At 62.1% G+C, this 111638-nt stretch carries 118 protein-coding genes (2 of these 118 cut by a window edge); 66 read left to right on the top strand and 52 right to left on the bottom strand.

Annotated elements, in window-relative coordinates:
- A protein-coding gene (locus tag BHD08_RS16180; protein ID WP_125023522.1) for a CHASE domain-containing protein crosses the window boundary here: on the top strand, positions 1–1008 show its 3' end. It extends 2712 nt beyond the left edge of the window; the window shows 1008 of its 3720 coding nt (coding positions 2713–3720); the start codon falls outside the window, past its left edge; its stop codon occupies positions 1006–1008.
- 125 nt (positions 1009–1133) lie between these two features.
- Positions 1134–3248 (top strand): EAL domain-containing protein, encoded by a 2115-nt coding sequence (locus tag BHD08_RS16175; RefSeq protein ID WP_125023743.1) that lies wholly within the window; start codon positions 1134–1136, stop codon positions 3246–3248.
- Between the two features lie 25 nt (positions 3249–3273).
- On the opposite strand, the gene BHD08_RS16170 is transcribed toward BHD08_RS16175, so the two are convergent.
- From BHD08_RS16170 to BHD08_RS16160, 3 genes are all read right to left on the bottom strand, one after another.
- On the bottom strand, positions 3274–4182 hold the full coding sequence (locus tag BHD08_RS16170) for an acyltransferase (RefSeq protein WP_125023520.1): 909 nt from the start codon (positions 4180–4182) through the stop codon (positions 3274–3276).
- A gap of 133 nt (positions 4183–4315) precedes the next feature.
- Positions 4316–6412: a phosphate acetyltransferase gene (gene pta, locus BHD08_RS16165; RefSeq protein ID WP_015277942.1), complete on the bottom strand. Its 2097-nt coding sequence runs from the start codon at positions 6410–6412 to the stop codon at positions 4316–4318.
- 163 nt (positions 6413–6575) lie between these two features.
- Complete coding sequence (locus tag BHD08_RS16160) at positions 6576–7763, bottom strand: acetate kinase (RefSeq protein ID WP_015277941.1); 1188 nt, start codon at positions 7761–7763, stop codon at positions 6576–6578.
- Between the two features lie 237 nt (positions 7764–8000).
- On the opposite strand from BHD08_RS16160, the gene BHD08_RS16155 reads away from it, so the two are divergent.
- The 4 genes from BHD08_RS16155 to BHD08_RS16140 all read left to right on the top strand — a co-directional run bounded on the left by BHD08_RS16155 (position 8001) and on the right by BHD08_RS16140 (position 10987).
- Complete coding sequence (locus tag BHD08_RS16155; RefSeq protein ID WP_003302716.1) at positions 8001–8486, top strand: peptidylprolyl isomerase; 486 nt, start codon at positions 8001–8003, stop codon at positions 8484–8486.
- Between the two features lie 114 nt (positions 8487–8600).
- The gene (locus tag BHD08_RS16150; protein WP_015277940.1) at positions 8601–9083 is read left to right on the top strand and encodes a glutathione peroxidase; all 483 of its coding nucleotides are present in this window, start codon (positions 8601–8603) and stop codon (positions 9081–9083) included.
- A gap of 138 nt (positions 9084–9221) precedes the next feature.
- Positions 9222–9881, top strand: a complete 660-nt coding sequence (locus BHD08_RS16145; protein WP_125023518.1) for a TetR/AcrR family transcriptional regulator — start codon at positions 9222–9224, stop codon at positions 9879–9881.
- Complete coding sequence (locus BHD08_RS16140; RefSeq protein ID WP_125023516.1) at positions 9878–10987, top strand: NADH:flavin oxidoreductase; 1110 nt, start codon at positions 9878–9880, stop codon at positions 10985–10987. The genes BHD08_RS16145 and BHD08_RS16140 overlap by 4 nt, the downstream gene beginning before the upstream one ends.
- A gap of 174 nt (positions 10988–11161) precedes the next feature.
- Here the strand turns inward: BHD08_RS16140 and cysZ are convergent, their stop codons facing one another.
- The 6 genes from cysZ to BHD08_RS16110 form a co-directional block, all read right to left on the bottom strand.
- Positions 11162–11917 carry a sulfate transporter CysZ gene (gene cysZ, locus BHD08_RS16135; RefSeq protein ID WP_015277937.1) on the bottom strand — a complete coding sequence of 252 codons (756 nt, stop codon included), beginning with the start codon at positions 11915–11917 and terminating at the stop codon, positions 11162–11164.
- Between the two features lie 220 nt (positions 11918–12137).
- The gene (locus BHD08_RS16130; protein ID WP_015277936.1) at positions 12138–12476 is read right to left on the bottom strand and encodes a HopJ type III effector protein; all 339 of its coding nucleotides are present in this window, start codon (positions 12474–12476) and stop codon (positions 12138–12140) included.
- Complete coding sequence (locus BHD08_RS16125) at positions 12473–12766, bottom strand: DUF1244 domain-containing protein (protein ID WP_125023514.1); 294 nt, start codon at positions 12764–12766, stop codon at positions 12473–12475. Before BHD08_RS16125 ends, BHD08_RS16130 begins: the two co-directional genes overlap by 4 nt.
- A gap of 76 nt (positions 12767–12842) precedes the next feature.
- On the bottom strand, positions 12843–13217 hold the full coding sequence (gene folX, locus BHD08_RS16120; protein WP_003285881.1) for a dihydroneopterin triphosphate 2'-epimerase: 375 nt from the start codon (positions 13215–13217) through the stop codon (positions 12843–12845).
- Between the two features lie 18 nt (positions 13218–13235).
- Positions 13236–13940 carry a dihydromonapterin reductase gene (gene folM, locus BHD08_RS16115; protein WP_015277934.1) on the bottom strand — a complete coding sequence of 235 codons (705 nt, stop codon included), beginning with the start codon at positions 13938–13940 and terminating at the stop codon, positions 13236–13238.
- 66 nt (positions 13941–14006) lie between these two features.
- On the bottom strand, positions 14007–14633 hold the full coding sequence (locus tag BHD08_RS16110) for a PilZ domain-containing protein (RefSeq protein WP_015277933.1): 627 nt from the start codon (positions 14631–14633) through the stop codon (positions 14007–14009).
- 229 nt (positions 14634–14862) lie between these two features.
- Between BHD08_RS16110 and BHD08_RS16105 the strand changes: the two genes are divergently transcribed.
- Positions 14863–15315 carry a flavodoxin gene (locus BHD08_RS16105; RefSeq protein ID WP_015277932.1) on the top strand — a complete coding sequence of 151 codons (453 nt, stop codon included), beginning with the start codon at positions 14863–14865 and terminating at the stop codon, positions 15313–15315.
- A gap of 106 nt (positions 15316–15421) precedes the next feature.
- Positions 15422–16198: a class II aldolase/adducin family protein gene (locus tag BHD08_RS16100; RefSeq protein WP_125023512.1), complete on the top strand. Its 777-nt coding sequence runs from the start codon at positions 15422–15424 to the stop codon at positions 16196–16198.
- A 15-nt stretch (positions 16199–16213) separates the two neighbouring features.
- On the opposite strand, the gene BHD08_RS16095 is transcribed toward BHD08_RS16100, so the two are convergent.
- The 3 genes from BHD08_RS16095 to olsB are packed head-to-tail and all read right to left on the bottom strand — an operon-like array spanning position 16214 to position 18341.
- Positions 16214–16786, bottom strand: a complete 573-nt coding sequence (locus BHD08_RS16095; RefSeq protein WP_015277930.1) for an ACP phosphodiesterase — start codon at positions 16784–16786, stop codon at positions 16214–16216.
- 34 nt (positions 16787–16820) lie between these two features.
- The gene (locus BHD08_RS16090; protein WP_125023510.1) at positions 16821–17594 is read right to left on the bottom strand and encodes a 1-acyl-sn-glycerol-3-phosphate acyltransferase; all 774 of its coding nucleotides are present in this window, start codon (positions 17592–17594) and stop codon (positions 16821–16823) included.
- Positions 17595–18341, bottom strand: a complete 747-nt coding sequence (gene olsB / locus BHD08_RS16085; protein ID WP_125023507.1) for an L-ornithine N(alpha)-acyltransferase — start codon at positions 18339–18341, stop codon at positions 17595–17597. It lies immediately after the preceding gene.
- A 183-nt stretch (positions 18342–18524) separates the two neighbouring features.
- Between olsB and BHD08_RS16080 the strand changes: the two genes are divergently transcribed.
- The 4 genes from BHD08_RS16080 (at position 18525) to BHD08_RS16065 (ending at position 21814) form a co-directional block, all read left to right on the top strand.
- On the top strand, positions 18525–19427 hold the full coding sequence (locus tag BHD08_RS16080; protein ID WP_177412689.1) for an acyl-CoA dehydrogenase: 903 nt from the start codon (positions 18525–18527) through the stop codon (positions 19425–19427).
- A gap of 286 nt (positions 19428–19713) precedes the next feature.
- Positions 19714–20871, top strand: coding sequence for a phosphatidylserine/phosphatidylglycerophosphate/cardiolipin synthase family protein (locus BHD08_RS16075; RefSeq protein WP_125023503.1), 1158 nt, complete (start codon positions 19714–19716; stop codon positions 20869–20871).
- A 52-nt stretch (positions 20872–20923) separates the two neighbouring features.
- On the top strand, positions 20924–21505 hold the full coding sequence (locus tag BHD08_RS16070; protein ID WP_038662668.1) for a DJ-1/PfpI family protein: 582 nt from the start codon (positions 20924–20926) through the stop codon (positions 21503–21505).
- Between the two features lie 87 nt (positions 21506–21592).
- Positions 21593–21814, top strand: a complete 222-nt coding sequence (locus BHD08_RS16065; protein ID WP_038662665.1) for a VF530 family DNA-binding protein — start codon at positions 21593–21595, stop codon at positions 21812–21814.
- Between the two features lie 70 nt (positions 21815–21884).
- Here BHD08_RS16065 and BHD08_RS16060 read toward each other — a convergent pair whose 3' ends face one another.
- Entirely contained in the window at positions 21885–23408 is a 1524-nt protein-coding gene (locus tag BHD08_RS16060; protein ID WP_125023501.1) for a fumarate hydratase, read from the bottom strand.
- Positions 23409–23603: 195 nt separating this feature from the next.
- Between BHD08_RS16060 and BHD08_RS16055 the strand changes: the two genes are divergently transcribed.
- Entirely contained in the window at positions 23604–24734 is a 1131-nt protein-coding gene (locus BHD08_RS16055) for a diguanylate cyclase (protein ID WP_125023499.1), read from the top strand.
- A complete protein-coding gene (locus tag BHD08_RS16050) occupies positions 24727–25668 on the top strand; it encodes an iron-sulfur-binding ferredoxin reductase (RefSeq protein WP_125023497.1) in 942 nt (313 codons plus the stop codon). Before BHD08_RS16055 ends, BHD08_RS16050 begins: the two co-directional genes overlap by 8 nt.
- A 69-nt stretch (positions 25669–25737) precedes the next feature.
- Here BHD08_RS16050 and pyk read toward each other — a convergent pair whose 3' ends face one another.
- Entirely contained in the window at positions 25738–27186 is a 1449-nt protein-coding gene (pyk, locus tag BHD08_RS16045) for a pyruvate kinase (RefSeq protein ID WP_015277920.1), read from the bottom strand.
- A gap of 150 nt (positions 27187–27336) precedes the next feature.
- On the opposite strand from pyk, the gene BHD08_RS16040 reads away from it, so the two are divergent.
- The 3 genes from BHD08_RS16040 to BHD08_RS16030 are packed head-to-tail and all read left to right on the top strand — an operon-like array spanning position 27337 to position 28645.
- Positions 27337–27714, top strand: coding sequence for a tol-pal system YbgF family protein (locus BHD08_RS16040; protein ID WP_015277919.1), 378 nt, complete (start codon positions 27337–27339; stop codon positions 27712–27714).
- A gap of 25 nt (positions 27715–27739) precedes the next feature.
- Positions 27740–28171: a DUF4124 domain-containing protein gene (locus tag BHD08_RS16035; RefSeq protein WP_125023495.1), complete on the top strand. Its 432-nt coding sequence runs from the start codon at positions 27740–27742 to the stop codon at positions 28169–28171.
- A 45-nt stretch (positions 28172–28216) separates the two neighbouring features.
- Entirely contained in the window at positions 28217–28645 is a 429-nt protein-coding gene (locus BHD08_RS16030; protein ID WP_125023741.1) for a PilZ domain-containing protein, read from the top strand.
- A 5-nt stretch (positions 28646–28650) separates the two neighbouring features.
- Here the strand turns inward: BHD08_RS16030 and BHD08_RS16025 are convergent, their stop codons facing one another.
- From BHD08_RS16025 to BHD08_RS16000, 6 genes are read right to left on the bottom strand one after another with little or no spacing between them, the layout of a single operon-like run.
- Positions 28651–29979, bottom strand: a complete 1329-nt coding sequence (locus BHD08_RS16025; protein ID WP_125023493.1) for a DUF58 domain-containing protein — start codon at positions 29977–29979, stop codon at positions 28651–28653.
- Positions 29976–30989 carry a MoxR family ATPase gene (locus tag BHD08_RS16020; RefSeq protein ID WP_125023491.1) on the bottom strand — a complete coding sequence of 338 codons (1014 nt, stop codon included), beginning with the start codon at positions 30987–30989 and terminating at the stop codon, positions 29976–29978. The genes BHD08_RS16025 and BHD08_RS16020 overlap by 4 nt, the downstream gene beginning before the upstream one ends.
- Positions 30986–32158: a DUF4350 domain-containing protein gene (locus tag BHD08_RS16015; RefSeq protein WP_125023489.1), complete on the bottom strand. Its 1173-nt coding sequence runs from the start codon at positions 32156–32158 to the stop codon at positions 30986–30988. Before BHD08_RS16015 ends, BHD08_RS16020 begins: the two co-directional genes overlap by 4 nt.
- A complete protein-coding gene (locus BHD08_RS16010; protein ID WP_125023487.1) occupies positions 32155–33708 on the bottom strand; it encodes a DUF4129 domain-containing protein in 1554 nt (517 codons plus the stop codon). The genes BHD08_RS16015 and BHD08_RS16010 overlap by 4 nt, the downstream gene beginning before the upstream one ends.
- Positions 33695–34675, bottom strand: coding sequence for a stage II sporulation protein M (locus BHD08_RS16005; RefSeq protein WP_125023485.1), 981 nt, complete (start codon positions 34673–34675; stop codon positions 33695–33697). The genes BHD08_RS16010 and BHD08_RS16005 overlap by 14 nt, the downstream gene beginning before the upstream one ends.
- Entirely contained in the window at positions 34672–35379 is a 708-nt protein-coding gene (locus BHD08_RS16000) for an RDD family protein (protein ID WP_122099462.1), read from the bottom strand. The genes BHD08_RS16005 and BHD08_RS16000 overlap by 4 nt, the downstream gene beginning before the upstream one ends.
- A gap of 264 nt (positions 35380–35643) precedes the next feature.
- On the opposite strand from BHD08_RS16000, the gene sbcB reads away from it, so the two are divergent.
- The gene (sbcB, locus tag BHD08_RS15995; protein ID WP_125023482.1) at positions 35644–37080 is read left to right on the top strand and encodes an exodeoxyribonuclease I; all 1437 of its coding nucleotides are present in this window, start codon (positions 35644–35646) and stop codon (positions 37078–37080) included.
- 142 nt (positions 37081–37222) lie between these two features.
- On the opposite strand, the gene mvaT is transcribed toward sbcB, so the two are convergent.
- Positions 37223–37603 carry a histone-like nucleoid-structuring protein MvaT gene (mvaT, locus tag BHD08_RS15990; RefSeq protein ID WP_015277909.1) on the bottom strand — a complete coding sequence of 127 codons (381 nt, stop codon included), beginning with the start codon at positions 37601–37603 and terminating at the stop codon, positions 37223–37225.
- 353 nt (positions 37604–37956) lie between these two features.
- On the opposite strand from mvaT, the gene purU reads away from it, so the two are divergent.
- The 3 genes from purU to BHD08_RS15975 are packed head-to-tail and all read left to right on the top strand — an operon-like array spanning position 37957 to position 40505.
- Positions 37957–38808 carry a formyltetrahydrofolate deformylase gene (gene purU / locus BHD08_RS15985; protein ID WP_015277908.1) on the top strand — a complete coding sequence of 284 codons (852 nt, stop codon included), beginning with the start codon at positions 37957–37959 and terminating at the stop codon, positions 38806–38808.
- 15 nt (positions 38809–38823) lie between these two features.
- Positions 38824–39033: a hypothetical protein gene (locus BHD08_RS15980; RefSeq protein ID WP_125023480.1), complete on the top strand. Its 210-nt coding sequence runs from the start codon at positions 38824–38826 to the stop codon at positions 39031–39033.
- 20 nt (positions 39034–39053) lie between these two features.
- Positions 39054–40505, top strand: coding sequence for a helicase HerA-like domain-containing protein (locus BHD08_RS15975; protein ID WP_375708259.1), 1452 nt, complete (start codon positions 39054–39056; stop codon positions 40503–40505).
- A gap of 77 nt (positions 40506–40582) precedes the next feature.
- Here the strand turns inward: BHD08_RS15975 and BHD08_RS15970 are convergent, their stop codons facing one another.
- The 3 genes from BHD08_RS15970 to yaaA form a co-directional block, all read right to left on the bottom strand.
- Positions 40583–40804: a hypothetical protein gene (locus BHD08_RS15970; protein WP_125023476.1), complete on the bottom strand. Its 222-nt coding sequence runs from the start codon at positions 40802–40804 to the stop codon at positions 40583–40585.
- Between the two features lie 318 nt (positions 40805–41122).
- Positions 41123–42568, bottom strand: a complete 1446-nt coding sequence (locus tag BHD08_RS15965) for a mannose-1-phosphate guanylyltransferase/mannose-6-phosphate isomerase (RefSeq protein ID WP_125023473.1) — start codon at positions 42566–42568, stop codon at positions 41123–41125.
- Positions 42569–43309: 741 nt separating this feature from the next.
- The gene (gene yaaA / locus BHD08_RS15960) at positions 43310–44089 is read right to left on the bottom strand and encodes a peroxide stress protein YaaA (protein ID WP_125023471.1); all 780 of its coding nucleotides are present in this window, start codon (positions 44087–44089) and stop codon (positions 43310–43312) included.
- A 137-nt stretch (positions 44090–44226) separates the two neighbouring features.
- Between yaaA and dmeF the strand changes: the two genes are divergently transcribed.
- The 5 genes from dmeF (at position 44227) to moaE (ending at position 48137) form a co-directional block, all read left to right on the top strand.
- Positions 44227–45213: a CDF family Co(II)/Ni(II) efflux transporter DmeF gene (gene dmeF / locus BHD08_RS15955; RefSeq protein WP_125023469.1), complete on the top strand. Its 987-nt coding sequence runs from the start codon at positions 44227–44229 to the stop codon at positions 45211–45213.
- Between the two features lie 259 nt (positions 45214–45472).
- Positions 45473–46861, top strand: a complete 1389-nt coding sequence (locus BHD08_RS15950; protein WP_102821204.1) for a PhoH family protein — start codon at positions 45473–45475, stop codon at positions 46859–46861.
- A gap of 99 nt (positions 46862–46960) precedes the next feature.
- Positions 46961–47431 (top strand): cyclic pyranopterin monophosphate synthase MoaC, encoded by a 471-nt coding sequence (gene moaC / locus BHD08_RS15945; protein ID WP_122099468.1) that lies wholly within the window; start codon positions 46961–46963, stop codon positions 47429–47431.
- Complete coding sequence (locus tag BHD08_RS15940) at positions 47428–47676, top strand: MoaD/ThiS family protein (protein ID WP_106155615.1); 249 nt, start codon at positions 47428–47430, stop codon at positions 47674–47676. Before moaC ends, BHD08_RS15940 begins: the two co-directional genes overlap by 4 nt.
- A 2-nt stretch (positions 47677–47678) precedes the next feature.
- Positions 47679–48137, top strand: coding sequence for a molybdopterin synthase catalytic subunit MoaE (moaE, locus tag BHD08_RS15935; RefSeq protein WP_125023467.1), 459 nt, complete (start codon positions 47679–47681; stop codon positions 48135–48137).
- A 4-nt stretch (positions 48138–48141) separates the two neighbouring features.
- Here moaE and BHD08_RS23075 read toward each other — a convergent pair whose 3' ends face one another.
- From BHD08_RS23075 to BHD08_RS15920, 4 genes are all read right to left on the bottom strand, one after another.
- Positions 48142–48306 (bottom strand): hypothetical protein, encoded by a 165-nt coding sequence (locus BHD08_RS23075; RefSeq protein WP_165362517.1) that lies wholly within the window; start codon positions 48304–48306, stop codon positions 48142–48144.
- Positions 48307–48435: 129 nt separating this feature from the next.
- On the bottom strand, positions 48436–49869 hold the full coding sequence (gene rhlB, locus BHD08_RS15930; protein WP_125023465.1) for an ATP-dependent RNA helicase RhlB: 1434 nt from the start codon (positions 49867–49869) through the stop codon (positions 48436–48438).
- Positions 49870–49963: 94 nt separating this feature from the next.
- A complete protein-coding gene (locus tag BHD08_RS15925) occupies positions 49964–50899 on the bottom strand; it encodes a GGDEF domain-containing protein (protein WP_256678704.1) in 936 nt (311 codons plus the stop codon).
- A 155-nt stretch (positions 50900–51054) separates the two neighbouring features.
- Positions 51055–51711, bottom strand: coding sequence for an alpha/beta hydrolase (locus tag BHD08_RS15920; RefSeq protein ID WP_125023463.1), 657 nt, complete (start codon positions 51709–51711; stop codon positions 51055–51057).
- Between the two features lie 341 nt (positions 51712–52052).
- Between BHD08_RS15920 and BHD08_RS15915 the strand changes: the two genes are divergently transcribed.
- The 6 genes from BHD08_RS15915 (at position 52053) to BHD08_RS15890 (ending at position 60772) form a co-directional block, all read left to right on the top strand.
- Positions 52053–53081 (top strand): amino acid ABC transporter substrate-binding protein, encoded by a 1029-nt coding sequence (locus BHD08_RS15915; RefSeq protein WP_106155611.1) that lies wholly within the window; start codon positions 52053–52055, stop codon positions 53079–53081.
- 86 nt (positions 53082–53167) lie between these two features.
- Positions 53168–54352: an amino acid ABC transporter permease gene (locus BHD08_RS15910; protein WP_125023461.1), complete on the top strand. Its 1185-nt coding sequence runs from the start codon at positions 53168–53170 to the stop codon at positions 54350–54352.
- Positions 54353–54356: 4 nt separating this feature from the next.
- The gene (locus BHD08_RS15905; protein WP_015277891.1) at positions 54357–55454 is read left to right on the top strand and encodes an amino acid ABC transporter permease; all 1098 of its coding nucleotides are present in this window, start codon (positions 54357–54359) and stop codon (positions 55452–55454) included.
- 9 nt (positions 55455–55463) lie between these two features.
- Positions 55464–56231, top strand: coding sequence for an amino acid ABC transporter ATP-binding protein (locus BHD08_RS15900; RefSeq protein ID WP_125023459.1), 768 nt, complete (start codon positions 55464–55466; stop codon positions 56229–56231).
- A gap of 125 nt (positions 56232–56356) precedes the next feature.
- Complete coding sequence (gene purL / locus BHD08_RS15895; protein ID WP_125023457.1) at positions 56357–60253, top strand: phosphoribosylformylglycinamidine synthase; 3897 nt, start codon at positions 56357–56359, stop codon at positions 60251–60253.
- A gap of 201 nt (positions 60254–60454) precedes the next feature.
- Positions 60455–60772 carry a YqfO family protein gene (locus BHD08_RS15890; RefSeq protein WP_015277874.1) on the top strand — a complete coding sequence of 106 codons (318 nt, stop codon included), beginning with the start codon at positions 60455–60457 and terminating at the stop codon, positions 60770–60772.
- A 49-nt stretch (positions 60773–60821) separates the two neighbouring features.
- Here the strand turns inward: BHD08_RS15890 and BHD08_RS15885 are convergent, their stop codons facing one another.
- On the bottom strand, positions 60822–61325 hold the full coding sequence (locus BHD08_RS15885) for a murein L,D-transpeptidase family protein (RefSeq protein ID WP_015277873.1): 504 nt from the start codon (positions 61323–61325) through the stop codon (positions 60822–60824).
- Positions 61326–61383: 58 nt separating this feature from the next.
- Positions 61384–61947 (bottom strand): NUDIX hydrolase, encoded by a 564-nt coding sequence (locus tag BHD08_RS15880; RefSeq protein WP_125023455.1) that lies wholly within the window; start codon positions 61945–61947, stop codon positions 61384–61386.
- A 215-nt stretch (positions 61948–62162) separates the two neighbouring features.
- Here BHD08_RS15880 and BHD08_RS15875 point away from each other — a divergent pair, with 215 nt between their 5' ends.
- The 4 genes from BHD08_RS15875 to purT are packed head-to-tail and all read left to right on the top strand — an operon-like array spanning position 62163 to position 64764.
- Positions 62163–62780, top strand: coding sequence for a CoA pyrophosphatase (locus BHD08_RS15875; RefSeq protein ID WP_041757041.1), 618 nt, complete (start codon positions 62163–62165; stop codon positions 62778–62780).
- Positions 62781–62828: 48 nt separating this feature from the next.
- A complete protein-coding gene (locus tag BHD08_RS15870) occupies positions 62829–63350 on the top strand; it encodes a gamma carbonic anhydrase family protein (RefSeq protein ID WP_015277870.1) in 522 nt (173 codons plus the stop codon).
- A complete protein-coding gene (locus BHD08_RS15865) occupies positions 63347–63538 on the top strand; it encodes a DUF1289 domain-containing protein (protein WP_015277869.1) in 192 nt (63 codons plus the stop codon). Before BHD08_RS15870 ends, BHD08_RS15865 begins: the two co-directional genes overlap by 4 nt.
- Before the next feature lie 44 nt (positions 63539–63582).
- Positions 63583–64764, top strand: a complete 1182-nt coding sequence (gene purT, locus BHD08_RS15860; RefSeq protein WP_125023453.1) for a formate-dependent phosphoribosylglycinamide formyltransferase — start codon at positions 63583–63585, stop codon at positions 64762–64764.
- A gap of 30 nt (positions 64765–64794) precedes the next feature.
- Here purT and BHD08_RS15855 read toward each other — a convergent pair whose 3' ends face one another.
- Together BHD08_RS15855 and BHD08_RS15850 are read right to left on the bottom strand one after the other, a co-directional pair.
- Positions 64795–66081, bottom strand: a complete 1287-nt coding sequence (locus BHD08_RS15855) for an HlyC/CorC family transporter (RefSeq protein WP_015277867.1) — start codon at positions 66079–66081, stop codon at positions 64795–64797.
- Positions 66082–66097: 16 nt separating this feature from the next.
- Positions 66098–66898 carry an inner membrane protein YpjD gene (locus BHD08_RS15850; RefSeq protein ID WP_015277866.1) on the bottom strand — a complete coding sequence of 267 codons (801 nt, stop codon included), beginning with the start codon at positions 66896–66898 and terminating at the stop codon, positions 66098–66100.
- A gap of 244 nt (positions 66899–67142) precedes the next feature.
- On the opposite strand from BHD08_RS15850, the gene ffh reads away from it, so the two are divergent.
- From ffh to thrC, 10 genes are all read left to right on the top strand, one after another.
- A complete protein-coding gene (gene ffh, locus BHD08_RS15845) occupies positions 67143–68519 on the top strand; it encodes a signal recognition particle protein (RefSeq protein WP_003282952.1) in 1377 nt (458 codons plus the stop codon).
- Between the two features lie 199 nt (positions 68520–68718).
- A complete protein-coding gene (gene rpsP, locus BHD08_RS15840; RefSeq protein WP_015277865.1) occupies positions 68719–68970 on the top strand; it encodes a 30S ribosomal protein S16 in 252 nt (83 codons plus the stop codon).
- A 5-nt stretch (positions 68971–68975) separates the two neighbouring features.
- A complete protein-coding gene (gene rimM, locus BHD08_RS15835) occupies positions 68976–69512 on the top strand; it encodes a ribosome maturation factor RimM (protein WP_015277864.1) in 537 nt (178 codons plus the stop codon).
- A gap of 5 nt (positions 69513–69517) precedes the next feature.
- Positions 69518–70270, top strand: coding sequence for a tRNA (guanosine(37)-N1)-methyltransferase TrmD (trmD, locus tag BHD08_RS15830; protein ID WP_015277863.1), 753 nt, complete (start codon positions 69518–69520; stop codon positions 70268–70270).
- Positions 70271–70312: 42 nt separating this feature from the next.
- Entirely contained in the window at positions 70313–70663 is a 351-nt protein-coding gene (gene rplS / locus BHD08_RS15825) for a 50S ribosomal protein L19 (protein ID WP_015277862.1), read from the top strand.
- 181 nt (positions 70664–70844) lie between these two features.
- On the top strand, positions 70845–71741 hold the full coding sequence (gene xerD / locus BHD08_RS15820; RefSeq protein ID WP_125023451.1) for a site-specific tyrosine recombinase XerD: 897 nt from the start codon (positions 70845–70847) through the stop codon (positions 71739–71741).
- A 130-nt stretch (positions 71742–71871) separates the two neighbouring features.
- On the top strand, positions 71872–72597 hold the full coding sequence (locus BHD08_RS15815; RefSeq protein WP_015277860.1) for a disulfide isomerase DsbC N-terminal domain-containing protein: 726 nt from the start codon (positions 71872–71874) through the stop codon (positions 72595–72597).
- A 101-nt stretch (positions 72598–72698) separates the two neighbouring features.
- Positions 72699–73187, top strand: a complete 489-nt coding sequence (locus BHD08_RS15810) for a GFA family protein (RefSeq protein ID WP_125023449.1) — start codon at positions 72699–72701, stop codon at positions 73185–73187.
- Positions 73188–73299: 112 nt separating this feature from the next.
- On the top strand, positions 73300–74604 hold the full coding sequence (locus tag BHD08_RS15805; protein ID WP_125023447.1) for a homoserine dehydrogenase: 1305 nt from the start codon (positions 73300–73302) through the stop codon (positions 74602–74604).
- 74 nt (positions 74605–74678) lie between these two features.
- On the top strand, positions 74679–76088 hold the full coding sequence (thrC, locus tag BHD08_RS15800; RefSeq protein WP_106155593.1) for a threonine synthase: 1410 nt from the start codon (positions 74679–74681) through the stop codon (positions 76086–76088).
- A 111-nt stretch (positions 76089–76199) separates the two neighbouring features.
- Here the strand turns inward: thrC and rnt are convergent, their stop codons facing one another.
- Complete coding sequence (gene rnt / locus BHD08_RS15795) at positions 76200–76874, bottom strand: ribonuclease T (protein WP_015277856.1); 675 nt, start codon at positions 76872–76874, stop codon at positions 76200–76202.
- The gene (gene pyrC, locus BHD08_RS15790; protein ID WP_106155592.1) at positions 76871–77914 is read right to left on the bottom strand and encodes a dihydroorotase; all 1044 of its coding nucleotides are present in this window, start codon (positions 77912–77914) and stop codon (positions 76871–76873) included. Before pyrC ends, rnt begins: the two co-directional genes overlap by 4 nt.
- A 163-nt stretch (positions 77915–78077) precedes the next feature.
- On the opposite strand from pyrC, the gene BHD08_RS15785 reads away from it, so the two are divergent.
- From BHD08_RS15785 to gloA, 3 genes are all read left to right on the top strand, one after another.
- Positions 78078–78995 carry an OmpA family protein gene (locus BHD08_RS15785; protein WP_125023445.1) on the top strand — a complete coding sequence of 306 codons (918 nt, stop codon included), beginning with the start codon at positions 78078–78080 and terminating at the stop codon, positions 78993–78995.
- A gap of 60 nt (positions 78996–79055) precedes the next feature.
- Positions 79056–80273, top strand: a complete 1218-nt coding sequence (locus BHD08_RS15780) for an argininosuccinate synthase (protein ID WP_015277853.1) — start codon at positions 79056–79058, stop codon at positions 80271–80273.
- Between the two features lie 95 nt (positions 80274–80368).
- Positions 80369–80761: a lactoylglutathione lyase gene (gene gloA / locus BHD08_RS15775; protein ID WP_015277852.1), complete on the top strand. Its 393-nt coding sequence runs from the start codon at positions 80369–80371 to the stop codon at positions 80759–80761.
- 52 nt (positions 80762–80813) lie between these two features.
- Here the strand turns inward: gloA and BHD08_RS15770 are convergent, their stop codons facing one another.
- The 8 genes from BHD08_RS15770 to rsxA form a co-directional block, all read right to left on the bottom strand.
- Complete coding sequence (locus BHD08_RS15770) at positions 80814–80993, bottom strand: PA3496 family putative envelope integrity protein (protein WP_003282969.1); 180 nt, start codon at positions 80991–80993, stop codon at positions 80814–80816.
- A 108-nt stretch (positions 80994–81101) separates the two neighbouring features.
- Positions 81102–81740, bottom strand: a complete 639-nt coding sequence (nth, locus tag BHD08_RS15765) for an endonuclease III (protein WP_125023443.1) — start codon at positions 81738–81740, stop codon at positions 81102–81104.
- Between the two features lie 10 nt (positions 81741–81750).
- Complete coding sequence (locus BHD08_RS15760; RefSeq protein WP_125023441.1) at positions 81751–82464, bottom strand: electron transport complex subunit E; 714 nt, start codon at positions 82462–82464, stop codon at positions 81751–81753.
- On the bottom strand, positions 82461–83234 hold the full coding sequence (rsxG, locus tag BHD08_RS15755) for an electron transport complex subunit RsxG (protein ID WP_125023737.1): 774 nt from the start codon (positions 83232–83234) through the stop codon (positions 82461–82463). The genes BHD08_RS15760 and rsxG overlap by 4 nt, the downstream gene beginning before the upstream one ends.
- Positions 83235–83236: 2 nt before the next feature.
- A complete protein-coding gene (locus BHD08_RS15750) occupies positions 83237–84265 on the bottom strand; it encodes an RnfABCDGE type electron transport complex subunit D (RefSeq protein WP_015277848.1) in 1029 nt (342 codons plus the stop codon).
- Positions 84266–84368: 103 nt separating this feature from the next.
- On the bottom strand, positions 84369–87437 hold the full coding sequence (rsxC, locus tag BHD08_RS15745) for an electron transport complex subunit RsxC (protein WP_218567510.1): 3069 nt from the start codon (positions 87435–87437) through the stop codon (positions 84369–84371).
- Positions 87434–88009 carry an electron transport complex subunit RsxB gene (gene rsxB / locus BHD08_RS15740; RefSeq protein ID WP_003282093.1) on the bottom strand — a complete coding sequence of 192 codons (576 nt, stop codon included), beginning with the start codon at positions 88007–88009 and terminating at the stop codon, positions 87434–87436. The genes rsxC and rsxB overlap by 4 nt, the downstream gene beginning before the upstream one ends.
- Positions 88006–88590, bottom strand: coding sequence for an electron transport complex subunit RsxA (gene rsxA / locus BHD08_RS15735; RefSeq protein ID WP_003282096.1), 585 nt, complete (start codon positions 88588–88590; stop codon positions 88006–88008). The genes rsxB and rsxA overlap by 4 nt, the downstream gene beginning before the upstream one ends.
- A gap of 232 nt (positions 88591–88822) precedes the next feature.
- Here rsxA and BHD08_RS15730 point away from each other — a divergent pair, with 232 nt between their 5' ends.
- Entirely contained in the window at positions 88823–89239 is a 417-nt protein-coding gene (locus BHD08_RS15730; protein ID WP_125023439.1) for a hypothetical protein, read from the top strand.
- A gap of 3 nt (positions 89240–89242) precedes the next feature.
- Here the strand turns inward: BHD08_RS15730 and BHD08_RS15725 are convergent, their stop codons facing one another.
- The 3 genes from BHD08_RS15725 to BHD08_RS15715 form a co-directional block, all read right to left on the bottom strand.
- A complete protein-coding gene (locus BHD08_RS15725) occupies positions 89243–90346 on the bottom strand; it encodes an enoyl-CoA hydratase/isomerase family protein (RefSeq protein ID WP_125023437.1) in 1104 nt (367 codons plus the stop codon).
- Between the two features lie 48 nt (positions 90347–90394).
- Positions 90395–91213, bottom strand: coding sequence for an enoyl-CoA hydratase (locus BHD08_RS15720; protein ID WP_015277844.1), 819 nt, complete (start codon positions 91211–91213; stop codon positions 90395–90397).
- A 157-nt stretch (positions 91214–91370) separates the two neighbouring features.
- Positions 91371–92615 carry an ABC transporter substrate-binding protein gene (locus BHD08_RS15715; protein ID WP_125023435.1) on the bottom strand — a complete coding sequence of 415 codons (1245 nt, stop codon included), beginning with the start codon at positions 92613–92615 and terminating at the stop codon, positions 91371–91373.
- Between the two features lie 250 nt (positions 92616–92865).
- Here BHD08_RS15715 and ung point away from each other — a divergent pair, with 250 nt between their 5' ends.
- Positions 92866–93561 carry a uracil-DNA glycosylase gene (gene ung / locus BHD08_RS15710; RefSeq protein ID WP_125023433.1) on the top strand — a complete coding sequence of 232 codons (696 nt, stop codon included), beginning with the start codon at positions 92866–92868 and terminating at the stop codon, positions 93559–93561.
- 34 nt (positions 93562–93595) lie between these two features.
- On the opposite strand, the gene BHD08_RS15705 is transcribed toward ung, so the two are convergent.
- From BHD08_RS15705 to BHD08_RS15695, 3 genes are all read right to left on the bottom strand, one after another.
- Positions 93596–94111, bottom strand: coding sequence for a DUF4142 domain-containing protein (locus tag BHD08_RS15705; protein WP_125023432.1), 516 nt, complete (start codon positions 94109–94111; stop codon positions 93596–93598).
- Positions 94112–94254: 143 nt separating this feature from the next.
- The gene (locus tag BHD08_RS15700) at positions 94255–95091 is read right to left on the bottom strand and encodes an HDOD domain-containing protein (RefSeq protein ID WP_125023430.1); all 837 of its coding nucleotides are present in this window, start codon (positions 95089–95091) and stop codon (positions 94255–94257) included.
- A gap of 109 nt (positions 95092–95200) precedes the next feature.
- Positions 95201–96148, bottom strand: a complete 948-nt coding sequence (locus BHD08_RS15695; RefSeq protein ID WP_125023428.1) for a folate-binding protein YgfZ — start codon at positions 96146–96148, stop codon at positions 95201–95203.
- A gap of 148 nt (positions 96149–96296) precedes the next feature.
- Between BHD08_RS15695 and BHD08_RS15690 the strand changes: the two genes are divergently transcribed.
- Both BHD08_RS15690 and BHD08_RS15685 read left to right on the top strand, forming a co-directional pair.
- A complete protein-coding gene (locus tag BHD08_RS15690; RefSeq protein WP_015277838.1) occupies positions 96297–96551 on the top strand; it encodes a succinate dehydrogenase assembly factor 2 in 255 nt (84 codons plus the stop codon).
- Positions 96535–96990 carry a protein YgfX gene (locus BHD08_RS15685; protein WP_125023426.1) on the top strand — a complete coding sequence of 152 codons (456 nt, stop codon included), beginning with the start codon at positions 96535–96537 and terminating at the stop codon, positions 96988–96990. Before BHD08_RS15690 ends, BHD08_RS15685 begins: the two co-directional genes overlap by 17 nt.
- Here BHD08_RS15685 and nadB read toward each other — a convergent pair.
- Positions 96959–98575 (bottom strand): L-aspartate oxidase, encoded by a 1617-nt coding sequence (gene nadB / locus BHD08_RS15680; RefSeq protein WP_125023424.1) that lies wholly within the window; start codon positions 98573–98575, stop codon positions 96959–96961. The genes BHD08_RS15685 and nadB overlap by 32 nt on opposite strands.
- A gap of 349 nt (positions 98576–98924) precedes the next feature.
- On the opposite strand from nadB, the gene rpoE reads away from it, so the two are divergent.
- From rpoE to pdxJ, 12 genes are all read left to right on the top strand, one after another.
- The gene (gene rpoE / locus BHD08_RS15675; protein WP_003282114.1) at positions 98925–99506 is read left to right on the top strand and encodes an RNA polymerase sigma factor RpoE; all 582 of its coding nucleotides are present in this window, start codon (positions 98925–98927) and stop codon (positions 99504–99506) included.
- 31 nt (positions 99507–99537) lie between these two features.
- Positions 99538–100125 carry a sigma-E factor negative regulatory protein gene (locus BHD08_RS15670; RefSeq protein ID WP_125023422.1) on the top strand — a complete coding sequence of 196 codons (588 nt, stop codon included), beginning with the start codon at positions 99538–99540 and terminating at the stop codon, positions 100123–100125.
- 8 nt (positions 100126–100133) lie between these two features.
- Complete coding sequence (locus tag BHD08_RS15665; RefSeq protein ID WP_125023420.1) at positions 100134–101075, top strand: MucB/RseB C-terminal domain-containing protein; 942 nt, start codon at positions 100134–100136, stop codon at positions 101073–101075.
- Positions 101072–101524: a SoxR reducing system RseC family protein gene (locus BHD08_RS15660; protein WP_125023418.1), complete on the top strand. Its 453-nt coding sequence runs from the start codon at positions 101072–101074 to the stop codon at positions 101522–101524. The genes BHD08_RS15665 and BHD08_RS15660 overlap by 4 nt, the downstream gene beginning before the upstream one ends.
- 34 nt (positions 101525–101558) lie before the next feature.
- On the top strand, positions 101559–102974 hold the full coding sequence (locus BHD08_RS15655; RefSeq protein ID WP_015277832.1) for a DegQ family serine endoprotease: 1416 nt from the start codon (positions 101559–101561) through the stop codon (positions 102972–102974).
- Between the two features lie 191 nt (positions 102975–103165).
- Positions 103166–104965 (top strand): translation elongation factor 4, encoded by a 1800-nt coding sequence (lepA, locus tag BHD08_RS15650; RefSeq protein WP_015277831.1) that lies wholly within the window; start codon positions 103166–103168, stop codon positions 104963–104965.
- 1 nt (position 104966) lies between these two features.
- Positions 104967–105821: a signal peptidase I gene (gene lepB, locus BHD08_RS15645; RefSeq protein WP_015277830.1), complete on the top strand. Its 855-nt coding sequence runs from the start codon at positions 104967–104969 to the stop codon at positions 105819–105821.
- Between the two features lie 91 nt (positions 105822–105912).
- A complete protein-coding gene (locus tag BHD08_RS15640; protein WP_015277829.1) occupies positions 105913–106290 on the top strand; it encodes a DUF4845 domain-containing protein in 378 nt (125 codons plus the stop codon).
- Positions 106287–106976, top strand: coding sequence for a ribonuclease III (gene rnc / locus BHD08_RS15635; RefSeq protein ID WP_003302298.1), 690 nt, complete (start codon positions 106287–106289; stop codon positions 106974–106976). Before BHD08_RS15640 ends, rnc begins: the two co-directional genes overlap by 4 nt.
- Positions 106969–107880 (top strand): GTPase Era, encoded by a 912-nt coding sequence (gene era, locus BHD08_RS15630; protein ID WP_015277828.1) that lies wholly within the window; start codon positions 106969–106971, stop codon positions 107878–107880. The genes rnc and era overlap by 8 nt, the downstream gene beginning before the upstream one ends.
- A 48-nt stretch (positions 107881–107928) precedes the next feature.
- Positions 107929–108618: a DNA repair protein RecO gene (recO, locus tag BHD08_RS15625; protein WP_015277827.1), complete on the top strand. Its 690-nt coding sequence runs from the start codon at positions 107929–107931 to the stop codon at positions 108616–108618.
- A complete protein-coding gene (gene pdxJ, locus BHD08_RS15620) occupies positions 108611–109357 on the top strand; it encodes a pyridoxine 5'-phosphate synthase (protein ID WP_125023416.1) in 747 nt (248 codons plus the stop codon). The genes recO and pdxJ overlap by 8 nt, the downstream gene beginning before the upstream one ends.
- Positions 109358–109485: 128 nt before the next feature.
- Here the strand turns inward: pdxJ and BHD08_RS15615 are convergent, their stop codons facing one another.
- On the bottom strand, positions 109486–109692 hold the full coding sequence (locus tag BHD08_RS15615) for a DUF2905 domain-containing protein (protein ID WP_015277825.1): 207 nt from the start codon (positions 109690–109692) through the stop codon (positions 109486–109488).
- On the bottom strand, positions 109677–110633 hold the full coding sequence (locus BHD08_RS15610) for a LysR substrate-binding domain-containing protein (RefSeq protein ID WP_125023414.1): 957 nt from the start codon (positions 110631–110633) through the stop codon (positions 109677–109679). Before BHD08_RS15610 ends, BHD08_RS15615 begins: the two co-directional genes overlap by 16 nt.
- A gap of 134 nt (positions 110634–110767) precedes the next feature.
- On the opposite strand from BHD08_RS15610, the gene BHD08_RS15605 reads away from it, so the two are divergent.
- Positions 110768–111043 (top strand): hypothetical protein, encoded by a 276-nt coding sequence (locus BHD08_RS15605; RefSeq protein ID WP_177412688.1) that lies wholly within the window; start codon positions 110768–110770, stop codon positions 111041–111043.
- Between the two features lie 12 nt (positions 111044–111055).
- Here BHD08_RS15605 and cmoB read toward each other — a convergent pair whose 3' ends face one another.
- A protein-coding gene (gene cmoB / locus BHD08_RS15600) for a tRNA 5-methoxyuridine(34)/uridine 5-oxyacetic acid(34) synthase CmoB (protein ID WP_125023412.1) crosses the window boundary here: on the bottom strand, positions 111056–111638 show its 3' portion. 380 nt of this gene lie beyond the right edge of the window; the window shows 583 of its 963 coding nt (coding positions 381–963); the start codon falls outside the window, past its right edge; it ends in the stop codon at positions 111056–111058.

Here is a 111638-nt window from a genome sequence, read left to right as displayed (position 1 = left end):
CTCGACATCCTGTTGCCGGATATCAGCGGCTGGCAGATCCACCGCGAGCTGCGTGGCGATGAGCGTCACCAGGGTATGCCGGTGATCATCATCTCCTGTGTGCCGCAGCCGCATGACTGGCACGACGATGGTTCGCGCTATCTGGTCAAGCCGGTCGCGCAATCGGAGCTGGAGCGCATTTTCATCGAACTGGCGCGGCACGAACATAACCCGCTGCGCTTGCTGCTGGTAGAGGCCGAGCCGCGGCGCCGCGTATTGATCCGTGACTACTTCGAGCGGCTCGGTTACAGCGTCACGCTCGCCGGCAGCAGCGATAGCGCCCGACTGGCCTATGCCGAGCAGACGTTCTCGGTCGTGGTGGTGGACAGCGAGCTGGCTGACGGCAGCGGGTTGGACCTGCTGGATGCCTTCGAGCGGCTGCGCTCGCTAGAGGGGGTCACTGTGCTGGTGAACAGTCGCGAGCCGCTCTCGGAAAAGGATCTGCAACGTTTGCATCGCTACGCGGCCACCGTGCTGTCCAAGGAGGAAGCGGTCGAGCGCCTGGGGGCACTGGTGCGACCGGAGCCTGCCGCGCCAGCGCCAAGTGCCGCTGTTTCGCTGCATCTTGCCGCGCCCGGCCAGCGAGTGCTGCTGGTCGACGAGGATGTGCGGCTGATCTATTCGCTGACTGCCCAACTGGACGAGCTGGGCATCCAGGTGGTGCCTGCCACCAGTGCTGCGGAGGCGTTGGAGCGTTTCGACGAGGATGCCTTCGATCTGGTAGTGCTGGACATGAGCCGGCCCGGCGCGGAAGGTCCGGAGTTGGCGCGGCGGCTTAAGCAGGATCACGACTGCCAGGCGCCGATCGTTGCGCTGGTGGGGGCGAACGATGAAGGCGCGCGTGAACGGTGTAGCGCTTCTGGTGCCGATGAGGTGCTGATCAAGCCGGTCGAAGCGACGGCCCTGCGTGAGCTGTTACGGCGCTGGCTGGACCTGGAATCGGGTACGGACGAAGCGGAAAAGGAGTAGCGATTGGTGCAGGCTGAACATGACAGTGCCAAGGCGGTGGTCCGTCTATCCAGCGTTCGAGGCGTGCTCGCTTCGAGCGGCGCGCGTTGCCGGCATTTCGACTTGGATGGCTTGGAGATCGGCGAATAATGCAAACGCAGCTTAAGCCCAGGTCACGCAGCCGTACGCTGCTGGTGGTGGACGACCGTGAAGCGAATCTGGTCGCGATGGAAGCGCTGCTGGGCGACGGTGACTGGCAGGTGCACACCGTCAATTCCGGCGAGGCGGCGCTCAAGGCGCTGCTGGAGCTGGACGTCGAGCTGGTGCTGCTGGATGTGCAGATGCCGGGCATGGACGGTTTCGAGGTTGCCCGGTTGATGCGCGGCAGCCCGCATACCCGCTATACGCCGATCATCTTCGTGTCGGCGATTGCCCATACCCGTGATTCCGTGCTGCGCGGCTACGCCACCGGGGCAGTGGACTTCATCCTCAAGCCATTCGATCCGCAGGTGCTCAAGCACAAGATCAATACCTTGCTCGCCCATGAGCACAATCGCCGTGATCTGCAACTGCTCACCCAGCAGCTCGATAGCGCTCGCGCCTTCAATGCCTCGGTGCTGAGCAATGCCGCCGAGGGCATCCTCGTGGTCGGCGAGGACGGTTACATCAGCTTTGCCAATCCAGCCATCGCCGGGATGCTGCACCGTCGCGTCGAGGATCTGCAGGGCACGCCGCTGCTGTCGCATCTGGCGGCGCCAGATATGCCGGCTAGCTGGCACGAGTCGGACTTCTATCGCTACTGGCGCAGCGGCTCCACCTATCGCCTGCACGAGGCGCAACTGCATACCGCCAATGGCACGCCGCTGCCGGTGGCGCTGTCGAGCTCGCCGCTGCCGCGCCAGCAACGCTCCATGGTGGTGATCGCGCTGGATATGTCGGTGGTGCGCAATCTGCATGTTCAGCTCGAGACCCAGGCGGTCACCGATTCGCTGACCGGCCTGCTGAACCGGCGTGGCTTCCACCAGGCGCTGGAGTCCTCGCTGGCGCGGGTGGACCGCAATGGCAAGCGCATGGCCATCCTCTATATCGATCTGGATGGCTTCAAGCGCATCAACGATTCTCTCGGCCACGATGCTGGCGATGAGATCCTCTGCAAGGTGGCGCGCCTGCTGGAAACCTGCATGCGCCCTTACGACATCATCGCGCGCATGGGCGGGGATGAGTTCACCGCGCTGCTGGATTCGCTGGATCACCCCGAAGATGCGGCACGGGTGGCGGAAAAACTGATCGAGCTGATTTCGGTGCGGCACAAGGTCGACGGAACCGAGGTAACGCTGGGCGCCAGTATCGGCATCGCGCATTTCCCCGATTGCGGCGTCAGCGTCGACCAGCTGTTGCGCTCGGCTGACATGGCCATGTACGAGGCCAAGCGCGCTGGTCGCCGCCAGTACCGTTTCTTTTCCAGCGACATGAACGAGCGCGCTCATGCCCGCCTGATGATGGAGGAGAACCTGCGCAGCGCCACCGAGCGCAACGATTTCGAGCTGCTCTATCAGCCGCAGGTCATGCTCGCCAGTGGCAAGCTCCGGGGATTCGAGGGTTTGCTGCGCTGGCCGCAGGGCGATGTTGGCGAAAACGAGCCCGGCGTGTTCATTCCATTGCTGGAGGAGACGCGCCTCATCGAGCGCGTCGGCGACTGGGTGCTGCGTGAAGGCATGAACCAGTATGGCCAATGGCTGCCGTCGTTCGGTAGCGACCTGATCCTCAGCCTGAATGTCAGCCCGGTGCAGTTCAGTCGCGCCGGGCTGTTCGACTCGCTTCGTCGATTGCTCGATGAATATCAGCTCGACCCGGCGCAGCTGGAGCTGGAAGTGACCGAAGGTACGCTGATGCAGGACCTCGAGCAGAGTTGCGACAAGCTCCGCCAGTTGCGCAAGCTCGGCGTGCGGGTGGCTATCGACGACTTCGGCACCGGATATTCATCGCTGGCTTATCTTCGACATTTCGAGCTGGATACGCTGAAGATCGATCGTCTGTTCATCGCCAACATGATGGATTCCCCACGCGATGCAGCCGTCGTCAGTACCATCATCGACCTCGGTCGCAACCTTGAGCTGGAAGTGGTGGCCGAGGGCGTCGAAACCGTCGCTCAACGCGACTGGCTGATAGCGAATGGTTGCGATGTCATGCAGGGCTTTCTGGTATCGCCTGCGGTACCGGCCGAGCAGGCCCGCGCGTTTCCCTCACGGCTCAACTGGTAAGTCCTGCTGAGCGGTATGACGCCGCTCAGCGTCGGACCGGAAACTCCTCATGCAGCTGCGCCAGCTGCAAATCCTTTTCGCTCCAGAGTTCGTTCACCCACTGTTGAAACGCCAGCCGGTACGCTTCGTCCTGATCGTAGTTCCTGCCGAGAAACTCGGCCGGTAACTGCTGCGCCGTGACCCGCACCACCACCTGATGAATGTTGCCGGCAAGCAGATCCCAGAAGCTGGGGCGGCCGTCGGGATAGTGGATGGTGATATTGATCAGCGCTGTCAGCTGTTCCCCCATGGCGTCGATGACGAATGCGATACCGCCAGCTCGGGGCTTTAGCAGGTAGTGGTAGGGCGAAGCCTGCTCGCTGTGCTTGTTCTCGGTGAACCGCGTGCCTTCGAGAAAGTTGAACACCGACACCGGATTGGTCCGATAGCGCTCGCAGGCCTTGCGCGTCGTTGCCAGGTCCTCACCGCGTTTCTCCGGGTACTTGGCCAGGTATTCCTTGCTGAAGCGCTTCATGAAGGGAAACTCCAGCGCCCACCAGCACAGGCCGATCACCGGAACCCAGATCAGCTCCTGCTTGAGGAAGAACTTGAGAAACGGCATGCGCCGGTTGAGCTGGTACTGCAGCACGAGGATATCCGCCCAGCTCTGGTGGTTGCTGGTCACCAGATACGAGTGATGCATATCGACCTGATCCAGCCCCTGCACGTCCCAGCGGATCGGGCGAACCAGATCCATCCAGAAGCTGTTGACCGCGATCCAGGACTCGGCGATCCAGTGCATGCCGAAGCGCAGGCTGCGCTGCACGGCGGGCAGCGGAAACACCAGTTTCAGCAGCGAGAGGGCAAACAGCGGCCAACACCAGAACAGGGTATTGAGAGCCAGAAGCAAGGCAGCGAGGATGCCGCGCAGTGAAGCGGGGAGGAAGCTCAGCATGGATTTCTCGTCGATACGGCTGATTCGAGGCGCCAAGAGTAGCGATTATGCGCTGAACTGCAACTATCGAGAGAGTGTGGAAGGCTGAAGCCGTCGGTTCTAAGGCGCGACGGCTTCAGTTATCGAGGGTCGATCAGCCCTTCTGGTTGGCGGCCTGCAGAGCGGTCAGAGCGATGGTGAAAACGATGTCGTCCACCAGTGCGCCACGCGACAGATCGTTAACCGGCTTGGCCAGACCTTGCAGCATCGGGCCGACGCTGAGGCAGTTGGCGTTGCGCTGTACCGCCTTGTAGGTGGTATTGCCGGTATTCAGGTCGGGGAAGATGAACACCGTGGCCTGGCCGGCCACCTTGCTGTTCGGCGCCTTCTGCTTGCCGACACTCAGCACCGAGGCGGCGTCGTACTGCAGCGGGCCATCGATCGGCAGGGCAGGAGCGCGCTCCTGGGCGATACGGGTGGCTTCGGCGACCTTCTCGACTTCCGCACCGCTGCCGGAGCTGCCGGTGGAGTAGCTGATCATCGCCACGCGCGGGTTGACGCCCAGGGCTACAGCGGATTCGGCACTTTGCAGTGCGATTTCGGCCAGCTCGGTAGCGCTCGGATTCGGGTTCACGGCGCAGTCGCCATAGACCAGTACCTGGTCCGGCAGCAGCATGAAGAATACCGAGGACACGAGGCTGTAGCCCGGTGCTGTCTTGATCAGCTGCAGCGCGGGGCGGATGGTGTTGGCGGTGGTGTGCACCGCACCGGAAACCAGGCCGTCCACTTCGTCCAGCGCCAGCATCATGGTGCCGAGGACGACGGTGTCCTTCAGCTGCTCGCGGGCATCTTCCGGGGTCAGGCCCTTGGCCTTGCGCATCTCGCACATCGGCTCGACGTAGCGGTTGGCAATGCTGTCCGGGTCGAGGATCTCCAGGCTGGCCGGCAGGCTGATGCCTTGCTCGCGGGCGACCTGCTGGACTTCTTCCGGCTTGGCCAGCAGCACGCAGCGAGCGATGCCACGCTCCTGGCAGATGGCGGCGGCACGGATGGTGCGCGGCTCGTTGCCTTCCGGCAGCACGATGCGCTTGTTGGCGTCCTGGGCGCGCTTGACCAGCTGATAGCGGAATGCTGCCGGCGACATGCGCAGCTCACCGCGCGGCACGCTGCAGCGGGTATGCAGGAACTCGGGGTGCAGGTGCTTGGCGATGAAGTCGGTCACGCGCGTGGCGCGCTCGATATCGTCCGCCGGGGTTTCCTTGTTCAGGCCGAACAGGTTGTTCGCCGTGTCGTAGGAGTTGGTCTCCACGGTCATCACCGGCAGGCCGCCGTCCAAGGCGGCCTTGCACAGCTCGAGGATGCGCGGGTCCGGTGCGAAGTCGCTGCACAGCAGCAGGCCTGCGAGCTTCTCACCATTCAAAGAGGCCAGGCTGGCGGCGAGGATGATGTCGTCGCGATCGCCAGGCGTGACCACCAGAACGCCGGATTGCAGCAGCTGCACGGTGTTGGGGACGGCACGTGCGCACAGCACGATCTTGTTGACGCGGCGCTGGTCGGCTTCGCCGGCGTTGAGCACCTGCGCGCCGAGCAGTTCGGCGATGTCACGGGTGCGCAGTGCGTTGAGTTCTTCCGAGAACGGAATTGCGCCAAGCAGCTGGAAGTCGGCACTGCCCAGCAGCGGCAGGTGCTGCTTCAGGCTGTCGATGAATGCCGGCAGGCCTTCCTCTGTCTTCACCTTGTTGAGGATGACGCCGAGCACCTTGGGATCCTTGGCGCCGCCATACAGCTGCGCCTGGATCTCGATGCGTTCGGCCAGACGCTTGAGGCTGTCATTGCCCTGAGCGGCGATCAGGATCACTTCGGCGTCGAGACTCTTCGCCAGTTGTGTGTTGATGCGCTGGGTGTAGTTCGACTCGCGAGTCGGCACCATGCCTTCGACGATGACCACGTCCTTGCCGGCGGCTACCTGCTGGTAGCGGCTGACCACGTCCTCGAGCAGCAGATCGATCTCGCCATCGGCGAGCTGGCGCTCTACCTGTTCCAGTGGCAGTGGCTCGGGGGAGGTCAGTTTCAGCGTGCGCTCGACCAGAATGCAGGAGCGCTCACGGCCCTGGTCGACGGGGAAGGGTTGCGCGATCGGCTTGAAGAAGCCGACCTTCAGCCCAGCGTTTTCCAGCGCACGGATCAGGCCGAGGCTGATGGAATTGAGGCCGCCGCCGAAACCGGTAGGGGCGAGGAAGATTGTGTGCATGGCATCTCCTTGAGGACAGGGTGCTCGGGATAACGGTGCTGGGCGCCGGCTAGGCTAGGGCACTTGTGCCGGGGCGGAAACTGCCTGATTGCCGCGGCGCTCATGTGCAAAGACCCGACGGCCGGGGGCTGTCGGGTCTCTGAATCGCTGCCTGCGTTCGCTCTCAGGCGTCCAGCAGGGCCAGCGTATCGAGGGCGATCTGACGCTCCTCGTTGGTCGGAACCACCATGATGCGCGGGCTGCCTGCGGCCTGGATTTCGCCAGCGACACCACGGGTGCAACGGGCATTGGCTTCGGCGTCGAGCTTGAAGCCGAACAGCTTGAGGTGTTCCAGGGTGCGCTCGCGCACAGCCGAGGAGTTTTCACCGATACCACCGGTGAACACCAGGCCGTCCAGCTGCGGCAGCGCACAGGACATGGCGGCCAGCGACTTGGCCAGGCGGTAGCAGAATACGTCGAAGGCCAGCACGGCGCCCGGATGACCGGCGTTGCGGGCATCGGCCAGGGTGCGCATGTCGTTCGACAGTCCGGAGAGGCCTTTCAGGCCGCTTTCCTTGTTGAGCATGTTGTCGATCTTGGCCAGATCCCAGCCCAGCGTCTTGTTCAGGAAATTGTGCAGGCTCGGGTCGACGTCACCGCTGCGGGTGCCCATGACCAGGCCTTCGAGCGGGGTCAGGCCCATGCTGGTGTCGCGGCTTTCACCATTGACCACCGCACAGGTGGAGCAGCCGTTGCCCAGGTGAGCGACCAGCCAGCTGCTATTTTCGACCGGAACACCGGCCATCTCGGCGGCGCGCTTACTGACGAAGCGATGGCTGGTGCCATGGAAGCCATAGCGGCGTACGCCATGCTCCTTGTAGAGCACATCCGGCACGGCGTAGCGGTAAGCGTGTTCCGGCATGGTCTGGTGGAAGGCGGTATCGAACACGCCTACCTGCGGCAGCTCGGGGAACAGGTTGATGGCAGCATGGATGCCGCTGAGGTTCGCCGGGTTGTGCAGCGGAGCCAGCTGGATGTTGGCTTCGATGCCAGCCAGGGTTTCGTCGTTGAGCAGCGAGGAAGCGAAGAATTTCTCACCGCCGTGCACGACGCGGTGACCGATGCCGTCGAGGTGGCCGCCAGCGGCTTCTTCCACGCGCGGCAGGATCTGGGCGAGGGCAGCCTGATGATCGGCGTTGGGCACCTTGACGCTTTCCTTGCCAGCGGCGCTCTCGAAGTGGATCACGGCTTCCGGGCTGCCGATGCATTCGGCCAGGCCTTGTAGTGGGAAGGTCGCTTGCGCTTCGTTGACCAGGGCGAACTTGATCGACGAGCTGCCACAGTTAATCACCAGGATGTTACGAGCCGACATCGGTGCTCCTTGGTTCTCTAATGTTATTGAAATGGGTGCCAAAGATACTTTTCGCCGATTCTTGCACATCGGCCGTGAAAGCGATGCCATCCAAAGGTTGTAGTCACATATTCCATGGCACTACATTCCGCTTCGGGCGACAAACGGCAACGGTCCGTTCATCCACGTCCGGTTCGCATTCGGCGCGGTGGATGGTTAAACTTCGACATCCATTCTCTAAAGCAAAGGTTCTGCCCCATGCTGATTGCCGCTAACAAGGCTGTCTCCATCGACTACACACTCACCAACGACGCCGGTGAGGTGATCGACAGCTCGGCTGGCGGCGCGCCGCTGGTCTACCTGCACGGCGCAGGCAACATCATTCCGGGTCTGGAGAAGGCCCTCGAGGGCAAGCAGGGCGGTGACCAGATCCAGGTTGCCATCGAACCTCAGGACGCCTATGGCGAATACAGCCCGGAGCTGGTTGCTACCCTCAATCGCGCCATGTTCGAAGGCGTCGACGAACTGGAAGTGGGCATGCAGTTCCACGCTTCCGGTCCTGACGGCGGCATGCAGATCGTTACCATCCGCGACGTGGAAGGCGATGACGTGATCGTCGACGGCAATCATCCGCTGGCGGGCCAGCGTCTGAACTTCGACGTCAAGGTCGTCAACGTGCGCGACGCCAGCGAAGAAGAAGTGGCTCACGGCCATGTGCATGGCGAAGGTGGTCACCACCACTGATCCGGCCGCCGTTTAGGCGTCCGCACGCACAGCGGCAGGAACGGCTGCTGTGCCGATCGAAAGAAGAGCGCTCCGGTCGTTTGCCGGGGCGTTTTTTTCGTTAGGAGAGATGACATGAGCGCATTCCACCAATTGGTGTTGCCAGGCCTGGGCGGTGAGGAACTGCCTATGGCGCAGTTCGGCGATCAGATCACGCTGGTGGTCAATGTCGCCTCGCAGTGCGGGCTGACGCCGCAATACGCTGGCCTCGAACGGCTGCAGCAGCAGTACGCGTCCCGTGGGTTCAGCGTGCTTGGCGTGCCATGCAACCAGTTCGCTGCGCAGGAACCGGGCAGCGACGAGGAGATCCGCTCGTTCTGCAGCCTCAACTACGGCGTCACCTTTCCCTTGAGTGGCAAGCTCGAGGTGAACGGTCCGCAGCGCCATCCGCTGTATCGGTTGCTGGCTGGCGAAGGCGCTGACTTTCCAGGCGACATCACCTGGAATTTCGAGAAATTCCTGGTCGGCAAGGATGGGCGTGTACTGGCGCGTTTCTCGCCACGCACCGCACCCGACGATCCCGCCTTGATTCATGCCATCGAAAGCGCACTGGCCTGATCTGCATTTCGCGGCCGCATTTCTGCGGCCGCGTTCTTTCCCGTTGCGACCCTCCTGAAACACCGTTGCCGTGTTGGCGCTGGATAAGCGCCGTGGATGATGCTGTGCCGGCGAGACGACCGGTCATATTCTCGGCGCATGAGCCATACAGCACGCAACGACAAGCGCGATCTGATCCTCTCCAAGGGCGCCCGGGTGATGACCCGTCGTGGCTATCACGGCACCGGGGTCCAGGAAATCGTCCAGGCCGCGGGTATCCCCAAGGGGTCCTTCTATCACTACTTCGCCAGCAAGGAAGACTTCGCCCTGCAGGCGCTGGACTACATCTATGCGCCACGGCTGGAGCGCTATCGGGCTGCATTGTGCAACGCCGCTATCGCGCCGCGGCAACGCGTCCTCGACTACTACGCCGATCTCGTTGCGCACTTCGCCCGCAAGGAAAAGCCCGAATACCACTGCTTCATTGGCGGTCTGAGTTTCGAGATGGCCGAGCTGTGTCCACCTATTGCAAAGCGCTTGAGTGAAATACTCGCGCAATCCGTCGAGCAGCTTGCTCGCTGCCTGGAGCAGGCCCAGCGCGCTGGCGAGATCGAGTCCGGCTGCAATTGCCCGGCGCTGGCCGAATTCATCAGCAATGCCTGGGAAGGCGCACTGCTGCGCATGAAAGTCTGCGGCAGCGTCGCCCCGCTACAGGTTTTTCTCCAGCAGCTCGAACGCCTGTTGGCGCCGGCTGCAACAAATCTGCCGGGCCGTGAGTGTCCGGCTGCCTTGACCAATGCCACAGGAGTCGATCAATGACTGCCAGCGTACAAGCCTTGTTCCAGCCCTTCGAGCTGGGTGCCCTCCGTTTGCCGACCCGTGTGGTCATGGCGCCGATGACCCGTTCGTTCTCCCCCAACGGCGTGCCCACCGCTGATGTGGTTGAGTACTACCGTCGCCGTGCCGCTTCCGGGGTCGGGCTGATCATCACCGAAGGCACCACGGTCGGCCATGCGGCCGCCAATGGCTATCCGCATGTGCCGCGTTTCTATGGTGAGGATGCACTGGCAGGCTGGAAGGCGGTGGTCGACGCGGTGCATGCCGCTGGTGGCAAGATCGTTCCGCAGCTCTGGCACGTCGGGAATGTTCGCCGCAAAGGCACCGAGCCCGAGCCGGATGTGGTTGGCTACGGCCCGATGGAAAAGCAGAAGGACGGCCAGGTCGTTGTCCACGGCATGACCAAGCAGGACATCCAGGATGTGATCGAGGCTTTCGCCCAGGCTGCGCGCGATGCCCAGGCGATCGGCATGGACGGCGTGGAAATCCACGGTGCCCACGGTTACCTGATCGATCAGTTCTTCTGGGAGGGCAGCAACCAGCGCACCGACGAGTATGGCGGCAGCCTGGCCAACCGCTCGCGCTTCGCCATCGAGTTGGTGCAGGCGGTGCGTGCGGCGGTCGGCCCGGACTTCCCGATCATCTTCCGCTTCTCGCAGTGGAAGCAGCAGGACTACACCGCACGGCTGGTGCAGTCGCCCGAAGAGCTTGGCGAGTTCCTGGCGCCGTTGTCGCAAGCCGGGGTGGATATCTTCCATTGCTCGACGCGCCGCTTCTGGGAGCCGGAGTTCGAAGGCTCGGACCTCAACCTTGCCGGCTGGACCCGCCAGCTGACCGGAAAGCCAACCATCACTGTCGGCAGCGTTGGCCTCGATGGCGAGTTCCTGCAGTTCATGGTCAAGACCGACAAGGTGGCGCAGCCGGCCAATATCGAAGGATTGCTGGAGCGTCTGAACAAGCAGGAGTTTGACCTGGTCGCGGTGGGGCGTGCGCTGATCTGCGATCCGGATTGGGCCGTTAAGGTACGTGAGGGGCGGATGGAAGATATTCTGCCGTTCAGTCGCGAGGCGTTGAAGACGCTGGCTTGAGTGACGGCGGCAGCCAGGGTGACCTGGCTGCCGATTCCCCCTCGCCCGGCAGCATCCAATCTCGCCAGGCCTTCGCGCTGAGCTGTCAGCATGTTACATGGTACGGACGGAGAGACTCGAACTCTCACACCTTGCAGCGCTAGAACCTTAACCGCCGAACGCGACGCCAAACGTCTATGCCGGTCGGTCCAACTGCCGATTCGGCCCGCCTTCCCTTACCCAGAACAACGTCGCTCCCGCCACGGCCGCCGGCATGATCAGCAGGTTCAGCACTGGCACCAGCAGCGCCGCATAGGTCACCGCGCCAAAGCTCAGGCTCTGCCAGCGACGCTGGCGCAACCAGCCCATCATGTCCGCCCAGCTCAGCTTGTTGTTGTCCGCCGGGTAGTCGATGTACTGCACCGCCATCATCCACACGCCGAACAGCAGCCATAGGGGCGCGGCAGCCAGATTCAGTACCGGGATGAACGAGAGCACCAGCAGCGCCAGGGCGCGCGGCGCGAAATAGGCCAGCTTGCGCAGCTCGCGACCAATGGTGCGCGGCAGCATGGCGAGCAGCTCGGCCCAGCTGAATGGTGGCGCGGCATCTTCGCCGCGTACCACCACTTCGACCTTCTCTGCCAGAAAGCCGTTGAATGGCGCCGCGATGATGTTGGCCAGCATGGTGAAGCTGAAGAACACCATCAACACCACCAGCGCGACGAACAACGGCCAGAGGATGTACTCGAGAAACGCGAGCCAGGTCGGCAGGTTGGGCATGAAGGTATCGACCCAGCCGCTGAACTGGCCGACCGCAAACCAGATCAGGCCGAAGAACAGCAATACGTTGACCGTCAGCGGCAGGATCACGAACAGACGCAGCCCCGGGCTGAGCACCAGTCGCAGGCCTTCGCGCAGGTATTGCGGGCCGGAGAGGGCGGATACGGGCATTGGCGTCTCCTGTAAACAGCGGATTCGAGGGAATGGTGCGAGGGATAGTCGATGACTATGGGACGTATGCAGACGCTGAATTGTCCGCCGAGGCGGCGGATAGCTAAGGTGCGCTCTACGGTTTTCGGGTCATCCGCTTTCTCAGCCTTCCCCAAGTGCTTGGGATGACCCTTTTTATTCCCATTGAGCCGGACATGCCGGCTCGCAGAATGGATACGCGTTACTTGCGCTTGAGCGGCTGGCCGTCGAACCGCACGCCGGGCAGGCCGGTTTCCATCAATGCGCGGATGTTGCGGTGATCACTGCCGTTCGGGTTGGCCAGGACCGCCTGATAATGTTCGCCAAACGCGAGCAGCGCTTCTTCCGTGCTGAACCCCTCCAGCAGAGCCATGCCTAGCGTCTTGCAGGAACCTTCGTTCTCGCCAGCGGCATTTTCCAGAGTGCCGTTGACGAAGCGACTCGGCTGATAGTCATAGGTGCTCGCGATAAAGGCGAGGGTGTCGCTGAACGCGTGGTTGCGATTGCGCAGGCTTGCGCGGAAGTCTTTCAGGTCATTCATTCTTTCTGTGCCTTGTCGAAAGCTGCCTGCTGCTCGGTGGTCGCTTCCTTCTGATAGCGTTTCTTCCATTCGCTGTACGGCATGCCGTACACCTCTTCGCGGGCCTGGTCGATGCTGACTTCGATTTCCAGATCGTCTGCGGCCGCCTTGTACCATTTCGACAGGCAGTTGCGGCAGAAGCCAGCCAGGTTCATCAGATCGATGTTCTGGGCATCGGGGCGGGTGCGCAGGTGCTGGACCAGGCGGCGGAAGGCAGCGGCTTCCAGTTCGGTGCGTTCTTGCTCGTTCATCTCGTGGGTCTCGGCGTTGGCTGAGGTCGGCCGGATCATAACCTTGCGTCGTTGAGCCGGCCAGCCTTGCGCAGGGTCAATCCCGGTGGGCTGCCAGGGTGATCGATACCGACTCGGCGAAGCGCAGCGCGTGGGGTTTGTCGACCTCCACTTCGGCGTAGCGTACCTGTGGGTAACGCATGACCAGGTCGAGAATTTCCTGTGTCAGGCGTTCGAGCAGGGCGAAGCGGTTGTCTTCAACGTGCTGGATGATCGCCTTGGTGATGGTGCGGTAGTTCAGCGCCTGTTCGATGTCGTTCTCGCGCACCGCCTCGGCGGCCGGGTAGAGCATGGTCAGGTTGATCAGCACGTCCTGGCGGTTGAGGATTTCCTCTTCCTTGATGCCGATATAGGTGCGCAGCCGCAGGTCCTTGACGCGGATGCGTGCCATAGCAGGTTCCAGTCTGGGCATGGGATCTCCTTGCAGTCTTCAGATCAGATGACGGCCGCCGTTCACGGTCAGTGTGGTGCCGGTGACATACGGATTGTCGAGCAGGTAGCGCAGGCTCTGGTAGATCACCTCGGCACCGGGTTCGATGCCCAGCGCAGATTTCGCCAGTGCCTTGCGCCGGTATTCCTCATCGTCGTCCGGATTGAACTGGATCAGCGCCGGGGCAATGCCGTTGACCTTGATCGCCGGGGCCAGGCTGGCGGCAAAGGACAGCGTGAGGTTGTCCAGCCCCGCCTTGCTTGCCGCATAGGCGATATGTTTCTTGCTGCCCTTGCGGGTGACGTCGTCGCCGATGTGCACGATGTCCGCCGGCCCGCCGTGGCGCAGCAGGTCGGCGCAGTGCAGATTGATCAGGTAGGGCGCGAGCATATGCACCTGGAACAGCTGGCGAAACGCCTCGGCTTCCTGGCCGGGAGTATCGGGGCGCCATTCGGATGCGTTGTGGACGATCGCTCTCAGGCTTGCGGTCTGCTCTCGGAGTGCGGCGATAAAGCCCGTAATACCTGCTTCATCGCTGAAATCCGCCTTCAGCGTGGAAGCGCCGAGCGTGCGCAGTCGGTCGATACTGTCGCGTTCGCGGCGGTAGGTGACGATAACCGTGAAGCCGTCCTCCAGCAGCCGTTCGGCGCAATGCAGTCCGATCCGCTGGCTGGCACCGGTGATGAGAATCGGAGCCTGGTGCATGTATATCCACTGCCGGAAATGGGTGGGCCGCCTAGCTGCGAGGCGGTCACTAACAGGCGTGGCAGCTTACACCAGATCGGCGGGCACCTCAGGCTGCAAATCGGGGTGCAAACGTTGGTGCTGACGATAGAGGAAGGAGCGGATGCGTTCGGCGTCCTTTTCCTGGGGGAACTCCACTTCGTAGGCTGCCATCCCGCCCTTGAGTTCACGAACACGATGGGCGTCGATCTCCAGCGGAGTGTCATCCGGAAGCGCCAGACGCAAGTGGAAGTGCTTGGGCGGTTTGCGATCCTTGCCGGCATCTACCAGGAGGCCGTGCGGAGACAGCTCATGGACGCTGAGCGAGCTTTCGCCGCCGTCGTTCTTCAGTAGCGCAAGTGGCTCATCCAGGTGCAGACGCCAGGCGCGTGTGGTCGCCCCGCGCTCGTAGATCACCGGTGGCGCCAGTTGCAGATCGAGGCTGTGCAGCTCATCTTCACGAAGCTGGATCGGGAACGACATGCGAAAGTCTTCGAACTCAGCCTGTAATGACAGGTTGGCCCTTGCGGCCAGCTGCATCAGCAGTTCGTTGGATGGCGCGCCGCCATCGATCCGGAAACCTGTAGCGCGCTCCGCGGTGGTTCCGCCGTTGCGCTGCATCAACTTGCGGATGAAGGTCAGTTCGTCTTTGCTGAGAATCGTATCTTCCGCCATGCGGATACCCTCGGAGGATGCTGCCTCCATGGTTCTGGCGTCGTGGCGTGGGCCACGTTGCGCCTGCGCCGGTCGGGCGCGGTGGGGCAATCGCCCCTAGGACAGTCTAGTTGCAGTTTGGTTCCGTCTCTGCGGTTTTGCTGGATATACGGTACGGTTGCTCCGCCACGCAGAACCCGGCACGGCCAGATGCGGCATAATGCGCGGCTTTGATTGCCCTGGAGCGCATATGAAAGTCGCCATTCTCTCCGGGAGCGTCTACGGCACCGCCGAAGATGTCGCCCGTCACGCCGAACACCAGCTGAAAGCTGCCGGTTTCGAAACCTGGCACGATCCCCGCGCGCAGCTGCCGCAGATTCTAGAGTTCGCACCCGAAGCGCTGCTGGTCGTGACCTCGACCACCGGCATGGGTGAGCTGCCGGACAGCTTCATCCCGCTGTACTCGACCATCCGCGATCAGTTTCCCGCATGGAGCGGCCTGCCCGGTGGCGTCATCGCGCTTGGCGATGCCAGCTATGGCGACACCTTCTGCGGCGGCGGAGAGCTGATTCGCGAGCTCTATGCCGAGCTGGGCGTGCGGGAAGTGGTGGAGATGCTACGCCTCGACGCCAGCGAGACAGTCACCCCGGAAAGCGACGCCGAACCGTGGCTGGAAGCCTTCGCGGCGGCCTTGCGCGCCTGAGTGTGGCTCGCCAGGCCAGCGGCCTGGCTGCAAGGGCAACTGTCGGCGTGAGCGGCTCTGGCTAGAATCCAGGGCAACGCCACGACAATAAGAAGAGGTGCCCTCGATGACCGCGCTGCACGCTTTGCCTTCCCTGGAATCTCAAGTGAGCCCTGCCGAATGGCAGGCGCGGGTCGATCTGGCGGCCTGTTACCGGCTGGTCGCGCTGCATGGCTGGGATGACCTGATCTTCACGCACATCTCGGCCAAGATTCCCGAAACCGATCACTTCCTGATCAATCCGTACGGGCTGATGTTTCACGAAATCACCGCGTCCAGCCTGGTCAAGGTCGATCTGGCCGGAAGCAAGGTGATGGATAGCCCGTACGAGATCAATCCCGCTGGGTACACCATCCACAGTGCCGTGCATGAAGTGCGGCACGACGTCGCCTGCGTCATGCACACCCATACCGCCGCCGGAGTGGCGGTCTCGGCGCAGCGCCAGGGCGTGTTGCCGATCAGCCAGCAGTCGCTGTTCGTGCTGGCCAGTCTTTCCACCCACGGCTATGAGGGCGTGGCGCTGAATCATGACGAGAAGGCGCGCCTGCAGGCCGATCTGGGTGATACCGGCTTTATGCTGCTGCACAACCATGGCCTGCTGACCTGCGGTGGCAGCATCGCCGATACCTTTCTGATGATGTTCATCTTCCAGCGTGCCTGCGAAATCCAGGTCATGGCGCAGGCTGGCGGCAGCGAGCTGATCGCCATTCCCGAACAGATCCTCGCGGGTGCCAAGGCCATGGCTGCCGGTGTAACCCGTACCCGCTCAGGCATGGGCGGCGCGTTGGCCTGGCCGGGTCTGTTGCGCAAGCTGGATGCGCAGAGTCCCGGCTATGCTGCGTGACACGACGCGGCTGCGCTACATCGCCGCCTTGGCGAACTGCTGCAGCTGCGGATAGAAAAGACGAAAATCCTCAAGCAGCGGATCGTACAGCTGCTCCAGCTCTTCCAGCCCGCCGGCCAGGCCATCCGGCCGGCTGAGCCGGCGGCTCATGTTGGCCAGCACCCGTTCCAGTACATCGAACTCGCGATAACTGCCCAGCCAGTCGTGCGCGGCCATGTGCGGTGCGATGACGGCGAGCTTGCCCGGCAGCTGGGGCTCTTCGGTCAGCGCCCGGTAGGCCCGCTGGGTAAAGAGCTCTAGCGGTTCGCTGGAATAGTCCGACCAGTTCGCCGCCAGGCAATGATCGAAGAACAGATCCAGCAGGATTCCTGCGTAGCGGCGGCGCTCACTGGGAAAGCGCGCTTTCGCCTCCAGCACCAGCGGATGGCTGTCGGTGTAGGCATCGATCTGCCGATGCAGGCGAATGCCGGCCTCGATCCGCGCTGGCCAGCGACCCTGCAGCGAGCCTTTGACGAAGTCGCCATACAGGCTGCCGAGCATGTCCTCTGGGCCAGGGCCGCCGAGATGAAGGTGAGCAAGATAATTCATGGGTCAAGCTTAGCGCAGCCTCGATAGGAGGTCTCTATGCGGCCTCTCTCACGGCCTCCTGCGCCTGCCCAGCCAGTGCCCGCTCGATCGCCAGTTGCGCCCGCTCGGCAATTGCTCTGCGGCTGAGTGTGTTGGCGGCAATGGGTAGCAGCAGATGGATTTCCACTTCTGCCACGTCGCTGGCGAGCAGTCTGCGCAAGTGCGCAGGCAGTTCGTCATCGCCTATGAAGGGAGCCACGGTGTCGGGCTTGCCATTGCGCAGATAGCGAATCGCAACGGGTTGAACGGCGCAGCCGGTTTGCATGGCGCAGGCGAACAGCCGAGGGTGGAAAGTGCGTACGCTGCTGCCATCGGTCGAGGTGCCCTCGGGGAAAATCAGCAGATGACGACCCTGGTGGAGATGGTTGGCCAGTTGCTGATTGATCTGCGCGGCATCGCCGGCGCCTCGGCGGATGAACAGGGTGTCTGCCTGGCGCGCCAGCCAGCCAAGCACGGGCCAGCGTGCGACTTCGGCCTTGGCCAGGAACGACAGCGGCCGCAGCATTCCCAGCAGCGGGATATCACACCAGGACACATGGTTGGCGACCCACAGCATCGGCTTGGACGGCAACTCGCCAATCACCTGCACACGGAACGGTAGCGCGGTGGCCAGGTGAACCATGAACCAGCGGGTCAGCCGTTGTCTGCCTTGCACAGAGGCTCGTAGCGCGAGGCGCTCGCCGAGCGCCAGTACGGCCGCCAACAGTAGTCCCAGCAGGATCACGGCGCTCACCCGCAGCAGGCGCCAGTACAGGCGCGCCCGCGTCATCTATACCGCAGCCTTGAAGTGGCGGGCGTAGCGCGGGCAAAGCTCCTCGCGTTTGAGCAGGATGAAGACGTCGGCGACCTGGAAGTCCGGGTCCCAGCAGGGTTCGCCACAGATCTTCGCGCCGAGGCGCATATAGGCCTTGAGCAGCGGCGGCAGCTGGGCAGTGACGTTGTCCGGCAGCTCCAGCTCAGGAAGTGGCGTTCGCGGCTCCGCATGCAGCAGCTCGGTACACAGGTGACTGTCGCGCAACCGCTGCATGATCGCGCGGGCCTGGATGCCACCGTCGCGCATGGGAATGCTGGCGCAGCCCATAAGGTAACGATAACGGCCCTCGTTGAGCACTTCTGCCAGCTCGCTCCAGAGCACCGCGATGGTCGCGCCATTACGATAGGCCGGTGCCACGCAGGTGCGGCCGATTTCCAGCACGGGTTCGTTGAAGTCTGCCAGGCCGTGCAGGGCAAACTCTCCTTCGCTGTAGAAGCGCCCGAGTTGCTTGGCGGTGAGGTGGTCGAGCAGGCGGGTGGTGGCGACCAGCTCTCCGCTTGCCAGATCACGTACACCGATGTGCCGGCAGTGAACGTCGAAGTCATCCATGTCCAGTCCGAGCTCCGCGCCCTGCAGCCGGGCATCGAACTCGCTGCTGAAGACCCGATAGCGCAAAGCCTGGGCTTCGCGCAGGGCCGCACCGCCTTCCAGGCGTTCGGCTCGAAGTTGACGCGTGCTGCGGGGATCGACGATGGCATTCATGCTCTGTCTCCTTGGCCGCCGTGGTTGTGGCGGGTTGGCGATGCAACGCGAGCGTCTGGTTGTTATCGTTGGGCTCGAGTGTTTGGCTCGATCAGGCTAGGAGCGGGGCATGTCGGCGCTGTTACGATCGGATGATGGTTGGATGACGGTGGGGCGGCCGCTTGGGTGCGTGGGACTTTGGAGATGAACATGCCGTGGAAACGACTGATCGGCCCGTTGCAGCCGGTTGCAGCGAACGCTGGCCTGGCGACCTGGTTTGCGGGTGTATGCGAGGGCGCCGGCACAACCGACCCCTTTAGCCTGGCGGTCTATGGTGGCCGGCTGGCGGCCACGCCGGGATTGGCTTTTCTCGGTGGCTATCAGGCTGCGCTGCGCGCGCTCTGGCCCGACGCCCCGCCAGGGCTCGGTGCACTCTGTACGACCGAACGGCGCAAATTGCGCCCGGCCGACATGGCAACCCGCTGGGATGACGGTCATCTGAGTGGCAGCAAGGATTTCGTCACCGCTGGCGATGCGGTGCAATGGTTGTTGGTATCGGCCAGGGAGGAGGGTGCCGAGGAGTCACCGCGGCTCGGGCTGTTCGCGGTCGAACCGGCCGCCGTAGGCGTATCGCTGATATCCGGTCCGCAACTGCCTATCGTGCCGGACATCGCCCATGGGCGCTTGCATCTGGAACAGGCCGTCGGCACACGCTTGCCCGGCGATGGCTGGCGCGATTACGTCAAACCCTTCCGTACGTACGAAGATATCCACGTGCTAGCCGCGCTTAGCGCCTGGCTCTACGGCGTGGCGCTGCAGGAGTGCTGGCCGCGCAGCTTGATGCTGCGTCTGTTGGGCATTCTCGGCGGGGCGGCCGAGGTGGCGCGACAGCCGGCCGGCGAACCGGCGAGTCACCTGTTGCTGGCGGCTGTGCTCGAGCAGTTCGCGATGTTGCAGCCGGAACTGGACGCTGTGATGTCGGCTAGCGAGGGAGCCTGCGCTGTGCTGTGGCAGCGCGACAGGGCGGTGCTCGGCCTTGCGCGTGAAGCCCAGGCGCGGCGTTTGCAGCAAGCTGTCGTGGCGCTCGGGCTCAGCGAGGCGGGCTGATTCGTCGGCAACGGTCTCGGGAACTCTGCGCCATCGCGCCTGGCCTTATAAGGGCGCTCGCCACGGCCGAGTCGCCGCGCAAGGCCAACAGCGGCGACGGCCTTGTCTTGCTGAAGGGACTGGGTAAGCTACCGCGCGGTTTGCTTTGTTTGCATGCGTGAGCGTGGCATCACTCCGTTGCGCCTTGCGTGCCGACTGGAAAAAGGGACTTCATGTCATTTCGCTGCTTGTCTTGCTCGACACTTCTTTGGCCTGCGACCGGCTCCGTTCTGGGTAAATTCTTGTGATGTTGGCCGGATCGGTTTTCCCTTGGCGCAGCGACAATCGCTTCCGGCTGTTGGTCGATGGGCCACAATTCTTCCCGGCCATGTTCGAGGCGATCGAGCGCGCCGAGCGCCGTATCGACCTGGAACTCTATCTGGTGGAAGACGGGCACTGCCTCGATCGATTGCTGGAGCCTCTGCTGCGCGCGGTGTCACGCGGCGTGCGGGTGCGGTGCTTGTTCGACGGCTTCGGTTGCCTGAAGCTGGGCCAGGCCAACCGGGATCGGCTGACCCAGGCGGGCATCGAGCTGCGTCTGTACAACCCACTTTCGCTGCGTTTGAAACTGCGCAATCTGCATCGTGACCACCGCAAATTGCTGCTGGTAGACGGCTGTATCGGCTATGTCGGCGGCACCGGCGTTACCGACGAGTTCTGGAATCCGCGTGAGCCCGCCATGCATTGGCACGAAGTGATGGTCGAGATGACCGGGCCGTTGCTGCAGGACTGGCAGGAGCTGTTCGACAGCCAGTGGGTGCATTGCCTGAAGCGGCGGATCTGGCAGCTGCCCCTGCCGAACAGGGCGCCGCGCATACCGCTGCTGCCTGATGGCTCCGGGCTCGGGCGCGTCGCCTATTCCGCAGCGCGCCAGCACCGCGACGTCCTGCTCAGCCTGTTGCGTAACCTGCGTCGCGCGCAGACACGCATCTGGCTGGCAACGCCGTATTTTTTGCCCACCGGCAAGGTGAGGCGGGCGCTGATCCGCGCGGCACGCCGCGGCGTTGATGTGCGTCTGCTGCTGACCAGCCGTAATACCGATCATCCGCCGGTGCGTTACGCCGGGCAGCGCTTCTATCCGCGCCTGCTGCGGGCCGGCGTGCGAATCCACGAATATCAGCCACACTTCTCGCACCTGAAAATGGTACTGGTCGATGACTGGGTCAGCGTCGGTTCGTGCAATTTCGATCACTGGAACCTGCGCTGGAATCTGGAAGCGAACCTCGAGGCGATCGACGCTTCGCTGAGCGGGCAGGTGCAGGCGTGTTTCGAGCGCGACTTTCAGGACAGCATCGAAATCGACCTGGCCAGCTGGTACGCCCGGCCTCTGCACCTGCGGCTGTATCAGCGGATGTGGGGGTTGATGGATCGTTTGCTGGTGAACATCTTCAATCGCGGCGGCTGAAGCTGTCGCGTATCGGAGCGAAGCTCCAAAACCGCGTAAGGAGGACGAGCCAATGGCGGCAAAGAACATTCTGATGCTGGTGGGCGACTACGCCGAGGACTACGAAACCATGGTGCCGTTCCAGGCGCTGCAGATGGTTGGTCATCGTGTACACGCGGTATGCCCGGACAAGAAGGCCGGCGACAGCGTGCGTACGGCGATTCACGATTTCGAAGGCGACCAGACCTACAGCGAAAAACCGGGTCATAACTTTGCGCTGAACTTTGACTTCGCCGCCGTGCGCGCCGAGGACTATGACGCCTTGGTGATCCCCGGTGGCCGAGCGCCTGAATACCTGCGCCTGAATGAGCAGGTGCTGGCACTGGTGCGTGCATTCGATGAAGCCAGGAAGCCGATCGCCGCTGTTTGCCACGGCGCGCAGCTGCTCGCTGCTGCCGGGGTGCTGAAGGGGCGCGCCTGCAGTGCCTATCCCGCTTGTGCGCCGGAAGTGAAACTGGCCGGGGGCGATTACGTGGATATCCCGGTTGACCAGGCGCATACCGAAGGCAATCTGGTCAGCGCGCCGGCGTGGCCAGCGCATCCGGCCTGGCTGGCAGGCTTTCTCAAGCTGCTTGGCACCGAGATAAAACTGTAGGATGCGCTTCGTGCCGCTCCGCAAGCCGCGGGGCGGCCACGCCAATCAACATCGGCGGCTTTGGCCGCCCCAGCAAGAGCGCTGTCTGTGTCTGCTACCCCCAACGATCCGCTGCACGGTGTCACCCTCGAAACCATGCTCACCGAGCTGCAAGCCCACTATGGCTGGGATGGCTTGGCCCAGCGTGTGGATGTTCGCTGCTTCAAGAGCGAGCCGAGCATCAAGTCGAGTCTGACCTTCCTGCGTCGTACGCCTTGGGCGCGGCAGAAAGTGGAAGCGCTGTTTGTGCAGCTGCGTCGCCGCGGCTGATTCGTCTAGCGTGATGGGCAAGCAAAAAGCCCGGCACTAGGCCGGGCTTTTCGTTTTTCCGCTGATGCGATTACTGCACTTCGACCGCCAGGCTGTCGGCGATCTTCTTCTGCCAGATCGCCGGGCCGGTGATGTGCACCGACTCGCCTTTGGTATCGACGGCCACAGTGACCGGCATGTCCTGCACTTCGAACTCGTAGATCGCTTCCATACCCAGTTCGGCGAAGGCCAGCACCTTGGACTTCTTGATCGCCTGGGCGACTAGGTAGGCGGCGCCGCCGACGGCCATCAGGTACACGGCCTTGTTGTCCTTGATCGCTTCGATGGCGATCGGGCCACGCTCGGACTTGCCGATCATGCCCAGCAGGCCTGTGCTTTCCAGGATCTGGCGGGTGAACTTGTCCATGCGGGTCGCGGTGGTCGGGCCGGCCGGGCCAACCACTTCATCGCCAACCGGATCGACCGGGCCGACGTAGTAGATGAAGCGGCCCTTGAGGTCCACCGGCAGCTCTTCGCCTTTGTTCAGCATGTCGACCATGCGCTTGTGCGCAGCGTCGCGGCCGGTGAGCATCTTGCCGTTGAGCAGGATGGTTTCGCCCGGCTTCCAGCTCTGCACTTCTTCCGGCGTGATGGTATCGAGGTTGACGCGACGGGCGCTCGGACCGGCTTCCCAGACGATTTCCGGATAGGCGTCCAGCGGCGGCGGGGTCAGTTCGGCGGCGCCGGAACCATCGAGCACGAAGTGCGCGTGGCGGGTGGCCGCACAGTTGGGGATCATGCACACCGGCAGCGAGGCCGCGTGGGTCGGGTAGTCCATGATCTTGACGTCGAGCACGGTGGTCAGGCCGCCCAGGCCCTGAGCGCCGATGCCGAGCTGGTTGACCTTGTCGAACAGCTCCAGACGCATTTCTTCGATGCGGTTCTGCGGGCCGCGAGCCTTGAGCTCGTGGATATCGATCGGATCCATCAACACTTCTTTCGCCATGACCGCGGCCTTTTCGGCGGTACCACCGATGCCGATACCGAGCATGCCCGGCGGGCACCAGCCAGCGCCCATGGTCGGCACGGTCTTCAACACCCAGTCGACGATAGAGTCGGACGGGTTGAGCATGGCCATCTTCGACTTGTTCTCGGAACCGCCGCCCTTGGCTGCGACGTCCACTTCCACTCTGTCGCCGGGGACGATGGAGTAATGGATGACGGCTGGCGTATTGTCCTTGGTGTTCTTGCGGGAACCTGCTGGGTCGGCCAGGATCGAAGCACGCAGGACGTTTTCCGGCAGATTGTAGGCGCGGCGGACGCCCTCGTTGATCATGTCGTCCAGGCTCATGGTCGCGCCGTCCCAGCGCACGTCCATGCCGACGCGAACGAAGACGGTAACGATGCCGGTGTCCTGGCAGATCGGGCGGTGGCCGGTGGCGCACATGCGCGAGTTGATCAGGATCTGCGCCATGGAGTCGCGCGCGGCCGGGGATTCTTCACGCAGGTAGGCCTCGTGCATCGCCTGAATGAAATCCACGGGGTGGTAGTACGAAATGAACTGCAAAGCGTCAGCGACGCTTTGAATCAGGTCGTCTTGCTTGATCACGGTCATGCAGCGCGTCCTCATGGCGGGGCGGTAAGAGGCGCATCGGGAGTGGCAGTCGACGCGCCGCGAAAAAATGCGCGGCAGTATAACGCGTCGAGCTGCGCGGTACACGGATGGACCAGGAGCGATGGGAATGCCAGCTAGGTTTTTGTTTTCGGTAAGCGTAAAGTGCGGCAAATTGCCACAGCGGGACGGATCCCTATGAGCGCGATGCGGGAAGAGACCGGGGAGCTGGCCATTCAGCAGCTAGTCACCCGGCGATTCGCAATGGCTTCGGTGACCTATTGCCTCGCTCTGATGCTGACCTGGGTAGCGGTGGCGAGTGGCTTTTACGAGGCGTCCACAGCCAGTGCAATCACTCATTCAGCGTTGATCGTGGTGAGCCAGCTGCTGTTTTTCTGGCTTTTTCACCGCGGCATCAATCTGCGTTTCAAGGACCCCAGCCTGACCGAGCCACAGGTGCTGGTGGCGTTGCTGTGGCTGACCTATTTCCTGTTCAACCTCGGCAGCGCGCGTGGTTCGCTGCTGGTGCTCTATCTGCTCGTGTTGATGTTTGCCGTCTTCCTGCCGCCAAAGGTGTTTATCCGCTACGCCGCCTTGGCCTTTCTCAGCTTCGTCGGACTGGCCGCGCTGGACTACTACCTGCAGCGTGCCGTGGACTCCACGGTGTTCCTGCTTCAGGCCAGCGTCCTGCTGGTGACACTGATCTGGATGTGTCTGTTTGCCGGGCACGTCTATCGTCTGCGCCAGCGCATGCGTCAGCGGCGCTTTGCCCTGCAGGCGCACCAGGACACCCTGCGCGGCATGATGCGCCAGCTCGAGGATCTGGCCTCTACCGACGAGCTGACCGGCCTGTACAACCGTCGGCGCTTCCTGCGCATCGCAGAAGGGGAGTTGAGCCGGCTGCGCAAGGGCCACCAGTTCGGGCTGGCGCTGATCGATCTGGACCATTTCAAGCGCGTCAACGACATTCATGGCCACGCCGCTGGAGATCGAGTGCTGCAGACTTTCGCCAGTGTGGCGCGTTCCTGCCTGCGTGATGCTGACGTGCTGGCCCGTTACGGTGGCGAGGAGTTCGTGCTGCTGTTGCCGGACACCGATGCCGAGCAGTTCAGCGCCTGTTGCGAGCGCCTGCGTGAAGCCTTTTCCAAGGCGGAGCCGGAGGAGGTCGATATTGCTGCCGGGCATCTCAGCCTGTCCATCGGCCTTACCCTGGTGAACGCCGGGGACGATCTGGATGCAGCGTTGCAACGTGCCGACGAAGCGCTCTATCGCGCCAAGCGTGCCGGGCGCAATCGCTGCGAGCCGGCATGGATTACCAGCGATGCCTGAGCTGCGTTATGCCGGACGAGGCTGGACGGTTGCGCCGGGTACGATTCTGCTCGATGCACTGATCGACGCGGGTGTGCCGGTGCCGTACAGCTGCCGTGCCGGGAGCTGCCATGCCTGTCTGGTGCGCTGTGTCGACGGGGAGCCGAACGATCTCCAGCCGGACCTGCTGTCGCCCGAACAGCGCGGGGCAGGCTGGCGACTGGCCTGCCAGTGCCGCATCGCGGGCGACCTTGGCGTGCAAATCTTCGATCCTCGCCGCGACGGACAGGCCGCGCGGGTCGAGAGCGTGCAATGGTTGAGTAGCAACGTGCTGCGCCTGCGTCTGGTACCGGAGCGCCCGCTGCGCTATCGCGCAGGGCAGCATCTGCTGTTATGGACGGCAACCGGTATCGCTCGACCTTATTCACTGGCCAGCCTGCCCGGTGATGATCCATGGCTGGAGTTCCACCTCGACTGCAGCCGCCCGGGCGCTTTCTGCGATATCGCTCGGCAGCTGCGTCCGGACGATGCGTTGCAGCTGGGTGATCTGCATGGCGGGGCATTGCACTACGAGCCGGACTGGTCCGAGCGGCCTCTGTTGCTACTGGCGGCTGGAACCGGGTTGGCGCCTTTGTGGGGGCTGTTGCGCGAGAGTCTGCGGCACGGCCATAGCGCGCCGATCAGGCTGTTGCATGTCGGTAGCGATGGCCACTACCTGCGCGAGCCACTGCAAGAGCTGGCGAGCAGGCATGCGAACCTGCAACTGGAGTGGATTGACGCCGGTGAGCGTGACCGCGCGTTAGGGGCGTTGCGACCCGTAGCGCGTCAGGAGATCGCATTGCTGTGCGGTGGTTCGGCGTTTGTCGAAGCGTGTGCGCGCCAGCTGTTTCTTGCCGGCTTGCCGCGCGGGCAGATTTTCAGCGATGCCTTCGTTGGCGCAAGTCCTCCGCCGTAAGCGGATCAATTGCTGATCATGGAAAGCACGAGGCCGGCATAAGCCGGCCTCGTGTCGAACCCGTCGAGCTTACTGATCGCCGACGCGCAGGATCTTCATGGTGTTGGTGCCGCCCGTGCTGTCGTGGTAGCTGTCGCCCTTGGTCAGGATCACCCAGTCACCCGGCTGCACGATGTTGCGCTTGAGGAGCTCCTCGACCGCCATCTGGCTGACCTTGTCTGCCGGCATCGCGGCCGGATCGAAAGGTACGGTCTGGACGCCACGGAACAGCGCAACGCGCGCCTGGGTCTCGCGGTGCGGCGAGAAGGCGAAGATTGGAACCGCAGAACGGATGCGCGACATGATCAGCGGCGTGTAACCACTCTCGGTCAGGGCGATGATCGCCTTGACGCCCGGGAAGTGGTTGGCGGTGTACATCGCGGCCAGCGCTGCGCTCTCGTCGCAGCGCTCGAACTGCTGGCCGAGGCGGTGACCGGACTTGGTGCTGGTCGGATGCTTCTCCGCGCCGCAGCAGACTCGCGCCATCGCCTTGATCGCTTCGATCGGATATTCGCCAGCGGCGCTCTCGGCCGAGAGCATCACCGCGTCGGTGTAGTCGAGCACCGCGTTGGCTACATCGGATACCTCGGCGCGGGTCGGCATCGGACTGTGGATCATCGACTCCATCATCTGCGTCGCGGTGATCACCACCTTGTTGTGGCGGCGGGCGTGCAGAATGATCTTCTTCTGGATACCGACCAGCTCGGCGTCACCGATTTCGACGCCCAGGTCACCGCGCGCCACCATCACGCCGTCGCTGGCCTGAATCAGGCCGTCCAGTGCCGCGTCGTCCGCAACCGCCTCGGCCCGCTCGATCTTGGCGATCAGCCAGGCATCCGAACCGGCTTCGTCGCGCAGACGGCGGGCCAGGTCCATGTCAGCCGCATCGCGCGGGAACGAGACGGCCAGGTAATCCAGCTCCAGGTCCGCGGCCAATTTGATGTCGGCTTTGTCCTTGTTGGTCAGCGCCGGTGCGGTCAGGCCGCCACCGCGGCGGTTGATGCCTTTGTTGTCCGACAGCGGGCCGCCGATCAGCACGGTGCAGTGCAGCTCGTCCGCGGTGGCGTTGTCGACGCGCATCACCACACGACCGTCGTCGAGCAAGAGCTCATCGCCGACGCCGCAATCCTTGACCAGGTCCGGGTAGTCGATGCCGACCACTTCCTGGTTACCGGCATCACGCGGGTGGGTCACGGAGAAGCGGAAGCGGTCGCCTTCCTTCAGCTCGATGCGCTTGTCGGTGAACTTGGCGATGCGGATCTTCGGGCCTTGCAGGTCGCCGAGCAGCGCGACGAAGCGGCCGTGGCGGGCGGCTATTTCACGCACCAGTTCGGCCCGGGCACGGTGTTCGTCGGGGCTGCCGTGGGAGAAGTTCAGGCGGGCGACATCCAGCCCGGCGACGATCATCTTTTCCAGTACCTCCGGCGAACTGCTCGCTGGGCCGAGGGTGGCGACGATCTTGGTGCGACGCGGAATCATTCAATAGCTCCTTCTTCTGGCTGGCCCCGAGGCTACTATGCTCGCCGGTTGTAGTCATCGCCCGGCGGGCACTACTCTTTCGGCCCGTCTGACGGGCTGTCTGCAGGTTTTTTCGATACGGTCGATACAAGGAGGCATACGGAGGAACCCATGCGCACCCTGATCATCATTTTTCTGAGTCTTCTGACCGTCGGCTGCAGCAGCCGTCATGCTTCCGATCGCCACCTGGATGCGGCTTACCAGCATTACGAGGCCGACAACTGCGATCGAGTGATGCAGTCTCTGTCGCAGGCGGAGCGCCGCAGCAAGCCGCGTAGCCAGGTGCAGCCGGAGATTTCCCTGCTGCGCGGGCAATGCCTGGAACGGCAGGGGCTGTTCGTCGACGCTGGCGAAACCTACCGCTTCATCGTCGAGCGCTACCCGGCCAGCGAATATGCTTATCGCGCACGGGCGCGCCTGGAGACGCTGAGGCAGCTTGGCCACTATCATGTCGAGCCGCCTGCGGTGGCTCAGCCGGCCAAGCGCTGATGTCGTGAAAATCATGTGAGGGTACATGCGAGCGTTGCTTCTGATCGTCATGCTGCTGCCGACACTGGCATCCGCGCAGATCTACCGTTGGACCGACGCCGACGGTAGCGTGCATTTCGGTCAGCGCCCACCGGCCGGCGCCGAGCAGGTCGACGTGCGGCCGCAAGTGGTCGAACGAGACGAGCAGACCCGAGCACGCGAGGCACGCGAGGCACGCAGTGAACGATTCTTCGATGCGCGTCGGCAGGAACAGCAGGCCGCGCGCGAGCAAGCCAGCCAGGCGCAGGTGGCTCGGGAGCAGGAATGCCAAGGGTTGCGCAGGCAGTTGTCACAGCTGCAGCTTGGCGGACGTTTTTTTCGTAACGATGCGGCAGGAGAGCGCGTCTACTACAGTGACAGTGAAGTAGAGGCGGCTCGACAGCGCCTGGCAGCTCGTATTGGCCAGGAATGCAACTGAGCCGAGGGATTCGAATTGCAGGGCAAGGTTGAAGGCTCCGACGACATGAACATGGCGAACCAGCGTCGTATCCAGCGGCATCAGCTGCCGTACTACCTCAATGTATTCAACCGGTTTACTGAAAAGCCGCTGGGTTTTATCGGCAATCTCTCCGAAGGCGGACTGATGCTGATCAGCCCCTATCCGATGATGCTCGGCGTCCGCTTCGAGATGCGCCTGAAGATTCCTGGCCAGACCGGCCAGCTACGCCATGTGGACTTCAGCGCGTTCAGCCTGTGGTCCAGCGAGGATGTTACACCGGGCAGTTACGACACCGGTTTCTCCCTGATCGAGCCGCCCGGCGAGATCCGCGAGATGATCACCGCGTTGCATCACTACTTCAGCTTTCAGCCGATGCTGCACATTCCATTGGCGCATCATGTCAGTGCGGCGTCGGATCGCTTCACCGACAAGGATTGCTGCCACGGCCTTTGAGGCAGCTACAGCGTTCCGGTTTTCTTCCACGCCAGGTAGCGCCCGACCAGCGCCGGCCCGAGATCGCAGGGTTGGACGTCAAGCACCGGCAGGCCATTGGCGGTAAGGCGTTTATGCAGTTGCTGGCGTGCACTCAGGTAGTCCTGTGTACCGCAGTAATCGAGCGCGTCGTCCAGGCTTTGCACCGGTCGCAAGCGCAGCTGGTCCAGCACCTCTTCGCGAAGGCTCACCAGCAGCACCCGGTGCCGGCGCGAAAGTCGGCGCAGCGCGGCATGCAGTTCGGCATCGTCCTCGTCGCGCAGATTGCTCATGACGATCACCAGTGCCCGGCGCTGCTGCCGCGCCAGTAGCTGATCGACCGCTGCGCCGTAATCAGCTGGCTGCTGGGTGGGCTGCAGGTCGTACAGGCCGTTCAGCAGCACGCGCAGCTGCTGTTGTCCCTTGGCTGGCGTGACGTGCCGCGGCTGTTCACCGGCAAAGGTGCAGGCGCCGACCGCATCGCCCTGGCGTAGCGCGGCGTAGGCGAGCAGCAGACCTGCGTTGAGCGCGTGATCGAAATGGGTGAGTTGCGCATCCTGGCTACGCATACGACGCCCGCAATCGAACATCAGCACGATCTGCTGGTCTTGCTCATCCTGGTACTCGCGGGCAATCGGTGCTCGCGAGCGCGCTGTGGCTTTCCAGTCGATCTGGCGCAGCGTATCGCCCTCGCGAAATTCGCGCAGCTGATGAAACTCCAGTCCCAGCCCGCGTCTTGGCTGCTGGCGCACGCCGAGACGGTTCAGCCAGACGTCGATCGCCTGCAGGCCAGCGCCGTGCAGCTGGGCAAAGTCGGGGTAAACCCGCGTGTCGTCGGCCAGTTGCAACTGACGTTTGCTGCGCCACAGCGCCAAGGGGCTGAAAAGCTGTATGTCGCAGCGCTGAAAGGAAAAGCGTCCACGGCGAACCGGGCGCAGGCGGTAGCTGAGCTGGCAATGCTCTCCGGGTTGCAGGCGTATGCGTTGCGGCAACTGCTCGAAGAGCATGCCGTCCGGCACGTGGTCGAATAGCTCCAGTTCGACCGGATGGCTATCGTCGTTGCGAGCCAGCAGCTGTACATGGCTCCAGTGCCCCAGCGGCAGATTGCCCGGCAGGTTGCGTTGCAATGCCGGCGTAGGCAACCGCTTCAGGTTGCGGGCATCGAGCGCAGCGATCATCCCCAACGCCAGCAAAAGCCCCCACCAGGCGGAACGCCAGCCTTCGGCTTCGATTCCCAGGGCAGCGAGCGTGCCGAGCGGGACGGCCAGCAACACCATCGCTGCCAGCGCAACGAGCAGGCGACGGGATGGCGTCATGCGCGCGGCGCCGCCACCTGGTCGAGCACCTGCAGCAGGACCTGGTCCACCGACAGCCCCTCGATATCCAGCTCCGCCGAGAGTCGCACGCGGTGGCGCAGTACGGCCAATGCGCAGCCCTTGATGTCGTCCGGCGTGACGAACTCAGCGCCGCGCAACAGTGCCCGGGCGCGCCCGCCGCGAACCAGTGCGATCGATGCGCGCGGACCGGCACCCAGTGCCAGGCCCGGCCAGCTGCGTGTGCTGCGGGTCAGGCGCACGGCATAGTCCAGCACCTGCTCGTCCAGCGGCAGCTCGCTGGCGATCTTCTGCAGCGCCAGCACATCGCGGGGTTGTACCAGTTGGCGCAAGGCGCTGACATCGAGCATGTCAGCCCGTGCCGAACGGGTCACCTGGCGTACCAGCTCCAGTTCCTCTTCGGCTTGCGGGTAATCCATGCGCAGCATCAGCATGAAGCGGTCGAGCTCGGCTTCGGGCAGCGGATAGGTGCCCTCCTGCTCGATGGGGTTTTGCGTCGCCATGACCAGAAACGGTTGTGGCACGGCCAGGGCCTTGCCTTCGAGGGTGACCTGCCGCTCCTGCATTACCTCGAGCAGCGCGGCTTGGGTCTTGGCTGGGGCCCGATTGATTTCATCGGCCAGCAGCAGGTTGGTGAAGACCGGGCCCTTGCGCAGCTTGAACTGCTCGGTCTGCATGTCGTAGACCGCGTGGCCGGTGACGTCGCTGGGCATCAGATCCGGGGTGAACTGGATTCGCGAGAACTCGCCGCCGAAGCAGCGCGCCAGGGCCCGAACCAGCAACGTCTTGCCCAGTCCGGGCACGCCCTCGATCAGCACATGGCCGCCGGCGATGAGCGCGGTGAGGATACCGTCAATGACCTCGTCCTGGCCAATTACTGCCTTGTGCAGTTCGTCGCGCAGGGCCTGGGCCAACTGGCTGGCGCGCAAGCGCTGGCTCACTGGATTGGCGCTCGAAGCAGCGCTGTTGGAATCGGAGGATTGTTCGCTCATAAGGCATTCCTGAGGGTTTGCAGGTGGGCGACCTGCCGGGTGAATTCGGTGGCCGACAGGCGTTGCTGCGGCGTGGGGCGCATGGCCTGCTCGATGCTGGTGGGCGGCAGGCTGGAGAGCTGTGCGAGCACTGTCAGCTGTCCGCTGAGCGGAAGTTGCTCGAAGCCGGGATGGCGAACGTTGGCCCTGCGCTGAACGTCCTGCTGGAGTCGCTGCAAGAGGCTTTGCTCACGCCCATGGCGAAGCAGGAACTCGGCCGAACCGCGTAGATGCTCCTGGAGCTGGCGACGTGCCGGGTTGGCGGGGGGCAGTAGCGGGCCGAAGCGCTGTCCGACGTGCCAAAGCGCGAACAGTATGAGCAGGCCCAGCGCTGTGAGCGTTTCCGGAAAATACTGGCGCAGCTGCGCCAGCAGGCCATCGTGCTCGCTGCGGTGCACCAGGGTGACTTCGCTGTCCTGAGTCAGATACCAGAGCAGCCAGGCATGGTCGTATTCGTCGATATTGCGGTTCTGCCAGATCCAGCTGTCGGTCAGCGCGGTGACCAACCCGTCACCGTGCTGCAGTTGCAGCATGTGCGTCGCGCCCGCGCTGTTGGCCCAGGCGTGGGCGCGGTTGTCGGCGTCGTAGAGATGGAAATCCGTATCGAAAGCGAGGTAGGCCGGCGCGCTTTCATTCTCCAGATACAGCTTGGTCAATTGCGGATGCTGTTCTGCAGTGGATGACTGAGGCGACTGGGCCTCTTCATCCAGATCCCTGGTCGAGTACTGCTGCAAGTTGAGCCGATCGAGCAGCAGGTCACCGCTCTTGCCGGTTTTCTCATCCCACAGGCGCTCCGCGACCACCACCAGATGCCCGCCGGCAGCAGCCCAGTCGAGCAGGCGTTCGGTCTGCCGCGGCGTCATGTTGCGGCGGTCACCGAGCAAAAGCAGCGTCTGGCCACTGGTGGGCAGCGCCTCCAGGCCGGCGCTGCCGTCGTGGCGGGCGACCTGCAAGCCGAGATCGCGCAGGAATAGCTCGGCGGCCAGATAGTCATTGCTGCGGGCCTGCGGAGCAGGACCGTGTTCGACGACCTCTTCATAACGCTGCAGCTGGCTACCCAACCAGATGGTCAGCAGGCCGAGCAGCAGGATCGCCGCAGCGACGAGAAGACGAATGCGCAGGCGATTCATGACGGCTGCCCCGCGGCGAACAGCTCACGCCATTCGGCACACAGCGCATCGCGCACCTGTTCGTTGGCTGGGTAGTGCCCGTAAGCCTGGCGCTGCCATTGAACGGTGAGATGCTCAGCGAATCGGGCGAGGGGCTCCAGCAGCAGATCACGCACCTGCTGCAGAACCTCACCTTCGGTATGCGCCGCCTTCAAGGGCAACTGGAAGTCGTGCAGCAGACGGCACAGCAAGCCGCGATACAGCAGTGCCAGCGCCGCGCGTGGATCGAGCTGCCAGAGTCGTTCGGCCTCGGCGGCGATATCATCCGGCAGGCTTTGCGGGGCAACATCTAGGCCGAACAGTTGCGTCGGCGGCTCGATACGGCGCCGGCTTGGCAGTCGTACACGGCCGCCAAAGGTCTGCAACCATTCGCGGTAGCGCCACAGCACAAGCGCAACGAGCAGCGCCAGGGCTGTCCAGAGCAGGACCTCGAGGATCTGTGCCAGACGCTCCAGGCCATGCCAGAACGAGCCCCCCTGAAGCAGGCGCTCAATCAGGCGTGCCAGCGCTCCGGGCTGCTGTGGGTCATCGGCGTCGCCCAGCCGCCAGCGCGTCACTGTTTCGCGGTGCTGGAAGGGGGGCTGGTCAAGCAAGTCATCAATTCGTTCGCGGGCTGCTTCGCTGGTCAATGGCTGATTGAGCAGGCGCTTGCTCTCGGGGCCAGGCTGGTCTTCTTCGGTCTGGGCCGCGGCTGCGGCCCAAGCCTGGTGTTGCGCGGGCCAGAGCAGCAGGCCGCAGGCGAGCAATAACGCCGGCAGAGCACTGAGCAGGCGCTGGCGCAGCCGGCGGAAGGCCAGTTCGATATCCCAGGCCTCCAGATGAGTACGCCGATTGAGATAGAGGCTGAAGCCGCAGGCAACGTAGATCGGCTCCCAGACAATCAGCACCAGAACGTAGAGCAGATTGGATAGATGCTCGAGCCAGAGCCATTCCCCGCTAAGCCCTAGCAGGTCTTCCCAGTTCCAGCGCTGCACCAGCGGTGCCGGCAGGAAAAAATACAGCATCCCCAGCAGGCCGAGCCAGAGCGCACCTTCCAGGTGGACACCGACCACGGTCAGCCAGCTTGCCGCGCGCCCATTGCGCAGATTGAGCGTGATCAGACGCTGGGCTCGTGCTTTGCCGTCGAGCCCCTCGAGTTGTTGCACAGGCAGATCGAAGCTGCGTGTCATGCTCAGGCGGCGCCAGGTCAGGCTGGCGAACCACTGCGAGCGCAACAGGCCCGGGAAGGCCTTCAGGCTTTCTCTGAAATTTGGAGTTTCGCCGAACAACGCTCTGGACAGGATATGCAGCGGCAACCGTTCATACAGCGGCTTCAACCACCAGAACAGCAGCAACGCCACGCTTGGGTGCTGCCACAGCAGCACGCTGATCAGCGCGAAAACCGGCAGCGTGACGGCTGCCCAGGTCGCCATCAGCAACGTTCCATGGCGTCTGGCCAGCAGGGTGCCAAGGTCCAGTGCCTCCCATGGGCTGCGTGGACGGATCGAGACGCTGGCATTACTCAGCTGCATGCTGACCTCGCCCGGCCAGGCAGAAATAGACGGCCACGATCAGCCACAGCAGTGCACCGACGATGTACTTGATCGCGGGCGTGGCGAGGGTCATGGAGGACCAATAGGCTTCGACGAATGCGGCTATCAGAAGGAAAAGCGTGGCACCACCGACCAGCTGTATGCCCTGTCTGGCCGCCTGACGGAGCGCATTGCCCCGCGTCAGTCGGCCTGGGGCGAGCAGCGCGACGCCAAGCTGCAGCCCAGCCGCACCCGCGAAGGTGATGGCCGTCAGCTCGAAGGCACCGTGACCGATGACGAACGACCAGAACGGCTGGTGATAGCCGATGCCGCTCAGGTGGCCAGCCACGGCACCGATCGTCAGGCCATTGAACAGCAGGAAGAACAATGTGCCGAGGCCGAACAGCAGGCCGCTGGCGAACGTCTGAAACGCGATGCCGATATTGTTCATGATGTAGTAGCCGAACATCAGCCAGTCGTCGCCTGCGCCTCGCTCGGCAAAACGCCCCAATCGACTGGCGTCCGGGTCGTACATTTGTTCCATCTGGGCGACCTGGTCGGCTGGCAGGACGCTGTAGACCAGATCGGGAAACAGGTAAACCAGCGTGGCCATGCCGAGCAGGCTGCCGTAGAACAGCACACTGGCGGCCAGAACATAGCGCCATTGTGCACGCACCGTGCGGGCGAAACCGCCGCTGATGAAGCCCAGCAGTCGACCGAGCAGCGGGCTGCGATGGCGGTACAGTTGTTGATGGCCCCGCAGCGCAAGCTGCCGCAACTGCTCGATCAGTTGACTGCTGTAACCGCGCGACTCCGCCAAGGCCAGCTGCTGGCAGAGCCGGCGGTAGGCGGCGGGAAATGTTCCGGGCTGCGTGCTGCGCGGTTTGCCGCCCTCTAGCGCGTCAAGTTGAGCGGCGAACTCCTGCCAGTCGGCCTGATGTTGCCGCTCGAATACTGCCTGCTTCATGACGAGCCCACCAAGGAGCGGGCAATGCCGTGAATTTTGGCCTCGGCATGTTCTTCGTTGCTCCCCAGTGGCTCGGCCAGAATCGAGGCCAGTTCCTGGCGGCGCTCGGCAGAAAGAGCCCCATGACGTTCGGCAAAGCCGATCAGCGCGCGTTGTTCATCCAGGGTCAGCGCGACGGGAGGGGCTACCGGTTCGACGTCGGGAAGCGCCGGGCGAGCCTGCGGCTTCTCCTGATAGATCACCAGTGTCCCTGCCGCCAGATCGCCGAGGCGCTTGAAGGCAGGGTGACCCAGGCAACTCAGAGCGCCGAGGAAATAGCCGAACGGCAGCATGTCGACGAAGCGCAGCAGATTACGGGTGAGCGAGGAAGACCAGCCGACCGGTGTGCCGTCGTCATGCACGACGCGTAGCCCCAGCCAGTATTTTCCCGGCGTGCGGCCTTGATTCAGCACTTCGAAGAGCACCATGTACCACCACTGAACGAGGAACAGCAGTAGCGTTCCCAGGCCCATGCCGAATTTGCCGAGCAGGCCGAGGGTGAAAAACAGAACCAGCAGGATGGCGGCGCGAATCACCAGGTCGATGGCGAAGGCGAGGGCGCGGGGCACCAGTCCGGCCGGGCGCAGGAGCAGATCAATGCCTTCCGGCGTCTCGACGCGCAGGCTGGTGTCGAGCAGGTCTTGTCGGTCGAGTGTGGAATACAAAGGCAAGTTCGTCTGAGATCAGGCAAAGGGCGATGCTATGCGGCATCCGCCGCTGCGGCAATGCGCCTGAGGCTGGTACTTGAGCCCGGCGCGCAGATGGAACGCGATTATGGCGAAATGCCTGCTCGATTGCAGGATGCCGTTCGCAGAGCGGCGCGTCGCTACAACGCATCTGCAACCGGCACGCTGGATGCGGGTCGGGTCGGGTCGGCGAGGTGCCGGCCCGGCTGATAGACTGCCATGCTGATCGAGAAGGATTCTCCCGTGACTCCAAGCATCTTCTGGTACGACTTCGAAACCACAGGCATTTCGCCCAGCCGCGACCGTCCGCTGCAGGTGGCGGGCATCCGCACTAACGAGGCGCTCGAGGAAATTGGCGAGCCGCTGAACATCTACTGTCGCCCCTCCGACGATATCCTTCCGCATCCCGCGGCATGCCTGGTTACGGGTATCACGCCGGCGATCCTGCAACAGAAAGGGTTGTGCGAGGCAGAGTTCCTTCAGCGCCTGCATCAGCAGCTGTCCGCCCCGGGGACCTGTGGCGCAGGCTACAACAGCCTGCGTTTCGACGATGAGGTCACTCGCTACAGCCTGTATCGCAATTTCTACGATCCTTACGCGCGGGAGTGGCAGGGGGGCAACAGTCGTTGGGATCTGATCGACCTGGTGCGAACCGCATATGCGCTGCGTCCGGAAGGGATCGTCTGGCCGGAGGAGGATGGCCGGGTGACGCTCAAGCTCGAACGCCTGAGCGTCGCCAACGGACTGGAGCATCTGAATGCTCACGACGCCCTCTCCGACGTGCGTGCCACCATCGGCTTGGCCAGGCTCATCCGTGATCGCCAACCGCGGCTGTATGACTATCTCTACAACCTGCGGCGTAAACAGGCAGTGCTCGAACAGATCACCCTGCTTGAACCGCTGGTGCATGTGTCTGGTCGTTTTTCGGCCGCGCGGCATTTTCTTTCGGTGGTGCTGCCGCTGGGCTGGCATCCACGCAACCGCAACGCGCTGATCGTCTGCGACCTGCAGGCGGAACCTCAGCCGCTCTTGCAGGAGAGCGCCGAAACATTGCGGCAGCGTCTATATACCCGGCGAGATCAATTGGCAGCGGGCGAACTGCCTGTGCCTTTGAAGTTGGTACATGTCAACAAGTGCCCAGTGCTGACGCCGCTCAAGGTGCTGCGGGAAGGCGATATTCAGCGGTTGGGCCTGGATATGCCGCTCTGCCAGGAACGTGCCGCCGCATTGCGCGAGCAACGCCAGCTCTGGAGCCAGAAGCTGGACGAGATCTACCGCGAGGAGGGTTTCCCTGGTAGCGACGATCCCGAGCAGCAGCTATATGACGGCTTTCTTGGCGAGCGTGACCGGCGGTTGTGTGACGAGATTCGTGGTCTTGCGCCAGCCGAACTGGCCAGGCATCCGTCCCGGTTCGACGATGTCCGCCTGCAGGAACTGTTGTTCCGCTACCGCGCACGTAATTTCCCCGAGGCTCTATCCTCCGAGGAGCAGACGCTTTGGTATCAGTTCTGTCGGCAGCGGCTGAGCGACGGTGCCTTCGGAGCGCCCAACACGCTTGATCAATTCGAGGCGGGTATTCAACAGCTCTTGGTTACCGCCACGCCGGCGCAGCAACAACTGTTACAGCAATGGCATGAATACGGGCAGGGGCTGCGCGAGCGTTACGGACTGGCCAGCTAGTTTCGCTGAAATACGGGTGGGATGCTGAGGAAGTGGCGGCGCGTAATGCCGAGTAAAGGAAGAGGGCCTGCAATAAAAAACGCCAGTTCCCGACAGCAATGATTAATGTCGAGAACGGGCGTTCGGTTTAAACCGTTATCGCTTAGCCGAGCAGGGTGGCCCAGCTTTCCACGGTTTCGGAGCCCCACTGGGCTTTCCATTCTTTCAATGTCTTGTGATTGCCGCCTTTGGTTTCAATCACTTCGCCGCTGTGCGGGTTCTTGTATTGCTTAACGCGGCGAGCACGCTTGCTGGTCGCCGGTGCTTTGGCAGTGCGCGGGCTTTTGCTGTTGCGCGAGGCTTCTGGATCGAGCAGTGCGATGATGTCGCGCAGCGACTTCTGATACTCGCCCATGAGTTCGCGCAGCTTGCCTTCGAACTCCAGTTCCTTCTTCAGTTTGTCATCTTCGGAAAGGGACTTCAGTCGCTCCTGAAGTTCCTTGATGGCCTCTTCAGTGGCGCGATACTCGTTGATAAGTGACATATGACTTCCTTGGGATAGGTTTTGAACGCAAGTGGCAGCAATCATAGTCCTGCGTAATGGGCAAGTAAATATAGAGTTTGTTAAAAAGACGGCCCTTTTTTTGAAGGGATATTTCATGCGCGGCAAGCGCTACTGATGCGTGAGTTTGGGCCTTAAAACAAACGCCATCCTTGTTTTATCGGACAAGTTTTTTCGATGGGTTTATGCAGTTTCCCAAAGAGGCCCAGCCGGCGTACGGCCCGGTCCAACGCGCCGTTTAGTTGCCCTTCGCTGGTTTGCCGTCAAACGCGATGGCTGCGCTTTTGACTGCTGGGCTAGAATGCCGCGTTTCCTTTGAGCCGGAGTAACCGTTAATGCGCACTTTCAGGCTGGTCATTGCCTGTCCCGATGGCGTTGGCATTGTCGCCAAGGTCAGTAATTTTCTCGCTACCTACAACGGTTGGATCACTGAAGCCAACCACCACTCGGATCACCAGAGTGGCTGGTTCTTCATGCGCCATGAAATCCGCGCAGACTCGCTTCCTTTTGATCTTGAAGGTTTTCGTCAGGCGTTCGCGCCGATTGCGCGCGAGTTCTCCATGGAGTGGCGCATCACCGACTCCGAGCAGCGCAAACGCGTGGTGCTGATGGCCAGTCGTGAATCGCACTGTCTCGCCGATCTGCTGCATCGCTGGCATAGCGGTGAGCTGGATTGCGACATACCGTGCGTGATCTCCAACCATGACGACCTGCGCAGCATGGTCGAATGGCATGGCATTCCTTACATTCACGTGCCGGTCGATCCCGCCAACAAGCAGGAGGCCTTCGCCGAAGTCACCCGTCTGGTTCGCGAACAACGTGCCGATGTGATTGTGCTGGCGCGTTACATGCAGATTCTGCCGTCGGAGTTGTGCGACGAGTTTGCTCAGCGCGTGATCAATATCCATCACAGCTTTCTGCCGTCGTTCGTCGGTGCCAAGCCCTATCATCAGGCCTCACTGCGTGGCGTGAAGCTGATCGGGGCGACCTGTCACTACGTTACCGAGGAGCTCGATGCCGGCCCGATCATCGAGCAGGACGTGGTCCGAGTCAGTCATCGCGACAGCATCGAAGACATGGTCCGTCTCGGAAAGGACGTAGAGAAGATGGTGCTTTCGCGCGGCCTGCGCTATCACTTGGAAGACCGTGTGCTGGTGCATAGCAACAAGACAATGGTGTTCAACTGACAATCCGGAGTCGCCGTGACCGATCCTCTCGAGCGTGCCGTAGCCAAAGCGCCACCGATCATCGGTAGCGGTTGTACTCAGCGATACGATCCACAGGCCCTGTCGTCCGATCAGGGCACCGAGTTCGCTGATGCCGCGGCGCTCTGGGCTCGTCTGCAGGCCGAGCAGGATCAGGCTGAGCTGCAGCATGCGCGCGCGCTCGACGGGCAGGAGGCTGGCGAATGACCGCAGCGGTGGATCGTTTGATGCTCGGCGCGGACGCGACTGGCGAGCCGAACACCCAGTCTCTGCGGCTGGCCAATCGACACGGGCTGATTGCCGGGGCTACAGGCACCGGCAAGACCGTGACCCTGCAGCGTCTGGCTGAGCAGTTCAGTGATGCGGGCGTTGCGGTGTTCGCTGCCGACATCAAGGGTGACCTTTGCGGTCTGGGTGCTGCCGGCACGCCTCAGGGCAAGATCGCCGAGCGGATTGCCAGCATGCCCTGGCTGAATCATCAGCCGCAGGCCTATCCGGTGACTCTCTGGGATGTGCATGGCCGCACCGGCCATCCGTTACGTACCACTCTGAGCGAGATGGGGCCATTGCTGCTCGGAAATCTGCTGCAGCTGACCGACAGTCAGCAGGCTGCACTGTATGCCGCGTTCAAAGTGGCGGATCGTGAAGGCCTGTTGCTGCTTGATCTGAAAGACCTCAAGGCGCTGCTGGCGCACCTCAAGGCCGAACCGCAGCTGCTGGGCGAGGACAGCGCCCTGTTTACCGGCGCCTCGTCTCAGGCGCTTCTGCGGCGCCTGGCGACCCTCGAGCAGCAGGGTATCGAAGCGCTGTTCGGTGAGCCCTCACTGCAGCTCGAAGACCTGCTCCGTCCGGCAGCGGACGGTCGGGGCGCTATCCATCTGCTGGACGCCAGTGTGCTGGTGCATGAGGCACCTAAGGTCTATGCAACCTTTCTGCTTTGGCTGCTCGCCGAGCTGTTCGAACAGCTTCCGGAGCGTGGGGACGCCGACAAACCCGAGCTGGCCCTGTTCTTCGATGAGGCGCATCTGCTGTTTGGCGATACGCCCAAGGCGTTGCAGGAGCGGTTGGTCCAGGTTGTGAGATTGATCCGCTCCAAGGGCGTAGGCGTCTATTTCGTCACCCAGTCTCCTGCGGATCTGCCGGATCAGGTGTTGGCACAGCTTGGCCTGCGTATTCAGCATGGCTTGCGCGCTTACACCGTGAGGGAGCAGAAGGCGCTGCGGTCCGTGGCCGACGGTTTCCGGTCCAATCCCGCGTTTGCGACGCTGGATGTTCTGACCCAGTTGGGGATCGGCGAGGCCCTGGTCGGTGGGCTTGAGGAAAAAGGTACGCCGGCAATGGTGCAGCGCGTGGCGATCGCCCCGCCACAGTCACGTGTCGGGCCGCTCAGCGAAGCCGAGCGTGCGACGCTCATCGCGCGGTCCGGGCTGCGTGGTCGCTATGACAAGCCGGTCGATCGGGAGTCCGCCTATGAAATCCTGGCCGCGCGCGCTGCACAAACGGTCGAGCAGTCTAAAGCTGTTGCCGAAAAGAGTCGGCGAGGGCAGAGCACTGCAAGTGGAGACTTGGGCGATCTGGCCGGACGTGTCGTGAAAAGTGCCTTGAGCCAGGCAGCCAGCCAGTTGGGCCGTCAGTTGGCCAGAGGCTTACTCGGCTCGTTATTGGGTGGCAAGCGCTGATCGTTGGCGAGTGTGACCGGCCCAATTGAATGCGGCTCTCGAAAATACTTCAGGACTCGTCTGAGCGGGCGAGGTGATTACGCCTGTTCAGTAACTGGGCTTTCGCAACTGGATTGCTTTTCCTGCTCGAGCTTCTGCAATTCCTGCTTGAAGACCTGATCGAGGACAGTGGGTTTTTTTCGCCATGGTTTGCGCTCGGGTTCACGTTCAGCGGCATAAGTCGTGATTTCACCACCGTACACATTGGTAAAGCGCTGGGCCTGGCGCTCAAGTTCGGCGCGCAGTTGATCTTTCGTCACGTAAGCAACCCTTCTTAGGAAGTTCTTGTAAGACGCAACTGAATTGAGAAGGATGCGTCTGCAGTTGTAACCGGAAATTTGCTATGCGCTCTCGCACTTGCTCGTCTGTTTGGACGAGAAGCAATTGAAAAGGTTTTTTCCGTTTACGAGCAAGCTTGAAAAACGAGGGGCAGTTCAAAAAAAAGCGAGTGCGAGTGCGTGTTCAGTTCGACGCAGCGTCTCGCGGCATTGAAGTATGCCTTTCCATGCCGTTACTGGGCCAGACTTAGAATTAGAAAAACCCGCCGCGGCGGGTTTTTCTTTTCACTCTGCAGGCTGTTAGCGAGCCACTTTGACTTCGTTGCTCTGTTCGGCGCGGCCATAAACGTCATCGAAGCGCTCGATGTCATCCTCGCCAAGATAACTGCCGGACTGAACTTCGATGATTTCCAGCGGAATCTTCCCCGGATTGGCCAGACGGTGCACCGAGGTAATCGGGATATAGGTCGACTGATTCTCGGTGAGCAGGAACGTCTTGTCATTGCAGGTGACCTGCGCGGTCCCAGAAACAACGATCCAGTGCTCGGCACGATGATGGTGCATCTGCAGCGAGAGGCTGGCACCGGGGTTTACACAGATGCGCTTGACCTGGAAGCGGCCCCCCATGTCCACCGAGTCGTACCAGCCCCAGGGACGATAGACGGCACAATGGTTCTTGGTCTCGCTGCGGTCCTGGGCGTCAAGTTTGCTGACGAGCTTCTTGACGTCCTGCACCTTGTCCTTGTGGGCAACCATCATGGCGTCTTTGGTTTCAACCACAACGATATCGTCCAGCCCCAGTACAGTTACCAGCTTGCCGTTGCCGTGAACCAGGCAGTTGCGCGAATCTTCGGCGATCACGTCGCCCTTGAGAACGTTGCCGTTCTCGTCCTTCTGGTGCACGTCCCAGATCGATGACCAGGAGCCAACGTCGTTCCAGCCGGCGGACATCGGAACCACGCAGGCCAGCTGAGTCTTTTCCATCACCGCGTAGTCGATGGAGTTGTCCGGGCAGCAAGCAAAGGTGGCCGGATCGATCAGCACTTCATCGCCGTTCTTGATGCTGCGCTCGAGCGCCAGCCAGCAGGTGTCATAGATATCCGGATCGTGCTTTTTCAGCTCCTCCAGGAAAACGCTGGCACGGAACAGGAACATGCCGCTGTTCCAGAAATAGTCGCCTGACTCGACGTAGCTCTGGGCGCGCGCCTCGTCCGGCTTCTCGACGAACTGGGCGACCCGCTTGATACCATCCGGCAGACCGGCGTTGGCATCCTGGCTGGCCTTGATATAGCCGAAGCCGGTTTCGGGGCGGGTTGGCGGAACGCCGAAAAGGACCATCTCGCCGTTCTCGGCAGCATTGGTCGCCAGCGCCAGAGAGCGCTGGAACGCTTTCTGATCCTCGATCACATGGTCGGCCGGCAACACCAGCAGCAACTCGTCGCGACCTTCTTCGATCAGCTTCATCGCCGCGATACCGATCGCTGGTGCGGTGTTGCGGCCGAATGGCTCGAGCAGCAGGCCTTGAACGCCGAGTTTGCGCGCGGCCAGCTGCTCCTTGACGATGAAACGGTGCTCCTGATTGCACACCAGCAGGGGCTGCTGCATGCCGTCAAAGGCCAGGCGCTCGACTGTCTGCTGGAACAGTGTCTGTTCGCCGGTCAGCGCAAGGAATTGCTTGGGGAACGACTTGCGGGAAAGGGGCCACAGTCGGGAGCCGCTGCCACCTGAAAGAATAACCGGGATCATATTGCTTCTCCTGAATCGTTTCGAAGGTCGTTCTACTTGTCCGTGGCGCCAGACGTGGCGCCTGAATGTTCGTGTTCTGTTCGCCGGCGAGCTCGCCAGCTGGAACGAAATCGTCCCGCCCGAAGCGTTGCTTCGAGGTTCAAATCGGTGCTGAGTTCGTTATCGCGGCGTCATGGCAAGGGCTTGATGTGCCTATTGCGTGGCGCCAATCCGGGCGACGGGCATCGAACGCCTGCGGCTGACTCGTGATGAGGTGAGGAGCGCCGTCGTCGCGCATGGAATGCGACATCTGAGGTGTGTCGAAAAGGGGTGGTGCGTTTGCATGGCCGTAACCCTCTGTTCGTGCCTTGCTCGGCATTGGTCGTACCAGATGCCGCTTTGGCAGTGGTCGACGCCTCGGCCATCGGCCGGATGTTCAGCCGTATAGCTGGCTGAGATTGCGCTACCGCCGAAGCCGCTTTGCGACCCGGGGCAGAGCGGTTTACAAGATTGATGACCCAATGCACGTTCATGTGCGACGTCCCTTTCCACCTGGAATTGCCGGTACGCGCTTATGATTGTCAGCCGTGCTCGATAGTTCCCAAGTCGGCAACCGTTGATCGGTGAGTTTTCACGACGCGGCGGAAAATCCAGGAGGGGCAGGGTGATGAACTGCGGGTGCCACTTTTGGTCAAGCCGGGCGGCCATCGCGGGATCGAGGGGAGGCGACGGCAGCCGATGGCCGCCGCCGAGAACTGGCAGTTATTGGTAAGTCGTGTCGCGCAGAAAGACCAGATGGTCTTCGGATGATGCGTCTGGGCTGTAGCGATAACCTTCGTAGTCGAATGCGCTCAGTTGGGCTGGGTCACTGACGCGCTCTTTGATCACCCAGCGTGCCATCAGGCCACGTGCCTTCTTCGCGTAGAAGGAAATGATCTTGTACTGACCGTTCTTCATGTCCTTGAAGTCGACGTTGATGACCCGTGCATTCAGCGCCTTGCGCTTGACGGCGCTGAAGTACTCATTCGAGGCCAGATTGAGAAGAACGTCATCGTCTTGTTCAGCGAGTGCTTCGTTGAGCCATTCGCTGATTCGCTCACCCCAGAACGTATACAGGTCCTTGCCGCGCGGGTTCGCCAGCTTGGTACCCATTTCCAGACGATACGGCTGCATCAGGTCGAGCGGTCGCAGCAAACCGTAGAGCCCGGAGAGCATGCGCAGGTGCTGCTGTGCGAACAGCAGATCACTGTCGGTGAAGTCTTCGACGCTCAGTCCGGTGTAGACGTCGCCCTTGAAGGCGAGCAGGGCCTGTTTGGCATTCTCCGGCGTGAAGTCAGCGGACCAGCTGCCGTAGCGCGCGACGTTCAGGGCGGCCAGCTTGTCGGACAGGTGCATGAGTTCGCTGATCTGCGCTGGCGAGTAATCGCGCAACTGGTCGATCAGCAGCTGCGAGTGCTCCAGGTATTGAGGTTGTGTGAAGCGTTCGGTAATCGGGGGTGTTTCGTAGTCGAGCGTCTTGGCGGGGGAAATCACCATCAGCATGTACGGGTCTCCTGTCTGGTGGCGCGATTGTAGGGGTACTGCTGACATGGCTCCAGCTATGGGCACCATAGGCAGCGGTGTTGACCTTCCTCACGCGGCAAGGCACAAGCTGATGGGAGTTGAAGCAAGGAGTTCGTATGGCTGAATGCAATCACGTGCAATGGCAACCGCCCCACGACTACCGTCCGCTGGAGCACAGCTCCGAGCGTCAGACCTGGGCAGTGGTCATTCTGACCGGTTTGACCATGTTGATAGAGATCGTCGCCGGGTACTGGTTCAACTCCATGGCGTTGCTGGCGGACGGTTGGCATATGGCCTCGCACATGGTCGCCATTGGCCTGGCGGCGCTGGCGTATCTGCTGGCTCGGCGCTATGCGGCGGACCATCGGTTCGCGTTCGGAACCTGGAAAATCGAGGTGCTGGCCGGTTTTACCAGTGCACTGCTGCTGGTCGTGGTGGCGCTGTTCATGATTGGCGAGTCGTTGATTCGATTCTGGTCGCCCGCAGAGATCGGTTTCGATGCGGCGCTGATGGTCGCCGTGATCGGCTTGCTGGTGAATCTGCTGTCCGCCTGGTTACTACGCGATCAGCATGACCACGGTCACGGTCACGGTCACGGTCACGGTCACGGTGAGCACCCGCATGCCCATTCGCATGAGCACGCTTGCGGTGGCAAGGACCTGAATCGGCACGCCGCCTTCATCCATGTGCTGACCGATGCGCTGACATCGGTGGCCGCGATCGTTGCGCTGCTGGGTGGCAAGTTCTTCGGCTGGGGCTGGCTGGACCCGGCAATGGGGATCGTCGGTGCGCTGGTCATTCTGGTCTGGGCGCGCGGCCTGCTGCGTGACACGGGCAAGGCATTGCTGGATCGGGAGATGGACGACCCGCTGGTAGACAAGATTCGGGAGGCGTTGCAGCAGGTACCCGATACCGAGGTTACCGATCTGCACCTGTGGCGAGTGGGGCGGGCGCAATACAGCTGCATCCTGAGCGTTGTGACCCACCAGACGCATACCGCGGACCAGTACAAGGCGGCGTTGCAGGCGTTTCCCCAGCTGGTGCATGTGACCGCCGAGGTGAACCGCTGCGACGAAAGCGCACACCTTGATCCCCGACAATAACGCGCCCAAAAGGCGCGGGCCAAGGCCGTTTGGTCGATTCGTGAAAAAAAGCCGTATTCAACTGAAAAGACTTTTGCCTGTCATAACTTTTACGGTATTACCGAATTCAGACCGCCGAACCCTGCGACACAGGTGGCGGCTCCTGGGCAGCCCCGAATCCACCGGCTTCCCTCGTCCGCTCACCTGAATCGCATGGCGGTCACTGTGCAGCGAAGCGCTTTCGGCTCTTCGTTTCTGGCCCCAGAAGAAGGTGATCGGTATGGATGACTACGGCAGATCTCGCGCGACCCAGCCCACGCTCTACGTCCTCGACACGAATGTACTGATCCACGATCCCAACGCTTTGCTGAACTTCCAGGAACATCAGGTCGCCATCCCGATGACCGTGCTGGAAGAGCTCGATCAACTCAAGGCCGGCAAGCACAGCGTGGCAGCCGAGTGCCGTCAGGCGATTCGTCTGATCGACAAGCTGCTCGGTGATGCAACGCCGGAAGAGGTCGAACTCGGCGTGCCGATCCAGCGTGGCAAGAGTGGGCCGTCAGGCAGCCTGTCGATTCTCATGAGCAAGCGCGGCGAGCCCAACGCATTGCCGGAAGATCTGAATGACAACAAGATCATCAACCAGGTGGTCGAGCTGAGCAAACAGCGTCCCGGCGTGCCTGTAGTGCTGGTCACCAAGGACATCAACATGCGCCTGAAGGCGCGTGCCTGTGGCGTAGCGGCGGAGGATTACCATACCGATCAGCTAGTCGATGACGTCGGCCAGCTTTCTCCTGGCTATCACAGCGTCAGCGGCTCGTTCTGGGATCGCGTGAGCAAGGTCGAGACCCATCAGGGCCATGGGCGCACCTGGCACCGCGTACAGCTGACCGACAACCTGCCCGCAGTGCATATCAACGAGTTCATCATCGACGAACAGGGCTTTGTCGGCTGGATCAAGGGCATCAAGGCCGATGAGCTGCTGCTGCTCGACCTCCATCAGGAGCCGCTGCTGCATCAGGAAGCCTGGGGCTTGCGCCCGCGGGACATCCATCAGGCATTGGCGCTGTTCGCCTTGCTCGATCCGGATATCCATCTGGTCAACCTGTCCGGCGCGGCCGGTTCCGGCAAGACCATTCTCGCGCTGGCTGCAGCCATCGAGCAGACCGTGGTGAGCAAGCGCTACCGGCGCATCATCGCCACCCGCAGCGTACAGGGGCTCGACGAGGACATCGGTTTCCTGCCCGGCACCGAGGCCGAGAAGATGGAGCCCTGGCTGGGCGCGATCACCGACAACCTCGAAGCGCTGCACATGGAGGACGAGAACACCCACGGCAGCATCGACTACATCCTGCAAAAGGTGCCGCTGCAGTTCAAATCGCTGAACTACATCCGCGGTCGCAGCTTCCAGCAGAGCCTGATCCTGATCGACGAATGTCAGAACCTCACGCCGCACCAGATGAAAACCATCATCACCCGTGCGGGCAACGGCTCGAAGGTGGTCTGTCTGGGTAATCTGGCGCAGATCGACACGCCGTATCTGTCGGCGACCAGTTCGGGGCTTACCTACCTGACCGAACGCTTCAAGGACTTCTCCCACGGCGTTCACATCACCCTGCAGGGGGTGCCGCGTTCGGTACTGGCCGAATACGCCGAAGCGCACATGTAGCGGAGACGCGCGCGACGATGCCCGGTAGTACCTCTTACGGGGGCGGGTTCATCGTCGGCGGCTGCGGTAGACTCGTGATTTTCCGATCAGGAGCGCCGAATGCTCACCCATCTCGATTCCCAAGGCCGGGCCAGCATGGTCGATGTCACCGACAAGGCCGTCACCGCCCGTGAAGCGGTAGCCGAGGCGCGCGTGCGCATGCTGCCGCAGACTCTGCAGATGATCCAGCAGGGTGGCCATCCCAAAGGCGACGTCTTCGCCGTGGCGCGCATCGCCGGCATCCAGGCAGCGAAAAAGACCTACGAACTGATCCCGCTGTGTCATCCGCTGCTGCTCACCAGCATCAAGGTCGAGCTGGCAGCAGAGGGCGAGGACAGCGTGCTGATTCGCGCAACCTGCAAGCTGGCCGGGCAGACGGGTGTCGAGATGGAAGCGTTGACCGCTGCCAGCGTCGCGGCGCTGACCATCTACGACATGTGCAAGGCAGTGGATCGCGGCATGGTTATCGAAGGCGTGCGTCTGCTGGAGAAACTGGGTGGCAAGAGCGGTCACTGGCAGGTGCAGGCATGATCAGTATCCAGTTTTTTGCCCGTTATCGAGAAGCGCTCGGCAGTGATGGCGAGCGACTGCAGTGGGATGCATCGCTTGCCAGCGTGAACGACGTGCGCCAGCATCTTCTGGCCCGCGGAGGCGCCTGGGAGGTGCTTGCTGAACAGAATCTGATGTGCGCGCGCAATCAGGAACTTTGCGGGCTCGACGAGCCGGTGTCAGACGGCGACGAAGTGGCCTTCTTTCCAACCGTGACCGGAGGTTGAGCATGACTGTACGTGTACAGACGGCCGCCTTCGATCCTGGCGCCGAACTCAATGCGTTGCACGCAGCCAATCTTGGTATCGGCGCGGTGGCCGGCTTCGTCGGGTATGTGCGTGATTTCAATGATGGCCAGGATGTTGCCGGCATGTTCCTCGAGCATGCGCCGGGAATGACCGAAAAAGCCCTGGAGAAGATCGTGGTCGAGGCCGAGCAGCGCTGGCCGTTGCTACGGCTCGATGTGCTGCACCGGGTCGGTCCGCTGGAACCGGGTGAGCCCATCGTTTTCGTCGGTGCGGCCAGTGCCCATCGCGATGCCGCCTTCGATGCCTGTCGCTTCGTGATGGATTATCTGAAGACGCGGGCACCATTCTGGAAGAAGGAGAGCACCCCTTCTGGTGCGCGCTGGGTCGAGGGCCGCGCAAGCGACCAGATAGCCGCTGAGCGCTGGGACGAAAAGCGCTGAGCCTTCAATAGAAGGTTATGTACATCTTGAAGGCCAGTGTCGAGAACATGGTCAGCACACCCACGGCCAGCAGCCCTACACCCCAGTTACTGTCCCGGTAGTTGAACCCTACGCAGAGCAGAACGAAGCCAATGACGATGAGCGACAGTAGCCAGTGCATGCTATCCATTGGTTTTTTCCTTGCGTTCGGAATCTAGCTACAACTCTAGCCGCGTTGCCTTGTTTGCGGCCTGATTCAGGTCATTGATGGGGCAGGCGGAACATGGAAAGGACGCGACGAATGCCGCGTCCTAGAGGTTCAGCGTGAGTGTGGAGCCGGCGCAAGCAGTTCGGCCGGCGGCATCTCGCACTGGATCTTGCGGCCGATCAGCGCTTCGATAGGTGGGAGCGCGAACGCATCATCCTCCCCGGCGAAACTGATCGAAGTGCCACTGGTGCCGGCTCGTCCGGTACGACCGATGCGGTGCACGTAGTCGTCCGGGTCTTCCGGCAGGGTGAAGTTGATCACGTGACTGATGCCATCGACATGAATGCCGCGACCAGCGACATCGGTCGCCACGAGCACGCGAATCTTGCCTTCTCGGAAGCCTTCCAGCGTGCGGATGCGTTTGTGCTGCGGCACGTCGCCGGACATCTGCGCGGCGCTGATGCCGTCGCGGGTCAGGCGCTCTTCGATCCGCCGCACCTCGTCCTTGCGGTTGGCGAAAACCATTACCCGGGTCCAGTCGTTCTGAGTGATCAGGTTGTACAGCAGCTTGTACTTGTCGCTGCCGGCCACCGCGAAGACGTGCTGTTCGACGGTATCGCTGGCCACGTTTTCCGGTTCGATCTCGACGATGGCGGGGTTGGTTGTCCACTGTTGTGCCAGGTTCATCACATCGTCGGTGAAGGTGGCGGAGAACAGCAGCGTCTGGCGCTCGCTCTTGGGTGGCGTCTGGCGAATGATCTGGCGAACCTGCGGAATGAAGCCCATGTCGAGCATGCGGTCGGCTTCGTCCAGCACCATCACCTCGACCATGTCCAGGTGCACCTCGCCACGCTGGTTGAAGTCCAGCAGGCGACCGGGCGTGGCAACCAGGATGTCGCAGTAGCGCGATTCCAGCTGCTTGAGCTGCTTGTCGAAATCCATGCCGCCGACGAAGCTCATCACGTTCAGGTTGGTGTACTTGGTCAGATCCAGCGCGTCGTTGGCGATCTGCACCACCAGCTCCCGGGTCGGCGCGATGATCAGCGCACGCGGCTCGCCCATGTAGCGGTCCTTCGGCGGCGGTGTGTCGAGCAGTTGCGTGATGGTGGAGATAAGGAAGGCGGCAGTCTTGCCGGTGCCGGTCTGGGCGCGGCCAATGGCATCTCGGCCAGCGAGGGTGTAACCCAGTACCTGAGCCTGAATCGGGGTGCAGTAGGGAAAGCCCAGATCGTGAATGGCATGCATCAGCTCGGGTGCGAGCTTGAAGTCATGGAAGCGGGTCTTGCCTTCGGCCGGCTCTACGGTGAAGTCTTCCAGCTTCCAGGCCGGGGCTGCGGGCTTGGCTGGCTTGCTGCGCTGGCGACGCGGTTTCTCGGTTGTACGCTCTGCTGCTTGCGGCTTGGACGGAGCATCAGGTGTCGCAATTTGCTGCGCTGCGGGGGCGCTTTGCTGCGGTGCCGCGTTGACGGCAGCCGGGCTGCTGTCGATTGTGCCGGCCCGCTCATCGGGGGCCTTGCCGAATATTTTCTTGAGTGCTTTGAGCACGGTCTTCTCGTCGTCGAATTAGGAAAGTGTCGCGCGCCAGTGTAATGCAAGACGCTGGCGTGGCGAAGCATCGCGCTTGCGGGCCCATGGGCGTTCAGCCGCAGACACGGTTTCGTCCCCGTGCCTTGGCCAGGTACAGCGCCTTGTCTGCGCGGCCTACGAGGCCCTCCAGCGTGTCGGATGCGCGCATGCGCGCCAGGCCTACCGAGATCGTCACGCCCGGCAAAGACCCGGTCGGCGTGGCGATGGTGTCGTTCTGTGCGACACGCTGACGCAAGCGCTCGGCAATAAGGCGTGCGGTGCGCAGGTCCAGCTCCGGAAGCAGGATGACGAACTCTTCGCCACCGAAACGCACCAGGCTGTCCTTCGGTCGCAGTTGCGTCCCCAGCAGCCGCGCTACCTGGCAGAGCGCATGATCGCCAGCGATATGCCCATGGCGATCGTTGTACGGCTTGAACTCGTCGACATCGATCATCAGCATGCACAAGGGGCGCCCGTTGAAGGCACAGCGGGCACTTTCACGTTCGAAGATGTGTTCCAGCCAGCGTCGGTTGAACACGCCGGTGAGCACATCGATGTTGGCGTTGTGCTCGCTGTTGATGATCAGTTGATCGGTCAGCCGCACCCGGTCGCACAGCAGTTCGATCAGGTTCTGCATCAGCTGGGGCGATTGCGTGAGAAAAGGCAGTTCCCGGCTGTGCAGCCTGAGAACACGGCTCGGCTCGCTGGCGATGACATAGGCAGAAGGTGGTCGATGATCGCAGAAGCTGACCTCGCCAACGCAGTCGTTGACCTCAACGTAGCGTACGGGCGGGTTGTCTCGTGAGGCCAGCTGGACGCTTAGCTGGCCTCGCACGAGCATATATAGATGGCGGTTCAGCGTATGTGGTGAAAGGATGAGTTCCTCTGCGTCGACTTCGCAGGTTTCCAGCCTTTCCAGCAGCGCCAAGAGCACAGGGCGCTCCACACCGCGAAACAGTCGAATGCTTTGCAGCTGTTCCACGGTCGGCATACCGGTTATTCGCTTCATGGCAGCGACTGGCCGGACGAGTCTGCCTCCCTCGCGCCATTCATGACGACCTCCCGCTTATCGTTGGCAGGACGGGCGACGCTCCGGTCCTCCACGCACTAGCGTAGTCCTGATATCCCTGTTGGGATTAAGTCTTTTATGCGGGCGCTGGCCGCTCAGTCCAGATGCGTGGAGAGCCAATCGCCGATGTCCTGAATTTCTTCTCCAAGCACCTCGTGCCCCATAGGGTAATCGCGCCAGGTGACCTTGACCCCCGCATCGTGCAGGCACTGGTAAGCCACACGGCCCATCGCCGTTGGTACCACGTCGTCGCGGCTGCCATGCAGGCACAGCGCCGGATAACGCAGCGCCTCCGGGGCGAAGGTCGGTGACTCGCCGAAGGTCGGCGCATACGTCGAAAGGGCAATGACTCCCCCCAGCGGACCGCGCCAGCGAAGGAATGCGGTGTGCAGGACCACCGCGCCACCCTGGGAAAACCCCGCGAGGAATATGCGGGCCGGATCAATGCCGCAATCGCGTTGTGCCTCGATCAGCGTGATGAGCTGCTGCGCAGAGGCTTCCAGCTGCTCGCGATTGATGGCGCGCGCCGGGCTCATGGCAAGGATGTCGTACCAGCTCGGCATGCTCCAGCCACCGTTGATGGTTACCGGGCGTGTCGGTGCCTGGGGCAGCACGAAGCGGGTGCTCTGCAGGCGCTGCTGCAGCGCTTCGGCGACGGGCTGGAAGTCATATCGATCGGCACCCAGGCCGTGCAGCCAGATGACACAGGCGTCCGCAGCGCCGGTGGGTTCCAGGATCAACGGTTCGCTCATGAATCAGCTCCAGTTGGGGGCAGGTCGCCTCGTGTTGGGGCAGCGGGGATCGCTGCTGACGAGGCAGTGGCGCGAGGTTACCTGCTCCGGCACGGCGATAGAACCCGCAATTGCGGCCGGCCCGCGACGTGGCCGCGAACTGGTATGCGGCTTGCTTTATGCAGTCCGGCTCCAGCCGGAATGGCCTGTTGCGACGGGTCGCGGCGTTGTGAGCAATCAACATTGCCGATCACCTATGGGCGACTAGACTCAGGTCAGGCTGCCGCCGCTTCGCTGCTGCCACTGGCGTCGAAGGGCCGAACGCCCGAACCCGAGAATAAGAAAGCAAACTGGAGGTTTCGATGATTAGGGTGAAATCCACACTGGCTGTGCTGGGTGCTGCGTCACTGCTGGGCATCAGCGGGCTGGCGCAGGCGGGGGCGACCCTCGATGCAGTGCAGAAGAAAGGATTCGTGCAGTGCGGCATCAGCGATGGCCTTCCGGGCTTTTCCTTTGCCGATGCCAAGGGGAAATACCAGGGGATCGATGTCGACGTCTGCCGCGCAGTAGCGGCGGCGGTCTTCGGCGACGCCAGCAAGGTCAAGTACAGCCCGCTGACCGCCAAGGAGCGCTTCACCGCGCTGCAGTCGGGCGAAGTGGACGTGCTGTCGCGAAACACGACCTGGACCAGTTCGCGAGACGCGGCCATGGGGCTGAATTTCACCGGCGTGACCTACTACGACGGCCAGGGCTTTCTGGTGAACAAGGAGCTAGGGGTCGGCAGTGCCAAGGAGCTGGATGGTGCGACCGTGTGCATCCAGGCCGGGACGACGACCGAGCTCAATCTGTCCGACTACTTCCGCTCCAACAGCCTTAAATACACCCCGATTACCTATGACACGTCGGATGAAAGCGCCAAGTCGCTCGAATCCGGCCGCTGCGATGTGCTCACTTCGGATCAGTCGCAGCTGTATGCGCAGCGCATCAAGCTGGCCAATCCCGACCAGTATGTCGTGCTGCCCGAGGTCATCTCCAAGGAGCCCCTTGGCCCTGCGGTGCGTCAGGGTGACGAGGAATGGTTCGATATCGTGCGCTGGAGCCTTTTCGCCATGCTCAACGCCGAGGAGCTGGGCATCACTTCGGCGAATGTCGAGGACATGGCCAAGAGCACCAAGAATCCTGACGTGGCGCGCCTGCTTGGCGCCGAGGGCGAATACGGCAAGGATCTCAAGCTGCCGAAGGACTGGGCGGTGCAGATCGTCAAACAGGTGGGTAACTACGGTGAGATCTTCGATCGCAACGTAGGCGCCGGCAGCGAGCTGAAGATCGAGCGCGGCCTCAATGCCTTGTGGAACAACGGTGGCCTGCAATACGCACCTCCGGTGCGCTGAGCCCGCGTGGCCGGCCTCGTGCCGGCCCGTTTCACGGATGAGCATGGCCGGTCCAGGTGACCGGCCATGCGGCATGAGGAATTTCGATGCGTTCGATCGCCAGAGGCACTGTGCCCCGACGTTCGCCTTTCACCGATCCACGAATACGCGCCTGGGTGTTCCAGGTGCTGGCGGTGTTGGCGGTGGTGGCGTTCGGCTGGTACCTGTTTCATAACACACAGACCAATCTTGCCCATCGCGGCATCACGTCCGGATTCGGCTTCCTTAACAATGCCGCCGGCTTCGGCATTTCCCAGCATCTGATCGACTACAGCGAGAGCGACACTTACGGTCGCGTCTTCTGGGTCGGCTTGCTCAACACACTGCTGGTCAGCGTAATCGGGATCGTTCTGGCCACCATCATGGGCTTTATCCTCGGCGTAGGGCGCCTATCCAGCAACTGGTTGATCCGCCAGCTGGCGACGCTCTACATCGAGGTTTTCCGCAATATCCCGCCGCTGCTGCTGATCTTCTTCGTCTACTTCGCCGTGATCAGCCCGCTGCCAGGGCCGCGCAACAGCCTGAGCCTGTGGGATGCTGTATTCGTCAACAACCGCGGCGTGCAGATGCCGGCACCCAGCGCTGCCGATGGATTCTGGGCGTTCTGGCTGGCGCTGCTCGTCGCACTGGTGGCGGTGGTGCTACTCAACCGCTGGGCTCGCGCGCGGCGACATGCGACCGGGCGGATGTTTCCGGTGTTCTGGACCAGCCTCGGGCTGTTTCTCGGCATCCCCTGGCTGATGACCTTCATTGCAGGCGCACCTTTCACCTGGGAAGTGCCGGAGCTGCAGCGCTTCAACATTCGCGGTGGCTGGGTGGTGATCCCGGAGCTGGTTTCGATCGTCGTGGCGCTGTCGGTCTATACCGCTGCGTTCATCGGCGAGACCGTGCGCTCGGGCATCCAGTCGGTCAGCCACGGCCAGACCGAGGCCGCCGCATCCCTCGGGTTGCGTCCGGGCCAGGTGCTGCGGCTGGTGATCGTGCCGCAAGCACTGCGGGTGATCGTGCCGCCGTTGACCAGCCAATATTTGAACCTGGCGAAGAACTCGTCCCTTGCGGCTGCCATCGGCTATCCGGACATGGTGTCGCTGTTCGCCGGTACGGTGCTCAATCAGACCGGGCAGGCCATCGAAACCATGGCCATCACCATGAGCGTCTACCTGGCCATCAGCATCAGCATTTCGCTGTTGATGAACTGGTACAACAAGCGCATTGCGCTGATCGAGCGGTGAGCGCATGACTATCCATACCTTCAAGCCCGACCTGCCGCCACCGACGATCAGCATCGGTGCACTTGGCTGGCTACGGGCGAATCTGTTCTCCAGCTGGATCAACACCCTGCTGACCCTGGTGGGGCTGTACCTGCTCTGGCTGATCGTACCGCCGGTACTCGAATGGGCCATCTTCAAGGCCGACTGGACCGGCGAGACGCGCGCCGATTGCAGCCGCGAAGGCGCCTGCTGGGTATTCATTCAGACCCGGTTCGGCCAGTTCATGTACGGCTTCTACCCCACGGAGCTGCGCTGGCGCGTCGATGCCGCAGCCTGGCTGGCGATCATCGGCGCGGCGCCACTGTTTCTGCGGCAGATGCCGCACAAGCTGCGCTACGGCATCGGTTACCTGCTGGTCTATCCGCTGCTGGCCTACTGGCTGCTGCATGGCGGATTCCTCGGGTTGCAGACGGTGCCGACCAGTCAGTGGGGCGGTTTGATGCTGACGGTGGTGATCGCCGCGGTGGGCATTGCCGGCGCCTTGCCGTTGGGCATCCTGCTGGCGCTGGGGCGACGCTCCGACATGCCAGCGATCCGCGTGCTCTGCGTAACCTTCATCGAGTTCTGGCGTGGCGTGCCGCTGATCACCGTGTTGTTCATGTCTTCGGTGATGCTGCCGTTGTTCCTGCCCGAAGGCATGAATCTGGACAAACTGCTGCGCGCGATGCTGATGGTTGTGTTCTTCGAGGCTGCCTATATCGCTGAAGTGGTGCGTGGTGGCCTGCAGGCGATCCCCAAGGGGCAATACGAGGCGGCGGCTGCAATGGGGCTGGGTTACTGGCGCAGCACGCTACTGGTGATCCTGCCGCAGGCGCTGAAACTGGTGATTCCGGGCATCGTCAACACCTTCATCGCCCTGTTCAAGGACACCAGCCTGGTGATCATCATCGGCCTGTTCGACTTCCTCAACAGCATCAAGCGCGCCACCGCGGACCCGGCCTGGCTGGGTATGTCCACTGAGGGTTACGTGTTCGCTGCGCTGGTGTACTGGATGTTCTGTTTCGGCATGTCCCGCTATTCCATGCGCCTGGAGCGCAAGCTGGACACCGGCCACAAGCATTAGGAGTGACATATGAGTGATTCAAACGCGCAGGCCGAACAGGCGAGCGGCCCGGTCATCCAGATGCAGGGCGTGCACAAGTGGTTCGGCCAGTTCCATGTGCTCAAGGACATCAATCTCAGCGTGCGACAGGGCGAGCGCATCGTCTTGTGCGGGCCTTCCGGGTCCGGCAAGTCCACGACCATTCGCTGCCTCAACCGTCTGGAGGAACACCAGCAGGGGCGGATCGTCATCAACGGCGTGGAGCTGACCAGCGACCTCAAGCAGATCGAGGCGATCCGCAGCGAAGTCGGCATGGTGTTCCAGCACTTCAACCTGTTCCCACACCTGACCGTGCTGCAGAACTGCACCCTCGCGCCGATGTGGGTGCGCAAGTTGCCGCGACGCCAGGCCGAGGAAATCGCCATGCATTATCTGGAACGCGTGCGCATCCCGGAGCAGGCCAACAAGTTTCCCGGCCAGCTCTCCGGCGGTCAGCAGCAGCGCGTGGCGATCGCCCGCGCGCTGTGCATGAAGCCGAAGATCATGCTGTTCGACGAGCCGACCTCGGCGCTCGATCCGGAGATGGTGAAGGAGGTGCTGGATACCATGGTCAGTCTCGCCGAAAGCGGCATGACCATGCTCTGTGTGACCCATGAGATGGGCTTCGCCCGCACCGTGGCGGATCGGGTGATCTTCATGGACAAAGGCGAGATCGTCGAACAGGCCGAGCCAGAGCTGTTCTTCACCAACCCGGTCAACGACAGGACCAAGCTGTTCCTCAGCCAGATCCTGCACTGATTCAGGCCAGGTCAGGCGCGCCGTCGGAGCACGCGGGGCCTGGCTGTGTTCAGCCTTAGCCTCGGCCGCCGTCATGGGCTAGAATACGCGCCCCGACTGCTCCCCCCTCCGAGGCTGTTCCGACGATGTTGATCCTGCGCGGCGCTCCCGCTCTTTCCGCCTTCCGTCATGGCAAGCTCCTGGCACAACTGACCGATAAGGTCCCCGCTGTCAGCGGGCTGTATGCCGAGTTCGCCCATTTCGCCGAGGTTTCCGGCACGCTTGGCGCGGATGAGCAGAACGTACTGACCCGCCTGCTGAAGTACGGCCCCAGTGTGCCGGTGCAGGAACCTGCTGGTCGGCTGTTCCTGGTGGTGCCTCGCTTCGGCACCATCTCGCCGTGGTCAAGCAAGGCCAGCGATATCGCCCACAACTGCGGCTTGGAGAAGATCCAGCGGCTGGAGCGGGGCATCGCCTACTACGTGCAGGGCGAGTTTTCCGATGGTGATGCACAGCTGATTGCCGCTGCGCTGCACGATCGCATGACGCAGCTGGTGCTGAATCGCTTCGAAGAAGCCGCCAACCTGTTCAGCCACGCCGAGCCCAAACCGCTGACTGCGGTGGACATCCTCGGTGGCGGCCGCGCCGCACTGGAAAAGGCCAACACCGAATTCGGCCTGGCCCTGGCCGAAGATGAAATCGATTATCTGGTCAGCGCCTTCCAGGGCCTCAAACGCAATCCGCACGACATTGAACTGATGATGTTCGCGCAGGCCAACTCCGAGCACTGTCGCCACAAGATCTTCAATGCCAGCTGGGACATCGACGGCGAAAGCCAGGACAAGTCGCTGTTCGGCATGATCAAGAACACCTACCAGATGCACAGCGAGAACGTGCTGTCCGCTTACAAGGACAACGCGTCGGTCATCGTCGGCCACACCGCAGGACGTTTCTTCCCCAATCCTGAAACCCGCCAGTACGGCGCGGTGCAGGAGCCGGTGCATATCCTGATGAAGGTGGAAACGCATAACCACCCGACCGCAATTTCGCCGTTCTCGGGTGCTTCCACCGGTTCCGGTGGCGAGATTCGCGACGAGGGCGCCACCGGGCGTGGTGCCAAGCCGAAAGCGGGCCTGACCGGCTTCACCGTCTCCAACCTGAACATCCCCGGCTTCGAACAGCCGTGGGAACAGGCCTATGGCAAGCCGGAACGCATCGTCACGCCGTTGGACATCATGATTGAAGGCCCGCTGGGTGGCGCCGCGTTCAACAACGAATTCGGTCGCCCGGCGCTGACCGGTTACTTCCGTACCTTCGAGCAGTCGATCAGCACGCCGCGCGGCGACGAGGTGCGTGGTTATCACAAGCCGATCATGCTCGCCGGTGGCCTGGGCAATATCCGTGAAGATCATGTGCAGAAAGCCGAAATCACCGTTGGCGCCAAGCTGATCGTGCTCGGCGGCCCGGCCATGCTGATCGGTCTGGGCGGCGGCGCCGCATCCTCGGTCGCGACCGGTGCCAGCTCTGCCGATCTGGATTTCGCCTCGGTGCAGCGCGAGAACCCGGAAATGGAGCGCCGTTGCCAGGAGGTCATCGATCGCTGCTGGCAGCTGGGCGACCAGAACCCCATTGCTTTCATCCATGACGTCGGTGCTGGCGGCATCTCCAACGCCTTCCCGGAACTGGTCAACGACGGTGGTCGCGGTGGCCGTTTCGAACTGCGCAACGTGCCCAACGACGAGCCGGGCATGGCCCCGCACGAGATCTGGAGCAACGAGTCCCAGGAGCGTTACGTACTGGCCGTCAGCGCCGTCGATTTCGAGCGTTTCCAAGCCATCTGCGAACGTGAGCGCTGCCCGTTCGCGGTCGTCGGCGAGGCGACCGAAGAGCCACAGCTGACTGTCACCGACAGCCATTTCGGCAACACTCCGGTGGACATGCCGCTGGAAGTGCTGCTCGGCAAGCCGCCGCGCATGCACCGCAGCGCCAGCCGTGAAGCTGAGCTCGGTGATGACTTCGATGCGGCTGCGGTCGATCTGAGCGAAGCCGTCACCCGCGTGCTGCGTCACCCGGCTGTCGCCAGCAAGAGCTTCCTGATCACCATCGGTGACCGCAGCATTACCGGCCAGGTGGCTCGCGATCAGATGGTCGGCCCTTGGCAGGTGCCGGTCGCCGACTGCGCCGTCACGGCTACCAGCTACGACGTTTACACCGGCGAAGCCATGGCGATGGGCGAGCGTACGCCGCTGGCACTGCTGGATGCCCCGGCGTCGGGCCGCATGGCCATTGGCGAAACGCTGACCAACCTGGCAGCGGCGCGCATCGAGAAGATTTCCGACATCAAATTGTCCGCCAACTGGATGGCCGCTGCCGGCCATCCGGGTGAAGACGCACGCTTGTACGACACCGTTCGCGCCGTCGGCATGGAGCTGTGCCCGCAGCTGGGCCTGACCATTCCGGTGGGCAAGGACTCGATGTCGATGAAAACCCGTTGGAGCGAGGAGGGCGCAGAGAAAAGCGTGACCTCGCCGATGTCGCTGATTGTTTCCGGCTTCGCTCCGGTAACTGATGTTCGCCAGACCCTGACCCCGCAGCTGCGGCTGGACAAGGGCGCCACCGACCTGATTCTGATCGATCTGGGGCGCGGGCAGAACCGCATGGGCGCTTCGATTCTCGCGCAGGTATACGGTCAGCTTGGTCGCCAGGCACCCGACGTCGATGATGCCGAAGACCTGCAGGCATTCTTTGCCGTGGTCCAGGGGCTGAATGCCGACGGTCTGTTGCTGGCGTACCACGACCGTTCCGATGGGGGGCTGCTGACCACCGTGCTGGAAATGGCTTTTGCCGGTCATTGCGGCCTGAGTCTGAATCTCGATGGTCTTCTGGAAAGCGCCGTGGATGTCGCCCCGATGCTCTTCAACGAAGAGCTTGGCGCGGTGATTCAGGTGCGTCAGGGCGACACCGAGATCGTGCTGGCGCAGTTCAGCGCTGCCGGGCTGGGTGACTGCGTCGCTGTCATTGGTCAGCCGGTCAACAACGGCCATGTATCGATCAAGCACGGCGAGGAGGAAGTCTTCGCCGGCGAGCGCCGTCTGCTGCAGCGTCAGTGGGCTGAAACCAGCTACCAGATCCAGCGCCTGCGTGATAACGCCGAGTGCGCCGATCAGGAGTTCGACGCGCTGCTCGAAGAGGACAACCCGGGTCTGAGCGCCAAGCTGAGCTTCGACGTGAACGAAGACATCGCGGCGCCCTACATCAAACGTGGCGTTCGTCCGCAGATTGCGGTGCTGCGCGAGCAGGGTGTCAATGGTCAGGTGGAAATGGCGGCGGCGTTCGATCGTGCCGGTTTCGCTGCGGTCGACGTGCACATGAGTGACATCCTTTCCGGACGCGTCAGCCTTGAGGAGTTCAAGGGCCTGGTCGCCTGCGGTGGCTTCTCCTACGGCGACGTGCTCGGCGCCGGTGAAGGCTGGGCCAAGTCCGTTCTGTTCAATGCGCGTGCACGGGATGGCTTCCAGGCCTTCTTCGAGCGCAAGGACAGCTTCGCCCTCGGCGTGTGCAACGGCTGCCAGATGATGAGCAACCTGCACGAACTGATCCCGGGCACGGAGAACTGGCCGCACTTCGTACGCAACCGCTCGGAGCAGTTCGAAGCTCGGGTGGCGATGGTCCAGGTGCAGGATTCGCCCTCGATCTTCCTGCAGGGCATGGCCGGCTCCCGCCTGCCTATCGCCATCGCCCACGGCGAAGGCCATGCGGAATTCGAGAGCGAAGAGGCCATGCTGCAGGCGGATCTCTCCGGCACCGTGGCGCTGCGCTTCGTGGATAATCACGGCAAGGTCACCGAACGCTACCCGGCCAACCCGAACGGCTCGCCACGCGGTATCACCGGTCTCAGCAGCCGCGACGGCCGTGTGACCATCATGATGCCGCACCCGGAGCGGGTGTTCCGCGCCGTGACCAACTCCTGGCGCCCTGACGAGTGGCAGGAAGACGGCGGCTGGATGCGCATGTTCCGCAATGCGCGGGTCTGGGTGGACTGATCGATCTGGTCAACCGAGCCCACTCCAGAAGCCCGCCGATAGCATATCGGCGGGCTTTTTCATTTGTGACGATGGTCTATGAACCGCCAGCGTTAAGTGTCGTCTGAGCTATGACGCGCCGCACCATTTGGCGCGAACATGGATGGCAGAATGCCACTTCGCCTGCCGAACGAGGCCGGGTTCATCTGCACGGAGAGGTCGATGTACAAGCTGTGCTTCTATGTTCCAGACAGTCATCTGGAAGCGGTCAAGAAAGCAGTGTTCGCGGCTGGCGCGGGGCGTATAGGCGCTTACGACAGTTGCTGCTGGCAAGTGCTAGGCCAGGGACAATATCGGCCGCTGGAGGGCAGCCAGCCATTTATCGGGCAGACGGGGCAGGTACAGCACGTACCCGAGTGGAAGGTCGAGATGGTGGTGGCGGATGAACTCATTCACGACAGTGTCAGGGCCTTGAAAAAGGCCCATCCCTACGAGACGCCCGCATACGACGTGTGGCGGCTGTCCGACATGCAGTTCTGACCAGCTCGAGGCACGCCTTGAAAGTCTGTCAGCGGCTGCCTCGGGCCTGCTACGGACGAATCTCGATCAGCGTGCCGTCCTTTACCAGTTGCCATATCTCTCGCATGTCGCTGTTGGTCAAGGCGATGCAGCCTTCGGTCCAGTCGAGGGTGTGGAAGAACCACTCCGGATATTCCTCATCCAGCGGTGTGCCGTGCAGCATGATCATGTTGCCGGGCGGTACGCCCTCCTGCTGCGCGCGGGCGAGATCGCGGGCGTTGGGGTAGGAGATGTGCATCGACAGGTTGTACTTGTCGCTGGTCTTGCGCCAATCGATCCAATAGAAGCCTTCGGGCGTGCGCAGGTCGCCTTCGCGCAGCTTTGCTCCGTTTGGCTGCTTGCCCAGCGACACTCGATAACTCTTGAGCGTCTGGCCGGCGCTGACCAGATGCAGCTTGCGTTCGGATTTGATCACCAGAACCTTGTCGATAGGCGTGCTGCCCAGGCTAGGGGTCGCATTGGCGTGGGAAAGCGCAGTAAAGGTGAGGCAGAGCAGGGCGAACAGCCAGCGCATCGAGGCATTCCTGAAAGACTTCATCAGACCAGTTTGTGCCAGTGGGGCGACAGACGCGTCAGTCTGTAATCCGGTTCTGCTGGCGGTTTCGATAGCCAGTCACGGCTTCATTGCGCACCGGGAAGGTCTGCTGCACCCGGTCGGCGAAGAAGCATTCTAGGGTACGGCCAATGGTGGGAAAAGCCAGCTCGGACCAAGGGATATCCTGCTGCTCAAACAGCTTCACTTCCAGGCTCTCATCTCCGGCGCAGAAGTCCAGATCGACCAGTTGAGCGCGGAAGAACATGTACACCTGATTGATATGCGGCAGATCGAACAGCGTATAGAGCTGCAGGTCACGAACCCTGGCGCAGGCTTCCTCGAGTGTTTCGCGCTCAGCAGCCTGTTGCAGGGTCTCGCCGTTCTCCATGAAGCCTGCCGGCAAGGTCCAGTAACCCCGCCGAGGCTCGATCGCGCGCCGGCAGAGCAGCACGCAGTCGTCCCAGACGGGTACGCAGCCGGCGACGATGCGTGGGTTCTGGTAGTGGACGGTCTGGCAAGCGTCGCAGACGAAGCGTGGACGATTGTCGCCGTCGGGGATACGGACCAGCACCGGGTTGCCGCACTGGTTGCAGTATTTCATGAGCGAATTCCTGTTGGTTCCGGCAATCTTGGTGTGTCCTTGGCGATTGAGCAAGGACGTTACGGGTTCCTCGTCGGCTGACAGACCCATGATTTGCAGTTGTGGCAATGGACATTCAGACGATCCGTTCGAGCGGCTCGATTGGCTATTTCGAGGCCTTGGGCCGTTGCGCCTTTCATGCCATGATGCCGGTCAAAGACGAAACGAGAAAATTCATGCTGGACAAAATACTCCACCGGGTGCGCGCCTATTCTCCGCATCTTCTGGAGCCGGAAGACCGCCTGCCCGAGGCGGCCGTGCTGATGCCGATCACCCGCAGCGAGTCGCCGGAGCTGGTGTTGACGCTTCGTGCCGCCGGTCTGTCCACCCATGGTGGCGAAGTGGCCTTTCCGGGCGGGCGCCGCGATCCGGAAGACCGTGACCTGTTGCACACCGCATTGCGTGAGGCCGAGGAAGAGGTCGGGCTGGCGCCTGGCATGGTCGAGGTCGTCGGCCCGCTCAGCAGCCTGGTATCGGTGCATGGCATCCATGTCACGCCCTATGTCGGGCTGGTTCCGGACTATGTCGAGTACCGCGCCAACGATGCGGAAATCGCCTCGGTCTTCTCGGTGCCGCTGGAGTTCTTCTGCGAGGATCCGCGCGAAGTCACACATCGCATCGATTACCAGGGGCAGAGCTGGTATATCCCGTCCTACCGCTATGGCGAGTACCAGATATGGGGCCTGACGGCGATCATGATCGTCGAGTTGGTCAACGTCATATACGACGCCGGTATCGAAATGCGCCGTGCGCCAGCTGCCTTCATCGACCTGTCCGGGCGTAGCGAGCCCTGAGCCGCGCCGCTAGGCTGATCCATCCGTACTGACAAGAAGAGGTGTGTCGTGAAATACCGTCTGGGAGAGTCGCGCGTCCAAGCGCATCCGCAGAGCTGGGTAGCGCCCAGTGCCACGTTGGTCGGCAAGATCAGGCTGGATGCCGGCGCCAGCGTGTGGTTTGGCGCCGTGCTACGCGGTGACAACGAGCTGATCCATATCGGCGAGAACAGTAACGTCCAGGATGGCAGCGTGATGCATACCGATATGGGGCACCCGCTGACGCTGGGCACCGGCGTTACCGTTGGCCACAACGCCATGCTGCACGGTTGTACGGTCGGTGATTACAGCCTGATCGGCATCAATGCTGTGGTGCTCAACGGGGCGAAGATCGGCAAGCATTGCATCATCGGCGCCAACACGCTGATCGCGGAAGGCAAGGAGATTCCCGATGGTTCTCTGGTGGTCGGCTCACCGGGCAAGGTGGTGCGAGAACTGACCGATGAGCAGAAGAAGATGCTCGAAGCCAGCGCAGCCCATTACGTGCATAACGCCCAGCGCTATGCGCGGGATCTGGAGCCCGATGAGTGAGCACGCAGGAAAAGCCAGTAGCCTCGCCGTGTGTCAGCCTCTGCGCCTTGGATGAAGACGACCTGTGCGTTGGTTGTCAGCGCAGTGCGGACGAGATTCGCCGTTGGGGTTTGATGAGCAATGACGAGCGCCGCGACGTGCTGCAGCGTTGCGGTGAGAGAGCTCGTCTTGGCGGCCAGCTGATGTAGCAGAGTGCGTTGCGCGCTCGTTTTTCGACGTTTGAGGGAAATCCATGCCACGAATAGGCACCCCGTTGTCTCCCAGCGCCACGCGCGTCCTGCTTTGCGGCTGTGGCGAACTGGGCAAGGAACTGGTCATCGAACTGCAGCGCCTCGGCGTCGAGGTGATCGCCGTAGATCGCTACGCCAATGCACCAGCGATGCAGGTAGCGCACCGCAGCCATGTAATCGACATGCTCGACGGCGCCGCATTGCGCTCCGTGATCGAGCAGGAGCGCCCGCACTACATTGTTCCGGAAATCGAAGCCATCGCGACGGCCACGCTGGTTGAGCTGGAGCAAGAAGGCTACAGCGTCATCCCCACGGCCCGGGCTGCGCAGCTGACAATGAATCGCGAGGGCATTCGCCGCCTCGCCGCCGAAGAACTCGGCCTGCCGACCTCTCCCTATCGCTTTGCCGACTCGCTGGATGAATGTCGCATAGCCGCTCGCGCGCTGGGCTTCCCTTGCTTGATCAAGCCGGTGATGAGTTCATCCGGCAAGGGCCAGTCGGTGCTGCGCAGTGAGGTGGACATCGACGCCGCCTGGGACTACGCGCAAGCGGGCGGACGCGCAGGTCGCGGTCGGGTCATCGTCGAGGGGTTCATCGATTTCGATTACGAAATCACTTTGCTGACGGTCCGGCATGCGGGCGGAACGAGCTTTTGCGAGCCGGTCGGACATCGTCAGGAGAAAGGCGACTATCAGGAATCCTGGCAGCCCCAGCCGATGGAGGCCGTGGCAATGGCCGAGGCGCGGCGGATCGCCCTGGCGGTCACCGATGCATTAGGCGGACGTGGCATCTTCGGTGTCGAACTGTTCGTCAAAGGCGATCAGGTCTGGTTCTGCGAGATCTCTCCGCGCCCTCACGATACCGGGCTGGTTACGTTGGTATCGCAGGACTTGTCCGAGTTCGCCCTGCATGCGCGGGCAATTCTCGGGCTGCCAATTCCGGTAATCCGTCAGCTCGGCCCAGCAGCGTCGGCGGTAATTCTGGTGGAAGGCGAGTCCACCGAAGTGAGCTTCGGCAACCTGGCCGACGTGCTGGCGGAGCCGGATACGGCGCTGCGCCTGTTCGGTAAGCCAGGCGTCAGCGGACAGCGGCGTATGGGCGTGGCGCTGGCGCGCGACGTGTCCATCGACGCAGCAAGGCAGAAGGCGCTGCGCGCTGCTGCTGCGGTAAAAGTCGAGTTATGAAGGTTGTGGAGCCGGCGTCTGCCGGCTCCATCATTGCGCTTGCTGGTCGGCCGCCCGTGCATCGCCAATCGTCCAGGCGCGTACGCTCTTCACCCGATTGTCGGCTGCCTGCAGAATCTCCAGGCGGTAGTTGCCGATCTGCAAGCAGATGCCGGCATCCGGCATGTGCTCCAGGGCTTCGGTGATCAGGCCATTGAGCGTCTTCGGACCGTCACAAGGCAGCTGCCAGTCCAGTGCGCGGTTCACCTCACGGATGTAGGCGGCGCCGTCAATGACCAGTGTGCCGTCGTCCTGCGGGTGGATATCGGGGCTGCGCAGGGCGTCCTGATTGCTGAACTCGCCAACGATTTCTTCGAGGATGTCCTCAAGCGTCACGACGCCGCGCACGTCACCGTATTCGTCTACCACGATGCCGATCCGTCGCTTCTGCTTTTGGAAATTCAGCAGCTGGGTCGAAAGAGGGGTGTTTTCCGGCACGAAATAAGGCTCGCTGCAGGCGGCCAGCAAGCTGTCCTTGGTCAGCTGATCATGGCTGAGCAGACGTGCAATCTGCCGCATGTGGACGATGCCTTCGATCTGGTTGATATCGTTGCGAAACACCGGCAAGCGGGTGTGAGGTGTGGTGCGCAGCTGGCTGACGATCGATTCGAGGTCATCGTCGAGGTCGATGCCGGTGACCTCGTTGCGCGGAATCATGATGTCGTCGACGGTCACGCGTTCCAGGTCGAGAATGCCCAATAGCATGCTCTGGCGATTCAACGGCAGGTCGCTGCCAGACTCGCGCACCACGCTGCGCAGTTCCTCGGTCGAGAGGCTGTCGTTTCCCTTGTTCGACAGGTCGACGCCGAGCAGCTTCAGTAGGCCGTTGCTTACCCAGCTCAGCATTGCGACCAGCGGGTAAAGCACCTTCTGCAGCATCTTCAGCGGCAGGCTGACCGGGTAGGCGACAATTTCCGGGCGCAACGCCGCCAGAGTCTTGGGTGTGATCTCACCAAATATCAGCAGGATGATGGTCAGGCCGATGGTGGCAATCGCAATGCCTGCTTCACCCCAGAGCTGCATGGCCAGAACCGTGGCGATGGAGGAGGCGAGGATGTTGACGAAGTTGTTGCCGACCAGGATGGTGCCGAGCAGGCGGTCCGGGTGAGCGAGCAGCTCGCTGGCGCGTCGCGCGCCTCGATGGCCTTCCTTGGCTTGATGCCTTAGGCGGTAGCGATTGAGGCTGAGCATGCCGGTTTCAGAGCTGGAGAAGAAAGCCGAGCACAGCAGCAGAAAGACCAGCAGTCCGACCAGAAAGCCGGGATGGAGATTTTCCACGGGTTACCTGTTCGCGTCAGATATGCAGGATGAATTCGCGGACCAGCTTGCTGCCGAAGTACGCCAGCATCAGCAGGCAGAAGCCAGCCAGCGTCCAGCGGATGGCCTTGTAGCCGCGCCAGCCGAGTTGCTGTCGGCCCCACAGCAGTAGCCCAAACACGACCCAGGCGATCACCGAGAGGAGTGTCTTATGGACCAGATGCTGGGCAAAAAGATCGTCGAGAAACAGCCAGCCCGAGAGCAATGAGGCAGACAGCAGTACCCAGCCCGCCCAGAGAAAGCCGAACAGCAGGCTCTCCATTGTTTGCAGTGGCGGAAAATTGCGGATCAGTCCTGAGGAGTGCTTGTGCTTGAGGTGATGATCCTGCAGCAAGAGCAACAGCGCTTGGAACACCGCGATCGTGAGCATTCCATAAGCGAGGATCGAGAGCAGGATGTGCGCAAGAATCCCTGGCTCCTCGGCGATCGCTGGTGCGGTGCCGGACGGCGCGAACTGGGCGAACAGGACGGTCAGGCAGCCCAGCGGAAACAGAAGCAGCAGCAGGTTCTCCACTGGCATTCGATGCAGAGCCAGAAGAATCAGCAGAATGACGGCGGCGGCGATCAGGCTCGAAGCGGTGAAGAAGTCGAGGTGCAAGCCGCTGGGGGAGAGCAGCTGAATGAAAAGGCTGATGCCATGGGCAAGCAGGGCAAGCAGGCCGAGGCCGAGCAAGAGACGCTTGTCCGGTGCGGCGCGCTGTGCCAGACGCAAACTTTGATAACCCGTGACGCCGGCATAAAGAGCGGCGGCGGCAAGGCTGGGTAGCAGAGGGTGCATAGATTCCGGTAACGGGCTCGAAAGGTCGTGAGTGTGGCACAAACACCCGAGGGGCAAAAGCTGCGTCAAGGTTACGTATCGTCGCGGCAGGGTTGTCTCTCGATTCTCTCTGTTGCATCGTGCGGCGTTCGCAGAGCAGTGACCGGCGAACGCCTGGAACGAAAAGCAATGCGGGCGGGGTACCGGCGGGGCGCTTCCACCTTCTATAATCCCGCCCTTCAGCACATCCAGCGTGGAATGGCTCATGTTCGAAAACCTAACCGACCGCCTCTCACAAACGCTTCGCCATGTCACCGGCAAGGCCAAGCTGACCGAGGACAACATCAAGGACACCCTGCGCGAAGTGCGCATGGCGCTGCTCGAGGCCGACGTCGCGCTGCCGGTGGTCAAGGAGTTCGTCAATCGGGTAAAGGAGCGCGCCGTCGGCACCGAGGTGTCGAAGAGCCTGACGCCTGGGCAGGCGTTCGTGAAGATCGTCCGCGCCGAGCTGGAAGAACTGATGGGGGCGGCCAACGAAGACCTGGCGCTTCAGGTCACGCCTCCGGCTGTCGTGCTCATGGCGGGCCTGCAGGGTGCGGGTAAGACCACAACCGTAGGCAAGCTGGCGCGCTTCCTCAAGGAGCGTAAGAAAAAGACCGTACTGGTCGTTTCGGCTGACGTGTATCGCCCGGCAGCCATCAAGCAGCTCGAAACGCTGGCGGCTGAGGTCGGTGTCACCTTCTTTCCGTCCGATATCAGCCAGAAGCCGGTAGATATCGCGCAGGCCGCAATTCGCGAAGCCAAGCTCAAGTTCATCGATGTGGTGTTGGTGGATACCGCCGGGCGTTTGGCGATCGATGCCGAAATGATGGCCGAGATCCAGGCCGTCCACGCAGCGATCAATCCGGCCGAGACGCTTTTCGTCGTCGACGCCATGACCGGTCAGGACGCGGCGAATACTGCTCGTGCGTTTGGCGAGGCGCTTCCCTTGACCGGTGTGGTGCTGACCAAAGTCGACGGTGATGCCCGTGGCGGTGCGGCACTGTCGGTACGGCATGTGACTGGCAAGCCGATCAAGTTCCTCGGCATGGGCGAGAAGAGCGATGCTCTGGAACCTTTCCATCCGGATCGTATTGCCTCGCGCATTCTAGGTATGGGCGATGTGCTCAGCCTCATCGAGCAGGCCGAGCAGACCCTCGATCGTGAAAAGGCCGAGAAGCTCACCAAGAAGCTCAAGAAGGGCAAGGGCTTCGATCTCGAAGACTTCCGCGATCAGCTGCAGCAAATGAAGAACATGGGCGGTCTTGGCGGGCTGATGGACAAGCTTCCCTCCATCGGTGGCGTCAATCTGTCGCAGATGGGCCACGCCCAGGGCGCAGCGGAAAAGCAGTTCAAGCAGATGGAAGCGATCATCAACTCGATGACTCCTGCAGAGCGCCGCAATCCCGATATCATCAGCGGCTCGCGCAAGCGCCGGATCGCTATGGGTTCGGGTACTCAAGTGCAGGATATTGGCCGGCTGATCAAGCAGCACAAACAGATGCAGAAGATGATGAAGAAGGTCACCGGCAAGGGTGGCATGGCCAAAATGATGCGCGGCATGGGCGGGATGCTTCCCGGCGGCGGCATGCCGAAGTTCTAGTGATTACAGCACTGCGGCAGGGCGCCGGCGCGGTCGTCTACCGCGCGGCGCTGGCAATAGCCCTGGGCAGTCCTGTCGCTTTGGTAAAAGAGTTTGCAAAATCCCCGGCATTCCTTAAAATGTGCGGCCTTTCGGGCCTAGGCCCATTTTAAGTAAGTGTGTGCCTTAAGTTAGCACCGACTACAGGAACGATGTTCACATGGTAACTATTCGTCTCGCCCGTGGCGGCTCCAAGAAGCGCCCTTTCTATCACCTGACCGTGACCAACAGCCGCAACCCGCGCGATGGTCGCTTCGTCGAGCGCATCGGTTTCTTCAATCCGATCGCCAATGGTGCGGAAGTGAAGCTTTCTGTAAATCAGGAGCGCGTCACCTACTGGCTGAGCCAGGGCGCACAGCCGTCTGAGCGTGTTGCTCAGCTGCTGAAGGAAGCTGCCAAGGCCGCTGCCTGAATCGCATGAACGCAACGTCTGCTCCGGTCGATGACTTGGTTGTCATCGGCAAGATCGTTTCGGTGCATGGCGTGCGCGGTGACGTGAAGGTCTACTCCTTTACCGATCCGATCGACAACCTGCTGGACTATCGACGCTGGACGCTGAGGCGAGGCGACGAAGTCAAGCAGGTCGAGTTGGTCAAGGGGCGCCTCCAGGGGAAGATTCTGGTGGCAACGCTAGAGGGCTTGGATGATCGCGAAGTCGCGCGTACCTACGCGGATTTCGAAATCTGCATCCCGCGCAGCGAACTGCCCGCCTTGGACGACGGTGAGTACTACTGGTATCAGCTCCAGGGCTTGAAGGTCATCAATCAGTCCGCGCAGCTGCTCGGTCAGGTCGATCATCTGCTCGAAACCGGAGCCAACGACGTTCTGGTGGTAAAGCCTTGTGCTGGAAGCCTGGATGATCGTGAGCGTCTGCTGCCTTACACCGATCAGTGCGTGTTGAAGATCGATCTGGAAGTGGGCGAGATGCAGGTCGATTGGGACGCGGATTTCTGAACGGCATGGCCGCTTTGCGCGTTGAGGTCATCAGCCTGTTCCCGGATATGTTCGCAGCGATATGTGACTACGGGATTACCAGCCGTGCAGTGAAGCAGGGGTTGTTGCAGTTGAACTGCTGGAACCCCCGAAGCTACACCGAAGACCGCCATCAGACAGTGGACGACCGCCCATTCGGCGGAGGTCCTGGAATGGTGATGAAGATCAAGCCGCTCGAGCTTGCCCTGGCTGACGCCAAGCAAGCCGCGGGCGAGACGGCGAAGGTGATCTACCTGTCGCCGCAGGGGCGCCAGCTGAAACAGGCTGACGTTCGCGAGCTGGCGAACGAGGATGCACTTATCCTTATCGCCGGTCGTTACGAAGGCATCGACGAGCGTTTCATTGAGGCGCACGTAGATGAGGAATGGTCGATCGGTGATTATGTGTTGTCCGGCGGCGAGCTGCCGGCAATGGTGCTGATCGATGCCGTGACCAGGCTGCTTCCGGGTGCCCTGGGTCATGCTGGTTCCGCCGAGGAGGACTCGTTTACCGACGGCCTGCTCGACTGTCCGCACTACACGCGACCTGAGGTGTATGCGGGTAAATGTGTTCCTGAAGTGCTGCTCAGCGGTAACCATGAACACATCCGACGCTGGCGCTTGCAGCAGTCCCTTGGAAGGACCTGGGAGCGACGCGCCGATCTTCTGGATAGCCGCTCGCTTTCTGGAGAAGAACAGAAGCTGCTGGCGGAATACATCCGCCAGCGGGACGATAGTTAACGTATCGATGGCAACCCGGTGGGTTGACCTTAGGAGCACAGCATGACCAACAAGATCATTCAGCAGCTCGAAGCCGAGCAGATGACCAAAGAAATCCCGCCGTTCGCGCCGGGTGACACCGTTATCGTTCAGGTGAAGGTAAAGGAAGGCGAGCGTCAGCGTCTGCAGGCCTTCGAAGGCGTCGTGATTGGCAAGCGTAACCGCGGCCTGAACAGCGCTTTCACCGTTCGCAAGATTTCCAACGGTGTTGGCGTCGAGCGTACCTTCCAGAGCTACAGCCCGATGGTCGACAGCATCAGCGTCAAGCGCCGCGGTGACGTGCGCAAGGCCAAGCTGTACTACCTCCGCGCGCTGTCCGGCAAGGCCGCCCGCATCAAGGAAAAGCTGGTCTAAGACCGCATTTCCGAAAGAAAAAAGCAGCCTACGGGCTGCTTTTTTCGTTTCTGGCTGCCGTTGTTTGGTCTGCAGCGGCAATCTAGATGGCGCCGTGTTGATCGGGTTCACCCCAGATTGCATGTGTGCTTGCCTGCTTCCAGTATGAAAGACTGCTCTTTTCCCTTTTCCCGAAGCTGTCATGCCTGCACTCGACGATTCCGTTATCGACCGCTACCTCGACGCCCTGTGGCTGGAAAAAGGACTGGCCGATAATAGCCGTGAGGCCTATCGCAGCGACCTCGCGCTGTTCAACGGCTGGTTGAGCGAGCGGGGTGTCCGGCTTGCCGTCGCTGGTCGCGAGATCATTCTCGACCATCTCGCATGGCGCTTGAACAACGGATACAAGGCGCGCTCCACCGCACGGTTCCTCTCCGGTTTGCGCGGCTTTTATCGTTACCTGCTGCGTGAGGGCGAGATCGCTGTCGACCCGACCTTGCGGGTGGACCTGCCTCGTCTCGGTCGCCCCTTGCCCAAGGCGCTGTCCGAGGCCGATGTCGAGGCGCTGCTGGCTGCGCCGGATCTTGGCGACCCGCTTGGGTTGCGTGATAGAGCCATGCTCGAGGTGCTCTACGCCTGTGGTTTGCGCGTGACAGAGCTGATCAGCCTGACGCTGGAGCAGGTCAGCATGCGGCAGGGTGTGTTACGCACCTTCGGGAAGGGCAACAAGGAACGGTTGGTGCCGCTGGGGGATGAAGCCTTGCACTGGCTGGAGCGTTATCAGCGCGAGGGGCGGGACCAGTTGCTTGGTGGAAAGGCCAGCGATGTGCTGTTCCCCAGCCTGCGTGGCGACCAGATGACGCGTCAGACCTTCTGGCATCGAATCAAGCTGCACGCCAAGGTTGCGGGTATCGCTACGTCGATATCGCCGCATACCTTGCGCCACGCCTTCGCCACGCATCTGCTCAACCACGGCGCGGACCTGCGCACCGTGCAGATGCTGCTTGGTCATAGTGATCTCTCGACCACCCAGATTTACACCCACATCGCCCGTGCGCGCCTGCAGGAGCTGCATGCGCAGCATCATCCGCGCGGGTAGTGGTCCGGCTGGTTCGGCCGAATCCTCGGTGGCGGTTGGTGGCGTCTGTTGGAGAAGCCGCTAGCAGTCTGAGCGGGATGGCTATGGTAGTCTTTGCGCCTTCCCTTGATCGTCGCTGCCAGGAGTTTCCATGGGCGTGATTCGTTTGTTCGCTGCCGCCGCCGTCGGTCTGGCCAGCACCGTTGCAATGGCCGCCGATCCGGATCAGGCAATTCGTCAGGCCCTGCAGAAAATCCAGCCGGACATGCCGATCGAGGCCGTCGCTGAAAGTCCGATGCCGGGCGTTTATCAGGTCCAGTTGGAGGGTGGTCGGCAGCTGTACGCCAGTGCCGATGGCCAATTCATCATCCAGGGCTATTTGTACCAGTTCCAGAATGGCCAGGCCGTCAACCTGACCGAGCAGGCGCAGAGCAAGTCGGTTGCCAAGCAGATCAATGCGATCCCTGCGAGTGAAATGGTGGTATTCGCACCCAAGGCGCCGAAGACGCATATCACGGTGTTCACCGATACCGACTGTGGTTATTGCCAGAAGCTGCACAGCGAAGTGCCGCAGCTCAACCGTCTCGGTGTGGAAGTGCGCTATGTAGCATTCCCGCGGCAGGGCATGGGCAGTCATGGGGCCAATACGCTGACCAGCGTATGGTGCGCCAAGGACCGCCAGGATGCGATGAACAAGGCCAAGGCTCGCGAGGACCTGCCGGCCGCCAGCTGTGAGACGCCGATTGCCAAGCAGTATCAGTTGGGTCAGATGATCGGTGTTCAGGGCACTCCGGCCATCGTTCTCGCCAACGGCCAAATGATTCCCGGCTATCAGCCGGCCGCGCAGCTCGCCGAGGTGGCGCTCGCTGCCGAGTGACCTCGCCGGAGCCATTGGTCCGATTGCCTTTATCTGATGGCTCTCGGTGGCGCAGGGCGACCTACCTTGTTCAATCCTGGGTTTGAACAAGGTAGGTCGCGATGAAGCTCGAAGGCTCCTGTCACTGTCAGGCTGTGCGGTTCAGTCTTGAATCCGCTCAGCCCTATCCTTTCATGCGTTGCTACTGCTCGATCTGCCGCAAGACGGCGGGCGGCGGTGGTTATGCCATCAACCTCGGTGGTGACTACCGCACCTTGCAGGTCGAAGGTCGCGAGCATGTCTCCGTTTACCAGGCGCGCTTGACCGACCCCGCAACGGGAGAAGTCCGCACCAGTGGAGGACGGCGACATTTTTGCGGACTCTGTGCCAGTGCGCTGTGGCTCTGGGATCCTACCTGGCCCGATCTTGTGCATCCGTTCGCATCGGCCATCGACACCGAACTGCCCGTGCCGCCCGAACATACGCACTTGATGCTCGACTCCAAGGCAAGCTGGGTGGAACCTCAGGTGCAGGGAAATGATCGCTGTTTTGCCGAATACCCGGAGGAGTCGCTTGCGCAATGGCACCAGCGACTGGGGCTTGGCGGCTGATCGCGACAGGGCAGGGCTTCGGCTGATTGACTAAAAGCTGCTCGCTTCGTAATGTGCGACTCTTTTGTCGATCGGCAGGTCCGGTCGTTTCGCTGTGAATGGGGAGTTCAGCTTGAAACCGGTGAAAGTTGGCATCTGTGGGCTGGGAACCGTCGGTGGCGGTACCTTCAATGTGCTCAAACGCAACGCCGAGGAGATTGCCCGCCGTGCCGGGCGCGGAATCGAGGTTGCGCAGATTGCCACCCGTCATCCGAATGCCAAGTGCGACACCGGTGCTACGCCCATTACGGCAGACATCTTCGATGTCGTGAACAATCCCGAGATCGACATCGTTGTCGAGCTGATCGGCGGCTACACCCTTGCCAAGGAACTGGTGCTCAAGGCCATCGACAATGGCAAGCACGTCGTGACCGCCAACAAGGCGCTGATTGCGGTGCACGGCAACGAGATTTTCGCCAAGGCGCGCGAGAAAGGCGTCATCGTCGCGTTCGAGGCGTCGGTCGCAGGTGGTATTCCGGTCATCAAGGCGATTCGTGAAGGTCTGGCTGGCAACCGCATCAACTGGCTGGCTGGGATCATCAACGGCACCGGCAATTTCATTCTTACCGAAATGCGTGAAAAGGGCCGTACCTTCGAGGAGGTGCTCAAGGAAGCGCAGGAGTTCGGTTATGCCGAGGCCGATCCTACCTTCGACGTCGAGGGTATCGATGCCGCGCACAAACTGACCATTCTGGCCTCCATCGCCTTCGGCATTCCGTTGCAGTTCGACAAGGCGTACACCGAGGGCATCGCACGGCTGACCACGACCGATGTGAATTATGCCGAGGCCCTGGGTTACCGCATCAAGCACCTGGGCGTCGCTCGCCGCACCGATGCCGGCATCGAGTTGCGCGTGCACCCGACGCTGATTCCGGCCGACCGGCTGATCGCCAACGTCAACGGCGTAATGAATGCGGTAATGGTAAATGGCGATGCCGTCGGCAGTACGCTCTACTACGGCGCGGGTGCTGGCATGGAGCCAACCGCCTCGGCGGTGGTGGCGGATCTGGTCGATGTTACCCGTGCGCTGACCACTGACCCGAACAATCGCGTGCCGCATCTGGCGTTCCAGCCGGACTCCCTGTCCGATCACCCGATCCTGCCGATCAGCGCCTGCGAAAGCGCCTATTACCTGCGCATCCAGGCCAAGGACCATCCGGGCGTGCTGGCCCAGGTTGCAAGCATCCTCTCCGAGCGTGGGATCAACATCGAGTCGATCATGCAGAAAGAGGCAGAGGAGCAGGACGGTCTGGTGCCGGTCATTCTCGTTACCCATCGAGTGGTCGAGCAGCGCATCGATGATGCGATCGCCGCCCTGGAAAAACTCGACGATGTGGCGGACAAGGTCGTGCGTATTCGCGTCGAACAGCTGAATTAACTCCGGTAGCGGTGTCTGGCTGCAGAGCTTCTGCCTGCCGCCTGCCGCTGCTGCCAACACCGAAGGTTTGAACCATGCGTTATATCAGCACCCGTGGCCAGGCGCCGGCCCTGAATTTCGAAGACGTTCTGCTGGCGGGCCTGGCCAGCGATGGCGGCCTGTACGTGCCGGAGAATCTGCCGCGCTTCACCGTGGAGGAGATCGCCTCCTGGGCCGGCCTGCCTTATCACGAGCTGGCCTTTCGGGTCATGCGTCCGTTCGTTGCCGGCAGCGTTCCCGATGCCGACTTCAAGCAGATCCTGGAAGAGACCTATGGCGTTTTCGCTCACAGCGCCATCGCCCCGCTGCGCCAGCTGAACGGCAACGAGTGGGTGCTGGAGCTGTTCCACGGTCCGACCCTGGCATTCAAGGACTTCGCCCTGCAGCTGCTCGGTCGCCTGCTCGATTACGTGCTGGCCAAGCGCGGCGAGCGTGTGGTGATCATGGGGGCGACCTCTGGCGATACCGGTTCGGCCGCCATCGAGGGCTGCCGTCGTTGCGAGAACGTCGACATCTTCATCCTGCACCCGCACCAGCGGGTATCGGAAGTGCAGCGGCGGCAGATGACCACCATTGCCGGCGACAACATCCACAACATTGCCATCGAAGGCAACTTCGATGACTGCCAGGAAATGGTCAAGGCCAGCTTCGCCGACCAGGGCTTCCTGAAGGGCACCCGGCTGGTCGCGGTCAACTCGATCAACTGGGCGCGGATCATGGCCCAGATCGTCTACTACTTCCACGCTGCGCTGCAGCTCGGCGGTCCGGCTCGCTCGGTGGCCTTCTCGGTGCCGACCGGTAACTTCGGCGATATCTTTGCCGGCTATCTGGCGCGCAACATGGGGCTGCCGATCAACCAGCTGATCGTTGCCACCAACCGCAACGACATCCTGCATCGCTTCATGTCCGGCAATCGCTACGACAAGGACACGCTGCATGCTTCGCTATCGCCTTCGATGGACATCATGGTGTCGTCCAACTTCGAACGCCTGCTGTTCGACCTGCATGGCCGCAATGGCAAGGCCGTAGCCGAGTTGCTGGATGGCTTCCGCGCCAGCGGCAAACTGTCGGTGGAAGAGGATCGCTGGACCGAAGCGCGCAAGTTGTTCGACTCGTTGGCAGTGGATGACGAGCAGACCTGCACCACCATCGCTCAGGTCTTCAAGGAGACGGGCGAAGTGCTCGACCCGCACACCGCCATCGGCGTTCACGCTGCGCGCGAATGCCGCCGCAGTCTGAGTATTCCGATGGTGACACTGGGTACCGCGCACCCGGTGAAGTTCCCGGATGCCGTGGAGAAGGCGGGTATCGGTCAGGCGCTTGCTCTGCCTGCGCACCTGGCGGATCTGTTCGAGCGCGCCGAGCGCTGCACGGTGCTGCCCAACGAGCTGAAAGCCGTCCAGGCATTTGTTGGCCAGCACGGCAACCGTGGCAAGCCGCTTTAACGCTGCAGTTGAAAAAAAAGGCCAGTCAACGACTGGCCTTTTTTGTTTCAAGTGTCGATCACGGTAACGGCGCTACGTAGCGCGCCGGCCGTGCTCACAGTGCGTCTGACGTCACTCGTCGAACTCTTCCCAGCCGCCCATTTCCCGCCAGCGATTGACGATGCCGCAGAACAGCTCCGCGGTTTTTTCCGTGTCGTAGCGGGCGGAGTGCGCCTCGCGTCCATCGAAATCGATACCGGCTGCCTGGCAGGCTTTCGCCAACACGGTCTGGCCGTAGGCGAGGCCGGCGAGAGTGGCGGTGTCGAAGCTGGAGAAGGGATGGAACGGGTTGCGCTTGATCTCGCAGCGAGCGATGGCAGCGTTGAGGAAGCCGAGGTCGAAGCTGCTGTTGTGCCCCACCAGAATGGCGCGTTTGCAACCGGCCGATTTCACGGCCTTGCGTACACTGCGAAAGATATCGGTCAGAGCCTGGGACTCCGGTACCGCCATGCGTAGCGGATGATCGAGCTTGATCCCGGTGAATTCCAGCGCCGCGGGCTCGATGTTGGCGCCAGCGAACGGCTCGACACGGTAGAAGAGGGTATCCTGCGGGTAGAGCAGGCCCTGTTCGTCCATGCCGATGGTGACCGCGGCGATCTCCAGCAGGGCGTCCGTGGCGCTGTTGAAGCCGCCACATTCCACGTCGATCACCACGGGCAGGAAGCCACGAAAGCGCCGCGCCATGGGCGAGCGCGCTCTGCCGGGCAGATGCTCCTCGAGTTCATCTTCGAAGTGATCTTCACTCATGCGCTTGCCTCCAGACGCCAATGCAGCCGCTCACCGGCGCGCAGCGGCACGACGACCTGTTCGCCGAATGGCAGGCTCGCCGGGACGTCCCAATCCTGGCGCACCAGGGTGATCCGTGTGGTGTTGCGCGGCAGGCCATAGAAGTCAGGACCGAAGTGGCTGGCGAAGGGTTCCAGCTTGTCCAGCGCCTGGCGTTGTTCGAACGCCTCGGCATACAGTTCGATGGCCGCGTGGGCGGTATAGCAGCCCGCGCAACCGCAGGCGGCTTCCTTGGCGTGTTGCGCATGCGGTGCGGAGTCGGTACCGAGGAAGAACTTCGGGCTGCCACTGGTGGCCGCATCCAGCAGCGCTTCCTGGTGGACGTTGCGCTTGAGCACCGGCAGGCAGAACAGATGCGGGCGAATACCACCGACCAGCATGTGGTTGCGGTTGTAGAGCAGGTGGTGCGCCGTGATGGTGGCGCCGACATTGCTGTCGGCGGCCTGGACGAATTGCACGGCATCGCGGGTGGTGATGTGTTCGAACACTACCCTCAGGGTCGGGAAGCGTGCGGTAACCCGGCTCAGCTGCTCGTCGATGAAGTATTTCTCACGATCGAAAATATCGATCTCGCCACGGGTGACTTCGCCGTGGACCAGCAATGGCAGGCCGACTTCGGCCATGGTTTCCAGCACACCGAAGATGTTGTCGATAGCGGTCACGCCGGATGCCGAGTTGGTGGTCGCTCCGGCCGGATAGAGCTTGGCAGCATGCACGAAGCCGCTGGCCTTGGCCCGGCGGATATCGTCAGGACTGGTAGCGTCGGTGAGGTACAGCACCATCAGTGGCTCGAAGTCACTGCCTGCAGGACGGGCCGCAAGGATGCGCTGGCGATAGCCTTCCGCCTCGTCGGCATTGCGCACCGGGGGCACCAGATTCGGCATGATGATGGCGCGGGCGAACTGGCGAGCAGCATCCGCGACGGTGTGAGGCAGGACGGCGCCATCGCGCAGGTGAATGTGCCAGTCGTCGGGGCGCAGCAGGGTAAGTCGGTCGGACATGCGGGCTTTCCAGGCGGGTGAAACGTGCGCGAATGCTACCGGAAAAGCCGGGGCGCGGCATCTTGCCTTCGTCTGTGAAGCGCGGGGCGCCACGGGGGCTTGCTCAAGTTTGCCGGCCTGGCACCGATACCTAGGAGGAATACGCATCCTCTCGGAGCTCATCGTGCGCCTGCGCCCCCTCGTCCTGCTGTGCCTGCTCGCTTCACCGGCCAATGCCCTGACCTTTCAGACTCGGCTGGAGCGTGTGCAGTGGCAGGTGGAAGGGGATCAGTTCGAGTGCCGGCTGATTCAGCCGATTGCCGGTTTTGGCAGTGGCGAGTTCGTCCGGCGGGCCGGCGAGCAGGCGATTTTCCGCCTGCAATCACCGGAACGCTGGCTGGGTGCCGGATCGGCGACGCTGCTCGCGGCGGCTGCGCCCTGGCAGCCTGCCCGTGGCGACATCAATCTCGGTGTGGTGTCGGTGGGCGGCGGCGAGATTCCGTTCAACAGCACTCAGTTACAGGCGGGACGGTTGCTGGCCGGTCTGCTCGAAGGGCGTAGCCCGGTCGTCAGGCATCGCACGCTGCATGGCGGCGACACGCTGGAGATTCGCCTGTTGCCGGCGCGCTTCGGCAAGGCCTACGAAGATTATCGCGCCTGTACGGCCAAGCTGCTGCCGGTCAACTTCGATCAGGTCCGCCAGTCGCAGATCGGCTTTCCCAGTAGCGATGTGGTGCTCGATCCGTTGGGTCGCGCCAAGCTCGATATCATCCTGCAGTACATGCGTGCCGACCCCAGCGTGAACCGCATAGAGCTTGACGGTCACTCCGACAACAGCGGTAACCGCTTGCTCAATCGCGACCTGTCACGTCGTCGCGCGCTGGCGGTGCAGGAATACCTGGTCGCCAACGGCGTCCCGGTGGAGCAGATCACGCTGCGCTTTCATGGTGAACGCTATCCGCTGGTGGCCAACAGCAGCGAGGCAAACCGCGCCAAGAATCGCCGAGTCACCATGCGTCTGGCTCGAGAAGCTACCCCTCCGGCGCCAGCGACGGCTGCCGCGCCGTCGTCCGAGGCGCCTGCCAACGGCGCGCCCCTGTAAAAGCCAGGCCATGACCGGTAGAATCGCAGGCTTTCCGTACAAACCCGTGGAGCTGATGGCATGGCGGACGTTAAGAAGGTAGTTCTGGCCTATTCCGGTGGCCTGGACACCTCGGTGATCCTCAAGTGGCTGCAAGACACCTATAACTGTGAAGTGGTGACCTTCACCGCCGACCTCGGCCAGGGCGAAGAAGTCGAGCCGGCGCGCACCAAGGCGCAGGCTCTGGGCGTCAAGGAAATCTACATCGATGACCTGCGCGAAGAGTTCGTCCGCGATTTCGTCTTCCCGATGTTCCGCGCCAACACCGTATATGAAGGCGAATACCTGCTGGGTACCTCCATCGCCCGTCCGCTGATCGCCAAGCGCCTGATCGAGATCGCCAACGAGACCGGTGCCGACGCCATCTCCCACGGCGCCACCGGCAAGGGCAACGACCAGGTGCGTTTCGAGCTGGGCGCCTATGCACTCAAGCCCGGCGTAAAGGTGATCGCTCCGTGGCGCGAGTGGGACCTGCTGTCGCGCGAGAAGCTGATGGATTATGCCGAGAAGCATGCCATCCCGATCGAGCGCCACGGCAAGAAGAAGTCGCCGTACTCCATGGACGCCAACCTGCTGCACATCTCCTATGAAGGCGGCGTGCTGGAAGACACCTGGACCGAGCACGAAGAAGATATGTGGAAATGGACTGTCTCTCCCGAGGCAGCTCCAGATGCGCCGACCTATATCGAGCTGACCTACCGCAAGGGCGACATCGTCGCCATCGACGGCAAGGACATGTCCCCCGCTCAGGTATTGGCCGAGTTGAACCGCATCGGCGGTGAGAACGGCATCGGCCGCCTGGACATCGTCGAGAACCGCTACGTCGGCATGAAGTCGCGCGGCTGCTACGAGACCCCCGGCGGCACCATCATGCTCAAGGCCCACCGCGCCATCGAGTCGATCACTCTCGACCGCGAAGTGGCGCACCTGAAAGACGAGCTGATGCCCAAGTACGCCAGTCTGATCTACAACGGCTACTGGTGGAGCCCCGAGCGCAGCATGCTGCAGCAGATGATCGACGCCTCTCAGGTCAACGTGAATGGCGTGGTGCGTCTGAAGCTGTACAAGGGCAACGTCATCGTCGTCGGTCGCAAGTCGGACGACTCGCTGTTCGATGCCAACATCGCGACCTTCGAAGAAGACGGCGGCGCCTACAACCAGGCGGACGCTGGCGGCTTCATCAAGCTAAATGCGTTGCGCATGCGCATCGCTGCCGGCAAGGGCCGCACCCAGTTCTGATAAGCTGGCGCGCCTGAGCCAACCGACCCCGGCCATGTGCCGGGGTTGTACTTTCTGCACTGCCACAAGCGCTGCCGAACGAGGAGATCTGAATCATGAGACTGCTGCATACCATGCTGCGCGTCGGCGATATGGATAAGTCCATCGCCTTCTATACCGAAGTGCTGGGCATGACCCTGCTGCGCCGCAAGGACTATCCGGACGGTAAATTCACCCTGGCCTTCGTCGGCTACGGCGACGAAGCGCACAACAGCGTCATCGAGCTGACCCACAATTGGGGCGTCGAGACCTACGAGTTGGGCAACGGCTATGGTCATATCGCCCTGGAGGTCGAGGACGTCTACAAGGCCTGCGAAGACATCCGGGCGCGCGGTGGCAAGATCACCCGTGAACCAGGGCCGATGATGCATGGTTCCAGCATCCTGGCGTTCGTCGAGGATCCGGACGGTTACAAGATTGAACTGCTTTCGCCCAAGCGCGCCGACTGATCGGCGGCATGAATAAGCGGATATGAAAAAAGCCCCTTTCGGGGCTTTTTCTTTATAGATCGAAGTCGAAGTCGTTCAACTGCTTCTGCAGGCGGCGTTCCTCGAGCAGGTTGTCGATGATACGGCGCTTGGTCAGATTGGTCTTGGCGACCTCGACGGGCGCTTCGCTGCTCTCGTCGTCATCTTCGGCGATGAAATCGTCTTCGATCTGAATGTCTTCTTTCTCGGCCACTTGTTCACTCCACGGCTACGGGGCGCTCTTGGCGCACCTTATAGCCGCAATTTCGAAGCCGGTAAAAAAGTTTTTTTCAATCGCGGTACAGGCTTTTCGCTGGCCCGCTCAATCGTCGGAAGTCTTGTGCTTGTATTCACACAGGTCTTCGATCCGACAGCTGCCACATTGCGGCTTGCGCGCCTTGCAGACATAGCGCCCATGCAGGATCAGCCAGTGGTGCGCGTCGAGAAGATATTCCTTGGGCACGAAGCGGATCAGCTTGCGCTCCACCTCAAGCACGTTCTTTCCGGGAGCGATGCCGGTGCGGTTGCTGACCCGGAAAATGTGGGTGTCCACCGCCATGGTGAACTGGCGGAACGCAGTATTGAGCACCACATTCGCGGTCTTGCGGCCCACCCCGGGAAGTGCTTCCAGGTCCTCGCGATTGTCCGGCACCTGGCCGCCATGCTTCTCGATCAGGATGCGGCAGGTCTCGATGACATTCTTCGCCTTGCTCGGATACAGGCCGATGGTGCGGATGTATTCGCACAGCCCGTCGTAGCCAAGTGCATAGATCGCTTCTGGAGTGTTGGTCACCGGATAGAGCTTGGCAGTGGCCTTGTTCACGCCGACATCGGTGGCCTGCGCCGAAAGAATCACCGCGATCAGCAGCTCGAAAGGCGTGTTGTATGCCAGTTCGGTCTTTGGCTCGGGGTTGTCTTCATGCAGGCGTCGGAAAATCTCCCGGCGTTTTTCGCTGTTCATCCGGTCAGGCTCACTCGATCACGCCGGTTACGCGCACGCGGCGACTGGCAGCCGGCGCGGCTGGCTGAGCGGCACGGGCACGCTCTGCGAGCTGTTGGTCGATCCGGTTCTTCAGGGCGATCAGTAGACCGAGGACGATGAAGGCGCCAGGCGGCAGGATGGCCAGCAGGAAGCCTTTGTAGTCGTTGAACAGGGTGATCTGCCAGTCATTGGCGATGGGGCCGAACAGCAGATGCATGTTGGCGAACAGCGCGCCGGTGCCGAACAGTTCGCGCAGGCCGCCGAGCACTACCAACACCAGGCAGAAGCCGATGCCCATGACCAGGCCATCGAAGCCGGCGATCAGCGGGTTGTGTTTGGCCGCGAAGCCGTCGGCGCGGCCGAGGATCACGCAGTTGGTCGTGATCAGCGGGATGAAGATGCCGAGGATCTGATACAGCTCATAGGTGAAGGCCTGCATCAGCAGCTCGATGCAGGTGGTCAGCGCGGCGATGATCATCACAAATGCCGGCAGGCGCACCGCGGTGTTGACCACGCCGCGCACCAGCGAGACGCCGATATTCGAACAGGTCAGTACCAGCATGGTTGCCAGGCCGAGGCCGAGGGCGTTGACCGCCGAGTTGCTGACGCCGAGCAGCGGGCACAGGCCAAGCAGCTGCACCAGTGCCGGGTTGTTCTTCCACAGGCCGTTGACGGTCAGTTCGCGGTAACTGGGTGTGCTCATGGCTGATCCCCTTGCGGCTCGGCGGCCGGCTCGGTGGTGCGCAGTTCATCGCGCGTGGCGGCACTGCCGGCCCGGGAATGCACGGTGGTTTCCTCAGGTTCGCTGCGGCTTTCCAGGGCATCGCCAGTGGCCTCGGTCGTCTCGCCGCCGGTTGTCAGCAGCTCGGCCTTGTGTGCATCGAAGTACTGCAGCGCGCGGTGCACCGCACCGACCACAGCCCGCGGTGTGATGGTGGCGCCAGCGAACTGGTCGAATTCGCCGCGATCCTTCTTCACCGCCCAGCCCTCAGCCTGCGGGTTTTCCAGCGACTTGTCTTCGAAGCCCCGAATCCATTGGCTCTTGGCCAAGTCGATCTTGTCACCCAAGCCTGGCGTTTCCCGGTGGCCAATAACCCGGACACCGGCGACACGGCCGTCGGCGCGAATGCCGACCAGCAGATGGATGGCGCCGCTGTAGCCATCCGGGGCGATGGCCTGGAGGATCACGGCGGTCGGCCGGCCGTCCTTGATGGCGATATAGGCAGGCAGTGGGCTTCGGTTGCCCAGCAAGCGGTCCTGGAGCAGCACGCTGTTATCGAGCAGGTGATTGTCATAGCTGCCAGCCGGCAGAATTTCGCCTAGTGCGCGTACCTGTGCAGCACGTTCGGCGGCCTGGATACGTTCGGCAGTGCCTTGCTGGAGCAGTGTCACCGCGCCCACCGTGACGACTGCGAACAGGCCCAGCACCGCGGCGTTCTTCAACATCGAGCGACTGATTTCCGGAAGCATCATGATCATTCGCCCAGCTTGAAGCCGCGCTCGGCCTTACGGTGACCGTAGGTGCGCGGGCGGGTGTAGTAGTCGATGGTGGGGGCGGCGAGATTCATCAGCAGTACGCCGAAGGCCACACCGTCCGGGTAGCCGCCCCAGGCGCGGATGACATACACCAGAATACCGACGCCGGCGCCGAAGATAAGGCGTCCGCGCGGGCTGGTGGCGCTGCTGACCGGATCGGTGACGATGAAGAATGCGCCGAGCATGGTGGCACCGCTGAGCAGGTGGAACAGCGGCGATCCGTTGCTATCGGAGCCCGAGCCATTCCAGAACACCAGGCTCATCAATAGCAGGGCGCCAAGCATGCCGACCGGCGCGTGCCAGCTGAACAGCCGTTTGTGCAGCAGGAACAGGCCGCCAGCCAGGAACGCCAGGTTCACCACTTCCGAACCGATGCCGCCGAAGTGGCCGAAGGCCGGGTTGCTCCACAGTTCGCCGATGGTCAGGCTCTTGTTCACCTTCAGTACATCGAGCGCCGTGGCCTGGGTCCAGCCATCGGGCAGCGAGGCGATGCCAAGGATGTGCTGCAAGCCGGCACTCAGCCCGACGCTGTGCGGCACCGGCCAGGTGGTCATTTCCACCGGGAAGGAAATCAGCACCACCACGTAACCGATCATCGCCGGGTTGAAGGGGTTTTGGCCGAGCCCGCCATACAGTTGTTTGCCGAAAACCACGGCGCAGCCAGTGGCAATCAACGTCAGCCACCAGGGCGAATAGGGTGGCAAAGCCAGTGCCAACAACACGGCGGTCACCAGCACGCTACCGTCGCGCAAAAAGAAACCTACCGGACGCTGACGCAGCCGGAGAATCGCGGCTTCGAAACCCAGCGCAGCGGCGCAGGCCCAGGCCAGGTTGATCAGCGTGCCTGCGCCGTAGAGCCAGGTCAGGACAACCACGCCGGGCAGCGTGGCTGCAAGCACCAGCAGCATGACCCGCTGGGTACGGCTGGGGCCCTTGGCGTGGGGCGAGGTGATGCGGGGCAGGGCCATTGGCTCTCCGGGTCTAAAGCGTTGTCATTGGAAGGCTAAGCAGCCTTCCGACGAATCAGATGCGTTAATGGCGCCAGCGCTGCGCCTGTTCCATGCGCAGCGCTCATGAGCGTTGGTAGTCCGCGAGTTGGCGCTCCGCTTCGCTCAACCGTGTGCGGGCCGCTTCTACCGCGCCCGGCTCTGCATTCTCGTCACGCTCCAGCTTGCGCAGGTCGGCTCGGGCAAAGGCAAGTTCGGTCTTGAGTTCTCTCTGGCGATCATCGACGCCTGGCTTGCTGGTACGTACCAGTTCCGGCGCAGGCTTTTGCGAGGCGTCTTCTGCGGCATGCAAAGCCTGCTCGGCTGCGGTCAGTGCGTCACGCAGGCGACTGAGCTCTGCCTCGTCTGCACCGGCTTTCTCGGCTTTCTTGAGTTCGGCGCGTTTCATCGCCAGCTCGATCTTGGCTTTCTTCAGCGCCTCGTCATCGGCCGGTTTGGCGGCGGGAGCGGGTGCAGCACTCTGCGCGGCGGCCAGGGCCTGCTCGGCTTCGTGCAGTTGCTGGCGCAGGCGGGCGAGCTCGGCCTGCTGGTCGTCGTCCGGTGACTCGACCTTCTCCAGCTTGCGGATCTGCGCCTTGAGCATGGCCGCTTCGATCTTGGCTTTCTTCAGCGCCTCGTCATCGGCCGGCTTGGCGGCGGGGGCGGGCGCAGCACTCTGCGCGGCGACCAGGGCCTGCTCGGCCTCATGCAGTTGCTGACGCAGGCGAGCGAGCTCAGCCTGCTGATCGTCGTCCGGCGCCTCAACCTTCTCCAGCTTGCGGATCTGCGCCTTGAGCATGGCCGCTTCGATCTTGGCCTTCTTCAGCGCCTCGTCATCGGCCGGCTTGGCGGCGGGGGCGGGTGCAGCACTCTGCGCGGCGGCCAGAGCCTGCTCGGCTTCGTGCAGTTGCTGGCGCAGGTGGGCGAGTTCGGCCTGTTGGTCGTCGTCCGGTGCCTCGAGCTTCTCCAGCTTGCGGATCTGCGCCTTGAGCATGGCCGCTTCTATCTTGGCTTTCTTCAGCGCCTCGTCATCGGCCGGCTTGGCGGCGGGGGCGGGCGCAGCACTCTGCGCGGCGGCCAGCGCCTGCTCGGCTTCCTGCAGTTGCTGGCGCAGGCGGGCGAGCTCGGCCTGCTGGTCGTCGTCCGGCGTCTCGACCTTCTCCAGCTTGCGGATCTGTGCCTTGAGCATGGCCGCTTCGATCTTGGCTTTCTTAAGCGCCTCGTCAGCGGCCGGCTTGGCGGCGGGGGCGGGGGCAGCACTCTGCGCGGCGGTCAGAGCCTGCTCGGCTTCGTGCAGTTGCTGGCGCAGGCGGGCGAGCTCGGCCTGCTGGTCGTCGTCCGGTGACTCGACCTTCTCCAGCTTGCGGATCTGCGCCTTGAGCATGGCTGCTTCGATCTTGGCCTTTTTCAGCGCCTCTTCGTCCATCGGCGTGGTGGCCGGTGCTGACGCGGCACTGGCACTTTCCTGCATGGCGGCATCCAGCGCGTTTTGCGCCGCCTCGGCGGCTTTGCGCAGATCGGCGACCTGCGCCTGCAGTTCGGCTGTGTCGTGGGCGGCGAGCTGCTTTTCGGCCTTTTTCAAGGCAACCTGGGCCATGCTGGCTTCGATCTTCAGTTTCTTCTGCGCGTCGGAAAGGCCTGCTTTCTGGACCTGGACCGGAGCCGCCGTCGTGACGGTGGCTGCTCCAGCTTCGCTTTGCGTAGCTTTGGCGCGGGCTGCACGTTCGGCGCGGGCCTTGCGCTCGGCTTCCTTCTGTTCTTCGGCTCGGCGCAGCCGTTCCTGGCGCAGTTCGAAGCGCTGCTTAGAGTGTTCGGCTTTCTGCTGCTTCTGTTCCAGTTCGCGAATTTCACCTTTGGCGGCGCGGTAGTACTGCACCAGCGGAATGCTGGACGGGCAGACGTAGGCGCAGGCACCGCACTCGATGCAGTCGAACAGATGATGGGCCTTGAGCTGTTCGTGCTCCTGGCCAAGGGCAAAGAAATGCAGTTGCTGCGGCAGCAGGCTGACCGGACAGGCTTCGGCGCATTCACCGCAGCGGATGCACGGCAGCGCTGGCGGTGGCGGCGGCAATTCCTCAAGGGTACTGGCAAGCAGGCAGTTGGTGGTCTTGACCACCGGCACCTCGAGAGATGGCAGGGTGAAGCCCATCATCGGGCCGCCCATGATCAGGCGATTGAGCCTGTTCTGCTCGAGACCAGCGAAGGCCAGTAGCTCATCCACGGCGGTGCCGATCAGCACCTCGACGTTCATCGGCCGCGCCAGCGCTTCGCCGGTAAGGGTAGTGACGCGTGAGATCAGCGGTTTGCCGAGCAGTACGGCGTCATGGATGGCGACACAGGTGCCGACGTTCTGGCAGAGCATGCCGATGTCCGCGGGCAGCCCGCCGCTGGGGACTTCTTCGCCAGTGAGAATCTGGATCAGTTGCTTTTCACCGCCGGACGGATACTTGGTCGGGAATACCTTCAGAACGAACGGCCGCTCGCCGATGGCTGCGCGCACGGCAGCAATCGCTTCGGGCTTGTTGTCCTCGATGCCGATCAGTACCTCTTGCGGTTGGATCAGGTGCGCAAGGATTTCGATACCTGCCACCAGTTGGGCGGCTTTCTCGCGCATCAGCAGGTCATCGGCGGTGATGTAGGGTTCGCACTCGGTGCCGTTGATGATCAGCGTGCGGATCGTCTGGGTCGGTGGTGGACTGAGCTTCACCGCGGTGGGGAAACCTGCGCCGCCGAGGCCGCTGATGCCGGCCTGGCGAATCAGCTCGAGCAGGGCAGGGCGCTCGAGCTCACGGTAATCCGGCTGCGGCTGCAGCTCGATCCATTTGTCTTCGCCATCGCTGTCGATGACGATCGCGTTGGCGAGCATGCCTGATACATGCGGGTAGGGCTGTGGGCCGATAAGGCTGACCACGCCGGACGTTGGGGCGTGCAGCGGGGCGCTGACGAAACCGCTGGCGACAGCGATCTGTTGACCCTTGAGCACTCGCTCGCCGAGCGTTACACAAGGCTCCGCCGGGGCACCGAGGTGCTGCGCCAGTGGCAGGATCAGGCGTTGAGGCAACGGTGCCGGCTGAATCGGCGTGCGGTTGGACAGGTCCTTGTGCTCCGGCGGATGGATGCCACCGTGGATGTCCCAGATTTTCAATGAGGTCATGCGGCCTGCTCCCGGTCAGTCGCGATCAGCTGGCCGGGCGCCAACGGCCGGTTCCACTTCCAGCTCTGCAGGTTGCTGCCGACTTCGATCATGTCGATACAGTCCACCGGGCAGGGCTCGACACACAGATCGCAGCCGGTGCATTCGGAAATGATCACGGTATGCATCTGTCGCGCGGCGCCGACAATGGCGTCCACCGGGCAAGCCTGGATGCACTTGGTGCAGCCGATGCATTCGGCTTCGCGGATGTAGGCGACCATCTGCGGCTTCTCGCCACCTTCGGCGTCCAGCGGCTCCGCCTCGACGTCGAGCAGGTCAGCCAGCGCCTGGATGGTCGCTTCGCCGCCTGGAGGGCATTTGTTGATCTTGTCGCCGCCGGCGATGGCTTCGGCGTAGGGTTTGCAGCCCGGATAGCCGCACTGGCCGCATTGGGTCTGGGGCAACAAGGCGTTGATCTGCTCGGCGATCGGATCGCCTTCAACACGAAAGCGTACCGCGGCGAAGCCGAGAATGGCGCCGCCGAGCAGGCACAGGGCGAGCAGCGCGAGGACTGCAATGAGAACTGCGCTCATAGCTTGATCAGTCCGGTGAAGCCCATGAATGCCAGCGACATCAGGCCGGCCGTGACCATACCGATCGCCGCCCCTTGGAATGACTTGGGCACATCGGCGATGGCGATGCGCTCACGCATGGCGGCGAACAGCACCAGCACCAGCGAGAAGCCCAGGCCCGCAGCGAAGCCGTTGACGGTGGCGGTGAGGAAGGTGAATTCGGCCTTGTTGGCATTCAGCAGCGCCACACCGAGCACGATGCAGTTGGTGGTGATCAGCGGCAGAAAGATGCCGAGTACGCGGTAGAGCAGCGGGCTGGTCTTGTTCACCACCATCTCGGTGAACTGAACGGTCACGGCGATCACCAGAATGAAACTGATGGTACGCAGGAACTCCAGGTCCAGTGGCTTGAGCACGTACTGCTGAACCAGATAGCTGCACATGGCCGCAAGCGTCAGCACAAAGGTGGTCGCCAGCGACAGGCCGATGGCCGTTTCGATCTTCTTCGAAACGCCCATGAACGGGCACAGACCGAGGAACTGCACCAGCACGAAATTGTTGACCAGGATGGCGCTAACCATGATCAGGGCGAGTTCGGTCATCTAGGATTTGTCCCGTTCCGTCGCGCTCTGCGAGAGCCGTGGGGCTAAAGGGCCGCTATTATCGGGAAGCCGCCGCGGCCATACAAGCTGCGGCAGTCCGTCGCGTCGATTGAGCGACGTCCGGACGAGGCTGAAGGAAGGCTGCGCGCGCCGATTGTCTGCTGTTTCAGCAGGCATTGCGAGGTTGTGGTCTGATGATTCGAAGCCTGTGAAACCATCGGAGGTGGTATCCATGAGCATTCGTTCGTTATTCGTCCTGCTCTGCCTCGGTCTGGCCACAAGCCTGCCGGCACAGGCGGACCGCCGGGATGGCGTATGGGTTTTCCAGGCCGAAAGCCCTCGTTACTACAATCAGAGCTCGCGTCACTACGGCCAGGGCTACAACCGGGGCTATCGTCAGGACAGCCGTCCCCAGCAGTACGATCCGCGCAGCCCTTATTCTCACTATCCGCAGTATCCACGGAACCTGCCGCCGCGCTATCAGAGCCAGCTACCGCCGCAGTATTACGATCGCCATCGGGGCTTCGAGCGTCGGGACTGGCGGCAGGATCATCGCCACCAGCGTCCGCCGGTCATCAGGGATGGGCGCGACTATCGACTGCGGCCGCACTATGAGCGAGGCGGGCGGCACCAGCATTATCGGCGCTGAGTGCTATAGATCGACCAAAGGGTGCGCCCCCGCCCATGGCGCTTGGAAATGGGCGTCGATAACCGCTTGCGGGATGTTGAGCACAGCCGGCCAGTGCCAGTTCGGCTGGTTGTCCTTGTCGACCAGCCGGGCCCGCACGCCTTCGGCGAATTCGGGATGACGACAGCAGTTGAGGCTGAGTGCGTATTCCATCTGTAGCGCCTGCGTCAGCGATTGCTTGCGTCCGCGCGCCTGCTGGTGCCATATCAGGTGGGCGCTGAGCGGACAGGCCTTGCCTAGGGCGTGAGCAGCCTCGGCAAAAACGTCGTCCGGGTCGCTGTGCAGCGAGGCCAGTGCCTGCCAGGCGTGTGCCAACTCGGCTACATCCAGCAGCTCATCTATCCGGTCACGCCGCTTGAGCAAACGCCCTTCAGGCAGCTTGTCAGACGCCTGTTTGCCCAAGGCGCGCAGCAAGCTGTGGAGCTGGCCGGCGGCGTGCTCCTGCCAATTGATCTGCACCAGTCCTTCGATCAGGTCAGGTTGCTGTTCCTTCACCAGGCAGCGGTCGGCAAGTCCGACATCCAGCGCGTCGCGGGCATTGATCCGAAAGCCGGTGAGGCCGGCAAACAGGCCCAGTTTGCCGGGCAGGCGTGGCAGGAACCAACTCGCGCCGACATCGGTATGCAGGCCGATGGCAACTTCCGGCATCGCCAAACGGCTGTCCGGTGTGACGATACGGATCGCTGCGCCCTGCAGCAGTCCCATGCCGCCGCCCATGACATAGCCGTGGCCCCAGCACAGCAGTGGCTTGGGGTAGTGGTGCATCAGGTTGACGAGGCGGTACTCGTCGGCGAAGAAGCGTTCGGCCAGTGCTGGCACGACTCCGGGCGCCGCTCGGCACGCCTCGGCCAGGCGGCGAGCGTCACCACCTGCGCAGAATGCCTTTATGCCGTTTCCACGCAACAGCACGCAGACAACATCCGGGTCGGCGGCCCAGCGAGCGAATCGATCGAGCAACGCTTCAATCATCGGCAGGCTCAAGGCGTTGAGTTGCTGCGCCGCGTCCAGCGTGGCTATGGCAATCCGTGCGCCATGTAGTGCAGGGCGTTCTTCGAAAATGACGTTCATGGGCATCCTCATCGCCGGGAGCTTGCAGTCTAATGCCCGCTCAGGCAGTCATCGGTTGCGCCAGCGTGGGTCCCGTTTTTCCAGGAAGGCGTTGACGCCCTCAAGGGTGTCCTCAGCCTCGAACAGCTCGACGAAGGCCTCGCGCTCAGCTGCCCCGAAGGTATGCGGCAAGCGCTGTCGCGCGCCATCAATCAAGGGTTTGATGGCCCTGACCGCCACGGGACTTTGCCTCGCGATGCGGGCGGCAAGCAGTAGCGCGTGGCCACGGGCCTGCCCGGGTTCGACCACCTGTTCTATGAGACCGATGCGCAGTGCCGTTTCGGCGGTTATGCGCTCGCCACAGAGAATCATGCGCTTGGCCCAGCCTTCGCCAACCAGCCAAGCCAGTGCCTGGGTGCCTCCTGCGCAGGGCAACAGCCCGACGGAGGCCTCAGGCAGGCCCATCTGCGCCTGCTGCTCGGCGATACGCAGATCGCACGCCAGCGCACATTCCAGTCCACCGCCCAAGGCAAAGCCGTTGATGGCGGCAATGGATACGCCGCGAAAATCCCGTAGCGCCTCGAACGCTTCGCCGAAGCGCCGGGCCATCTCGCGGGCACGATTGCGATCGCCATCGGCAAACAGCTTCAGATCCGCGCCTGCGCTGAAGAATTTCTCGCCCTGGCCGCTGATGACCAGGGCATAGATATCGTCATCGTGGTTGAGATGCTCGACGACCTGCTTGAGGCCGATCAGCGACTCCCGATCCCAGGTGTTGGCGGGTGGATGATTGATGGTGATGAGGGCGGTGTGACCGTGTTTTTCCACGGTCAGTTTGTGTGTCAGGTCGAAGACACCGGACTGGTAGGGCTCTACAGCAGTGCTCATGGGCGAAATCCTCGTAGCGTGTCAGGCTCGGCCGATGTGCGACACGATAGCGCCGCTTCTCTTCAGAGTCCCTCTGCGCTGCGAAGGTTTGCAGCGTTCCGATCCATCGGCAGTGCCGGGCGGTGCGCCTGATCTCCGCTCAGGCGCACCGCATCGGTCACTGTAGTCTAGTCGGCTGGCCGCCGGCGCGACGCTCTTCCTGCCACTCGGCCAAGGTAGGTGCGGCCTGTTCGCCGGACAGGCGGTGGACGATTTCGAAATAGTCCTGCTTGAAGCGGTCCTTGAGCACTTCCTCGCGCGGTTTCACGCGAACTGCATAGACGGTCTGCACGTTCTGGTGGTCGAACCCGCGCCACTGCTGCTGCCCCTTGAGCAGGCTATAGCTGTGGTTCTCCAGTGCGCTGATGACCTGTTCGCTGCCGATGCTCTTGGCGCGGGTGGCGGCATCCGCCCATTGGTAGACGATGCTGTAGGCCGATGCGGCGGAGCTGGAGGGGTGGGTCTGATATCTGTCGCCGAAGTTGCGCACGAACGCTTTACCGCGCTCGGAGCCTTCCAGCTCGGGCACGCGCCAGGTCCAGGGTTCTGTGCCAAGCACGCCGCGCATGATATCGGGACCTGCCAGCTCGACCATCGACAGCGTCAGGTTGGGAATTGCGATCTGCATCTTCTTGTTCAGGCCGAGTTCATCGGCGATGCGCATGGCGCGCACCATGTCTTCACCGAACAGGACCAGCACCAGTACCTCGGAACCACTGTTCGAGGCTTTCTCCAATGCCGCACGGTAGTCGGATAGACGTGCGCCGGGGAAGGCAGTCTTGACGCCTTGATGCCTGTTTTGGTCTACCGTGCCCGTGGCCTGGCGCAGCGAGCTTTCGCTGGTATGGCCCCAGGTGTAATCGGATGTGATGTAGAAATAGGTTTTGCCGGGCATGTTCTCGTTGAGGTATTGCCCCAACACCCGGGCGCTCATCCAGGCGTTGTTGCATTCACGGAACATGTAGCGATGGCCGTCCTTGCCGGTGGTGTCGTTGGAATACGTCAGCGTGCCGAAGTAGAGCAGGCCGCGTTCCTTGGCCCGCTTGCTTGCGGCGATCGCTACGGCGCTGGAGACCCCGCCGAAGAGCATGGCTACGCCCTCGTCAGCCATCTTGTCGACGTTGGCGATGGCCTTGTCGGGACGTGAGGCGGTGTTGCGGCTGATCAGCTGCAGCGGTCGGCCCAGAACGCCACCAGCCTGGTTGATCTCGTCGATGGCCATCAGGGCGCCACGCATCTGCGCCAGACCTTCTTCCTTGTAGCTGCCAGTACGGGGGTAGTTGAGGCCGAGCGTGATGGGGTCGGCAGCCTGAGCCGTAAGACAGAACCCCAGCCCTAGCGCCAAAAGGGTAATCCGGTTCATTGCATGTTCCTTGTTATCGCTTTTGTTATTGGTTTATTGGCAGTGGGCTTTTTTAACCTGCGGCCGGGGCTTGCGTCACTCTTTATGTGAGCGCTGGAAGCCATGTCCGCATCAGTACGTGAGCCAGGTGCGATTATGACTAAAGGAGGGGGGTTGATATTGCGGTAGCGCAACGGTGGCGCAGTTTTACCGTTGACATCGAGGGGCGGGTTTTTTAGGGTTCGGCGGCTTGGCCAACCGGAAATAACTCATGACCCAGGACGACCGCATCAGGCTCGAAGCAGGATGGAAGGACGCGTTGCGCGATGAGTTCGACAAGCCGTACATGCGCGAACTCGGCGCGTTTCTCCGGAACGAGAAGGCAGCCGGCAAGACGATCTATCCGCCGGGGCCGATGATCTTCAATGCGCTCAACTCGACCCCGCTGGAGCAGGTCAAGATTGTCATTCTCGGGCAGGATCCGTACCACGGTCCCGGTCAGGCTCACGGCCTGTGCTTCTCGGTACAGCCAGGCGTAACGCCACCGCCGTCACTACAGAACATCTTCAAGGAACTGAAGCGCGATCTGAATCTGGACATCCCACGCCACGGCTATCTGCAGTTCTGGGCGGAGCAGGGGGTGCTGATGCTCAACACGTCTCTTACCGTCGAGCAGGGGATTGCCGGCTCGCACGCCAAGGCGGGCTGGCAGCGCTTCACTGACCGGATCATCGAAGTGGTAGGCGAGCGACGCCCGCACCTGGTGTTCATGCTATGGGGTGCGCATGCGCAGTCCAAGGCAAAGCTGATCGATGCGACACGGCATCTGATGCTGAAGTCGGTACATCCCTCGCCATTGTCGGCGTACCGGGGATTCATCGGTAACGGGCACTTCAGTCGAGCCAATCAGTTTCTGATCCAGCAAGGGATTCAGCCGATCGACTGGCGACTGCCGGCGCAGGTGTGACCCGATGCCTGCCGGGTGGCATCGGGTCTTCGGTTCAGTTCTTGTCGCCGTGTTTGGCTTGCAGATCTTTCGCGTGCTTCAGATGCTCTTCCAGTTTCGGTAGTGACTGCTGGGCAAACTGTTTCAGGTCCGCGTTTTCGCCATCGTTCACATAGTCCTGATACAGCTCAATGGTCTGCTCGTGGGCTACGACCTGGTTGTTGGCATAGGCCTGATCGAAGTTCTCGCCATCGCGCAGCTTCAGGATCATGGCCTTGGCCTTGTCCATCAGGGTTGCCTCGTCGGACATTTCCAGGTTCTTTTGCTGGGCTAGTTGAGCTAGCTGCTGATTGGCCTTGGTATGGTCGTCGATCATTTTCTGGGCAAATTGTTTCACGTCCTTGGACGTGCCCTTGTCCAGCGCCATCCGGGCGGTTTCGATTTCCGCGATGCCCTTGGCCGAAGCCTCGTCGACGAAATTATCGCCCTCGGCGGCCACGGCCATGTTGGCGGCCAGGCCGACTAGCAAAGCGAAGGCACCCGAGAAGATTGTCTTAGTTGTTTTGGTCATTGCGTTCTCCCTACTCACCTGGCTCGTGTCGGCCTGTAGGCTCGACACAAGGCGCGATGCGGCGAAATTGCCGTCCCTTTTTGTGACTAGGCGCCATAGGGACGGTTCCTCGCTTTCGGGCGAAAGGTGTGGCAGGTGCGTGCTTACTGGAGCATGGTCATCGCCGCGTCCATCGCAGCGGACAGATCCTCGTCTTCCTGCATCAGTTCACTTGGGTCGAGCCCAAGCTTGGCGAATGCCGGAACTTCGCTCCAGTCCAGCTGCGCGTAGGGATGCTGGGTGCCCATGTAGCTCTGTAGCGTTGCGACCTGCACGATGTCGACGTAATCGACCTTGGCCGAGTCGCGCTGGAAGTTGGTGTATTGGCCAGCGACCGACGCAATGGCATCAGGGAAGTCCCAGGCGCGCAGGATCTTCTCCCCCACCAGGGGGTGGATTTTGTCGATGACATGGTTGAGGCTGAACGAGTCTGCAAGCAACGCGCTGTGCTCTTCGGCGTAGGTCAGGATCGGCAGTATCCCGATCTGGTGCACCAGCCCGGCAAGCGTCGCCTGGTCTGGCATCAGTCGCGTGTAGTGTCGGCAGAGCACGTGGCTGATCGCGGCGACCTCGGTGCTCTTGTTCCATACCTCGCGCATCTTGCGGTCGACGACGTCCGTGGTGGCCTGAAACATCTGCTCCATTGCCAGGCCGGTGGCCAGGTTGCAGGTGTAGTTGATGCCCAGACGGCTGATCGCCATCTGCAGGTCATCGATCTCCCGGCTGCTGCGCAGCAGCGGGCTGTTGACCACCTTGATGATGCGGGCAGTAACCGCCGCATCGTTACCGATCACTTTGCTCAGCGCCGGAATGCTGATGTCCGGATCTTCAGCTGCCTCGCGCACCCGCAGTGCGACCTCAGGCAGGGTGGGCAGAACCAGCTCATCATTCTCGATCGCCAGGGTCAGTTCACGCTGGACTTTCTCGGCAAGGGTGCTCATGTCATTCCTTTATGTGTCGGTCAGTGTCGCTTGGGCGCTTCTGGTCAGCCGGTTCTAGCATCAGCCTATGGTGCGCCTCTAAGGATTTGCTTTCAGGATACGGTTCGCACTAGCGCTGGATTTCCTGGTCCGGATTCAGGCTGTAGGGGATCTCGAGCAGACTCAAGGGCAGGCCGTCCGGCGAGCCGAGGTAAAGGCGGCCATCGGCTGCGGCATCTTCCTGTACCACTGCGAGCAGTTCGATTCCCTCGGCACAGGTCGCCGCCAGGACCACCTCGCCAACGCTGGAGCTGTGCACTGGAGAGAAAAGCTCCACGCCCGACGCCGGCAGATTTTCCTGGGCACTTTCGATGACCAGGCGATGCAGGCGGCGTTTGAGTTTGCCCAGATACTGCATGCGCGCCACGATTTCCTGTCCGGTGTAGCACCCTTTCTTGAAGCTCACTCCGCCGAGTGCCTGGAGATTGATCATCTGCGGAATGAACAGCTCGCGCGTGCTTCCGAACACCTGGCCAATGCCGGCACGGACTTGATCGAGCAGCCAGCGGTTCACCGGCGCTTCCTGCAATTGCGCGGCCAGGCGCATGCGAGTCTGGCTCGCATCGCCGCTTGATGCCCAGAGTTCTGCGCGACCGTCCGCCAGGCGGATGGCGATCATGCCGTTGTTGCGCACGACGCTATCAGCAGTCTGTGGAAGATCCAGGCCCAGGCTGACCAGCGAGCCGTCGCCGCCGGCAAGGCCGAATCGGCACCATTCGCCGCTCTCGTCGCTCAGGCGAGACTTGGAGAACACCGCGTACTTGTTCAGGTCGGCCTGTTGCGGCTGCAGCAGCTCGCCGGCCATGGCGAGCAGGTAGCCATCGCTATCCAGCACGATGCGAAAGCTCGACTGCATGCGCCCCTTGGGTGTGCAGCGTGCGCCGAGGCTGGAGGTTTCGGCATTCAGGTAGTTGAGGTTGCAGGTCAGCTGACCTTGAAGAAATTTGCTGGCATCCGGGCCGCGCACGGCAAGGACGCCTTCATGCGACAGAACGCAGAAATAAGCAGTGTCGGTCATGATCGGTCGTCGTCAGAATCCGGGGTGGGCATCATAGCAGGCCGGTGAAAACGGTTGCGTGGTGACCGGTTTGCCGTGCAATGAAAAAAGCGCCTGATGAGCTTGGCGCAGTCGCTATAATGCGCGCCTTCTCAAAAGGAGCCGATGTATGGCTGAGCAATCCGAACTCAATCGCCTGTTCTGGCAGAGCCGTCGTGGCATGCTGGAACTGGATGTTTTGCTGGTGCCTTTCGTCAAAGAGGTCTATCCGGGCCTTGATGAGGAAGATCAGCGCCGCTACCGCAAGCTGCTGAGCTGTGAGGATCAGGACATGTTCGGCTGGTTCATGCAGCGCGGCGAGCCGGAGGACGAGGATCTGCGGCGCATGGTCCGCATGATTCTGGATCGTGTCCAGCCCGAGTAATCCGCCCTTCGAATGCCGATGGCGGTCGTCCGGTCTGCTGTTGACGTTCTACATTGCCGCTCAGGTGCTTGCCCTGGCGGCGATCTTCACGTCGGCTGCGCCGTCCTGGCTGCAGCTGATTTGCCTGATTTCATGCCTTGCACACGCGTGTTGCGTGATGCCGCGCAGCATCCTGCTGTCCAGTCGCAGCTCCTGGCGCGGTCTGCGTCACGATGAGGACGGTTGGCATCTGTGGAGCCAGCAGCAAGGCTGGCAGCCAATCCAGTTGTTACCTGACAGCCTCGCGTTACCGCTGGTGGTGGTTCTGCGCTTTCGTTTGCCGGGCCGGCGCCGCGCTGACAGTATCTGCGTCCCGCGTGACGCTTTGCCGCACGAGCAGCATCGCCGCCTGCGGGTTCGGCTCAAGTTCAGTCGGCGAAGGTGGGCGGCGCCAGGATAGTGTCGAGCGCCTGGGGTAGCAGCTGCGGATAGTCGAGTGTGTAGTGCAGGCCACGGCTTTCCTTGCGCTCCATGGCCGAGCGGATCATCAGGTCGGCCACAAGGGCGAGATTTCGCAGCTCGAGCAGATCCCGGCTGACCTTGTAGTTGCTGTAGAACTCGTCAATCTCACTGAGCAGCAGGCGCACCCGGTGCTGGGCGCGCATCAGGCGCTTGTTGGTGCGGACAATGCCGACGTAGTCCCACATGAAGCGCCGCAGCTCGTCCCAGTTGTGCGCGATGATGACGTCTTCATCGGAGTCGGTGACTTGGCTGGCATCCCAGGTGGGTAATGTCGTGCTGTCGGTAATATCGGGCAGCTCGCGGAGGATGTCCTGGGCGGCGGCACGGCCGTAGACGAAGCACTCCAGCAGAGAGTTGCTGGCCATGCGGTTGGCGCCATGCAGCCCCGTGAAGCTGGTTTCGCCAATGGCGTACAGGCCCGGAATGTCGGTTCGTCCGGCCTGATCCACGACCACGCCGCCACAGGTGTAATGGGCCGCCGGGACCACCGGGATCGGCTGGCTGGTGATGTCGATGCCATATTCCAGACAGCGTTCGTAGACGGTGGGAAAGTGGCTCTTGATGAAGTCCGCTGGCTTGTGGCTGATATCCAGATAGACGCAATCAATGCCCAGTCGCTTCATTTCATGGTCGATGGCGCGGGCGACGATGTCGCGCGGCGCCAGCTCCTCGCGAGCATCGAAGCGCGGCATGAAGCGTTCGCCGTTCGGCAGTTTGAGTAACGCGCCTTCTCCGCGCAGGGCCTCGGTGACCAGGAAGCTCTTCGCCTGCGGATGGTAAAGGCAGGTCGGATGAAACTGGTTGAACTCCAGGTTGCCCACTCGGCAGCCTGCGCGCCAAGCCATGGCAATGCCGTCGCCGCAGGCGCTGTCAGGGTTGCTGGTGTAGAGGTAGACCTTTGCGGCGCCGCCAGTGGCCAGTACCACGAAGCGTGACTGGAAGGTTTCCACTTCACCGGTGTTGCGGTTGAGCACATATGCGCCCAGGCAGCGCCTGCCGGGCAGACCAAGCTTGTGCTCGGTGATCAGGTCGACCGCGACACGCTGCTGCAACAGTTCGATGTTGTCCTTCTGTCTGGCTTGGCCGAGCAGCGTGTTGAATATGGCCGCACCAGTGGCATCGGCGGCGTGAATGATGCGCCGATGGCTATGGCCGCCTTCGCGGGTCAGATGGAACTCGAAACTGCCATCCTCGCGATCAGGCGCATCGTCCCGGGTAAATGGCACGCCTTGCTCGATCAGCCACTGGATCGCTTCGTTGCTGTGCTCGACGGTGAAGCGAACGGCATCTTCATGGCACAGCCCTCCGCCTGCGATCAGCGTATCCGCGACGTGGGATTCCACGGTGTCGGTTGTGTCGAGGACCGCAGCCACACCACCCTGGGCCCAATAGGTCGAGCCGTTGGAGAGATCGCCTTTGCTCAGCACAGCGATGCGAAGATCGGCTGGCAGGTTGAGCGCGAGAGTCAAGCCGGCGGCACCGCTTCCGATAACCAATACGTCGTATCGTAGAACCTGGTTCATGTCCAATTCCGCGGAAAAACGAGCCCTAGTATATAGACGGGATGTAGCGCCAAAATAGCGGACTGTGTAGTTGTCTTCTAACGGGACGGAACTTTTCGTTATCAGGCCGCTCAATAGGCAGTTATGAACGCAAACCAGCTGGCCATCGTGTATGGGCGGTGCGAGTTTGCTATGGACACCAGGACGGCGTCGTCAGCAGGGCTGGCGCAACGCTGTGGTGCAATCGCCGTCAGGTATTGCAGGATAGCTTGCTAGGAGGGGGAGAACTTTTGCGTAAAGCCCGGGTCTATTCTGGCAGGTCGGTTCACTGGTGTGAGCGACGCCACTCCGCTACTGGGGAGGTGCGCTCATGTTGACTCAGGAGCAGGACCAGCAGCTGGTTGAACGAGTGCAGCGTGGGGACAAGCGGGCGTTTGATCTGCTGGTAATGAAATACCAGCACAAGATCCTTGGGTTGATCGTGCGATTCGTGCATGACTCCCATGAAGCTCAGGATGTCGCCCAAGAGGCGTTTATAAAAGCCTACCGTGCACTCGCCAATTTTCGCGGTGACAGCGCTTTTTATACTTGGCTGTACCGCATCGCCATCAATACGGCGAAGAATCATCTGGTGGCGCGTGGAAGGCGGCCGCCAGACAGTGATGTGAGTTCCGAGGATGCAGAGTTCTACGAAGGCGATCATGCCCTCAAGGATATCGAGTCACCGGAGCGCTCGCTGCTCAGGGATGAGATTGAAGATACCGTTCATCGAACTATTCAACTTTTGCCGGAAGATTTGCGTACCGCTCTAACACTGCGCGAATTTGATGGTCTTAGTTATGAAGACATTGCGAGCGTCATGCAGTGTCCGGTGGGCACAGTGCGTTCTCGAATCTTTCGAGCGCGAGAAGCCATAGATAAAGCGTTGCAACCCTTGTTGCATGAATCCTGAGACAGCGGCGACAGCCAAGAGAGGAACCGCCATGAGTCGTGAAGCCCTGCATGAATCGCTGTCCGCGGTGATGGATAACGAAGCGGACGAGTTGGAATTACGTCGTGTGCTAGCAGGCGACAACCCGGAGCTGCGTGCTACCTGGTCGCGTTATCAACTTGCCCGTGCCGCCATGCATAAGGAGTTGATTGAGCCGCGTCTGGACATCGCCTCCGCGGTGTCTGCTGCGCTGGCCGATGAAGCAGCCCCGGTCAAGGCGCAGCGCAATGGCTGGAAGAGCCTGGGTCGTCTGGCAGTCGCAGCTTCGGTGACCGTGGCTGTTCTGGCTGGTGTGCGTCTGTACAATCAGAACGAGGTGGCGGGGCCGCAACTTGCTCAACAGGCACCGCAGCCGAGCATTGCTGTTCCGCAGACCAATCAAGGGCCGACAGTGCTTGCGGGTTACAGTGAGCAGGCGGAAGCCCCGGCCCAGGCTGCGGCAGACGGCGCCCCGGTTGAGCGCTGGCACGAAGAGCGTCTGCCTTCCTATGTGCGCCAACATGCGCAGCAAGCTGCCTTTAGTAATGGATCGGAGAGCGCGCTGCCATACGCTCGTGCGGCCAGCATGGAAGAACGTTAGGGAGAAACATGCGCGTATTACCGCTGTATGTGGTGATTGGGGGCTGGCTATCGATGCCGGCCCTTGCTGCTGATGCTGAATCCTGGATGGGCCGCCTCGCAATGGCGGAGCAGAAGCAGAGTTATGCAGGTACGTTCGTTTACGAACGCAACGGTAGCTTTTCCAGTCATGCTGTGTGGCAGCAGGTCGAAGCCGGTCGTGTGCAGGAGCGTTTGTTGCAGCTTGACGGCGCGCCTGCTGAAGTCGTGCTGGTCGACGGGCAAATGCAATGCGCGACCGATGAGCTAGCTGCTCAGGTGCGTGAAGCCCAGGCATGGCACGGACAGCGTCTCGATCCGAAAGCCCTTTCCGAATGGTACGAGTTTCGCCAGATCGGCGATTCGCGGGTCGCCGGCCGACCAGCTGTCGCACTCGCTGTCGTTCCGCGAGACCAGCATCGCTATGGGTTTGAACTGCACCTTGATCGCGATACCGCCTTGCCACTCAAGTCGCTGATGCTCAATGAAAAGGGGCAGTTGCTCGAACGCTTCCAGTTCACGCATTTTTCCACCGACATCGATACGCAGCAGCTGACCGCGAGTTCCGGCTGCAAGGCGGTTTCCATCAGCAAGCGAGAAGCCAATCTGTCTTCCGCATGGAGATCGGATTGGTTGCCAGCTGGATTCAAGCTGCTGGACGCCAATCAGCGACCGAGCCCTGCATCATCGGAGACCGTGTCATGGCTCTCTTACGGTGATGGTCTGGCGAAGTTCTCTGTATTTTTGGAGCCTCTGCGGGGCGCATTGGTTGAAGATGCGCGCAGCCAGATGGGGCCGACGGTGGCTGTGTCCAAGCGAATCAGCACCGCCGATGGCGATGTGATGGTGACCGTAGTCGGTGAAATCCCACTCGGCACGGCTGAACGAGTGGCGCTCTCCATGCGGACCGGTGCAGAACAGGCGCAGCGATGATCGAAGAGCCGGGGCGGGTGGTTGCGCTGGATTGTGGCGCCGTATGGGTCGAAACGCGGCGCAAAAGCACCTGTTCCGGTTGCTCTGCCAAGAGTGGCTGCGGCCAAGGGCTGATGGATAGCCTGGGTGTGCGCGAACGCCGCGGTCTGATTCGGGCGCTGAGCGATCTTCACCTGCAGGTCGGTGATTCTGTAATCGTTGGCATTCGCGAGGATGTATTGCTGCGCGGTGCTGTCCTTGTCTATCTTCTGCCCTTGATCATGCTGATGGCGGCGGCGGCGACTGCGGCCCAGTTTTCGGCGCGTGAGCCTGTTGTCATTCTGGCCGGGCTCGGAGGGTTCTGCGTATCCTGGCTTTTCGTGCGTATACGAAGCCGGCATACAGCAAGCGATCCGAAACTGCAGGCAGTGGTTTTACGCGCCATGCTCGCGGGGCCAGCGAGTCCCTGAGCTTCTTGTTTTGTAAGTGGGGAGACTTGTAGTCATGTTCAATCGAAACGGCTGCTTCGCTTTCGTAGCGGGGCTGGCATTGCTTGGGCAAGCCACGCTGGCACAGGCGGATCTGCCTGACTTCACGCCGCTGGTGGAGAGTGCCTCGCCAGCGGTAGTCAATATCAGCACCAAGCAAAAGGTTCCTGCGCGGGGCGCAACGGCCCAGATGCCAGAGCTGGAAGGCCTGCCACCAATCTTTCGTGAATTCTTCGAGCACAGCATCCCGCAGATGCCGGGCGCGCCTGGCCGCGGGCAGCAACGTGAAGCGCAGTCCCTGGGCTCGGGTTTCATCATTTCCGACGACGGCTACGTGCTGACCAACAATCATGTGGTCGCTGGCGCCGACGAAATCATCGTGCGCCTGCCGGATCGCAGCGAACTCGAAGCCAAGCTGATCGGTGCTGATCCACGCTCCGATGTGGCGGTGCTGAAGGTCGAGGGCAAGGGGCTGCCGACCGTTAAGATCGGGCGCTCCGACGAGCTGAAGGCGGGCGAGTGGGTGCTTGCCATTGGCTCGCCGTTTGGTTTCGACCATACGGTGACTGCCGGTATTGTCAGCGCCACCGGTCGTAGCCTGCCCAATGAAAGTTATGTTCCATTCATTCAGACGGACGTTGCGATCAATCCGGGTAACTCCGGGGGGCCGCTGTTCAATCTGAAGGGCGAAGTAGTTGGTATCAATTCGCAGATATTCACTCGCTCTGGCGGCTTCATGGGCCTGTCTTTCGCCATTCCGATTGATGTGGCAATGGATGTGGCCAATCAGTTGCGCACGGACGGCAAGGTCAATCGTGGCTGGCTTGGCGTGGTGATACAGGAAGTGAACAAGGATCTGGCCGAGTCCTTCGGGCTCGAGCGACCGGCGGGTGCTTTGGTGGCGCAGGTGATGGATGGCGGACCGGCTGCGCGCAGTGGGCTTCGCGTCGGGGATGTGATCCTCAGCCTTAATGGCAAGCCGATCGTCATGTCCGCGGACCTGCCGCATCTGGTCGGTGCGCTCAAGCCCGGCAGCAAAGCGCGAATGGAAGTCGTGCGTGATGGTGATCGCAAGATGCTGGACGTCAGCATCGGCGCCATGCCTGAAGAGGGCGAGCCGGTTGCTGCGTCCGGTGGCGGCCAGGAGCGCAGCGACAATCGCCTGGGCGTGAAGGTGACCGAGTTGACCGAGGAACAGAAGAAGAGCCTCGATCTGCCAGGTGGCGTGGTGATCACCGAGATCCTCAATGGACCGGCGGCCATGATTGGGCTGCGCCCAGGCGATGTGATCACCCATCTGAACAATCAGGCGATCAACTCCGCAGCAACCTTCGGTCGGGTGGCCGAGCAACTGCCGAAGAACCGCTCGGTTTCGATGCGCGTGTTGCGACAGGGGCGTGCCAGTTTCATCACGTTCAAGCTGGCCGAATAACGTCGGTGAAGGAAAACAGAAAGGGTGGTCAGCAGACCGCCCTTTTTTGTTTTCGACGTACCTGAAACGAGCGTGAACGCTGCCGGTCGGCGCGCGGATGGCTTGTGCGTGGCACTGCCGAGGCTGATCAGTTACACTTCGCGGCTATTTTCGGCGGGCAATCGGCCCGCGTCTTTTCCGAGTGTTGAGCTGTGAGTGACCTGAGTCATATCCGCAATTTTTCCATCATCGCCCATATCGATCACGGCAAGTCGACCCTGGCAGACCGTTTCATCCAGATGTGCGGTGGTCTGACCGAGCGTGAAATGGAAGCCCAGGTGCTGGACTCGATGGATCTCGAGCGCGAGCGCGGCATTACCATCAAGGCCCACAGCGTCACGCTTTATTACCCCGCCCGCGACGGCAAAACCTACCAGCTGAACTTCATCGACACGCCCGGTCACGTCGACTTCACCTATGAAGTCAGTCGTTCGCTGGCCGCCTGCGAGGGCGCGTTGCTGGTGGTTGACGCCGGCCAGGGCGTCGAGGCGCAGTCGGTCGCCAACTGCTACACGGCGATCGAGCAGGGCCTGGAAGTGATGCCCGTGCTGAACAAGATGGACCTGCCGCAGGCCGACCCGGAGAAGGTCAAGGACGAGATCGAGCACATCATCGGTATCGATGCCACCGACGCGGTTGCCTGCAGTGCCAAGAGCGGCATGGGCGTCGATGAGGTGCTCGAGCGACTGGTCGCAGTGATTCCTCCGCCGACCGGTGATATCGAGGCGCCCTTGCAGGCGCTGATCATCGACTCCTGGTTCGACAACTACTTGGGCGTCGTCTCGCTGGTGCGGGTACGCCACGGTCGCATCAAGAAGGGCGACAAGGTGCTGGTGAAATCCACCGGCAAGGTCCATCAGGTGGACAGCGTCGGCGTATTCAATCCCAAGCACACTGCCACGGCTGACCTGAAGGCCGGTGAAGTCGGCTTCATCATCGCCGGCATCAAGGATATCCACGGTGCCCCGGTGGGCGACACTCTGACGCTGTCGAGCACACCCGATGTGGAAATGCTGCCCGGCTTCAAGCGCGTCAAGCCGCAGGTCTACGCCGGCCTGTTCCCGGTCAGCTCGGACGATTTCGAGGATTTCCGTGAAGCGCTGCAAAAGCTGACCCTGAACGACGCGGCGCTGCAGTACGAGCCGGAAAGCTCCGACGCGCTGGGCTTCGGCTTCCGCATCGGCTTCCTCGGCATGCTGCACATGGAGATCATCCAGGAGCGCTTGGAGCGCGAATACGATCTGGATCTGATTACCACAGCACCGACCGTGGTCTACGAAATCCTGCTGAAGAACGGCGACACCATCTACGTCGACAGTCCGTCCAAGCTGCCGGATATGTCGTCCATCGAGGACATGCGCGAGCCGATCGTGCGCGCCAACATCCTCGTGCCGCAAGAGCATCTGGGCAACGTCATCACGCTGTGCATCGAGAAGCGCGGGGTGCAGCGCGACCTGCAGTTCCTCGGCACTCAGGTGCAGGTGCGCTACGACCTGCCGATGAGCGAGGTGGTGCTGGACTTTTTCGATCGCCTGAAGTCCTGCAGTCGCGGCTATGCCTCGCTGGATTACAGCTTCGAGTGCTTCCAGTCGGCCAACCTGACGCGCCTGGACATCCTCATCAACGGCGACAAGGTCGACGCGCTGGCGCTGATCGTTCATCGCGACAACGCCCATTACAAAGGCCGCATCCTCGTCGAGAAGATGAAAGAGCTGATTCCACGGCAGATGTTCGACGTGGCGATTCAGGCGGCCCTCGGCGGCCAGATTGTCGCGCGCAGCACCGTCAAGGCGCTGCGCAAGAACGTTCTGGCCAAGTGCTACGGTGGTGACGTCAGCCGTAAGCGCAAGCTGCTTGAGAAGCAGAAGGCGGGCAAGAAGCGCATGAAGCAGGTCGGCAACGTCGAAATCCCGCAAGAGGCCTTCCTCGCCGTGCTGAAGGTGGATAGCTGACATGTCGATCAACTTCCCGTTGTTGCTGGTTATTGCGGTGGCCGTGTGTGGCCTGTTGGCGTTGAGCGATTTGTTGTTCTTCGCACCTCGTCGCCGGGCTGCGATCGCCAACTATGAAGGGCGCACCGGGGAAATCGATCCATCGACGCTCGACGCGTTGAACAAGGAACCGGTACTGATCGAGTACGGCAAGTCGTTCTTCCCGGTATTGGCCATCGTGCTGGTGCTGCGTTCGTTTCTTGTCGAACCTTTCCAGATCCCGTCCGGGTCGATGATCCCGACGTTGGAGGTTGGCGATTTCATCCTGGTGAACAAGTTTGCCTACGGCATTCGTCTGCCGGTGGTGGATACCAAGGTCATCGAGGTCAGTGATCCGAAACGCGGCGACGTCATGGTGTTCCGCTATCCCAACGAACCGAGCATCAACTACATCAAACGGGTTGTCGGTGTGCCCGGCGACGTTGTGCGCTACAGCAGCGACCGACGTCTGTTCGTCAACGATCAGCCGGTTGCCGAGACGCTGGTGGGCGAAGAGCCGGGTAGCCTCGGCAGCGCCGTGCTGTATCGCGAGAAACTGGGTGAGGTCGAGCACCTGATCCGCAAGGAAATGGGGCGTTACCGCATCGAGCCGAGCCGGCAATGGACCGTTCCGGCCGAGCATTACTTCATGATGGGTGACAACCGCGATAATTCGAACGACAGCCGCTATTGGCAGGACGAGTCGATTCCCGCCGAGCTTGCCGGCATGGTCCCGGATCGCAATATCGTCGGCAAGGCCTTTGCTGTCTGGATGAGCTGGCCTGATCCGAAGCTCAGCAACCTGCCGAATTTCTCCCGCGTGGGCCTGATTCACTGAAGCTGTGAATTGCGGCGCTCGCTGGGCGAACCTGGCTCGCTATATTTGTCCTGCCCCGATCGGTGGGTATCGCAACGACATAGAGGTCGACATGAGTTTTGCGCGTTCGCAAAAAGGGCTGTCCATGCTGAGCTGGATCATGGTCCTGGCGGTTGTGGCGTTTATGGCAAGCACCGGGTTCAAGATGTTCCCGCATTATTTTGACTACATGTCCATGGACAAGATCATTCAGTCCGTGGAAACCGACGAAGCGCTTGAGATTCGCAGCGTTGGGGAGTTTTATAACCATGTAAGCAAGGGGATGCAGGTCAACGGCATCCAGAACATCGATCTCAGGGATGCGCTGAAGGTCGAGATCCAGAACAACGAGTTCAGGGCGCACCTGAAATACGAAAAACGCGAGCCGCTGATCCGCAATCTCGATCTGGTGGCGAACTTCGACAAAGAATATCGCCTAAGGATGCCGTGAGCACTTCGTTAGCCCGTCTCGAGCGCAGGCTCGGTTATCAATTCAAGGACCAGGAGCTCATGCTCCTGGCCCTGACCCATCGTAGCTACGCCGGACGCAACAACGAGCGTCTGGAGTTCCTTGGCGACGCCATCCTTAACTTCGTCGCCGGCGAGGCACTGTTCAATCATTTTCCGCAGGCTCGTGAAGGGCAGCTGTCGCGGCTGCGCGCTCGGCTGGTCAAGGGCGAGACGCTTGCGGTGCTGGCGCGTGGTTTCGAGCTTGGCGAATACCTGCGCCTGGGCTCCGGTGAACTCAAGAGCGGCGGCTACCGTCGCGAATCGATTCTGGCAGACACACTCGAGGCACTGATCGGCGCCATCTATCTTGACGCCGGGATGGACGTTGCCCGCGAGCGGGTCGTTGCCTGGCTGGCTAACGAGCTGCAGGGCCTGACCCTGGTCGATACCAACAAGGACCCGAAGACACGGCTGCAGGAATTTCTGCAGTCGCGTGCCTGCGAGCTGCCGCGTTACGAGGTGGTGGACATCCAGGGCGAGCCGCATTGCCGCACCTTCTTCGTCGAGTGTCAGGTGGCTTTGCTGAACGAAAAAACGCATGGGCAGGGCGCCAGTCGCCGCATTGCCGAACAGGTTGCCGCGGCAGCCGCACTGATCGCCCTGGGCGTGGAGAACGGACATGACTGACGAACAGCTACAACCCGAAGACGTCAGCCGTTGCGGTTACGTGGCGATCGTCGGCCGGCCGAACGTCGGCAAATCGACGCTGCTCAACCATATCCTCGGGCAGAAGCTCGCGATCACCTCGCGCAAGCCGCAAACCACCCGCCACAACATGCTCGGCATCAAGACCGAAGGCAGCGTGCAGGCGGTTTATGTCGATACGCCCGGGCTGCACAAGAACGGTGAAACCGCGCTGAACCGCTACATGAACCGCACGGCAGCATCGGCGTTGAAGGACGTCGACGTGGTGATCTTCGTCGTCGACCGCACCCGCTGGACCGACGAGGACCAAGCGGTGCTTGAGCGAGTTCAGTACGTCACCGGTCCGCTGATCATCGCGGTCAACAAGACTGACCGTGTCGAAGACAAGGCCGAGCTGCTGCCGCACCTGCGCTGGCTGGCCGAACAGCTGCCGAATGCCGAGATCGTTCCGATATCGGCGCAGCACGGCCAGAACCTGGAAACGCTGGAAAAACTGGTCGCTGATCGCTTGCCAGAGAGCGAGCATTTCTTTCCGGAAGACCAGATCACCGACCGCAGCAGCCGCTTCCTCGCCGCAGAGCTGGTGCGCGAGAAGATCATGCGTCAGCTTGGTGCCGAGGTGCCTTACCAGATCACCGTGGAGATCGAGGACTTCAAGCAGGAAGGCCGCGTGCTGCACATCCACGCGCTGATTCTGGTCGAGCGTGACGGGCAGAAGAAGATCATCATTGGGGACAAGGGCGAGCGCATCAAACGCATCGGCCAGGAAGCGCGCAAGGACATGGAGGTATTGTTCGACTCCAAGGTCATGCTCCACCTGTGGGTCAAGGTGAAGGGTGGCTGGTCTGACGACGAGCGTGCGCTGCATTCGCTGGGCTACCAGTAAGCGCCGACCCGCAATCACCCGTGCGCATCGCGCACCTTCTGGCCCGCCATGCACCAGCCTGCTTTCGTTCTGCACAGTCGCCCGTACAAGGAAAGCAGCGCGCTGGTCGACCTGTTCACCCCGCAGGGTCGGCTGCGTGCCGTCATGCGTGCAGCGCGAGGCAAGGCCGGTAGCTTGATTCGTCCGTTCGTGACTCTCGAAGTGGAGCTGCGCGGCAAATCGGAGCTGAAGACCGTTGCCCGTCTCGAAAGCGCTGGGCCGTCGCACTGGCTCGATGGCCAGGCGTTGTTCAGCGGCATGTACCTCAACGAGCTGCTGATACGCCTGCTACCGATGGAGGACGCGCACCCCGCGCTGTTCGATCATTACGTCGCCACCCTGCCGGCTCTGGCCGCACACCGCCCCCTCGAGCCGCTGCTGCGCGCCTTCGAATGGCGGCTGCTTGACGAGTTGGGCTATGGTTTTGCCCTTGATGTAGATATCGCCGGGGAGCCGATCGACCCGCGGCGGCAGTACCAGCTTTTGCCTGATGCCGGCCTAGAAGCGGTCGCCGGGTTTCAGCCGGGGCTGTTCAACGGCGCGGAACTTCTCGCAATGGCTGAGGCCGATTGGCAGATGCCGGGGGCGCTCGCGGCGGCCAAGCGACTGATGCGCCAAGCCCTGGCACCTCATCTGGGCGGCCGACCGCTGGTCAGCCGCGAACTGTTCATGAATCTGAAGGAGGCCCCGCGTGACTGAAGCCAATCGAATCCTGCTCGGCGTCAACGTCGACCATGTCGCCACCCTGCGTCAGGCTCGCGGGACCCGCTATCCGGACCCGGTCAAGGCCGCGCTGGACGCCGAAGAAGCCGGCGCAGACGGCATTACCGTGCACCTGCGCGAAGATCGCCGGCATATCCAGGAACGCGATGTGCTGATGATGAAAGATGCTCTGCAGACGCGAATGAACTTCGAGATGGGCGTGACCGAGGCGATGCTGGCCTTTGCCGAGCAGCTGCGCCCGGAGCACGTCTGCCTGGTTCCGGAAACCCGTCAGGAACTGACCACCGAGGGCGGGCTGGACGTCGCCGGTCAGGAGGCGCGTATTCGTGAGGCGGTGGAGCGTCTGCGTGGCTGTGGCGCGGAAGTCTCGCTGTTCATCGATGCCGATCCGCGGCAGATCGAGGCGGCCGCACGGGTCGGCGCACCGGCCATCGAACTGCACACCGGGCGCTATGCCGATGCGCACAGCGTGGCCGAGCGTGCCTGCGAGCTGGCGCGCATTCGCGATGGCGTCGAAGCCGGGCTGAACCATGGGCTGATCGTCAATGCCGGGCACGGCCTGCATTACCACAACGCCGAGGCCATCGCCGCCATCCGTGGCGTCAATGAGCTGAACATCGGCCACGCCATCGTCGCCCATGCGCTGTTCGTTGGCTTCAAGCAGGCGGTCAAGGAAATGAAGCACTTGATCCTGAGCGCGGCGGCACGGGGCTGAAAAAAACCAGGGGCTTCAGTCTCGGAGATACCAAGAGGTTGGTTGCACGGGTAGCCAGAGTGATGCGCGGGCAAGCCCGCTGCTCAGGGCATTGGGGAGCCAGGAAGGCTTCCGTGCTAAAGCGACCTTTAACGACGGAACAGGTTGACCAGCACGCTCAGCACAATGCTCAAAATCACCATTGAGGTGATCGGAATGAATACCCGGCTGCGCTCGGACTCGATGCGAATGTCGCCGGGCAGCCGGCCGAACCAGTTCAGCAACCAGGGAAAGTAGTGCCAGGCAACGCCAAGCAGGAGTAGTGCCGCGCCTGCGATGATCATCCAGCGTGCCATTTCATTCCCTCGTTTGGCTCGGCTCGACGGCCGCCGCGCGGGTTTCGATATTCGACGAAGGCGGCGATTACCTGTTCTGCCAGGATGTCGACCGCTTCGCTCCGATTGCTGCCACGCAGCAGGTTGATTCGATAGTCACCCAACTGCGGTAGTCCGTACTGCCCATCCAGGCATTGCAGGGGAGGGCGCAGCAGGCTCGCCGGGTAGGGCGCGATGGCTAGATCGGCGATCATGGCCGCTTCCTGGCCGGAGGTCTGCTCGCTCGAATAGGCGATACGGTAATGGCGGCCGATCCGATCGAGCGCATCCAGGGCCTGCCGACGCCAGGCGCAATCGGGGCTGGCCAGCGCCAGGGGCAGCGGCGAGCGCAGCGCCGCGATACCGCCGCTGCGCCCGGCCCACACCAGCGGTTCGCTATGCACCGGTTCGCCCCGCGAATCATCCTGGCCGAGGTTGCCAATGGTGACCAATGCCAGGTCGAGTTCACCGGCGTCGATGCGCTCGATCATGTCGATGCTGCGGGCTACCGAGACGTCCACCTCGACGCCGGGATGACTGCGCGCGAATAACGCCAGCAGGCCGGGCAGGATACGTGTACCGACATCCGCCGGGGTGCCGAAGCGTACCCGGCCCTGCAGCGTCGGCTGGCGGAACTGGGCGACCGCTTCTTCGTTGAGCTTGAGCAGGCGCCGCGCATAGCCGAGCAGCGTCTCACCGGCCGGTGTAAGGCGCACCTGCCTGGCTTCGCGTACAAACAATGAGTGCCCGAGGGTCTCTTCGAGGCGTTTGATCTGCATGCTGACGGCGGAGGTACTGCGATAGATCTGCCCGGCGGCACGGGTGAAGCTGCCGCTTTCCGCGATCGCGACGAAGGTACGCAGGACATCGCTTTCCAGCAACGGCGTAGCGGAGGCAGGCGTTTGTTCGAGTGGTGCTGTCATGTGTGCGCTTCAGTTTTTCTGAACGAAGACTTTCATATTAGTCGTTTGTCTGAACGATCAACCCCCGCTCATCCTGTCGGTAACCGGTGGCGCCACAGCCAGTGAGCGGTCACCCGAGCGAAGCGGAGGTGAGCATGACGGTCGAACAACGCAAGAACGCCGCGCGACAACAAGCCGAGCCCCAGGTACCGGATTTCTATATGCCAGCCATGTGGCCGCTGGATATGCAGCGCAGCTTGCACGATTGGTTTTGCGCCTGGCGGCAACGACGGCTGTATCGGCAATTGCTGCAATTGGATGATCGCGAGCTGGCCGCGCGCGATCTGGATCGGCAACGCATCAGCGCAATGGCCGACATGCCCTTGCGGCAACGGGTGGCGCAGCGCCGAGCATCCAGGGGCCGGCGCTGAACGACTAGTCGACTAAGGCTTGCGGGCCAGCAGCACTGCGCGCATGGGTGCCGGCAGGCCTTCGATGGTTTTGCCGTGGTCTTCTGGATCAAGGAAGTCGGGCAGTGACTGATAACGCATCCACTCGGTGCTGCGCTGTTCCTCGATGCTGGTCACGCTGACGTCCACGCAGCGCACGTCGACGAAACCGGCGCGGCGCAGCCAGCATTCCAGCGCTTGCACCGAGGGCAGGAACCAGACGTTGCGCATCTGTGCGTAGCGGTCTTCCGGTACCAGTGCGGTGTTCTCGTCGCCCTCGACCACCAGTGTTTCCAGCACCAGCTCGCCGCCGCGGACCAGACAGTCCTTCAGATCGAGCAGGTGATCGATGGGGGAGCGGCGATGGTAGAGCACGCCCATGGAAAAGACCGTCTCGAAGCCTTCGAGCCTGGCCGGCAGCTCTTCCAAAGCGAACGGCAGATGCCAGACCGGCAGCTCCTGCAGGTAGCGCTTCATTGCATGAAACTGGCAGAAGAACAGCCAGTTCGGGTCCACCCCGACCACGCTGTCGGCGCCGGCGCCGAGCATGCGCCACATGTAGTAGCCGTTGCCGCAA

The sequence above is a fragment of the Pseudomonas sp. SCT genome, assembly GCF_003864275.1.
In the GTDB taxonomy this organism is placed as follows: Bacteria; Pseudomonadota; Gammaproteobacteria; order Pseudomonadales; family Pseudomonadaceae; genus Stutzerimonas; species Stutzerimonas stutzeri_AE.
This window is presented reverse-complemented; position numbering and strand designations above follow the sequence as displayed.

Coding starts and splice junctions, on each gene's coding strand:
- BHD08_RS16170 (WP_125023520.1), bottom strand. CDS start 4,182: ATGCTGAGCTTCCTCCCCGCTTCACTGCGCGGCATCCTCGCTGCCTTG.
- pta (WP_015277942.1), bottom strand. CDS start 6,412: ATGCACACAATCTTCCTCGCCCCTACCGGTTTCGGCGGCGGCCTCAAT.
- BHD08_RS16160 (WP_015277941.1), bottom strand. CDS start 7,763: ATGTCGGCTCGTAACATCCTGGTGATTAACTGTGGCAGCTCGTCGATC.
- BHD08_RS16155 (WP_003302716.1), top strand. CDS start 8,001: ATGCTGATTGCCGCTAACAAGGCTGTCTCCATCGACTACACACTCACC.
- BHD08_RS16150 (WP_015277940.1), top strand. CDS start 8,601: ATGAGCGCATTCCACCAATTGGTGTTGCCAGGCCTGGGCGGTGAGGAA.
- BHD08_RS16145 (WP_125023518.1), top strand. CDS start 9,222: ATGAGCCATACAGCACGCAACGACAAGCGCGATCTGATCCTCTCCAAG.
- BHD08_RS16140 (WP_125023516.1), top strand. CDS start 9,878: ATGACTGCCAGCGTACAAGCCTTGTTCCAGCCCTTCGAGCTGGGTGCC.
- cysZ (WP_015277937.1), bottom strand. CDS start 11,917: ATGCCCGTATCCGCCCTCTCCGGCCCGCAATACCTGCGCGAAGGCCTG.
- BHD08_RS16130 (WP_015277936.1), bottom strand. CDS start 12,476: ATGAATGACCTGAAAGACTTCCGCGCAAGCCTGCGCAATCGCAACCAC.
- BHD08_RS16125 (WP_125023514.1), bottom strand. CDS start 12,766: ATGAACGAGCAAGAACGCACCGAACTGGAAGCCGCTGCCTTCCGCCGC.
- folX (WP_003285881.1), bottom strand. CDS start 13,217: ATGCCCAGACTGGAACCTGCTATGGCACGCATCCGCGTCAAGGACCTG.
- folM (WP_015277934.1), bottom strand. CDS start 13,940: ATGCACCAGGCTCCGATTCTCATCACCGGTGCCAGCCAGCGGATCGGA.
- BHD08_RS16110 (WP_015277933.1), bottom strand. CDS start 14,633: ATGGCGGAAGATACGATTCTCAGCAAAGACGAACTGACCTTCATCCGC.
- BHD08_RS16105 (WP_015277932.1), top strand. CDS start 14,863: ATGAAAGTCGCCATTCTCTCCGGGAGCGTCTACGGCACCGCCGAAGAT.
- BHD08_RS16100 (WP_125023512.1), top strand. CDS start 15,422: ATGACCGCGCTGCACGCTTTGCCTTCCCTGGAATCTCAAGTGAGCCCT.
- BHD08_RS16095 (WP_015277930.1), bottom strand. CDS start 16,786: ATGAATTATCTTGCTCACCTTCATCTCGGCGGCCCTGGCCCAGAGGAC.
- BHD08_RS16090 (WP_125023510.1), bottom strand. CDS start 17,594: ATGACGCGGGCGCGCCTGTACTGGCGCCTGCTGCGGGTGAGCGCCGTG.
- olsB (WP_125023507.1), bottom strand. CDS start 18,341: ATGAATGCCATCGTCGATCCCCGCAGCACGCGTCAACTTCGAGCCGAA.
- BHD08_RS16080 (WP_177412689.1), top strand. CDS start 18,525: ATGAACATGCCGTGGAAACGACTGATCGGCCCGTTGCAGCCGGTTGCA.
- BHD08_RS16075 (WP_125023503.1), top strand. CDS start 19,714: ATGTTGGCCGGATCGGTTTTCCCTTGGCGCAGCGACAATCGCTTCCGG.
- BHD08_RS16070 (WP_038662668.1), top strand. CDS start 20,924: ATGGCGGCAAAGAACATTCTGATGCTGGTGGGCGACTACGCCGAGGAC.
- BHD08_RS16060 (WP_125023501.1), bottom strand. CDS start 23,408: ATGACCGTGATCAAGCAAGACGACCTGATTCAAAGCGTCGCTGACGCT.
- BHD08_RS16055 (WP_125023499.1), top strand. CDS start 23,604: ATGAGCGCGATGCGGGAAGAGACCGGGGAGCTGGCCATTCAGCAGCTA.
- BHD08_RS16050 (WP_125023497.1), top strand. CDS start 24,727: ATGCCTGAGCTGCGTTATGCCGGACGAGGCTGGACGGTTGCGCCGGGT.
- pyk (WP_015277920.1), bottom strand. CDS start 27,186: ATGATTCCGCGTCGCACCAAGATCGTCGCCACCCTCGGCCCAGCGAGC.
- BHD08_RS16040 (WP_015277919.1), top strand. CDS start 27,337: ATGCGCACCCTGATCATCATTTTTCTGAGTCTTCTGACCGTCGGCTGC.
- BHD08_RS16035 (WP_125023495.1), top strand. CDS start 27,740: ATGCGAGCGTTGCTTCTGATCGTCATGCTGCTGCCGACACTGGCATCC.
- BHD08_RS16030 (WP_125023741.1), top strand. CDS start 28,217: ATGAACATGGCGAACCAGCGTCGTATCCAGCGGCATCAGCTGCCGTAC.
- BHD08_RS16025 (WP_125023493.1), bottom strand. CDS start 29,979: ATGACGCCATCCCGTCGCCTGCTCGTTGCGCTGGCAGCGATGGTGTTG.
- BHD08_RS16020 (WP_125023491.1), bottom strand. CDS start 30,989: ATGAGCGAACAATCCTCCGATTCCAACAGCGCTGCTTCGAGCGCCAAT.
- BHD08_RS16015 (WP_125023489.1), bottom strand. CDS start 32,158: ATGAATCGCCTGCGCATTCGTCTTCTCGTCGCTGCGGCGATCCTGCTG.
- BHD08_RS16010 (WP_125023487.1), bottom strand. CDS start 33,708: ATGCAGCTGAGTAATGCCAGCGTCTCGATCCGTCCACGCAGCCCATGG.
- BHD08_RS16005 (WP_125023485.1), bottom strand. CDS start 34,675: ATGAAGCAGGCAGTATTCGAGCGGCAACATCAGGCCGACTGGCAGGAG.
- mvaT (WP_015277909.1), bottom strand. CDS start 37,603: ATGTCACTTATCAACGAGTATCGCGCCACTGAAGAGGCCATCAAGGAA.
- purU (WP_015277908.1), top strand. CDS start 37,957: ATGCGCACTTTCAGGCTGGTCATTGCCTGTCCCGATGGCGTTGGCATT.
- BHD08_RS15975 (WP_375708259.1), top strand. CDS start 39,054: ATGCTCGGCGCGGACGCGACTGGCGAGCCGAACACCCAGTCTCTGCGG.
- BHD08_RS15965 (WP_125023473.1), bottom strand. CDS start 42,568: ATGATCCCGGTTATTCTTTCAGGTGGCAGCGGCTCCCGACTGTGGCCC.
- yaaA (WP_125023471.1), bottom strand. CDS start 44,089: ATGCTGATGGTGATTTCCCCCGCCAAGACGCTCGACTACGAAACACCC.
- dmeF (WP_125023469.1), top strand. CDS start 44,227: ATGGCTGAATGCAATCACGTGCAATGGCAACCGCCCCACGACTACCGT.
- BHD08_RS15950 (WP_102821204.1), top strand. CDS start 45,473: ATGGATGACTACGGCAGATCTCGCGCGACCCAGCCCACGCTCTACGTC.
- moaC (WP_122099468.1), top strand. CDS start 46,961: ATGCTCACCCATCTCGATTCCCAAGGCCGGGCCAGCATGGTCGATGTC.
- BHD08_RS15940 (WP_106155615.1), top strand. CDS start 47,428: ATGATCAGTATCCAGTTTTTTGCCCGTTATCGAGAAGCGCTCGGCAGT.
- moaE (WP_125023467.1), top strand. CDS start 47,679: ATGACTGTACGTGTACAGACGGCCGCCTTCGATCCTGGCGCCGAACTC.
- BHD08_RS23075 (WP_165362517.1), bottom strand. CDS start 48,306: ATGGATAGCATGCACTGGCTACTGTCGCTCATCGTCATTGGCTTCGTT.
- BHD08_RS15925 (WP_256678704.1), bottom strand. CDS start 50,899: ATGAAGCGAATAACCGGTATGCCGACCGTGGAACAGCTGCAAAGCATT.
- BHD08_RS15920 (WP_125023463.1), bottom strand. CDS start 51,711: ATGAGCGAACCGTTGATCCTGGAACCCACCGGCGCTGCGGACGCCTGT.
- BHD08_RS15915 (WP_106155611.1), top strand. CDS start 52,053: ATGATTAGGGTGAAATCCACACTGGCTGTGCTGGGTGCTGCGTCACTG.
- BHD08_RS15910 (WP_125023461.1), top strand. CDS start 53,168: ATGCGTTCGATCGCCAGAGGCACTGTGCCCCGACGTTCGCCTTTCACC.
- BHD08_RS15905 (WP_015277891.1), top strand. CDS start 54,357: ATGACTATCCATACCTTCAAGCCCGACCTGCCGCCACCGACGATCAGC.
- BHD08_RS15900 (WP_125023459.1), top strand. CDS start 55,464: ATGAGTGATTCAAACGCGCAGGCCGAACAGGCGAGCGGCCCGGTCATC.
- purL (WP_125023457.1), top strand. CDS start 56,357: ATGTTGATCCTGCGCGGCGCTCCCGCTCTTTCCGCCTTCCGTCATGGC.
- BHD08_RS15890 (WP_015277874.1), top strand. CDS start 60,455: ATGTACAAGCTGTGCTTCTATGTTCCAGACAGTCATCTGGAAGCGGTC.
- BHD08_RS15885 (WP_015277873.1), bottom strand. CDS start 61,325: ATGCGCTGGCTGTTCGCCCTGCTCTGCCTCACCTTTACTGCGCTTTCC.
- BHD08_RS15880 (WP_125023455.1), bottom strand. CDS start 61,947: ATGAAATACTGCAACCAGTGCGGCAACCCGGTGCTGGTCCGTATCCCC.
- BHD08_RS15875 (WP_041757041.1), top strand. CDS start 62,163: ATGCTGGACAAAATACTCCACCGGGTGCGCGCCTATTCTCCGCATCTT.
- purT (WP_125023453.1), top strand. CDS start 63,583: ATGCCACGAATAGGCACCCCGTTGTCTCCCAGCGCCACGCGCGTCCTG.
- BHD08_RS15850 (WP_015277866.1), bottom strand. CDS start 66,898: ATGCACCCTCTGCTACCCAGCCTTGCCGCCGCCGCTCTTTATGCCGGC.
- ffh (WP_003282952.1), top strand. CDS start 67,143: ATGTTCGAAAACCTAACCGACCGCCTCTCACAAACGCTTCGCCATGTC.
- rpsP (WP_015277865.1), top strand. CDS start 68,719: ATGGTAACTATTCGTCTCGCCCGTGGCGGCTCCAAGAAGCGCCCTTTC.
- rimM (WP_015277864.1), top strand. CDS start 68,976: ATGAACGCAACGTCTGCTCCGGTCGATGACTTGGTTGTCATCGGCAAG.
- trmD (WP_015277863.1), top strand. CDS start 69,518: ATGGCCGCTTTGCGCGTTGAGGTCATCAGCCTGTTCCCGGATATGTTC.
- rplS (WP_015277862.1), top strand. CDS start 70,313: ATGACCAACAAGATCATTCAGCAGCTCGAAGCCGAGCAGATGACCAAA.
- xerD (WP_125023451.1), top strand. CDS start 70,845: ATGCCTGCACTCGACGATTCCGTTATCGACCGCTACCTCGACGCCCTG.
- BHD08_RS15815 (WP_015277860.1), top strand. CDS start 71,872: ATGGGCGTGATTCGTTTGTTCGCTGCCGCCGCCGTCGGTCTGGCCAGC.
- BHD08_RS15810 (WP_125023449.1), top strand. CDS start 72,699: ATGAAGCTCGAAGGCTCCTGTCACTGTCAGGCTGTGCGGTTCAGTCTT.
- thrC (WP_106155593.1), top strand. CDS start 74,679: ATGCGTTATATCAGCACCCGTGGCCAGGCGCCGGCCCTGAATTTCGAA.
- rnt (WP_015277856.1), bottom strand. CDS start 76,874: ATGAGTGAAGATCACTTCGAAGATGAACTCGAGGAGCATCTGCCCGGC.
- pyrC (WP_106155592.1), bottom strand. CDS start 77,914: ATGTCCGACCGACTTACCCTGCTGCGCCCCGACGACTGGCACATTCAC.
- BHD08_RS15780 (WP_015277853.1), top strand. CDS start 79,056: ATGGCGGACGTTAAGAAGGTAGTTCTGGCCTATTCCGGTGGCCTGGAC.
- gloA (WP_015277852.1), top strand. CDS start 80,369: ATGAGACTGCTGCATACCATGCTGCGCGTCGGCGATATGGATAAGTCC.
- nth (WP_125023443.1), bottom strand. CDS start 81,740: ATGAACAGCGAAAAACGCCGGGAGATTTTCCGACGCCTGCATGAAGAC.
- BHD08_RS15760 (WP_125023441.1), bottom strand. CDS start 82,464: ATGAGCACACCCAGTTACCGCGAACTGACCGTCAACGGCCTGTGGAAG.
- rsxG (WP_125023737.1), bottom strand. CDS start 83,234: ATGATGCTTCCGGAAATCAGTCGCTCGATGTTGAAGAACGCCGCGGTG.
- BHD08_RS15750 (WP_015277848.1), bottom strand. CDS start 84,265: ATGGCCCTGCCCCGCATCACCTCGCCCCACGCCAAGGGCCCCAGCCGT.
- rsxC (WP_218567510.1), bottom strand. CDS start 87,437: ATGACCTCATTGAAAATCTGGGACATCCACGGTGGCATCCATCCGCCG.
- rsxB (WP_003282093.1), bottom strand. CDS start 88,009: ATGAGCGCAGTTCTCATTGCAGTCCTCGCGCTGCTCGCCCTGTGCCTG.
- rsxA (WP_003282096.1), bottom strand. CDS start 88,590: ATGACCGAACTCGCCCTGATCATGGTTAGCGCCATCCTGGTCAACAAT.
- BHD08_RS15730 (WP_125023439.1), top strand. CDS start 88,823: ATGAGCATTCGTTCGTTATTCGTCCTGCTCTGCCTCGGTCTGGCCACA.
- BHD08_RS15725 (WP_125023437.1), bottom strand. CDS start 90,346: ATGAACGTCATTTTCGAAGAACGCCCTGCACTACATGGCGCACGGATT.
- BHD08_RS15720 (WP_015277844.1), bottom strand. CDS start 91,213: ATGAGCACTGCTGTAGAGCCCTACCAGTCCGGTGTCTTCGACCTGACA.
- BHD08_RS15715 (WP_125023435.1), bottom strand. CDS start 92,615: ATGAACCGGATTACCCTTTTGGCGCTAGGGCTGGGGTTCTGTCTTACG.
- ung (WP_125023433.1), top strand. CDS start 92,866: ATGACCCAGGACGACCGCATCAGGCTCGAAGCAGGATGGAAGGACGCG.
- BHD08_RS15705 (WP_125023432.1), bottom strand. CDS start 94,111: ATGACCAAAACAACTAAGACAATCTTCTCGGGTGCCTTCGCTTTGCTA.
- BHD08_RS15700 (WP_125023430.1), bottom strand. CDS start 95,091: ATGAGCACCCTTGCCGAGAAAGTCCAGCGTGAACTGACCCTGGCGATC.
- BHD08_RS15695 (WP_125023428.1), bottom strand. CDS start 96,148: ATGACCGACACTGCTTATTTCTGCGTTCTGTCGCATGAAGGCGTCCTT.
- BHD08_RS15690 (WP_015277838.1), top strand. CDS start 96,297: ATGGCTGAGCAATCCGAACTCAATCGCCTGTTCTGGCAGAGCCGTCGT.
- nadB (WP_125023424.1), bottom strand. CDS start 98,575: ATGAACCAGGTTCTACGATACGACGTATTGGTTATCGGAAGCGGTGCC.
- rpoE (WP_003282114.1), top strand. CDS start 98,925: ATGTTGACTCAGGAGCAGGACCAGCAGCTGGTTGAACGAGTGCAGCGT.
- BHD08_RS15670 (WP_125023422.1), top strand. CDS start 99,538: ATGAGTCGTGAAGCCCTGCATGAATCGCTGTCCGCGGTGATGGATAAC.
- BHD08_RS15665 (WP_125023420.1), top strand. CDS start 100,134: ATGCGCGTATTACCGCTGTATGTGGTGATTGGGGGCTGGCTATCGATG.
- BHD08_RS15660 (WP_125023418.1), top strand. CDS start 101,072: ATGATCGAAGAGCCGGGGCGGGTGGTTGCGCTGGATTGTGGCGCCGTA.
- BHD08_RS15655 (WP_015277832.1), top strand. CDS start 101,559: ATGTTCAATCGAAACGGCTGCTTCGCTTTCGTAGCGGGGCTGGCATTG.
- lepB (WP_015277830.1), top strand. CDS start 104,967: ATGTCGATCAACTTCCCGTTGTTGCTGGTTATTGCGGTGGCCGTGTGT.
- BHD08_RS15640 (WP_015277829.1), top strand. CDS start 105,913: ATGAGTTTTGCGCGTTCGCAAAAAGGGCTGTCCATGCTGAGCTGGATC.
- era (WP_015277828.1), top strand. CDS start 106,969: ATGACTGACGAACAGCTACAACCCGAAGACGTCAGCCGTTGCGGTTAC.
- recO (WP_015277827.1), top strand. CDS start 107,929: ATGCACCAGCCTGCTTTCGTTCTGCACAGTCGCCCGTACAAGGAAAGC.
- BHD08_RS15615 (WP_015277825.1), bottom strand. CDS start 109,692: ATGGCACGCTGGATGATCATCGCAGGCGCGGCACTACTCCTGCTTGGC.
- BHD08_RS15610 (WP_125023414.1), bottom strand. CDS start 110,633: ATGACAGCACCACTCGAACAAACGCCTGCCTCCGCTACGCCGTTGCTG.
- BHD08_RS15605 (WP_177412688.1), top strand. CDS start 110,768: ATGACGGTCGAACAACGCAAGAACGCCGCGCGACAACAAGCCGAGCCC.